Annotated in this window: 102 protein-coding genes, 1 tRNA gene and 2 pseudogenes (1 of these 105 running past the window's edge); 62 read left to right on the top strand and 43 right to left on the bottom strand. The window is 55.4% G+C overall.

Going from position 1 to position 115,343, the window contains the following annotated elements; genetic code table 11:
- The 8 genes from ACR0AU_RS10095 to ACR0AU_RS10060 all read left to right on the top strand — a co-directional run.
- Positions 1 to 1,126 carry the 3' portion of an ABC transporter substrate-binding protein gene (locus ACR0AU_RS10095; RefSeq protein ID WP_170609618.1) on the top strand. The gene continues 614 nt to the left of window position 1, outside the view, so 1,126 of the gene's 1,740 nt are visible here — the last part of the coding sequence; the start codon falls outside the window, past its left edge; the stop codon is at positions 1,124 to 1,126.
- Between the two features lie 81 nt (positions 1,127 to 1,207).
- On the top strand, positions 1,208 to 2,257 hold the full coding sequence (locus ACR0AU_RS10090) for an ABC transporter ATP-binding protein (protein ID WP_480795638.1): 1,050 nt from the start codon (positions 1,208 to 1,210) through the stop codon (positions 2,255 to 2,257).
- Position 2,258: 1 nt separating this feature from the next.
- Positions 2,259 to 3,335: an ABC transporter ATP-binding protein gene (locus ACR0AU_RS10085; RefSeq protein WP_170733043.1), complete on the top strand. Its 1,077-nt coding sequence runs from the start codon at positions 2,259 to 2,261 to the stop codon at positions 3,333 to 3,335.
- Positions 3,332 to 4,195: a carbohydrate ABC transporter permease gene (locus ACR0AU_RS10080; protein ID WP_170392846.1), complete on the top strand. Its 864-nt coding sequence runs from the start codon at positions 3,332 to 3,334 to the stop codon at positions 4,193 to 4,195. The genes ACR0AU_RS10085 and ACR0AU_RS10080 overlap by 4 nt, the downstream gene beginning before the upstream one ends.
- A complete protein-coding gene (locus tag ACR0AU_RS10075) occupies positions 4,192 to 4,989 on the top strand; it encodes a carbohydrate ABC transporter permease (protein WP_058280831.1) in 798 nt (265 codons plus the stop codon). Before ACR0AU_RS10080 ends, ACR0AU_RS10075 begins: the two co-directional genes overlap by 4 nt.
- A gap of 8 nt (positions 4,990 to 4,997) precedes the next feature.
- Positions 4,998 to 5,399 (top strand): DUF2160 domain-containing protein, encoded by a 402-nt coding sequence (locus tag ACR0AU_RS10070; protein WP_170401966.1) that lies wholly within the window; start codon positions 4,998 to 5,000, stop codon positions 5,397 to 5,399.
- Between the two features lie 66 nt (positions 5,400 to 5,465).
- Entirely contained in the window at positions 5,466 to 5,861 is a 396-nt protein-coding gene (locus ACR0AU_RS10065; protein ID WP_008759241.1) for a BlaI/MecI/CopY family transcriptional regulator, read from the top strand.
- Complete coding sequence (locus ACR0AU_RS10060; RefSeq protein WP_170401969.1) at positions 5,848 to 6,945, top strand: M56 family metallopeptidase; 1,098 nt, start codon at positions 5,848 to 5,850, stop codon at positions 6,943 to 6,945. The genes ACR0AU_RS10065 and ACR0AU_RS10060 overlap by 14 nt, the downstream gene beginning before the upstream one ends.
- A gap of 673 nt (positions 6,946 to 7,618) precedes the next feature.
- On the opposite strand, the pseudogene ACR0AU_RS10055 reads toward ACR0AU_RS10060, so the two are convergent.
- The 4 genes and pseudogenes from ACR0AU_RS10055 to ACR0AU_RS10040 all read right to left on the bottom strand — a co-directional run.
- Positions 7,619 to 7,752, bottom strand: a pseudogene (locus tag ACR0AU_RS10055) (recombinase family protein); the annotation flags it as partial.
- 24 nt (positions 7,753 to 7,776) lie between these two features.
- Positions 7,777 to 9,018 carry a DegT/DnrJ/EryC1/StrS family aminotransferase gene (locus ACR0AU_RS10050; protein ID WP_170733044.1) on the bottom strand — a complete coding sequence of 414 codons (1,242 nt, stop codon included), beginning with the start codon at positions 9,016 to 9,018 and terminating at the stop codon, positions 7,777 to 7,779.
- A complete protein-coding gene (locus ACR0AU_RS10045) occupies positions 9,015 to 10,571 on the bottom strand; it encodes a hypothetical protein (protein WP_170776238.1) in 1,557 nt (518 codons plus the stop codon). Before ACR0AU_RS10045 ends, ACR0AU_RS10050 begins: the two co-directional genes overlap by 4 nt.
- Complete coding sequence (locus tag ACR0AU_RS10040; RefSeq protein ID WP_480795637.1) at positions 10,571 to 11,887, bottom strand: polysaccharide deacetylase family protein; 1,317 nt, start codon at positions 11,885 to 11,887, stop codon at positions 10,571 to 10,573. The genes ACR0AU_RS10045 and ACR0AU_RS10040 overlap by 1 nt, the downstream gene beginning before the upstream one ends.
- Positions 11,888 to 12,081: 194 nt before the next feature.
- Between ACR0AU_RS10040 and ACR0AU_RS10035 the strand changes: the two genes are divergently transcribed.
- Genes ACR0AU_RS10035 through ACR0AU_RS10010 form a run of 6 tightly spaced genes read left to right on the top strand, consistent with a single transcriptional unit; the run spans position 12,082 to position 19,949 of the window.
- Positions 12,082 to 14,007: a hypothetical protein gene (locus tag ACR0AU_RS10035; protein WP_480592791.1), complete on the top strand. Its 1,926-nt coding sequence runs from the start codon at positions 12,082 to 12,084 to the stop codon at positions 14,005 to 14,007.
- Positions 14,008 to 14,031: 24 nt separating this feature from the next.
- Positions 14,032 to 15,117, top strand: coding sequence for a glycosyltransferase (locus ACR0AU_RS10030; protein WP_170733048.1), 1,086 nt, complete (start codon positions 14,032 to 14,034; stop codon positions 15,115 to 15,117).
- 6 nt (positions 15,118 to 15,123) lie between these two features.
- Positions 15,124 to 17,034 carry an asparagine synthase (glutamine-hydrolyzing) gene (gene asnB, locus ACR0AU_RS10025; RefSeq protein ID WP_170733049.1) on the top strand — a complete coding sequence of 637 codons (1,911 nt, stop codon included), beginning with the start codon at positions 15,124 to 15,126 and terminating at the stop codon, positions 17,032 to 17,034.
- 44 nt (positions 17,035 to 17,078) lie between these two features.
- On the top strand, positions 17,079 to 17,930 hold the full coding sequence (locus tag ACR0AU_RS10020) for a class I SAM-dependent methyltransferase (RefSeq protein WP_170802033.1): 852 nt from the start codon (positions 17,079 to 17,081) through the stop codon (positions 17,928 to 17,930).
- A gap of 55 nt (positions 17,931 to 17,985) precedes the next feature.
- Positions 17,986 to 18,945 carry a lysylphosphatidylglycerol synthase transmembrane domain-containing protein gene (locus ACR0AU_RS10015; RefSeq protein WP_480795636.1) on the top strand — a complete coding sequence of 320 codons (960 nt, stop codon included), beginning with the start codon at positions 17,986 to 17,988 and terminating at the stop codon, positions 18,943 to 18,945.
- The gene (locus ACR0AU_RS10010; RefSeq protein WP_170733052.1) at positions 18,942 to 19,949 is read left to right on the top strand and encodes a GNAT family N-acetyltransferase; all 1,008 of its coding nucleotides are present in this window, start codon (positions 18,942 to 18,944) and stop codon (positions 19,947 to 19,949) included. The genes ACR0AU_RS10015 and ACR0AU_RS10010 overlap by 4 nt, the downstream gene beginning before the upstream one ends.
- A gap of 7 nt (positions 19,950 to 19,956) precedes the next feature.
- Here the strand turns inward: ACR0AU_RS10010 and ACR0AU_RS10005 are convergent, their stop codons facing one another.
- Together ACR0AU_RS10005 and ACR0AU_RS10000 are read right to left on the bottom strand one after the other, a co-directional pair.
- Entirely contained in the window at positions 19,957 to 21,288 is a 1,332-nt protein-coding gene (locus ACR0AU_RS10005; protein ID WP_480795635.1) for a formyltransferase family protein, read from the bottom strand.
- Between the two features lie 208 nt (positions 21,289 to 21,496).
- A complete protein-coding gene (locus ACR0AU_RS10000; protein ID WP_170733054.1) occupies positions 21,497 to 22,279 on the bottom strand; it encodes a class I SAM-dependent methyltransferase in 783 nt (260 codons plus the stop codon).
- A gap of 539 nt (positions 22,280 to 22,818) precedes the next feature.
- On the opposite strand from ACR0AU_RS10000, the gene ACR0AU_RS09995 reads away from it, so the two are divergent.
- The 4 genes from ACR0AU_RS09995 (at position 22,819) to ACR0AU_RS09980 (ending at position 27,719) form a co-directional block, all read left to right on the top strand.
- Positions 22,819 to 23,463 carry a PIG-L deacetylase family protein gene (locus ACR0AU_RS09995; RefSeq protein ID WP_170733055.1) on the top strand — a complete coding sequence of 215 codons (645 nt, stop codon included), beginning with the start codon at positions 22,819 to 22,821 and terminating at the stop codon, positions 23,461 to 23,463.
- A 3-nt stretch (positions 23,464 to 23,466) separates the two neighbouring features.
- Positions 23,467 to 24,405 carry a UDP-3-O-(3-hydroxymyristoyl)glucosamine N-acyltransferase gene (locus ACR0AU_RS09990; protein ID WP_170733056.1) on the top strand — a complete coding sequence of 313 codons (939 nt, stop codon included), beginning with the start codon at positions 23,467 to 23,469 and terminating at the stop codon, positions 24,403 to 24,405.
- Between the two features lie 120 nt (positions 24,406 to 24,525).
- A complete protein-coding gene (gene sauS, locus ACR0AU_RS09985) occupies positions 24,526 to 25,920 on the top strand; it encodes an acylating sulfoacetaldehyde dehydrogenase (protein ID WP_170733057.1) in 1,395 nt (464 codons plus the stop codon).
- A 296-nt stretch (positions 25,921 to 26,216) separates the two neighbouring features.
- Positions 26,217 to 27,719: a glycosyltransferase family 4 protein gene (locus ACR0AU_RS09980; protein ID WP_480592779.1), complete on the top strand. Its 1,503-nt coding sequence runs from the start codon at positions 26,217 to 26,219 to the stop codon at positions 27,717 to 27,719.
- 155 nt (positions 27,720 to 27,874) lie between these two features.
- On the opposite strand, the pseudogene ACR0AU_RS09975 reads toward ACR0AU_RS09980, so the two are convergent.
- Both ACR0AU_RS09975 and ACR0AU_RS09970 read right to left on the bottom strand, forming a co-directional pair.
- Positions 27,875 to 28,397 (bottom strand): annotated as a pseudogene (locus tag ACR0AU_RS09975) (transposase family protein); the annotation flags it as partial.
- 271 nt (positions 28,398 to 28,668) lie between these two features.
- Positions 28,669 to 29,571 carry a LysR family transcriptional regulator gene (locus tag ACR0AU_RS09970; protein ID WP_480795634.1) on the bottom strand — a complete coding sequence of 301 codons (903 nt, stop codon included), beginning with the start codon at positions 29,569 to 29,571 and terminating at the stop codon, positions 28,669 to 28,671.
- A 112-nt stretch (positions 29,572 to 29,683) separates the two neighbouring features.
- Between ACR0AU_RS09970 and ACR0AU_RS09965 the strand changes: the two genes are divergently transcribed.
- Together ACR0AU_RS09965 and ACR0AU_RS09960 are read left to right on the top strand one after the other, a co-directional pair.
- The gene (locus tag ACR0AU_RS09965) at positions 29,684 to 30,307 is read left to right on the top strand and encodes a glutathione S-transferase (RefSeq protein WP_170424858.1); all 624 of its coding nucleotides are present in this window, start codon (positions 29,684 to 29,686) and stop codon (positions 30,305 to 30,307) included.
- 273 nt (positions 30,308 to 30,580) lie between these two features.
- Positions 30,581 to 32,206, top strand: a complete 1,626-nt coding sequence (locus ACR0AU_RS09960) for an FAD-binding oxidoreductase (RefSeq protein ID WP_480795633.1) — start codon at positions 30,581 to 30,583, stop codon at positions 32,204 to 32,206.
- A gap of 1,112 nt (positions 32,207 to 33,318) precedes the next feature.
- Here ACR0AU_RS09960 and ACR0AU_RS09955 read toward each other — a convergent pair.
- From ACR0AU_RS09955 to ACR0AU_RS09915, 9 genes are all read right to left on the bottom strand, one after another.
- On the bottom strand, positions 33,319 to 33,771 hold the full coding sequence (locus ACR0AU_RS09955; RefSeq protein WP_170513592.1) for an SRPBCC family protein: 453 nt from the start codon (positions 33,769 to 33,771) through the stop codon (positions 33,319 to 33,321).
- A gap of 102 nt (positions 33,772 to 33,873) precedes the next feature.
- Positions 33,874 to 34,482 (bottom strand): nucleotidyltransferase family protein, encoded by a 609-nt coding sequence (locus ACR0AU_RS09950; protein ID WP_480795632.1) that lies wholly within the window; start codon positions 34,480 to 34,482, stop codon positions 33,874 to 33,876.
- Positions 34,475 to 35,257 carry an XdhC family protein gene (locus tag ACR0AU_RS09945; RefSeq protein WP_170564287.1) on the bottom strand — a complete coding sequence of 261 codons (783 nt, stop codon included), beginning with the start codon at positions 35,255 to 35,257 and terminating at the stop codon, positions 34,475 to 34,477. Before ACR0AU_RS09945 ends, ACR0AU_RS09950 begins: the two co-directional genes overlap by 8 nt.
- Positions 35,254 to 36,435 carry a vWA domain-containing protein gene (locus tag ACR0AU_RS09940; RefSeq protein ID WP_480795631.1) on the bottom strand — a complete coding sequence of 394 codons (1,182 nt, stop codon included), beginning with the start codon at positions 36,433 to 36,435 and terminating at the stop codon, positions 35,254 to 35,256. Before ACR0AU_RS09940 ends, ACR0AU_RS09945 begins: the two co-directional genes overlap by 4 nt.
- Positions 36,432 to 37,307, bottom strand: a complete 876-nt coding sequence (locus ACR0AU_RS09935) for an AAA family ATPase (RefSeq protein WP_170594367.1) — start codon at positions 37,305 to 37,307, stop codon at positions 36,432 to 36,434. The genes ACR0AU_RS09940 and ACR0AU_RS09935 overlap by 4 nt, the downstream gene beginning before the upstream one ends.
- Positions 37,308 to 37,353: 46 nt before the next feature.
- Positions 37,354 to 39,783 carry an aerobic carbon-monoxide dehydrogenase large subunit gene (locus tag ACR0AU_RS09930; RefSeq protein ID WP_480752316.1) on the bottom strand — a complete coding sequence of 810 codons (2,430 nt, stop codon included), beginning with the start codon at positions 39,781 to 39,783 and terminating at the stop codon, positions 37,354 to 37,356.
- A complete protein-coding gene (locus tag ACR0AU_RS09925) occupies positions 39,780 to 40,274 on the bottom strand; it encodes a (2Fe-2S)-binding protein (RefSeq protein ID WP_480795630.1) in 495 nt (164 codons plus the stop codon). Before ACR0AU_RS09925 ends, ACR0AU_RS09930 begins: the two co-directional genes overlap by 4 nt.
- A gap of 12 nt (positions 40,275 to 40,286) precedes the next feature.
- Positions 40,287 to 41,141 carry an FAD binding domain-containing protein gene (locus ACR0AU_RS09920; protein WP_480795629.1) on the bottom strand — a complete coding sequence of 285 codons (855 nt, stop codon included), beginning with the start codon at positions 41,139 to 41,141 and terminating at the stop codon, positions 40,287 to 40,289.
- A gap of 111 nt (positions 41,142 to 41,252) precedes the next feature.
- Positions 41,253 to 42,368, bottom strand: a complete 1,116-nt coding sequence (locus tag ACR0AU_RS09915; RefSeq protein WP_170802047.1) for an MHYT domain-containing protein — start codon at positions 42,366 to 42,368, stop codon at positions 41,253 to 41,255.
- Between ACR0AU_RS09915 and ACR0AU_RS09910 the strand changes: the two genes are divergently transcribed.
- Positions 42,345 to 42,557 (top strand): hypothetical protein, encoded by a 213-nt coding sequence (locus ACR0AU_RS09910; RefSeq protein WP_170513065.1) that lies wholly within the window; start codon positions 42,345 to 42,347, stop codon positions 42,555 to 42,557. The genes ACR0AU_RS09915 and ACR0AU_RS09910 overlap by 24 nt on opposite strands.
- A gap of 96 nt (positions 42,558 to 42,653) precedes the next feature.
- On the opposite strand, the gene ACR0AU_RS09905 is transcribed toward ACR0AU_RS09910, so the two are convergent.
- Entirely contained in the window at positions 42,654 to 42,998 is a 345-nt protein-coding gene (locus ACR0AU_RS09905; RefSeq protein WP_170733066.1) for an adenylate/guanylate cyclase domain-containing protein, read from the bottom strand.
- A 240-nt stretch (positions 42,999 to 43,238) separates the two neighbouring features.
- Between ACR0AU_RS09905 and ACR0AU_RS09900 the strand changes: the two genes are divergently transcribed.
- Complete coding sequence (locus ACR0AU_RS09900) at positions 43,239 to 44,516, top strand: tetratricopeptide repeat protein (RefSeq protein ID WP_480795628.1); 1,278 nt, start codon at positions 43,239 to 43,241, stop codon at positions 44,514 to 44,516.
- Positions 44,517 to 44,643: 127 nt separating this feature from the next.
- Here the strand turns inward: ACR0AU_RS09900 and ACR0AU_RS09895 are convergent, their stop codons facing one another.
- From ACR0AU_RS09895 to ACR0AU_RS09880, 4 genes are read right to left on the bottom strand one after another with little or no spacing between them, the layout of a single operon-like run.
- The gene (locus ACR0AU_RS09895; protein ID WP_480795627.1) at positions 44,644 to 45,492 is read right to left on the bottom strand and encodes an ABC transporter six-transmembrane domain-containing protein; all 849 of its coding nucleotides are present in this window, start codon (positions 45,490 to 45,492) and stop codon (positions 44,644 to 44,646) included.
- A 6-nt stretch (positions 45,493 to 45,498) separates the two neighbouring features.
- Positions 45,499 to 45,918 carry a DUF2141 domain-containing protein gene (locus ACR0AU_RS09890; protein WP_170646658.1) on the bottom strand — a complete coding sequence of 140 codons (420 nt, stop codon included), beginning with the start codon at positions 45,916 to 45,918 and terminating at the stop codon, positions 45,499 to 45,501.
- Positions 45,915 to 49,043, bottom strand: coding sequence for an efflux RND transporter permease subunit (locus tag ACR0AU_RS09885; protein ID WP_480795626.1), 3,129 nt, complete (start codon positions 49,041 to 49,043; stop codon positions 45,915 to 45,917). The genes ACR0AU_RS09890 and ACR0AU_RS09885 overlap by 4 nt, the downstream gene beginning before the upstream one ends.
- A gap of 3 nt (positions 49,044 to 49,046) precedes the next feature.
- Positions 49,047 to 50,195 carry an efflux RND transporter periplasmic adaptor subunit gene (locus ACR0AU_RS09880; RefSeq protein ID WP_480592754.1) on the bottom strand — a complete coding sequence of 383 codons (1,149 nt, stop codon included), beginning with the start codon at positions 50,193 to 50,195 and terminating at the stop codon, positions 49,047 to 49,049.
- A gap of 101 nt (positions 50,196 to 50,296) precedes the next feature.
- On the opposite strand from ACR0AU_RS09880, the gene ACR0AU_RS09875 reads away from it, so the two are divergent.
- Positions 50,297 to 50,914 (top strand): TetR/AcrR family transcriptional regulator, encoded by a 618-nt coding sequence (locus tag ACR0AU_RS09875; RefSeq protein WP_170733069.1) that lies wholly within the window; start codon positions 50,297 to 50,299, stop codon positions 50,912 to 50,914.
- Between the two features lie 327 nt (positions 50,915 to 51,241).
- Here the strand turns inward: ACR0AU_RS09875 and ACR0AU_RS09870 are convergent, their stop codons facing one another.
- Positions 51,242 to 52,837 (bottom strand): GMC family oxidoreductase, encoded by a 1,596-nt coding sequence (locus tag ACR0AU_RS09870; protein WP_480795625.1) that lies wholly within the window; start codon positions 52,835 to 52,837, stop codon positions 51,242 to 51,244.
- Between the two features lie 109 nt (positions 52,838 to 52,946).
- Between ACR0AU_RS09870 and ACR0AU_RS09865 the strand changes: the two genes are divergently transcribed.
- The 4 genes from ACR0AU_RS09865 to ACR0AU_RS09850 all read left to right on the top strand — a co-directional run bounded on the left by ACR0AU_RS09865 (position 52,947) and on the right by ACR0AU_RS09850 (position 57,066).
- Positions 52,947 to 54,185: a TRAP transporter substrate-binding protein gene (locus tag ACR0AU_RS09865; RefSeq protein ID WP_480795624.1), complete on the top strand. Its 1,239-nt coding sequence runs from the start codon at positions 52,947 to 52,949 to the stop codon at positions 54,183 to 54,185.
- A 66-nt stretch (positions 54,186 to 54,251) separates the two neighbouring features.
- Positions 54,252 to 54,917 carry a TRAP transporter small permease gene (locus tag ACR0AU_RS09860; protein ID WP_170392533.1) on the top strand — a complete coding sequence of 222 codons (666 nt, stop codon included), beginning with the start codon at positions 54,252 to 54,254 and terminating at the stop codon, positions 54,915 to 54,917.
- The gene (locus ACR0AU_RS09855; RefSeq protein WP_170594355.1) at positions 54,917 to 56,275 is read left to right on the top strand and encodes a TRAP transporter large permease; all 1,359 of its coding nucleotides are present in this window, start codon (positions 54,917 to 54,919) and stop codon (positions 56,273 to 56,275) included. The genes ACR0AU_RS09860 and ACR0AU_RS09855 overlap by 1 nt, the downstream gene beginning before the upstream one ends.
- An 11-nt stretch (positions 56,276 to 56,286) precedes the next feature.
- The gene (locus tag ACR0AU_RS09850; RefSeq protein ID WP_170661686.1) at positions 56,287 to 57,066 is read left to right on the top strand and encodes an IclR family transcriptional regulator; all 780 of its coding nucleotides are present in this window, start codon (positions 56,287 to 56,289) and stop codon (positions 57,064 to 57,066) included.
- A 271-nt stretch (positions 57,067 to 57,337) separates the two neighbouring features.
- On the opposite strand, the gene ACR0AU_RS09845 is transcribed toward ACR0AU_RS09850, so the two are convergent.
- The gene (locus ACR0AU_RS09845) at positions 57,338 to 58,375 is read right to left on the bottom strand and encodes a LacI family DNA-binding transcriptional regulator (RefSeq protein WP_170733105.1); all 1,038 of its coding nucleotides are present in this window, start codon (positions 58,373 to 58,375) and stop codon (positions 57,338 to 57,340) included.
- A gap of 171 nt (positions 58,376 to 58,546) precedes the next feature.
- Between ACR0AU_RS09845 and ACR0AU_RS09840 the strand changes: the two genes are divergently transcribed.
- From ACR0AU_RS09840 to ACR0AU_RS09770, 15 genes are all read left to right on the top strand, one after another.
- Positions 58,547 to 58,738 carry a hypothetical protein gene (locus ACR0AU_RS09840; RefSeq protein ID WP_170686435.1) on the top strand — a complete coding sequence of 64 codons (192 nt, stop codon included), beginning with the start codon at positions 58,547 to 58,549 and terminating at the stop codon, positions 58,736 to 58,738.
- 31 nt (positions 58,739 to 58,769) lie between these two features.
- Positions 58,770 to 59,915, top strand: coding sequence for a TRAP transporter substrate-binding protein (locus ACR0AU_RS09835; protein WP_170392537.1), 1,146 nt, complete (start codon positions 58,770 to 58,772; stop codon positions 59,913 to 59,915).
- 102 nt (positions 59,916 to 60,017) lie between these two features.
- Positions 60,018 to 60,533, top strand: a complete 516-nt coding sequence (locus tag ACR0AU_RS09830) for a TRAP transporter small permease (RefSeq protein ID WP_170392538.1) — start codon at positions 60,018 to 60,020, stop codon at positions 60,531 to 60,533.
- A gap of 15 nt (positions 60,534 to 60,548) precedes the next feature.
- A complete protein-coding gene (locus ACR0AU_RS09825; protein WP_170392539.1) occupies positions 60,549 to 61,880 on the top strand; it encodes a TRAP transporter large permease in 1,332 nt (443 codons plus the stop codon).
- A 36-nt stretch (positions 61,881 to 61,916) separates the two neighbouring features.
- The gene (hisD, locus tag ACR0AU_RS09820; RefSeq protein ID WP_170636777.1) at positions 61,917 to 63,224 is read left to right on the top strand and encodes a histidinol dehydrogenase; all 1,308 of its coding nucleotides are present in this window, start codon (positions 61,917 to 61,919) and stop codon (positions 63,222 to 63,224) included.
- An 8-nt stretch (positions 63,225 to 63,232) separates the two neighbouring features.
- On the top strand, positions 63,233 to 63,970 hold the full coding sequence (locus ACR0AU_RS09815) for an SDR family oxidoreductase (RefSeq protein ID WP_170402129.1): 738 nt from the start codon (positions 63,233 to 63,235) through the stop codon (positions 63,968 to 63,970).
- Positions 63,967 to 64,929 carry an alcohol dehydrogenase catalytic domain-containing protein gene (locus tag ACR0AU_RS09810; protein ID WP_170733072.1) on the top strand — a complete coding sequence of 321 codons (963 nt, stop codon included), beginning with the start codon at positions 63,967 to 63,969 and terminating at the stop codon, positions 64,927 to 64,929. Before ACR0AU_RS09815 ends, ACR0AU_RS09810 begins: the two co-directional genes overlap by 4 nt.
- 18 nt (positions 64,930 to 64,947) lie before the next feature.
- Positions 64,948 to 65,253, top strand: coding sequence for a UxaA family hydrolase (locus ACR0AU_RS09805; RefSeq protein ID WP_170392543.1), 306 nt, complete (start codon positions 64,948 to 64,950; stop codon positions 65,251 to 65,253).
- A 12-nt stretch (positions 65,254 to 65,265) separates the two neighbouring features.
- The gene (locus ACR0AU_RS09800; protein WP_170392544.1) at positions 65,266 to 66,444 is read left to right on the top strand and encodes a UxaA family hydrolase; all 1,179 of its coding nucleotides are present in this window, start codon (positions 65,266 to 65,268) and stop codon (positions 66,442 to 66,444) included.
- Positions 66,445 to 66,653: 209 nt separating this feature from the next.
- Positions 66,654 to 67,070: a universal stress protein gene (locus ACR0AU_RS09795; protein WP_170733073.1), complete on the top strand. Its 417-nt coding sequence runs from the start codon at positions 66,654 to 66,656 to the stop codon at positions 67,068 to 67,070.
- A gap of 155 nt (positions 67,071 to 67,225) precedes the next feature.
- Complete coding sequence (locus ACR0AU_RS09790; protein WP_170402136.1) at positions 67,226 to 68,113, top strand: helix-turn-helix domain-containing protein; 888 nt, start codon at positions 67,226 to 67,228, stop codon at positions 68,111 to 68,113.
- A 113-nt stretch (positions 68,114 to 68,226) separates the two neighbouring features.
- Positions 68,227 to 69,180 carry an alpha/beta hydrolase gene (locus tag ACR0AU_RS09785; RefSeq protein ID WP_170733074.1) on the top strand — a complete coding sequence of 318 codons (954 nt, stop codon included), beginning with the start codon at positions 68,227 to 68,229 and terminating at the stop codon, positions 69,178 to 69,180.
- A gap of 58 nt (positions 69,181 to 69,238) precedes the next feature.
- Entirely contained in the window at positions 69,239 to 69,733 is a 495-nt protein-coding gene (locus tag ACR0AU_RS09780) for a nuclear transport factor 2 family protein (RefSeq protein ID WP_480439098.1), read from the top strand.
- Positions 69,734 to 69,786: 53 nt separating this feature from the next.
- The gene (locus ACR0AU_RS09775) at positions 69,787 to 70,293 is read left to right on the top strand and encodes a nuclear transport factor 2 family protein (protein WP_170392548.1); all 507 of its coding nucleotides are present in this window, start codon (positions 69,787 to 69,789) and stop codon (positions 70,291 to 70,293) included.
- Between the two features lie 111 nt (positions 70,294 to 70,404).
- Positions 70,405 to 71,097 carry an SDR family NAD(P)-dependent oxidoreductase gene (locus ACR0AU_RS09770; protein WP_480795623.1) on the top strand — a complete coding sequence of 231 codons (693 nt, stop codon included), beginning with the start codon at positions 70,405 to 70,407 and terminating at the stop codon, positions 71,095 to 71,097.
- 3 nt (positions 71,098 to 71,100) lie between these two features.
- Here the strand turns inward: ACR0AU_RS09770 and ACR0AU_RS09765 are convergent, their stop codons facing one another.
- On the bottom strand, positions 71,101 to 71,982 hold the full coding sequence (locus tag ACR0AU_RS09765) for a LysR family transcriptional regulator (RefSeq protein ID WP_480795622.1): 882 nt from the start codon (positions 71,980 to 71,982) through the stop codon (positions 71,101 to 71,103).
- 46 nt (positions 71,983 to 72,028) lie between these two features.
- Here ACR0AU_RS09765 and ACR0AU_RS09760 point away from each other — a divergent pair, with 46 nt between their 5' ends.
- Entirely contained in the window at positions 72,029 to 73,024 is a 996-nt protein-coding gene (locus tag ACR0AU_RS09760) for a zinc-binding dehydrogenase (RefSeq protein ID WP_170733076.1), read from the top strand.
- Between the two features lie 37 nt (positions 73,025 to 73,061).
- Positions 73,062 to 73,802: an SDR family oxidoreductase gene (locus tag ACR0AU_RS09755; protein ID WP_170776232.1), complete on the top strand. Its 741-nt coding sequence runs from the start codon at positions 73,062 to 73,064 to the stop codon at positions 73,800 to 73,802.
- A gap of 28 nt (positions 73,803 to 73,830) precedes the next feature.
- On the opposite strand, the gene ACR0AU_RS09750 is transcribed toward ACR0AU_RS09755, so the two are convergent.
- Positions 73,831 to 74,718, bottom strand: a complete 888-nt coding sequence (locus tag ACR0AU_RS09750; protein ID WP_170392553.1) for a MurR/RpiR family transcriptional regulator — start codon at positions 74,716 to 74,718, stop codon at positions 73,831 to 73,833.
- A 130-nt stretch (positions 74,719 to 74,848) separates the two neighbouring features.
- Here ACR0AU_RS09750 and ACR0AU_RS09745 point away from each other — a divergent pair, with 130 nt between their 5' ends.
- The 4 genes from ACR0AU_RS09745 (at position 74,849) to ACR0AU_RS09730 (ending at position 78,867) form a co-directional block, all read left to right on the top strand.
- Positions 74,849 to 75,931 (top strand): alcohol dehydrogenase family protein, encoded by a 1,083-nt coding sequence (locus ACR0AU_RS09745; protein ID WP_480795621.1) that lies wholly within the window; start codon positions 74,849 to 74,851, stop codon positions 75,929 to 75,931.
- Positions 75,928 to 76,506 (top strand): dimethylsulfonioproprionate lyase family protein, encoded by a 579-nt coding sequence (locus ACR0AU_RS09740; RefSeq protein WP_480795620.1) that lies wholly within the window; start codon positions 75,928 to 75,930, stop codon positions 76,504 to 76,506. Before ACR0AU_RS09745 ends, ACR0AU_RS09740 begins: the two co-directional genes overlap by 4 nt.
- A 25-nt stretch (positions 76,507 to 76,531) precedes the next feature.
- The gene (locus tag ACR0AU_RS09735) at positions 76,532 to 77,638 is read left to right on the top strand and encodes a mandelate racemase/muconate lactonizing enzyme family protein (RefSeq protein ID WP_480562481.1); all 1,107 of its coding nucleotides are present in this window, start codon (positions 76,532 to 76,534) and stop codon (positions 77,636 to 77,638) included.
- A gap of 107 nt (positions 77,639 to 77,745) precedes the next feature.
- Positions 77,746 to 78,867 (top strand): aminotransferase, encoded by a 1,122-nt coding sequence (locus ACR0AU_RS09730; protein WP_480562482.1) that lies wholly within the window; start codon positions 77,746 to 77,748, stop codon positions 78,865 to 78,867.
- On the opposite strand, the gene ACR0AU_RS09725 is transcribed toward ACR0AU_RS09730, so the two are convergent.
- From ACR0AU_RS09725 to ACR0AU_RS09705, 5 genes are all read right to left on the bottom strand, one after another.
- Positions 78,864 to 79,946 carry a sn-glycerol-3-phosphate ABC transporter ATP-binding protein UgpC gene (locus ACR0AU_RS09725; protein ID WP_170636789.1) on the bottom strand — a complete coding sequence of 361 codons (1,083 nt, stop codon included), beginning with the start codon at positions 79,944 to 79,946 and terminating at the stop codon, positions 78,864 to 78,866. The genes ACR0AU_RS09730 and ACR0AU_RS09725 overlap by 4 nt on opposite strands.
- Before the next feature lie 3 nt (positions 79,947 to 79,949).
- Positions 79,950 to 81,605, bottom strand: coding sequence for an alpha-glucosidase (locus ACR0AU_RS09720; protein ID WP_480795619.1), 1,656 nt, complete (start codon positions 81,603 to 81,605; stop codon positions 79,950 to 79,952).
- Between the two features lie 9 nt (positions 81,606 to 81,614).
- Entirely contained in the window at positions 81,615 to 82,763 is a 1,149-nt protein-coding gene (locus ACR0AU_RS09715) for a carbohydrate ABC transporter permease (protein ID WP_170392558.1), read from the bottom strand.
- 12 nt (positions 82,764 to 82,775) lie between these two features.
- Positions 82,776 to 83,783, bottom strand: a complete 1,008-nt coding sequence (locus tag ACR0AU_RS09710) for a carbohydrate ABC transporter permease (protein ID WP_170402173.1) — start codon at positions 83,781 to 83,783, stop codon at positions 82,776 to 82,778.
- 65 nt (positions 83,784 to 83,848) lie between these two features.
- On the bottom strand, positions 83,849 to 85,204 hold the full coding sequence (locus tag ACR0AU_RS09705) for an ABC transporter substrate-binding protein (RefSeq protein WP_480795618.1): 1,356 nt from the start codon (positions 85,202 to 85,204) through the stop codon (positions 83,849 to 83,851).
- 214 nt (positions 85,205 to 85,418) lie between these two features.
- Between ACR0AU_RS09705 and ACR0AU_RS09700 the strand changes: the two genes are divergently transcribed.
- On the top strand, positions 85,419 to 86,450 hold the full coding sequence (locus ACR0AU_RS09700; protein ID WP_170392561.1) for a substrate-binding domain-containing protein: 1,032 nt from the start codon (positions 85,419 to 85,421) through the stop codon (positions 86,448 to 86,450).
- Between the two features lies 1 nt (position 86,451).
- Positions 86,452 to 87,771 carry a GH1 family beta-glucosidase gene (locus ACR0AU_RS09695; RefSeq protein WP_170733083.1) on the top strand — a complete coding sequence of 440 codons (1,320 nt, stop codon included), beginning with the start codon at positions 86,452 to 86,454 and terminating at the stop codon, positions 87,769 to 87,771.
- Positions 87,772 to 87,805: 34 nt separating this feature from the next.
- Here the strand turns inward: ACR0AU_RS09695 and ACR0AU_RS09690 are convergent, their stop codons facing one another.
- Positions 87,806 to 88,345: a ZrgA family zinc uptake protein gene (locus ACR0AU_RS09690; RefSeq protein WP_170513516.1), complete on the bottom strand. Its 540-nt coding sequence runs from the start codon at positions 88,343 to 88,345 to the stop codon at positions 87,806 to 87,808.
- Positions 88,346 to 88,576: 231 nt separating this feature from the next.
- Here ACR0AU_RS09690 and ACR0AU_RS09685 point away from each other — a divergent pair, with 231 nt between their 5' ends.
- From ACR0AU_RS09685 to speB, 10 genes are all read left to right on the top strand, one after another.
- Positions 88,577 to 89,845, top strand: coding sequence for an imelysin family protein (locus ACR0AU_RS09685; RefSeq protein ID WP_480795617.1), 1,269 nt, complete (start codon positions 88,577 to 88,579; stop codon positions 89,843 to 89,845).
- 128 nt (positions 89,846 to 89,973) lie between these two features.
- Entirely contained in the window at positions 89,974 to 90,267 is a 294-nt protein-coding gene (locus tag ACR0AU_RS09680) for a (2Fe-2S)-binding protein (protein WP_170594320.1), read from the top strand.
- On the top strand, positions 90,215 to 90,700 hold the full coding sequence (gene bfr / locus ACR0AU_RS09675) for a bacterioferritin (RefSeq protein WP_170733085.1): 486 nt from the start codon (positions 90,215 to 90,217) through the stop codon (positions 90,698 to 90,700). The genes ACR0AU_RS09680 and bfr overlap by 53 nt, the downstream gene beginning before the upstream one ends.
- Positions 90,660 to 92,207: a di-heme oxidoredictase family protein gene (locus ACR0AU_RS09670; RefSeq protein ID WP_170733086.1), complete on the top strand. Its 1,548-nt coding sequence runs from the start codon at positions 90,660 to 90,662 to the stop codon at positions 92,205 to 92,207. The genes bfr and ACR0AU_RS09670 overlap by 41 nt, the downstream gene beginning before the upstream one ends.
- 3 nt (positions 92,208 to 92,210) lie before the next feature.
- Complete coding sequence (locus tag ACR0AU_RS09665; RefSeq protein WP_480795616.1) at positions 92,211 to 93,221, top strand: imelysin family protein; 1,011 nt, start codon at positions 92,211 to 92,213, stop codon at positions 93,219 to 93,221.
- 3 nt (positions 93,222 to 93,224) lie between these two features.
- Positions 93,225 to 94,310 (top strand): DUF1513 domain-containing protein, encoded by a 1,086-nt coding sequence (locus tag ACR0AU_RS09660; RefSeq protein WP_170733088.1) that lies wholly within the window; start codon positions 93,225 to 93,227, stop codon positions 94,308 to 94,310.
- Positions 94,311 to 94,412: 102 nt separating this feature from the next.
- The gene (gene speA / locus ACR0AU_RS09655; protein WP_480592700.1) at positions 94,413 to 96,302 is read left to right on the top strand and encodes a biosynthetic arginine decarboxylase; all 1,890 of its coding nucleotides are present in this window, start codon (positions 94,413 to 94,415) and stop codon (positions 96,300 to 96,302) included.
- 22 nt (positions 96,303 to 96,324) lie between these two features.
- Positions 96,325 to 97,536, top strand: a complete 1,212-nt coding sequence (locus ACR0AU_RS09650; RefSeq protein ID WP_170392571.1) for a saccharopine dehydrogenase family protein — start codon at positions 96,325 to 96,327, stop codon at positions 97,534 to 97,536.
- 109 nt (positions 97,537 to 97,645) lie between these two features.
- The gene (nspC, locus tag ACR0AU_RS09645; RefSeq protein WP_480795742.1) at positions 97,646 to 98,815 is read left to right on the top strand and encodes a carboxynorspermidine decarboxylase; all 1,170 of its coding nucleotides are present in this window, start codon (positions 97,646 to 97,648) and stop codon (positions 98,813 to 98,815) included.
- The gene (speB, locus tag ACR0AU_RS09640; protein WP_170733090.1) at positions 98,812 to 99,654 is read left to right on the top strand and encodes an agmatinase; all 843 of its coding nucleotides are present in this window, start codon (positions 98,812 to 98,814) and stop codon (positions 99,652 to 99,654) included. Before nspC ends, speB begins: the two co-directional genes overlap by 4 nt.
- On the opposite strand, the gene ACR0AU_RS09635 is transcribed toward speB, so the two are convergent.
- Entirely contained in the window at positions 99,651 to 100,241 is a 591-nt protein-coding gene (locus tag ACR0AU_RS09635) for an HD domain-containing protein (protein WP_170733091.1), read from the bottom strand. The two genes, speB and ACR0AU_RS09635, sit on opposite strands and share 4 nt — an antisense overlap.
- Before the next feature lie 102 nt (positions 100,242 to 100,343).
- Here ACR0AU_RS09635 and ACR0AU_RS09630 point away from each other — a divergent pair, with 102 nt between their 5' ends.
- On the top strand, positions 100,344 to 101,177 hold the full coding sequence (locus ACR0AU_RS09630; RefSeq protein ID WP_480795615.1) for a LysR family transcriptional regulator: 834 nt from the start codon (positions 100,344 to 100,346) through the stop codon (positions 101,175 to 101,177).
- A 2-nt stretch (positions 101,178 to 101,179) separates the two neighbouring features.
- On the opposite strand, the gene lptF is transcribed toward ACR0AU_RS09630, so the two are convergent.
- From lptF to ACR0AU_RS09590, 8 genes are all read right to left on the bottom strand, one after another.
- A complete protein-coding gene (lptF, locus tag ACR0AU_RS09625) occupies positions 101,180 to 102,319 on the bottom strand; it encodes an LPS export ABC transporter permease LptF (RefSeq protein ID WP_170402212.1) in 1,140 nt (379 codons plus the stop codon).
- Between the two features lie 72 nt (positions 102,320 to 102,391).
- A complete protein-coding gene (gene qhpG / locus ACR0AU_RS09620) occupies positions 102,392 to 103,807 on the bottom strand; it encodes a flavin-dependent monooxygenase QhpG (RefSeq protein WP_170733093.1) in 1,416 nt (471 codons plus the stop codon).
- Positions 103,808 to 103,811: 4 nt separating this feature from the next.
- Complete coding sequence (locus tag ACR0AU_RS09615; protein WP_480795614.1) at positions 103,812 to 105,122, bottom strand: radical SAM protein; 1,311 nt, start codon at positions 105,120 to 105,122, stop codon at positions 103,812 to 103,814.
- Entirely contained in the window at positions 105,119 to 106,879 is a 1,761-nt protein-coding gene (locus tag ACR0AU_RS09610; RefSeq protein ID WP_170733095.1) for a ferritin-like domain-containing protein, read from the bottom strand. Before ACR0AU_RS09610 ends, ACR0AU_RS09615 begins: the two co-directional genes overlap by 4 nt.
- Positions 106,872 to 108,545: a hypothetical protein gene (locus tag ACR0AU_RS09605; RefSeq protein WP_170594301.1), complete on the bottom strand. Its 1,674-nt coding sequence runs from the start codon at positions 108,543 to 108,545 to the stop codon at positions 106,872 to 106,874. The genes ACR0AU_RS09610 and ACR0AU_RS09605 overlap by 8 nt, the downstream gene beginning before the upstream one ends.
- Before the next feature lie 39 nt (positions 108,546 to 108,584).
- Positions 108,585 to 110,150 carry an FAD-binding oxidoreductase gene (locus ACR0AU_RS09600; protein ID WP_170733097.1) on the bottom strand — a complete coding sequence of 522 codons (1,566 nt, stop codon included), beginning with the start codon at positions 110,148 to 110,150 and terminating at the stop codon, positions 108,585 to 108,587.
- A 120-nt stretch (positions 110,151 to 110,270) separates the two neighbouring features.
- Positions 110,271 to 113,576, bottom strand: a complete 3,306-nt coding sequence (locus tag ACR0AU_RS09595) for an adenylate/guanylate cyclase domain-containing protein (RefSeq protein ID WP_480795613.1) — start codon at positions 113,574 to 113,576, stop codon at positions 110,271 to 110,273.
- Between the two features lie 228 nt (positions 113,577 to 113,804).
- A tRNA-Trp gene (locus ACR0AU_RS09590) sits at positions 113,805 to 113,880 on the bottom strand.
- Between the two features lie 142 nt (positions 113,881 to 114,022).
- On the opposite strand from ACR0AU_RS09590, the gene ACR0AU_RS09585 reads away from it, so the two are divergent.
- Complete coding sequence (locus ACR0AU_RS09585; RefSeq protein WP_170402235.1) at positions 114,023 to 114,727, top strand: DUF374 domain-containing protein; 705 nt, start codon at positions 114,023 to 114,025, stop codon at positions 114,725 to 114,727.
- 34 nt (positions 114,728 to 114,761) lie between these two features.
- Here the strand turns inward: ACR0AU_RS09585 and ACR0AU_RS09580 are convergent, their stop codons facing one another.
- A complete protein-coding gene (locus tag ACR0AU_RS09580; protein ID WP_170420395.1) occupies positions 114,762 to 114,983 on the bottom strand; it encodes a hypothetical protein in 222 nt (73 codons plus the stop codon).
- Positions 114,984 to 115,253: 270 nt separating this feature from the next.
- Positions 115,254 to 115,343, bottom strand: a 90-nt coding sequence (locus ACR0AU_RS09575) for an EF-Tu C-terminal domain-related protein (protein ID WP_211330766.1), incomplete at its 5' end; no start/stop codon positions are given.

Below are 115,343 nucleotides of genomic sequence, written 5' to 3'. Positions count from 1 at the left end.
GAAATACGGCTATGATCTAGGCGTTCCGGTCAACTGGTCGGCCTACGAAGACATCGCCGAGTTCTTCACCAATGACGTGAAAGAAGTCGATGGCACCACGATCTATGGCCACATGGATTATGGTAAGCGCGCGCCTGACCTCGGCTGGCGCATGACTGACGCCTGGCTGTCGATGGCCGGCGCCGGTGACGTGGGTGAACCGAACGGCGTTCCCGTCGACGAATGGGGCATCCGCATGGAAGCGGGCACCTGTAACCCTGTTGGCGCGTCCGTTTCGCGTGGTGGTGCTGCGAACGGCCCGGCTGCGGTCTATGCGATCCGCAAGTGGGATGAATGGCTGCGGGCTTATGCGCCTCCGGGTGCGGCGTCTTATGACTTCTACCAGTCGTTGCCAGCGCTTAGCCAAGGCAACGTGGCTCAGCAGATCTTCTGGTACACCGCCTTCACCGCAGACATGGTGAAGCCGAAGTCCGAAGGCAACAACACCGTGGATGACGAAGGCACGCCGCTGTGGCGGATGGCGCCCAGCCCGCACGGCCCCTATTGGGAAGAAGGCCAGAAGGTTGGTTATCAGGACGTGGGGTCGTGGACCTTCCTGAAGTCGACGCCTGCGGATCGTGCTCAGGCGGCTTGGCTCTATGCCCAATTCGTGACGTCCAAGACTGTCGACGTGAAGAAATCCCATGTGGGCCTAACCTTCATCCGCGACAGCTCGGTCAACCACGAGTCGTTCACCGAGCGCGCACCCAAGCTGGGTGGTCTGGTCGAGTTCTACCGCTCACCCGACCGTGTGGCATGGTCACCGACCGGCATCAACGTGCCGGACTATCCGAAGCTGGCCCAGATCTGGTGGCAGCAGATCGGTGACGTGAACTCGGGCGCCTTCACCCCGCAAGAGGCGATGGACCGTCTGGCAGAAGAGATGGACATCACTATGGCCCGGATGCAGGCCGCTGACGAAAGCGCCGGTGTCTACGGTGGCTGTGGCCCGCGTCTGAACGAGCCGCAGGATGCCGCCTTCTGGTTGGAAAAGCCGGGCTCGCCCAAGGCCAAGCTTGAGAACGAAAAGCCGCAGGGCCAGACCGTCAACTATGACGAACTGGTTCAGCGCTGGCAGTCTCAGTAAGCAAACGAAACCGGGGGTGCCGTGTGCGGCATCCCCACCCCAAGGCCAGTGCGACGCACTGAAGGACCGGAACCCACGGACATGATCGAACTTAAAGACGCCACCAAACGGGTTGGCAATGTCATCCATATCAAGCCTACGAACCTGACGCTCAAGACTGGCCATTTCAATGTGCTGTTGGGCGCTACGGGGTCGGGCAAAACCTCGCTGATCAAGATGATGGCAGGGCTGGACCCGATCGCCTCGGGCAAAGTTCTGATGGACGGGCAGGACGTCACCAAGCTGAACACGCAAAAGCGGCAGATCAGTTTGGTACACCAGTTCTTCGTGAACTACCCGCATATGACCGTTTTCGACAACATCGCCTCGCCCTTACGCGTGGCGGGGATGGCAAAATCCGAAATCGAAGGCCGCGTCGAAGAGGCCGCCAACTTGCTGCAGTTGCGCCCAATGCTACAGCGCCGTCCGCATGAGTTGTCAGGTGGCCAGCAGCAGCGTACCGCGCTGGCCCGCGCGATTGCAAAGGAAAGCCGCGCAGTGTTTCTTGACGAACCACTGGCCAACCTCGATTACAAGCTGCGTGAAGAACTGCGTGAAGAACTGCCCGACCTGTTCGCCGGGCGCGGGGCCGTGGTGGTCTATGCCACCTCGGAACCGGAAGAGGCGTTGATGCTTGGCGGCTACACCGCTTTGATGGAGGACGGACGCGTCACCCAATTTGGCCCCACCTCAGATATCTATCGCAACCCCGAGAACATCTCTGCAGCTCGTGTGTTCTCTGACCCGCCCATCAATGTGGCGCGCATCACTGTGTCTGATGCGCAGGCGCAATTGGTCGGCGGTGGTGGCTGGAAAGTCACCGACATAGCCGATGGTGACTACTTGGTCGCCGTGCGTCCGCACCGGGTGACCCCGTTCCGCTCTTCCGACGCCGACGTGGAGCTGACCGGGCGTGTCATCGTGACCGAGCTTTCGGGCTCGGATTCCAGCGCGCACTTCCAACATGGGGATGAGGCGTGGGTATCCCTGGCCTCGGGTGTCCATCCCTATCAGGTGGGTGAAGACCACAGCTTCTACATGAACCCGGCCCATTGCCGGTATTTCGGCCAAGACGGCAAAAGGATAGCCTGACATGGCACAGATCAAGCTTGCAAACCTGCGACACAGCTATTTCCCCAATCCCAAGGGGCCACAGGATTACGCCCTGAAGGAAATCGACGTCACCTGGCGCGACGGCGGGGCCTATGCGCTGCTGGGACCATCAGGATGCGGCAAGTCAACGCTGCTGAACATCATCTCGGGGTTGCTGACGCCTTCCGAGGGACAGATTCTGTTCGATGGTCAGAACGTTACTGCCTTGCCCCCAGATCAACGCAACATTGCGCAGGTGTTCCAGTTCCCGGTGATCTACGACACGATGACTGTGGGCGAAAATCTGGCCTTCCCGTTGAAGAACCGGGGGGTTGACCCGGCAACGATCAAACGTCGCGTCGATGAGATTGCAGAAATGCTGGACGTTACGGATATGTTGAATACCCGGGCCTCAGGTCTGAGCCCGGACAACAAACAGAAAATCTCGATGGGTCGTGGGTTGGTGCGCGACGACGTGAACGCGGTGATGTTCGATGAGCCGCTGACTGTTATCGACCCACATCTGAAATGGAAACTGCGGTCCAAGCTGAAAGAGCTGCACCAGCGCGTCAAAGCCACGATGATCTACGTCACGCACGACCAGACCGAGGCGCTGACCTTCGCGGACGAAGTTGTCGTGATGCAGGAGGGCGAAGTCGTGCAGATCGGCACCCCTGTGGAACTGTTCGAGCGCCCTCAGCACACATTTGTCGGCCATTTCATCGGCTCACCCGGCATGAATGTGCTGCCATGCGAAGCGAAGGGCGATCGGGCCCTATTCGAAGGCCATGAAGTGATGCTGGAAGGCCAGACCCACGGTGACGGAGGCCGCACCGATCTGGGTATCCGGCCTGAATATATAAGCTTTGGCGAAACCGGCATCCCTGCCCATGTCACCAAGGTCGCAGATATCGGGCGACACTATGTGGTCAGTGCCATGGTCGGTGATACGCCGGTGAAAGCCGTAGCAGAACACAATGCGCCCAACCCTGGCCAACATGTGTACCTGCAATTCAAACCCGAACAATCTCGCGTCTACCGCGACGGCTGGATCGCAACCGAGGAGCGGACGCAATGAGAACGGAAAACCAAAAAGCATGGTTCTTTGTCCTGCCGGTGCTGGCGCTGGTCGCGTTTAATGCGCTGGTGCCGATGATGACGGTGGTCAACTATTCGGTGCAGGAGACCTTCGGTAACAACCAGTTCTTCTGGGAAGGACTGGGCTGGTTCGAACAGATCCTGCGTTCCGACCGGTTTCAGGCGGCTCTGGGACGGCAGTTCCTGTTCACCTTTCTGATCCTGCTGATCGAGGTGCCGCTTGGTATCATCGTGGCGCTTTCCATGCCACGCAAAGGGTTCTGGGTGCCGGTCTGTCTGGTCCTGATGGCCCTGCCGATGCTGATCCCGTGGAATGTGGTCGGCTCGATGTGGAATATCTTCACTCTGCCCAAGATCGGCTTGCTGGGGTACTTCCTGAATGACGTCCTGGGCATCAACTATGACATGACGCAGCAACCTTTGTCGGCCTGGATCACGGTCATCGTGATGGATGTCTGGCACTGGACCTCATTGGTCGTGCTGCTGTGCTATGCCGGCCTCGTGTCGATCCCGGATGCCTATTATCAGGCTGCTAAGATCGACGGCGCGAGCCCCTGGTCAGTATTCCGTTATATTCAGCTGCCCAAGATGAAAACCGTCCTGACCATCGCCGTTCTGCTGCGGTTTATGGACAGTTTCAACATCTATACCGAGCCTTTCGTTCTGACCGGCGGTGGCCCCGGCAACTCAACCACTTTACTGTCGATCGACCTTGTGAAGATCGCGCTGGGACAGTTCGACCTTGGCCCTGCGGCCGCGATGAGCCTGATCTACTTCGCCATCACGCTGCTGGTCAGCTGGGTCTTCTACACTCTGATGACAAAGGATGACGCGCAATGAAGAAGCGGTCCCTTATCCCGATCCTCTATATCGCGTTCCTGATGCTGCCAATCTATTGGCTGGTGGCGATGTCCTTCAAGACCACGAACGAGATCCTGTCGGGCTTTTCCCTGTTCCCCCAGACCTTCACGCTGGAGAACTACATTACCATCTTCACCGATCCGACGTGGTATTGGGGCTATATCAACTCGATAATCTACGTGACGATCAACACGGTGCTGTCGGTCTGTGTAGCGCTGCCAGCGGCCTATGCGTTCTCGCGCTATCGGTTTCTGGGCGACAAGCAGTTATTCTTCTGGCTGCTGACCAACCGGATGGCGCCAGCGGCGGTGTTCGCGCTGCCCTTCTTCCAGCTCTATTCGTCAATCCACCTGTTCGACACTTATCTGGCCGTGGCGCTCGCGCACACGCTGTTCAACGTGCCGCTGGCGGTCTGGATTCTCGAAGGCTTCATGCGCGGCATCCCGAAAGAATTGGATGAGACAGCCTATGTCGACGGCTATTCTTTCCCACGCTTCTTCGTGACGATCTTCCTGCCCAACATCAAAGCGGGTGTCGGCGTCGCGGCCTTCTTCTGCTTCATGTTTTCATGGGTCGAGATGCTGCTGGCCAAGACCCTCACCGCGGTCGAGGCCAAGCCCATCGCCGCCGTGATGACCCGCACCGCCTCCAGCGCGGGGTATGAGTTGGGTCTGCTGGCAGCAGCCGGAACACTGACCATTATCCCTGGTGCCATTGTCATCTGGTTTGTCCGCAACTACATCGCGCGCGGTTTCGCGATGGGCCGTGTGTGAGGTTCGATATGCGTAGACTTCTTCTCACCCTCCCCTTCCTGCCTTCGATGGCATTCGCCCAGCAAGCCGGATGGGGCAATGTTGGCCAGCAAGAGGAAAAGGGATTCTCGTGGACCGCCCCTCTTTGGCCTGATTTCTGGATGGCCTGGACCCCGGCGACGTTGGCGGTATTCGTGGGTATCTTCGCGGCCATCGCATTAATTGGACTATTGGAAGGGTTCAAGTTCCGCGACGGCCTTGAACGTCGCGGTGTACTTGGTCTGACAACCACGTTGGGCGATCGGTTGTTCATAACACTGCTCGGCTCGACCTATATCTTCCTGGCCTGGCTTGGGCTGGTAGGCCAACCTGTATGGACGCCTCTTTTCCTGTCCATCGGTTGGGGCGTCTTCGTCTTCTGGAAAGTTTAAGCTTTGAGAAACAGCGAAAGGATGCTTGTCTGTCAGGCATACTAAATAATGGCGACACCGAGATCGATGCGAAAGAAAAAGACAACAAATCTTCTGACCGACGTGGAACTTGAGTTCATGAACGAACTCTGGGCGCTTGGTCAGGGCTCGGTCCGTGAAGTCCTTGATCGCCTGCCACCTGATCGCAATCTGGCCTACACTTCCGGAGCCACAATTTTGCGTATTCTTGATGAAAAGGGCTTTGTCGAAAGCGAGAAGAACGGCAAGTCGCTGATCTACAGACCCCTTCTGGAGAAGGACAGGTATCAGTCGCGGTCGTTGCAGAATTTGTCCCGGACCCTGTTTGACGACACGCCCGCAACTCTGGTGGCAAGGCTGGTCGATGATGAGGGGCTGACAGAAGATGATCTAGAGGAGATTCGAGCACTGGTAGAGAGGAGACTGCAAAATGACAGCGGTTAAACCGGTTCTCGATGCGTTTCTCGAGTTCAACATAGTGCTTGGATTGTCGGCGCTGATCTGGCTGGCCGTGCGCGGAGGCCTTGCGCTGACGCCCATGCGGTACGGCTTTGTTGCTCAGCTTCGTTCGCTCAAGATACTCTGCATCGGCGTTATGCTCAGCCCGGTTCTGGCGATGGGTGTTTCGGGTTTTGTTGCTCAGGTATGGCCCGGACGGGTTGTTGCGCTGGGGGATATCGCAGTGGCAGCCTATTTGCGCGGCGAAATCGCAATGCCGGCTGCGCAGTTCGAAACCCTTCTGAACACGCGCGAACGCTGGGTTGATCATGTCATGTCAGGCGGCTCTGTTTTTGTGACTTGTGCGTTGATTACACTGGTTTTGGTGGCGGCTGTTCTGGCAATTCGGGTTGCCCTCAACGCGCTTGCAATTCGCAACGCTGTAAGCTCCAGCTTTCTATGGCGACAATCGGCCAAAGTGGACATTCGTCTTTCGGATCGCGTGACCGTACCCTTTGCAGTACGCGGCCTTCGCCGCCGCCACGTTGTTTTGCCCAGCCATCTACTGAACTCGCCACGCGATCTGCGCTTTGCTCTGGCGCACGAGTTTCAGCACATCCGCGCATTGGACGTGGAATGGGAACTGGGTTTCGAGCTTTTACGCCCGTTGCTGTTCTGGAACCCGGCCTATCTGGCTATGAAGCATCAGTTTGACCGGCTTCGCGAATTGGCCTGCGATCAGTCTGTCGTCTCGCGTAAAGGGATTGACGCGACCGACTATACCGCCTGTTTACTGGACTACTGCACACGATCGGTTAAGCTAAAAAGCCCTCGCATTCTTCATGTGGCCTTGGTTAACGGGCCGAAAGCAAAGCATGTTCTGCGACAGCGTGTGATCGCCCTGACCGATGCACCAGTGACGACGACCCAATTGTCGGCTATTTTCGTTGGGTCGGCGCTTTCCCTTGTTGTTGTGCTTGCAATTGGTTCGGCCTCGGTTCGTCAAACTCAGGATTGGAGCCATGATCGTCTTATGCTTTCGACGGTTGTAAACCTTGAACGGCTGGAAGCTCGTAATCAGGGGAATTAACTGGCCGTAGTGTATGTCCAATGAGGGCTGGGGGGTTACACTTGCGGTTACTGCTAGCAAGTTAGTCACAGATTCTGCGCTAAAGTGCTGCTGATTTTCAATAAGTCTGGTTTTGAGGTATCGCTGTCAGCGGCTTTAACGCTGGCGTCCGCGTTGCTCGATATTGATCGACCGAGAACGATTCGATAGCAATTTATGCCATTCCAACCTGCTACAACGCAGCATCGCCATTTCTAAATCAAGGTCTGGTTATACTTCGGTGCTGTGAACGTTCCAAGTTTGGCAGAGAGCTCTTACAACGCCTTCTTATCCGCTATGCGAGCCATTGAAACGCCCCGAAGACGATCTGCCAGCGTACTCGGTCATTCAGCATAGTGAGTGTGTTGTAAACCTTTGTTGTCCCAATTGATCGTGGACAACCGCGCCCGCAGTTGCGCCGGAAACATTCGATGATTTGATTTGCCTGTCGGGGCTGAACCCTTGGGATGCGAAGCAGCTTCTACTCAGAAACCCGCGAACTTCTCAGCGCTGTTCCATTGAAGTTCGCCTTCTATCAGCCCTGACTGCACAAATCACGGATGGAATGCCATCATCAGAAGTGCCTTTCTGCCTCTTTTTCATCCATCTTTAGCAGCGATCTTCCATCTGCGAGGTATCCGCAGGCTGCATCTCAACCCATCCACAACTCATTTCGTTTGGAAGCAGCAATCTTGTCTCGAATGCGCTCTGCGGTCACCTCTCGTACAAACTGCGCAAAGCGAGCAAGACGCTCAGCGTCAATCGTCCCACGCTGGTTGCTTTATTGAATCTTCAAGAACTTCTGGATCGAACTTACTTTAACACGCAGGTTCTCGGGGCTTCTGCACGTAATCTCAGCAAACTACCCGTGATCAATTCTGCGATTTCTAACGCCTCAGCTGGCTTGAGATCACGCTGCAATGGCAAATTAATCATGGTTCCTGGCCATTCTGCAGCATGACGTGGGCCGATGCAGCGCCTTGCATTAAATGCTTGGTGATCAGGGCAATGATATTCGATGAGATGCCCCAATTGGACACCATTCTTACGCAAGTCCTCAATGAGGGCGGGTGCGAATTTGGTCCGAACGGCAAAATGCGAGTAACTGGCGCCAGCAAGGTTGGGTGGCAGGATAAAATCCTCTGCTTCAGTCGAAGACAATGCGTCAAAATATATCTTCGCGACCGCACGCCGATGCGCGACAATGTCTTTGTACTTGCCGCATTGCAGTTGCCCGACCCGCGCTTCTATAGCTGTCATCCCGTCGAGATAGTCTGAAGGCATCATAACGGTTTCTTCAGAATAGTAGGTTGTGAACTTACTTAAGGCGCCAATACGCTCAAGCCAGTTTACTGCACCATATACCGGACGGGTGAATGCGGTCCAAGCCGCCAGCACATAAGCTCTGCGTGCAAGGTTTTTCTTTACTCCCGGGGCGCGTATCTGCTCGGCACAAAGCACTCGCAGGCGTTCGGCAAGCGCCACGTCGTTTGTTGTAACCATGCCACCAAAGATCGAGGACATCGTCTTGGATATGTTGAGTCCGAAGAAGGCCGCATCACCCATTGCCACCACCGATTCCCCGTCCCACTCGGCTGCAAAGCTGTGGGCGCAGTCCTGGATTACTTTGATCTGCGGATGACGCGCACGAAATGACGCTAGTTTCTTAGCATTTATGGGATGTCCAAAAATCGAGGTTGCGACAAAGGCGCTTGTACGTGGGCCGACTGCTTCTTCCAGCAGATCAAAATCCACGTTGTAGTCGGCAGCCGAGCAATCGACGAATACAGTTTGGTTGCCACTTTTTTCGATCGCTTCGGGAACGACAAGGCAGGTGTAAGATGGGCACAGCACTTCGTCTCCTTCAAAACCAAACGCTTTCAGCAGCATGATCAGGCCAGTGCGCCCATAAGGCATTGCAATGGCATACCGCTGGTCAAAGAGCCCAGCAAAATCTAATTCGAACTTTGCGATTTCCTTTTCACGCCCAAGTAATGGGCTGAATGCAGCACGAAGCTCCGCGGCACCAAAATCCGCCTTGAAACGCGGAATCATCGGGTATCGTCCGATCTTTGCCAATATCCTTGGCTGGCCATGTGTATCGCCCTGAATTTAGAGGCTTTGGTTTGCTTGTAACCGGCAGGTGCTTGAACCGTATCTTGCAGGTTCAGATCGTGACCAAGGGTTATCAACCGTGTAACTCTACCCTTCGCCTTAGGCACTTTGGTGACAAGGAAGGCAGCGAGCGCTTTTTTGATCGTATTTCCCAATGCGACAGTGCGGAAAAAGGTAAGTGACAGTATTCGAAGAATGATAAAGCGGAAAGGAGTTGGTAACTGTGCACGTGCTGGCCGTAGATCTGATGAAATCTGCACCGTAGCATCCAGAACTTGAAGTTCGGAATTCTGATCCAGGTATTGCGAAGTCAAAGGCGCAGACCCACGTTTGGTACAAACTGTGCCCTCGTCTTCGCGGACAGCTATGCCGTTTTGGAAATGAAGCAAGGCGCCACCTTTCTTTGTGGCGATGACGGTGTAGTGTGTCTCCCCTACGTCGATCAACAATCCAGCATCTTCAAAATGAACCCGAAGGCCGGCTTGCGTGGCGGGAAGGCCCAAGGGGGTTGGGCGGCAGCTGTTGGCGCGCCGCTCAACAGCTGCCCAGACGTAATCATTGAATAGCGGAACCAAATTATGGGCATCCATAGTATCCAGCGTAACCAGTGCATGACGAGAGATCGAGTTGCGAACAAAAATCGCCATGCTGTGTGCTGACGGCATTTCGTGGGCAAGCGCCTCAAATCCGGCAGGAAAGCAGAACCGGGTCATACGACTGCCATAAACTCCGCCGTATGACCCGTCGGGATGTGCAAAATGCATCAAAAAAGTACATCCTTGTTCCAACGCATCACCAAGTGCCCAATCAGGGCGCCGCTTATGCACCTCGGCAAGCGCACTCATAAGCCAACTTTGATAGCCCGGATCAGCCCCATTATACTCACGGAACCAGCCTTCGGTCGAACGATGCTGCAGAATTCGGTTCATAAACTCCTTCGCACGTACGCTTTGGTCTTCGCCTGTGCGGTCTTCCCACATTACCAGCGCAAGGACCGCAACGGCGAGATGGTTTGATATGATCCCGTGAAACTCGTCTTGGCGATGCAGAAATGCAATCCACGGCGCGACGACGGCTTCGACCGCTTGCTGCTCTTGTGCAGTCAGTCGGTCGCCGAGCAGATCCAGCGCAGTCAGGACGTCCGCAGCAACAAGAGCGGTGACGCAAAATGACCCTTCATTTGGAAGCGCTTCAGATAGTGATCCGTTACGATCGGTAGCTTCATTCGCTCCGTGGATGATCTGTATGATCCGTTCGATCACCGATCTCGCGCTAATCCCATCCGGCAGGAGATCCGCGCAGACAAGCCGCGCGAGCCCGTTAACCGCACCTTGTTGTGTGGCATTGGGAAAGTCCTTGAGTTTCCAAGCCCAATAAGTTCGATCACCCATACCAAGCGTTGGCGAAAGCGGATCTGTGTCAAAGAGTGCCAGAAGTCGTGGCAACGCCCTGTGCACCTGTTGAAGATATGGGCAATGGACCTTGTCTATCATTAAAGATCTTCCTTGGAGCCAGGCAGGCGAGACAGGAGATAGGTGTAGTCGTCCCCCCAGCCGTAGTCCTTAGGGTGAAACACTCTCTGATGCCAGACCACCGTGGCGATCCCGTGCACGGCTTTCACCTCGCCCAACCACCGATCGATTGTGGCACGTCGCGTTTGCTCGTCTGAAACATGATAATCGAACAAATGTGAATCCATAAGGATCATGGGTATACTACGCAAGTGCTCTGAGGCGCGCTTTTCTGGTGCTATCCACGCCGGTATGCACATTGCTGCACCATTGCGAAATCCTGGGCGATCATTGAAACCTAATGTGGTATCACGCAATAGCCCCGCCTTTTCTTGCGCCCGCCAGGTGTCTGCCCAACTGAAGCGCAGCCAATGCTGGCGGATTTCTACGACCGACAAACCTGTTGCTGAGCGTATGCGATCCATTTCGGCGCGCAATTGTCCTGCATCGGCAAACACGTCGAAGGATGGATGGACTCCGATCGTAAAGCCGTTCGCGGCCAATTTGCGCAACTCATGTGCAATTGACGGAGATGTCACATCATAGCCGGGATCCATCAGATAGCGTTTTGGCCCGCGTATCCGTCGCGATTTCCCACCGTGGAAGTTGAATGTGCTGACCTGTCCGAAACTTTGCTCAAGGGCAGCAATATGCGCCAAGTAATTATAATCGGCCGGACGCAAGAAAAAACCAGTCCCTTTGACCAATCGCTTTACAGCGTCACGAAGCGCACCTTGCCGTGCAAGCTTAAGGGCGTTGAACCCGTCAAAGGCCAGCGCTTTGATCCTTATTGGCAAGGTTTTTTGTAATGCATCAACATCATGCGTGAGCAAAATTTCCGCCCCACGTAACGCACCAAACATATCAGCTTCGTTTCGCCCTGCCTTCCAGGCAGCCCAGCGCCGCAGAAAAAGTAGAATACGGTTTACCCAAGCATGGTCCCAGAGTGATGTAAGTGTCTTAGGTAGCCGATAGGCATAGGAATGACAGGGGCCCATTCTCTGTTCGTAATGGCGTTCAGCTTCGCAAGTCAGAAATGAAAAACAAGCACGCCACCAATCGCAGCACTCCCAGTCCGCACCTTCACCTGTTACACAAAAGGCTGGCGCCATCAGATGCGAGGGCTGGCCGACACCAATATCCGCGGCCCAGTCCGGCAGGCAAATGCGGACAAGCGGCCAATCGAATGGCTTTGAAGTAGTCGGTATTGGAAGGTCAATCAGGGCATCCTTCGTCGCCTCGGCACAATAGCGCTCAGCACTTTGCAAGACGAACTGGACAACCACATTATTAGACATGAGGGGTCTCACAAAAAGGACTAGAACAGCACCCAGTTAGCAGATATAGAACGGAAGCACACCCTTGCTGATCGCAGTTCCGACACCGTGAAAGACCTCCATGAAAAAACCTGCGCTGGCAACCCTTTGCGGGTCTCTATGAAATTTGGCAAATCCTAATGCAACGTCATGAGTTCGCGGTTATATGGCTGTGTATGACCGCTCTGGCGGTATTCGCTTACCTTGGGCACACCTATTTCCTTGAACTAGACCTCGTTGTAGCTTGGGGTGGGTTCTCGGCCGTGGATTTCGCGAATTCGGTACTTTACCCTGAGAACTTCTCTAAGGACTACCCTGGTGGTGCCGCCTTTATCGGCAATTCACTGCTTGTTTGGATTTATCCCTTTGTCGCTAGCTATCTAGGCATTCAGCCTATCGTCGCTATGTACATGATGATCGCTTGCGAAGTCGTGCTATTGATCGCTGGCGCTGTTTTGATCCTGAGAACACTTTTACCGCAAACGCTTCCGTACAGTTTTGTTCTGCTTGCCATCCTTTTTTTAGCAAGTAGCGCCCGCCAGATTGATCTTGCAAGATTTGGCACACCATTCTTGGTCGGGCAATTCTACGTTTTTGCCGACATGCTGCGACTAGCGGCGCTTTGCGCGCTTTTGACCCATAGATATGTGTTGATGGCGGTCCTTCTGATGGCCGGCTTTACCATCCATCCGTCCATGACAGCGCTGACCCTTCCGGTTCTGTTTTTTGCTTTCCTGATTGACAAGTCCGAGTTGAAACGGCCGACACCGTGGATCGCGGCTGTTGTATCCGTCACATTTTCTGCGATCTGGTTTTTTGAATTCATCGCGTCACAATCACTGACGGGGCCAGAAATACCTGAATTTGAGTATATCGAGTTTAGTCGCCTCTTCAACTTTCATTGGTATCTGTCCGATTTGGGCATGATTCTACCAAACCCGGACAGGGTGCTTCTGCCCTTCATGGGGCTTGTTTTGGTAGGTGTCGAGGCATTGAGGCGCACGCCCGAACTGGGTGATCTGCGCCGCAAGCAGATCCTGGTGATGATTTCCGTAATTTGTATCGTTAGTTTGTTTGGCTTGCTGGCAGCCGAACATAAGTGGAGTGTAAAACTACTAAAGATATCACCTCAGCGACTAAGTGCATTTGGTGCGCTGCTTTTACTACCGATCATAGTTCATCGTCTGTTTCGCGATTTGCTGGGCGGCAATTATGGGTATGTTTTGATTGGCATTGCTTTTCTCGCGACAGCGCTGTTTCAGAAATATCCATATTCAATCGTGCTTGCGCTTCTCTATGCCAGTCCGGTCATCGGTGCCATTGTGCACCGACCTAAGTTGTGGTCCTACGAAACGGCGGTTGTCCTGTTTGCCTTACCCCCAGCCTTACTGCTGGCCCTTCACTTTCATGCGGGATATCAATTGTCGTTTGCTAGATATTTCGGTACGCCATGGCTCTTTGCTTTATCCTTAGTTGGGGTTGCATTAATCCTCATTCAATCAGCTACCTCAATTAAGCTGTGGCATTTGCCGAATTGGCTGGCGCGGCTGACCGCGCTCAGCATTCTGCTAATCAGCATGATTCTGTCTTATCTATGGATCACTGAACGCTACACGCTAACAGAAAACCGTCGCACCACGGCATCGGAATACAAAGAAGTACAACTATGGGCGCAGAGCAACTCTGACCCAACCGATCTATTCATGACCGATCCCTGTATTTCATATGGTTGGCGTGATTTCTCGCAGCGCAGCTCTTGGGGTAGCATTCAAGAATTCCTCAAGAATGGATGGCTCTACTCAGGGAATTTGAACAATTTCGACGAAGGGTTGGCGCGTGCTAAAAGGATCGGTATCGATAGTCGCAAAATGTTGCAGGAGGATCCATCAAGTATCCGACGGAACTTTCGAAATGTCTGTAGTATTGCACGCAGGATATACTACGCGCAGGACCTAGACTGGATGACCAACATGGTCCGTGACTATGAAATCGATTATTTTGTATACCTAAAAGAACACGCCGTGGATGGTCCGCGCTATACACCAGTATTCGAGAATGATACCTTTTTCGTTCTCGACGTGGCCAGCCTAAATGCATCCTAATTCCGACTTGCTGAAAGACCCCATATGACATACGCAGATATGCCGCAGGACTTTGCTACTCCTGAGTTGTCACTTCTTGTCCCCGCATTTAACGAGAGCGAGATCATCCTTCGAAATCTAACAGAACTTCGGGACTGGCTTAAGAAGAATATGCCAGATCTCGACTACGAGATTCTGGTCGTCGACGACGGGTCAACTGATGGCATGGGTGATCTTGTTGATAGCTATGCACAAGAGCACGCTCGAGTTCGGGTCACACATCACAAACGCAACATGGGGCGCGGAAAAGCTATTCGGACCGGTTTTGATGAATCTTTAGGGAAGGTTGTGATCTGTCTTGATGCCGACCTTTCTTACGCCCCGTCACACATTCCTGCATTACTTGAGCCATTGCAGAATGGCACTGCAGATATCTCTTTGGCCTCGGCGTATGCGCCCGGTGGTGGTGTCGAGAATGTGCCAACTTCGCGCGCATTGATGTCAAAATGGGGAAACAAAATTCTGTCGGCCAGCCTCAATGGGCAATTTGCAACCGTGACCTGCGTCGTACGCGGCTATACGCGCGAGGCCATCAATGCTATGGAGTTAATTAATGATGGCAAAGACTTACACCTAGAGATCCTACAAAAAGCGCGATTAGGCAACCTGAAGATTGTCGAGGTTCCCGCCTTGCTGAAATGGCGCGATCGGGATCGTGGAAAAGCCGCTAAAAAAGGCTTTATTGCATCGTTACCTTTTGTTTCGATGTCCAGCACGATGGCGTCACACTTGGTCTATAACTGGCTGCTGCGACCGGGACTGATTTTGTTTGTACCCACGGTGCTCCTTTCAAGCGTCATCTTTGTTGGCTTGGTGATCCTTCTCAAGAACTTTCTAACTATCTACATCTGGGGCGGAATGGGAGTTGAGGCATTTTCCTTCTACGAATCGCTCCGCGAAACGTTGATCAACGGGTACCTTACCTTGTTCTTAGTATTCATTTCATCGGTGATACTTTTTATCTTCATGGTGTTTTATTTCATTTCTCAACAAAATCGGAAGAATTTTGAAGAGAACTATGTCCTGCTATCCCGGATCAGCGCTCGTCTCAAAGACCTAGAAGATAAGTAACAGGATATGTGCGGGATTTGTGGTATTCTAGATTTTGCTCGTGGGACACCCGAGAACCGTGAAACTCGGGTTGATGGAATGATGGCACGCCTGCGGCATCGTGGACCCGATGGACAGGCAATGTGGTCGGATAACGATATTACTCTCGGACATACGCGCCTTGCGATTGTCGATCTGACCGATGCGGGAAGCCAACCAATGCACAGCACCGACGGCACCTTGAGCAGTGTCGTCAATGGAGAGATTTACAACTACCCTGAATTACGTCGCGAATTGCAAGCGCTTGGTCATGTGTTTCACTCCGATTGCGATAGCGAAGTTATTCTGCCCCTATTCAAACAGTATGGAACGGATGCCTTCTCTAAGTTAAACGGAATGTTCGCGATCGCCATCTGGGAGCCTGCCCGAAAACGTCTCATCCTTGCTCGTGACCGGATGGGTATCAAACCGGTATACTATTACAGCACCCGGTTGGGCGAGTTTCTGTTCGCATCTGAAATCAAGGCCCTCTTTGGCGCTATCGATGCCCGAGAATGGCCAATTGATCCAACAGGACTTTCTCAATACCTGACCTACCAGAACCAGTTCGGTTCAACGACGCTTTTTCAGGATGTCAAGCTTCTTGAGCCTGGCTGTTTTCTCGAAGTCTCTGAAGATCACGTAACGCAGACACACTATTGGGAGCTCTGCGTTACTCCAAACAACGAAATTGACTTCGTGCAAGCTTCCATGGGCTTTCAAAATACCTTAAAGGGAAGTGTACAGCGACACCTGATGAGCGACGTGGGGGTTGCCAGTTATCTCAGTGCAGGGTTTGACAGTTCGGCAGTAGCCAGTTCCGCAGCCGCGCTATTGCCGACCCCACCACTGACTTTTACCGGGCGTTTCCCCGAAGGTGGATGGTACGATGAGATGTCAGGGGCCGCGCTTGTTGCTGACAGTATTAACGCCCCGCATCAAGGTGTGGATATCACTCCAGATTGTGCGATGGCAGAGATGGATAATCTGGCTTATGCACTTGACGCTCCCCAAATGGGTATGGGTGCACTTCCGCAGTATTTGGTTGCACAAGCTGCTGCGCAAAAATGCAAGGTGATCCTTACCGGACATGGAGGTGACGAACTCTTTTCCGGCTACCCTGTCTTCAAGTTTGCCGCGGTGCTATCCGGTTTCCGCCGCAGCTTAAGGAAGACTTGGTTTGCGCTGCGCTCGATCCGTATGTCCGAGCTCCCACACATTGGCTACTTTACGCTTTCGATGCTGCGCGGAGGAGAAGGGCGCTATTTGCTTCCGGTTTTGTTTTCACGCAAACATCAGGCTCGCGTTTTGCAGCCCAATGCCTGGAACGCCTTGGAGCCCCATGACCCGGCGTCCAAGTTGAAGGAGGTCAACGCTAAAGCACACAGTTTGTACGAACAGCTAATTTACACCTATTTCAAGATATACCTGCCGGGTTTATTGGTGGTGGAAGATAAGATTTCGATGGCGCATGCGCTCGAGTCTCGAACTCCAATGCTCGACAATAAGATGATTGCTCTTTCGCTTTCGATTCCATCCGACGTCAAATTGACAGGCGGAGAATTGAAGGCAATCATCAAAGGTGGTGCCCGCGACCTTTTACCCAGTGAGCTATACCAATTGCCCAAGCGTGGATTCCCAACACCATTGCGCAATTGGCTGCGAGGGCCGATGCAATCTTGGATGACCAAGCGCCTAACTGCAAAAGACAGCCCTCTGCAACGGCTATTCAGGCCAGAGTACCTTGAGGCTGTGGTTCATGATTACCAAAGAAGTCTGAAGCGGAAATTTCGCCCGCTGGACGAGTTGCCCAGCCACCGAATTTGGATGCTACTTAGCCTTGAAGCATGGTTGCGCCAGGTGGAAGAGACGTGGCATATGCGCCTTGATATCAAGTAAGTCCGGAACCAAAACCAATATTCAATGGTTCAATTGGAGGCATCATGGAAATGAGTCAGAATAAAACCATCGATGACGTCCGCGATTTTTGGGAAGCAAATCCCTTGTTCACCGGTGAATCCGAACATGAGCCTGCGACGAAGGCTTTTTTTGATCACCATCGTCAGGTCGTGATTGATGATTGCTTTGCCGGTGCTTTGCCCGATCATTTATTCCCAAGCCCGCAGACGAATGAGCACGTTCTGGACCTAGGCTGTGGTCCCGGCATGTGGTCTGTAGAACTGCAAAATAGGGGTGCCAAACACGTCAGTTCGGCGGATTTGACCGAACAGGCGGTACAATTGGTAAAAAAACGCGCTGAAATTTATGGTTTGACAGTCGAGGCGAGCCAGCAAAACGCGGAAAAGCTTACATACCCCGACGCGAGTTTTACCCATGTGAATTGTCAGGGAGTAATCCATCACACGCCCGATACAGAATCTTGCGTGCGAGAGATCGCTCGTGTCCTTGAACCTGGCGGCACCGCGATGATCTCGGTCTACTACCGAAATCTGTTTATCCGGATGTGGCCGATTTTGCGATATGGCGGATGGATCGTCAGTAAGCTGGGCGGTGGTCTCAAAGGACGTGGGCGCGAAGACATAATGAACAACTCTGATGTTGACGAAATTGTCCGGCTTTATGACGGCGCCGAGAACCCCATAGGAAAATCCTATTCGAAACAGCAATTTGTCGATTTGCTGTCTCCATATTTTGAAATTGACCAGATCTTCTATCACTTCTTTCCGGCTCGGGCGCTACCTTTCCCGATACCTCTTGGCTTACACAAGTTTCTCGATAAGCACGCAGGCTTCATGATTTACGCTCGTCTGACAAAGCGCGATGCCTCACAATAGATTCGTAACGAAAGCACCCAAAAACCGGCCAGTCCTTCGCATTAGCATCGCACTATTGCTGCTTGGTTTGTTGATCATCTGGGCAACTCGGACACTCTGGCAGGAAGACTACACCATTGTTCCGATCAGAGGTTTTATCTTGTCGGTCCTCGTCAGCGGGGTGTCGCTGATAAGCGCTGCGTGGCGAATGCAAGTGCTTAGCGAAGGGCGCGTAAGCCTTGCCACCGGGAGCAAATCCATAGCGCTTGTTGCCTCACTTTTAATTGTCTTTCCAAGCAGATTATCAGACCTCGTCAAGCCCGTGTATCTGCTTGAGCGTGCCTCTCTTGAGCTATCCAAGGGATTCTCTATCCTATTTTATGAGCGCGCTCTCGACGTTTTTGTCCTTCTCGGAATGCTGGCTATACTGATCTTTGCTCAAGGAGCCGCCCGAGACGAGGCACTGATCGGGAGCACCACCTTGCTTTCCGCGCTGGCCGTGACCCTTGTGCTTGTGTTTTCACTACTGATATTTGCGCCAAACGCATTGGTTCGCGCCGTTCAAAATTTGCCCTTTGACGGATTGAAACGGATGACCATTCAGTTCCTGTACGCTTTGACCAACTCTACCCCTGTTCTTACGAAGGCGGGCGTTTTATCTGTCATCGTCTGGGCCAATTCCTACCTTATTTTCTATGTTTACCTCGTGCATTTGAACACTGAAGGAACAACTGCTCAGATCGGCGCATTGGCGGTACTGTTGGTTTTCATAGCCGGAGCGCTGGGTCTATTTGTAACGGTGACTCCTGGTGGAATTGGAACTTATGAGTTTGCTATTGCTCTCGCCTTGAGCACATACGGAATCCCCGTCGTCGAGGGTTTGGTGCACGGCTTGATGCTGAGATTGATCGTGCTAGTGCCAAATATCTTATTGCTTCTGTACATTCTGGTATTTGATGGGTTCAACTTCCGGGATCTCTATCAGAGAATTTGGCAGATTCACGGCAAACGGCATAAAACGGAAGACACCCAATGAGTCTGGTTGAATTCTTCACAGAAGCACAAGCCGGCTCCTATATGAATGCCCGCGAATTTGTGTCGGTGCTGGAGCACGTTTATAAAATCAAACCGCTCCATCAATCGGTAATGAGCGAAACCGGTATTACCGGGGTTCCGGCCTTTGCAAGCCATTCGTTTTTTTCCGGTCATAAAATTACAAGTGCACCTTTCAATTTCTATCCACCGCTCACAGGGGAAGGTTCACAACAGGCCGCAGTGAAACACTTGATTTCTTTGGCCAAAACCAAAGGCCCGCGCTGTTATGCTGAATACAAGACGCTAGATCGGTTGGATGGAGATGTAGTTAATCAGCATGAGCTAGCGGAAACCATCTTTTCAATTGTCAGCGAAGTGCCGCTGTCTTCCACGATTGAAAAACAGCGGCAAAGCTACAAAAAACGTCATCGTACGAAGGTGAACAAAGCTCGGAGAGAACTAGCCGAGTTAGAGATCGGTACCAGTCGAGATCCGAATGATCTGAACGAATGGTACGATTTGATGTTACAGTTATACCGGAATAAGCACCGGATGATTTGCCAGCCTCTTTCGCTGTATCAGCGTCTTCTTGAGATTGAGAGTCATAGTACACTGTTATTGGCGCGAGAAAATTCGCGAGTGGTCGGCGGGGTGTTCTTGCTACATGACAGCCAGCGATGGGATTATTGCTGGGGAGCAATGCGGGCAGACTTTGACCAGCGTGATTTAGCATCACTCATACTGGATCATGCGATTTCTCTGGCCATTGAAGCTGAAGCGCAAACATTCGGCTTTGGTTCCTCAGCACCTAGTGATGCACCACTTCTGTTTTTCAAACAACGTTGGGGCTGTATCGAAAGCCCCGCCTATGCCTATTATTGGCAACATACGCCTAAGCCGATAGACTTGAATTCTAGCTTTTCTCTGGCCCGCCAAGTAATTGCGCATAGCCCAATATGGCTTTTGAAAGCCGCACCGCCTGTCCTAGTGCCTCATTTAACATAAAATACGCCTAGCGGTGCTTTTTCTCAAATACAATCGTGATTTCACGCGACAAAAAGCGAGTTCTCCCGAGTCCACCATAATGGACGGCTTTCACCACAGCTTGCGGAGCGAAAAGCAAAGACAACTCGGCGACTGAATAGCGGCGTGCGAGTTTTGTGCCAGCAATTTCGATATCGCAAAAGTAGTCTTGTCGGCTAATCGCCGACACAAGGGCACCAAGATCCCTCTTCATCAAGCCAAGCAGTCGCAGCGGAAAGAGCTCAAACCACGATGGTTGTCTCAATGTGTTGACAATTAACTGGCCACCCGGCGCCAGCACCCTCAAAATTTCATCCGCCGCCTCGCCCGTGTTATCAAGATGTTGGAACAAACCCACGCAAAGTACAGTAGACATCTGAGCGTCCCCGATAGGCATCGCATCGACGGCCGCCTCTACAAAATGATTTCCGTCACCATCGCTAAGAACTTCTGCACCTGGTCGGACTGGGCACTGTAAGTGGGTAGTTGAAGGCACCAGCTTGCCACCTAAGCTCATTGTTTCCAATGAAAAATCGCAGCCCCAATAATCGCTACCGGTCCAAAAGCTACGATACCGCCCGTCACCACAACCGATGTCCAGGATTTTGGGGCCTGGTCCGCATTCATCAACGATCTGTCGTACAAGCTGATCCCGCGAAGCGATAGTACCAGAGTCCCCCCAGTGCTGACGCTGATAAACATCCTTGTCTTCTTCGGATGCCAAATCCTTAAACGATTTCTGCCAGATTTCAGATGTCTGACAAACTGCATCGGCGCTCAGTGCCGCACTATATCGTGCCTTCGCAGCGATATACTGGCCCTGCCGTGGAAAGGTGTAAGCGCGGCTGCGTGCAGCAACTCCTTTCGTTCCGGTTACGGATCCCTCCAAAACATACTCGACAGCCATTCTTGCGCCTTCCTCAAAGGCGACAACATCAATCTGCCTGAAACACGTCTCCTGTGCGATGAAATCAATATAGCGGGTAGCAATGGTCTCGCCTGTATCTATACCCGCATCAATATGATGAAGCGTCACGCCGGTCATCTTGAAGTTGCGCTCGTATGCAGCCCAGATGTTTCCGGTTCCTCGGTAACGGGGATTTATGCCATTGTGTACATTGATAATCTCACATCCAAACGAATGAAGACGATCAATCAAAGCACCACTCAGAAGGGCGCAGGCATTGGTAATGACCACAGACGGAGCGATACTCTCCAGATAATCGGTGTCGATGTGATCCAGGTCACTAACGGTCTTATGCAGTGTATAGGCTTTTTCGACCGACGCAGGCCCCGGACCAGTTAGACGTAGCCAGAACATGCTTGATACATCGCGTAATCCATAACGTCTGAACCGTTTCCAGAAGAAACTCGCGATGCGCCTTGGACCTATCGTATTCTCAATGAAATGAATAGTGTAGCCTGCCTCAGAGAAAGCTTTTGCATAGATATTTGCAGCTGCTCGGGCCGGCGATCCGTTCCCCGTGATGACGAGAACCGACCTACTCATAGCGGATGCTGCCTTGCAATCATTCGTCATGTCGAGTTTTTGCGACGAAGGAAACTATCAAATTTGTATCGATCAATGGAATACCAAGCGGCCAATATGTCAATTTTTTGAAGTGGAACGACCCGCCAAGAACATCGAGAATATGGTCAGCGAAGTTTGGGTGTTCCCAGCAGATCAGCTTGTCGGGATCGATCGTAGTATTGCGTTTCAACCAACGACGCGAAGTAAAGTATCTTCCAAGGCCCCAGGCAAGCCCGCCTTCAGCTGGAATCGCACCAACAACATGGCCGTCGGGCCGCAAAACACGTCGGTATTCCTCAACGAAACTCTGCAATGGATAGAGGTGCTCGAGAGAATAGAATGTCAGCAGAACATCTGCCACACCAGCCTCTAGAGGTAGCTTATGCGGATTTTGTGGATCGATCAGATGAGTTTCGTAGGAAATTCCCATCTTGCTCAATTGTTCAGCGGCGTTCAGTAGAAACTCTTCGCGTATATCAATCAGAATGTAATGCGAAGGTTTCGTCTTAAAGAACGGCAAATGTGGCGCATAACCGGGCCCGATCTCGATCACAGTTTTTCCGGTGAAATCAAATGTACTTAGAACACGGTAACCCGCGTCGTTGATAGACTTTCCGAGCCCTGATCGCTGGTTGGCCCGATAAAAATCCGCGCACGCTTTCTCCCATTCGTCCCACATTGGATCTTTACGGTCCGAAATCAAACCGAAGCGGTCGCGATCACCGAAGAGGGGAATCTTGACGAAGGGGAGACGGTGACCGACAGCGATAGTTCTTTTCATTGACAAGCCCTTAAAAATCGCATCTTCGTCCAAACCAGATTAGATGGTTTCCTGCCTAGAAATTCAGATGCAATCGCATTTACGTTAATCTCAGCGTGGCATGCAACCTAGTAAAACCATCGCAATGATTTGGCTCGTTACTTGTCATCTATCTGGCAATTGTGGACCTGTCACGAATTGTTGCCGTTCTGATTTCTTGCCTAAGCGACCTTTGGTTGGCAGGCCAATGGGCTTTTCCAGCGCAAGGCTAAGCGGCATTCGAAACAAGCCTTACCACAACATTCAACTGACTCACCAATTGCCGAAGGCAACCTGAAGAGCGCTGTCAACTGTTCGCGCAAATTCAGGTTCGTAGCCCTTGATGAACTGTTTGCGCGCGACTCTCAACGACCCAACCTTATTGATCGGAAATGGTTGCTGGCATCTCTCCAACAAAGTCAGAGGTTTTCTGCTAGACATATTTAATGCCCTATGATTTCTAGCCAGAACGCCGATAACACTTTTTTGATCGAAACCAGAGCGTTGTACCGGAGGGCAACATGAGTCTTTTCAGCGGTGCGAGAGTATTGTTTCTCGCCCCACATACTGACGACGTAGAGCTTGGGTGTGGAGCAACGCTTGCTCGATGCATGGAGGAGTGCGAAACCGTTGATGTCGCAGTGTTTTCCACGGCCGCGCAATCCCTGCCTAGTGGCCTCGACAAGGACCACCTAAAACGTGAGTTTTTTGCTGCTATGGAAACTTATGATATTCCCAAAGAGCGGCTGCACGTATTTGATTATCAAGTAAGGCGCTTGAATTATTCGCGCCAAGATGTTCTCGAAGATCTGGTGCAACTAAGAAGCAAAATCAAACCAAACATAATTTTTACGCCTTCCGGTGGTGACGTTCATCAGGATCATCAAGTTGTTCACAATGAGTCACTGCGCGCATTCAAAACGACCACTATGCTGGGCTACGAGCTACCTTGGAACAACTTCCGCTTTGAGAGCCGGGTTTTTGTCCGGGTTACTGAAGAGCATCTAGCGGCGAAGCAAAGAGCACTACAGTCGTATGAGTCTCAGATTCTGAAGAACCGCAACTATTTTGAATCTGAATTTATTCGGGGGCTTGCTGCAGTTCGTGGCATCCAGCAGGGTGTCAAATACTCAGAAGCGTTTGAATTAATTACTCTAAAGGTTTGATCCGTGCTGTTCCAATCAATAAACTCCGAAGCTCTTTGCTCGTTTCTTACAAAAATGCGGGTAGCCCATAGGATCGTTGGAGACCATCGCGACTTTATAGGCCCTGCTCCGATTGGAAAAAGTGAATCAATAAATCTTACATGGTCGCGCGAGGTATCCGCCGACGTAATCTCTGTTCCGGCAAGTATTTTGATTTTACCCGACGCTAAAGCAAAAGACATAGCAGCTCAGAGCGATAAAACACTAATTTTGGTGGATAATCCACGTGACACCTTTAGAATGATCCTGGTTGGGCTCTACAGCGATGAAATAGCTTTCTCAAAGGGCCTCCACGACGAAACTATGTTTGCTCAAACGTCCGAGAATACCTGGATTGCTCATTCTGCATCTGTCTCAAAAGAAGCAGCAATTGGTGCAGATGTGATTATTCATCCGAATGTGACTGTCTACCCAGGCGTAAGCATAGGCGACAACGTTGAGATTTGTTCTGGTTGCGTCATCGGGGCGCCTGGCTTCGGACATGTACGTCAGCCAAATGGTGCCCTTAAGCCGTTTCCACACCTCGGTGGTGTCGTAATCGGGAACGATGTCTCTATTGGGTCAAACACCTGTGTTGATAGTGGAGGCCTGTCGCCCACAATGATTGGCAATGGGGTTCGCATCGGAAACCTTACTCAGATCGCACATAATGTCGAAATTGACGAAGACTGCTTGATAGGAACTAGGTGCCAGGTCGCCGGTGGCACGAAGATCGGTAGCGGAACTGAAATCTGGGCTGGATCGACGATATCGAACAATCGGCGGATTGGACGCAATTGCAATATCAAGATCGGCAGCATCGTCATTTCGCATCTCCCTGATAACACAGTGGTATCGGGGAACTTTGCAATCTCTCATCAAAGAAATCTCGAAATATACGCAGGCCTTCGTGACTCGAAATAATTTATGGATAGCGGTGCTTAAGATTAGGATAGCTCTAACAGCCTCGTAAATTTGACGATATAGTGTCAATGTTGAACTCCCCTCAATAAGAAGTAACCCGACAAACTCAGGACAAATCGTTTGGCATTTTCAGAGATAGATAAACAGCTGGCCGCAGCTCATGACGCGCAGCAGGAAATTGCAAAATATAGTCAGAACCAGATCGACAACGTTGTGCGAGCACTAGCTTGGGCGATCTATCGACAGGACCATGCGCGCACCCTGGCGGAAATGGCAGTTGCCGATACTGGCCTTGGAAACATTGAGGATAAAATACTAAAGAACCGTCGGAAAACATTTGGAACACTTTGCGACTTACTCGCGACTCCAACAGTTGGAAAGATCTTTGAAGATCCAGAGCGCGGCATAACGGAATGGGTAAAGCCTGTTGGCGTCATCGGTAGCCTAACGCCCTCGACTAACCCTGCAGCAACTCCGGCAAATCAGGCACTCATGGCGGTCAAGGGTGGAAACTCAATCATAATCAGCCCTTCGCCTGCCGGTTTGCGCACTGCTCAAAAACTGAAATCATATTTCGATGACGCATTGCGAGCTATCGGCGCCCCGACTGAATTGTTCCAAGTGCTACATGCACCTATATCATTCGACAAGGCTGACTATCTTGCACGAAATGTCGACCTCCTCCTGGTCACTGGTGACCAGACAAACGTTCGGAGAGGTTACAGCAGTGGCACACCCTGTATAGGCGTCGGCAAAGGCAATGTTCCTGTAATTGTCGATGAGACCGCGGATATTAAAGACGCGGCCGCGAAAATTGTGGCGTCAAAGACTTTCGACAACGCCACATCCTGCAGTTCGGAAAACTCGGTCATTTTGCTCGAAAGTGTTTACGAAACAATGATTTCAGAGTTAGAGACTGCTGGGGGTTACCTCGCGACTCCTACAGAAGTAGGCAGGATTGAGGAAAAGTTGTTTACAAATGGTGCCGTAAACCGTCAAGCCGTAGGGAAAGACATCTCTACCCTTCAGAAACTGTTTGAAATGAAGCTCCCGAATTCAAAGCGCTTCATATTGGTTCCTCAGTCTCAAATCGGAAAAGAAGCTCCTCTTTCCGGAGAAAAGCTTGCACTTGTACTTTCGGTGTACAAAGCGAAAGACTTTGCCGGCGCCATCGATATTTGCAACGATATTCTTGACTACGAGGGTGCCGGACATTCCGTAGGCATTCATACCACTAGAAAAGAACGCTCGGTAGCGCTCGCTGAGAAAGTCGACGTTGCGCGTGTTCTCGTGAACCAGGCTCACACATTCGGTAATGGCGGCGGGATGAATAATGCACTACCATTCACGCTTACCATGGGGTGTGGGACTTGGGGAAAAAATTCCATATCAGAGAATCTTTCGATCAAGCATTTTGTTAACAAAACTGTGCTAGTAGAGACTTACGAAAAGGAAATGCCGAGCCCTGACGAAGCGTTCGGAACCGTCTATGATCCGCAGTTTGACCCCGTTTGATTAGGATGGGGATTATATTTTTCTCTTCCCAAGATATTCCATCTTATGCATTCGCCCATCGGAAATGAGAAGTAACATGGCTGGGATGTTACCGATTCTGCTAGGCTGCGGTGTGCACACCAATGGGTCTATTCGGATTAGGACGAAGAGAAGTTTTTCTGACCATATTAGGGTGATCTCTAGATCCAAATCATAACTTCAGATAGTTTGACGACAGTAAAAAGATTGGCCAATCAGACAAACAAATCCAAAATTCAGCAATTGACCTCACCACATTAAAGCGAGCAAAAACAGCGATGAATATTGTCAATCGGAAGCGCATCGCAATCTTGAATTACAGCGAAGTAACGCAAGATGCGCGTGTTTTTAAACAAGCTCGCGTTCTTGCTGATGCAGGGCATAATGTTCATGTCTTTTGCAACCAGCTTGGAAACCGAGAGAAAAACGAAACGATCTCGAACATCAAGATTAAGCGTTTCCGCTGTTTCGAACGCTCCACTCTGGACAGAGAAATTGTCAACAAACTTCCATTTTTAGAGTACTCGGGAGCAGAAGTAACAAAACGGTTTGACGACTATCTTGAGAAGAAGCGTCAGCTAGAACGCCTTCAGTTTTGCTGCGCACAATCTCCGTTAAACAAATACTATTATAAATCTGCGCGTGGTACCGCTCGAATGCGGCGCAAACTGCATCACAAGGTTATAAGAAGCTTAAACAAAATAGGCATCGGCGCGCCCGGTGTTGCAAGGCAATTTGAACTTATCGCCCAACTTGACCGCGAAAAAAAAGAACTTGCCGCAAGTTGGGAGAGCCTCGGCGCAATTCGGGGGCTGGTATTCATGCAAAACCTGTTACCCGTGCTGGACGACAGTACTTTCGACATAGTTCATGCCCACGATTTGCTAACTTTGCCTGCAGGTGTGGCGCTCGCAAAGCGAGGCAATGGTAAACTTATTTATGACGCTCATGAGTATGAAGCCGAACGTGCCGGACTCCATACAGATGTGCAGGAACTAACGAAGAAACTGGAAGACGATTGCCTGAAGCAAACAGATCATGTGATCACAGTTTCTAAGGGAATTGCTGAACTCTACTCTGAGCGCTTCACAAAGAGTAAGCCTACTTTAATCTATAACTCACCCGACATTGCTCGAAGTGAAACTGACCGAGGCGGAAACCGGCTTCGTGATCTGCTAGATCTGCCAGAAGACGTTCCATTGATCGCTTACATTGGTGGGATCCAACGAGAAAACCGTGGCGTGGACAAACTCGCTGCAGCATTAGTCCACTTACCTGGTTTTCATATTGCAAACCTTGGGCCACGCAAGGAACCCAACGACGCTTGGATTATGGGTATCGCCGAGGAACTGGGCGTTGCTGACCGAATTCACTTGCTGGCGCCCGTTCCTGCCGAAGCAGTACCCTACGTTGTATCAGATGCTACGCTTGCAGCGAGCGCTTCACAAAACATCGGGTTGAGTTATCTACACTCGATGCCGAACAAACTGTTTGAGGCCACATTTGCTAGGCTGCCGGTTTGCGTTCCAGATCGCCCTGATCAAAGGGAATTTGTCAGAGTATTGGGTCATGGCGTCGCTATGGATCAAACCGACCCACTTGCTATCGCCGTAGCCATAAAGAAAGTTGCTGAGAACCGCGAAGCCTATAAACTCACGGATACCTCCCTCGAGATACTTAACAAAGAGTATAGCTGGAACGCGCAGGCGAAACGGTTGTTGGAGCTGTACGAAACACTTTCCGTCGATAGGGATTTTGGGACAAATGGCAACCTGAACTAAAAGCGGGTTGACGCATCTGAACGCTCGGCTCAGGTTGGTGCTTCGCGGCGCAATCCCAGGAAAATGACGCTAGGTGCCGTTACCCATTGACCAACGATCCGGTTCAGGCTGGATGCGAGGTACAATCCGACCGCGTTCAAATGGAAGACTGGTTCGAGCAAAACTATAATCCGACGATAGCAGCCGCGACCAAATTGTCTGGCCGTTCGATCATGATGGCAATCAACCGGTTCTCATCGCACGCGCCATCGGGAGATCCTTTTGGGTCGAACGATGTTGCCCCAGTACTCGGCAGGTTCTGTGCTCAGACACTTTGAATTCGCTACGCACATGTTCAATGCAGGCGCGACGACGAGCGAGTTTTGTAGTTTTCCTTTGCCTCCTCCTTAAGGGTCAGCCTGCCCAGTGTCAGATCAGATACGGCAAGTCTTAGATGCTCGTTCTCCTTCTGGAGCCGCTTCAGTTCCTTCAATTGATCTACACCCATTCCGCATTCGCCGTTGGGCTCGAACCAATGGCGCCTTCAACGGCTCCTTGCCTGCGCCAATGGCAGTAGGTCTGTTAAACAACACCGATTTGTCTGATTGCATCAAGACGGAATATCCCTTGTCCCATCAGCAGCTCAAACTGTCGTAGCTTCAAGACAATCTCTTCCGGCTTTGGTCGCTTATTGGCCATTCTTGGGCATCCGTTCACTAAATATAGTGGTGGACCAGTTCAGTTAAGCAGGCTCAATGATAAGAGCACGACCCAAACCTCACTCTCATCGAAGTGTAGCATCGGCTGTTTTGGGTTCACTGCAGTCATTCTCCGCGGTGATCCTGAACGCAGCTTCAAGCTGCAATTGGCGGGTCTCAGTCAAGGCGGAGCTCGTTAAGATATACTGAGAAGCAGGAGCTTCAAAGGAAGCTGCACATCGTAACGGCTTTTATTAACCGGTTTTGCTTCATCACCCCTTTAAGTCAGAGCAAAGCGACGTGTCGCTTGCAAGATGATCAATAAGGGCGCGCACGCGGGTCGTCAGTCGGCGATTCTGCGGAAAAAGTGCGGCGACCACATAGGGTGTAACGCGATTCTCGGCGAAGAGCTCGACCAATTCTCGTGTCTTTAGAGCTTCTGAAACTGTGTAGGCCGGACAACGGGCAACCCCTATTCCCGTGGCTGCCAGCCGTGCTGATGCTGCCGGTGCATTGGCGCGAAGCCGACCGTTAACATGGACCGCAATTTCCCGACCTTCTAAATCGAAGCGCCAGATCGTAGGATCCGTCATGTTGCCGTCTAAAATGCACTCATACGTCTCCAGTGCACGTGGATGCGCCGGTATACCTGTGCGCTTCAAATAGTCTGGAGATGCACAGACTAGCAAAGGCATTGGGCCAAGCTGGCGTACTCTAAGTGAACTGTCTCTCATCGGTCCGATGCGGATCGCGAGATCCAGACCTTCGTCAATAATTGACACCCTTCGATCCGAGAGACGAAGGTCGATTTCAACTTCCGGATGCTGTGCGGCGAATACCGCAAGAGAAGGCGCGAGCCGCACCGATCCAAATCCCGTCGGAGCCGAGATATGGATGACACCGCGTAAAGCCGTTTGTTGGTTCCTGACGGTTTCTTCCAACTCGTCGAACCCGTCAAGAAGTGGTTCACACATCGCCAGATACGTGGCGCCGACATCCGTCAGGGATACACTGCGTGTGGTTCTGTTCAGAAGCTGAACGCCTAGCGCTTCTTCCAGATCCGCGACGTATTTGCTAACCTGCCGCGCGGATCGTCCCATACGCTGTGCGGCAAGTGTGAAAGAGGCGTTCTTTGCGACAAGCGCAAAGGCTCGCATGCGGTCAATCTTATCCATAGCTTATTCCGCCCCCTCAGGGCCTAAACTTTCTCAAAAATTGACGATTATCGCGCAAATGTGCAAGTCGTATCTGTTTTGGTAAATGACCAACCCCAGCAGGAGCCCTTAAATGTCAAACCCGGTTCGTATTCATCACTTCCCCAAATCAGGTCACGCGCATCGCGCTTTGGTTTTTGCTAAGCTCGCAGGGATTGCCCATGAAGCTGTCTTTGTAGATCTCGCCGCTGGTGAGCACAAAACGCCTGACTTCCTTGCCATGAACCCGAATGGACAGGTGCCCGTGCTGGAAGATGGCGACGCCGTCATTTCTGACTCAAACGCAATATTAGTTTACTTAGCCCGCAAATACGCACCCGACTGGATACCAAGTGATGCCGTAGGAGAAGCGAACGTGCAGCAATGGCTGACACTCGCTGCAGGTGAAATTGCATTTGGCTCATGTGCTGCAAGGTTGATTACGGTGTTTGGCGCACCTCTGGACGAGAACTTTGCAGCTGCAACCGCGGCGAAAGCAATGCAAAAACTGGAATTTGGGCTGGACGGTCGCGACTGGCTTGTTGGCGATCAACCGACCATCGCTGATGTTGCGGCCTATTCCTACACAGCCCATGCGCCAGAAGGGAATATTTCACTCGCGCCGTACCCGAATGTCCGTGCCTGGATTGCAAGGTTCGAAGCGCTGACCGGTTTTCAAGCGATGCCAGCCACCGCCGTTGGTCTTGCTGCCGAGTAGTTCAATGGACATTTGCGAAGGCGAACGAAGCGCCGTCTCATCATCGACTCGGGAAACCGTGATTGAAAACGCGCGCCTTGACTAAGTCGGCATGAACGGACGCAACGTAGCTAAGGTCGCGCCCGCATAAACGCGAGGCGGCAACTGACGCAACCGTGCAGAGCACCCCGAAAGTCGATTGGACTGTTGGGTCATGGGGTTGCTTGCGGACGATAACCCGGACCTGAGCGTACAGCGACTTTGATGACAAGATTGAGAAAGAAGGACAAAACGATGTTGGACGAAGAAACCCCATTTCATCCGGGCGAACTGGCTGCACAAGAACGCGCGGGTGTTAGGGGGCTTTCCAAACGCGTGTCGCCCTTCATCCGAAATCACATGCCAGATCAACACCGCGCTTTTTATCAAGCACAACCGTTTCTGGTTGCTGCCTCCAGCGATAACCAGGGACGAGTGTGGGCGACGATCATCGAAGGCGAGGAAGGATTTATTGGGTCACCAGACTCTCAGACGCTGACGCTTGCAACACGGATTGATCCACAAGATCCGCTGAGCGAATCGATTATGGCTGGCACCGATATCGGCGTGGTTGGCATCGAACTCGCTACGCGCCGCCGCAACCGCTTCAGCGGTAAGTCGCGTCCAACCAAGGATGGCTTTGCAGTCGATATCCATCAGACCTTTGGGAATTGTCCGAAGTATATCAACGAGCGGAATTGGTGGCGAGCCGATAGGGCGATGACGATTGAAGCGACGACGTCTACTCAACTCAGCTCCGAACAAATCAAACACATAGGCGCCGCTGACACTCTATTCATCGGATCGGGGCGACAAAGCTCTAACGAAGCGCACTCCGACGGCTATGACGCTTCCCATCGTGGCGGTGACCCAGGATTCGTCCGGGTAGTTGGGCCGAAGCGCCTGCGCATCCCCGACTATACCGGCAATAACTTCTTCAACACGATCGGGAACCTGCTCGAAGATCCGCGTGTTGGGTTGCTCTTTGTCGACTTCTCAACTGGCGGGCTTTTGCATTTGACGGGTCGGGCTTCGGTCGAGTGGGACCCGGAGGAAGCGCGCGATCCAAGCATCCTTCGTGTGATTGATGTAGAGATAGAATCTGTCATCGACAGACCAGCCGCGCTTTCTCTGAGGTGGTCTGCAGACCCTGCGACGATGACAAAACTGACCGTGATCGACAAGGTCTTAGAAGCCGAGCACATCACCTCTTTCCATCTGGCACCCACGAACGGCGAGGCGGTGACACCTTTTCTTGCAGGACAGCATTTGCCGATTGCCTTGGACATCCCAGGTCATGGGGCGAAGGTACGTCGGACATACACACTATCTGGCTCGGTCGCGATTCAGAACTACAGGATAAGCGTAAAACGCGAGGCAGGCGGTATCGGGTCGCAATTCCTACATGACGAGGTGCACGTGGGCGATGTGATCGAGGCAAAGCCGCCCGCTGGTAACTTTGTACTCCCCAAAGATGACAATCCATTAGTTCTCATCAGCGCTGGTGTCGGCCTGACTCCGATGCTTGCAATGCTTTACGAAGCCTCAGCAGAAGAAAACCATCGGCCAGTGTGGTATGTCCATGGAGCTCGAAGTGGGCGCGCCCATGCGTTTGGCCGTGAGGTTGATCAGCTGATTGCGGGAAACCCGAATGCCACCCGATTGATATTCTTCAGTTCACCGGAAAGGACCGATCTTCTAGGCGAAACGTTTGACATCCATGGCCGGATCACTGCTAAGGACTTGTTGGCGATCAGGGCGGGGCCGGACGCGCACTATATGATCTGCGGCCCTCTGGAGTTTATGACCGGTTTGAAAACTGGATTGGAGGCTGCAGGCGTCATGAGCGATCAGATCAAATATGAGACTTTTGGAGCATAGTTAAGAATGTCGGTAATCGGTGCTAAGGCCGAAGCATTCTTGGATTATCCCGGATGTTACCCTAGGGCGTGTTTCAAAAATCAACGCTTTACTGTCGCAGAAAGAGACGTGCCGAACCAAGCGTGAGTACCCGCTCAGGCTACACGTGTTTGCTTCCGTGTAGGAAAGAACTTGGTTACTTTTCCAAGTTTCTAAGCCGTGGCGACGACAAGTAAGTCGTCGCTTGCGGCGCATGAGCCAAGCATCCGGAGGCGACCCAGTCCGATCGTGGCCCGGAGTGTTGGGAAAGAAGTCGGCCTGAGCTAAATGGGGATCGGCCCATCTTTTAGTCAAGAAAAACCGCCAAACACTCCCCTTTTTACAACGTTGGTCAAGTTACCAAGGCGATTATTCTGTTGCGGATACAAACCAGGCAGCAAGAACTTTAACTTGCCCCCTGCCCCTCCACTTTACGTGTATAAATAATATGTCAATGACCTAGTATGGCATTCTTCCACATCAGCCATATTTCACTTAAATATCTGAATATTAAGTCACTATCGATTGGTTGAATTATCACATTCCCTTTCTCGGTCTAAATTGCCCCCCAGTTCTCCCTCAAGGAGAAAGATTCCAAGCGTCGCTTTTTTCGAGGACAGAAATACTAACCAGAGTGCATTTAGGTAAGCTATATTACGTTGATCGTTAGTTTCTGGCGCACTTACGCTAGGTGCCTGGGCAAAAAGTGGTGAGAATTTTTCTATACTTATTCCAGAATTATGAGCAGTACGCGGGTTATAGATAGAAAAACCTTCTACAGGCCTCGCCGGTAAGATCGGGGCACCAGAGCGAAAACCAGACGTTCATGTCCGAGTTGCAATAGGCAGATGAGCGCAAAAGAAAAACTGTGAATCTATGGCAACCGACGGCAAATGTTCAGATCAAGCGTTTAGAACCAAGTAGCTAATGATGGATGAGTGGACTTACCAGAATCTTAATACTTGATCCTTGCTCCTGCAGCTTCCGCTCGCATATGCGGCACATTTGTTGTTGCTGGAACGGTGCAAATTTCCATTCGGATCGTTAGCGGGTGGAGCAAGCTTACAGAACTGCTTCATCTCCACCCATTAAGATCAAATCATCGCGTCTTCATTCACTACATCAGCGAAGGACTTGAAGAATTTTCCTGCGAGCTTCTTGGCTGTGCTCTGGATTAAACGACTGCCGAGCTGAGCCAGTTTTCCGCCAATCTCGGCCTTGGCTTCATAGCGCAGGATCGTTTTGTCGCCGTCTGCACTCAGCGTCACATCTGCGCCACCCTTTGCATGACCAGCGGTACCACCATTGCCCTGACCAGACAGTGAGAATGCATCAGGGGCGCCGGTCTGGTCCAGGGTGACATTGCCTCCGAACCGCGCCTTGACGGGCCCTACTTTGAGCAAGACCTTGGCCTCCAGTTCAGTATCAGAATGCTTGATTAGTTCTTCACATCCCGGGATGCATTGTTTCAACACCTCGGGATCATTCAGTGCCGCATAGACGCGATCTTTCGGGGCGTTGATGATGATTTCGTCCTTCAGTTCCATAGTCTAGTCCTTCTTAGCAACAGGGAAATCTTATGTTGTCTGCTTGTTCAGTGGTCATTTCGAGCGATTTAAGACGCCCGCGCATCCAGATCAGAAGTCGGCTCATGAGATCGGCTCGTTCGCGGTTTCCAAATGGGTCGCATAGTCATCCGGGGTATCGACATCGGTGTAGAACCCTGGCGATGGCAGCGTAGCGGCTTGTACATGTTCGGGATGATCGCGCGTAAAGCCCAAGCAGCCGGGGCGTACGGGGTTTTCCAGCAATCGCCGGCGCAATAGCTGCGGGATAGTAATTGGATTGCCTCGTGCGCCGTTATGGACAGGTATCGTCACTTTAGTCGCATCACCTGCAATGTGAGCGGCAATCAGATCTTGCAGATCCTGAGTGGTCAATAGCGGCTGATCACCCAAGCCGATCAGAAGCAGATGGGCGTCAGGTGCACAATGCAATCCCGTGGCAACCGAGCTCTGCTGGCCGCTGGTGAAGTTTGCATTGTGAACCAAAGAAACAGCTAGCCCTGATAATGCCCGGCGCACGGCGCTCACCTCATGTCCTGTTACCACCGTCAGGTCAGTATCAATGGCGCCTAAGTAAGCCATGGCTACACGGCGGATCATCGGTACGCCGTCTATTGGAAACAGCAGCTTGTTTTGCGCCCCCATGCGACGGGAAAGACCGGCGGCCAGAAGGATCGCGGCAACATCAGCCATCGGCAAGCCCCACAGTCTGCCGTCTGACACGGACTAACTGCGCAAGGATCGACAGCGCTATTTCCTCGGGCGTGACCGCCCCCAGGTCCAGACCCGCCGGGGCGTGGACGGTGTTGATGGCCTCGGGCGTTATGCCGGCGGTCTTTAGTTTTTCAGCCAGTGTCGCGAATTTCCGAGCGCTTCCGACGAAGGCAACATAGTCGGGCAAATCTGTCAGCACGGATTTGAGCGCGTCCAGATCTCCTTGGCCTTGCGTCGCAATGACAACGAAGCGTCGTCGATTGCACGTCGTATCAGCCGACGTGGTGCCAGAAACCGACCAGTGGAATTGCGGTGCCAGGGAACTAAGCGCTTGGGCCACAGGGGATGCGCCAAGCACGACAAGTTCGGGCATTGGCAAACAGGGCTCGATAAAAATGTCGACGGTGCCTTTTGACGGGCAACCATTGCGCGCAAAGCGCGTCCCGTCGATCTCATCCCCCGCTATCACGCCCATTTCTTCCAGGAGTTCCTCGGGCGCGACAGAAACCAGTTGCGGCTGACCGGCGCGCAAAGCCTCTACCGCAGCGCGTTTGACCGCGCCACGCGTGCATCCGCCACCAAGCCATCCATGCAGGATTGTCCCGTCCGCGCTGAGCAGCGCTTTAGCACCCGGCTTGGCCGCCGTCGCCCCCGCAGTGCGCACGATTGTCGCGAAGGCGAAAGGTTCTTGCCGGTCACGCAGGTCTTGTGCCGCATCGGCAAGGTCCGTGTCTAGGATCTCTGCTGGACTCATAGCGTCACCAATTTTGGTTCCAGGGCGGCAAGATCGGCAAGGGTGTTGGCCGGTTGAAAAAGGTCGAGATAAGGCAAGGCCGCAGCCATTCCGCCAGCTATGGGCGCGTATTCGCTCCAGCCCTTCAGTGGATTGAGCCAGATGATCTTACAGCCGCGTTTTCTCAGCTTCTCAAGCGCTGCTGCCAGGATTGCTGGTGGCTCGGTATCATAGCCGTCCGACAGGATCACTACGACAGACCGGCCATCTACAAAGCGCCGCGCATAGGTATCGGCAAAGCGTTGCAACGATGGCCCGATCTTTGATCCACCGCCGAAGCCATCTGCCATCAGCGACATCCGACCAATTGCACGCAGTGCATCTTTGTCGCGCAATGCTTCAGTGATGCGTACCAGCCGTGTGTGAAAAAGATAAGCGTCGGCATCTTTGTCAGCGCGCATCAGCCCAGCGAGAAAAGCAAGGAAAACTTGTGCATAGACGCTCATCGATCCCGATACATCGCAAAGCGCAACGATTTTGCGGCTGCGATCTGGGCGAGACTTGCGCAAGAGCTGCAGAGGTTCCCCTCCTGTCGCAAGGCTCAGGCGAATGGTCTTGCGAAAATGCAGGCGGTCGCCTTTGCGGGCGGCGATCCGACGGCGCGAACGTCGGTCGCGCAAAGCGGCACCGATGCGACGCGCAACTGCTTCGGCCTCTGCGATATCATCCGCGCGGACCAGATCACGCAGATCGCGGCGGCTGAGATTGCGTTGCTGAGTTGCGATAAGTTTACCGGTGCCGTCGCTGTCGGCCTCGCCGTCACCGGAATCAGGAGCGATGGCGCTGCCCGATGCGCCCATATCCTGACCCTTGGCTTGACTAGAGGAATGCACGTTATCGCTGAGCGCAGACTGCGCCTTGGGCACGGCCATTTGCTTCACCCGACCGGAATCCATCCAAAAACTATCGAAGAGGCCGTCGAACCGTTCGGCCTCATCCTTGCATCCTGTGCAGATGGCCCGCAACGCGCGACGGCTTTCATTCGGGACAGCGGCATTGACCTCTCCGAGGGCACGCAAGGCAAGCTCTGCCTCTGCCACACCTAGGCGAAGGCCGTTCTGGCGCAAATGCGCAATGAACCCGGCGACACGGGCCGCTGGCCCCGGATCACGCGCCGCAAATTTGGAAACCCGGCTCATGCGGCCTTCCCCGCGATGCGGGCCGCGACTTCAGCGGTGATCTGTGCCTGATCGCTTTGAGTTTTCAGCAGCGTGGTTAAGGTGGAGTGCAGCACGGTTGGATCGTCGGTCAGATCCGCAATCCCAAGTCCCATCAAGGCGGCAGCAAAATCGAGCATCTCAGCGATGCCGGGTGTCTTTTCCAGTTCCTCCTCGCGAAGCTTTTGTACAAAGCCTACGACTTGCGCGCCAAGACGCGCCTCAATCGCAGGGCAGCGGGCTTTGAGGATTGCAAGTTCTGTCTGTCGGTCCGGATAATCGACATAGGTGTAAAGGCAGCGACGACGCAGTGCATCGGATAGATCGCGTGTGCCGTTTGAGGTCAGGATCACGATCGGCTTGCTAGAGGCCGTGATGGTGCCGAGTTCTGGCACAGTCACTTGATAGTCGGCCAGAACTTCCAGCAAGTAGGCTTCGAATTCCACATCAGCGCGGTCAATTTCGTCAATCAACAAAACAGGCGGCGTGTCCTGGGTAATGGCGGCCAATAGAGGGCGTTCCAACAGGAAATCACGGGAAAAAATACGCTCTTCAACGCTTTTGCCCGTCTCACCATCTTCGGCGGCGGCGCGGATCGTCAGCAATTGCCGCTGGTAGTTCCATTCGTAGATGGCCTGAGCGGCGTCAAGCCCCTCATAGCATTGCAGTCGGAGCAACTTGGTGTCGCGCGCATCGCTCAGGGTGCGCGCAACCTCTGTCTTACCTACGCCCGCGGCGCCCTCCAGAAGAAGAGGCCGCTCCAACGTCAGCGCCAGATGGAGAGCAACTGCTAGGTCGTCGGATGCGACATAGCCCTGCCCTTCAAGAGCGGATTGTAAATCGGTCCAGGTCATGTGTGTCTCCGGGCAGAGCGGAACGTCTCCGCCCTGCCTTTCGCCTTTAGCCGTGCAGGCCAAGCTCATTGGCGGTCTTCCAGATCCGCCAGTGATCATGTGGCATGTTGGTATGCCGCAGACCAAAGGCCCGGAACGCATCCTGCACCGCGTTGGAGAAGCATGGCACCCCGCCCACATGCGGACTTTCGCCCACGCCCTTCGCACCGATGGGATGATGTGGCGACGGCGTGACGGTGTAGTCGGTCTCGTAGTTCGGAACCTCCCATGCGGTCGGCAGGAAGAAATCCATCAGCGTGCCCGTCTTCACGTTGCCCTGATCGTCATAGGCGATTTCCTGGCCCAAAGCGACGGCGAGTGCTTCGGTCAGGCCGCCATGCACCTGTCCTTCGATGATCATCGGGTTGATCCGGGTACCGCAATCGTCCAGAGCGTAGAAGCGGCGGATGTCTGGCACGCCTGTATCCACATCAATATCCATCACGCAAACATAGGCACCGAACGGATAAGTCATGTTTGGCGGGTCATAGTAGCTGACCGCTTCAAGCCCTGGCTCAATCCCTGGAATGGCCTGATTGTAGGCGGCGAATGCGATTTCTTTCATGGTCTTGAACCGCTCGGGCGCTCCTTTGACCACGAAACGGTCGACGTCGAACTCGACGTCATCGTCATGCACTTCCAACAGATAGGCCGCGATCATTTGCGCCTTGGCGCGGATCTTGCGGCCAGCCATGGCCGTAGCCGCCCCGGCAACCGGGGTCGAGCGCGAGCCGTAGGTGCCCAGACCATAGGGCGCGGTATCGGTGTCGCCCTCTTCGATGGTGATGCTATCGGCAGGTAATCCGATCTCGGAGGCCAGTATCTGTGCGAATGTCGTCGCGTGGCCTTGCCCCTGCGAAATCGTTCCAAGCCGTGCAATTGCAGAGCCCGTGGGATGGATGCGAATTTCGCAGCTATCGAACATGCCGAGACCCAGGATATCGCAATTCTTCACTGGGCCGGCACCCACGATCTCAGTGAAGAAACTGAGACCGATTCCCATGAGCTTGCGCGTTTCGCCCCGTTTGAACGCCTCTACACGCTCGGCCTGTTCCTTGCGCAATCCCTCGTAGTCGACGGTGCTGAGCGCTTTGTCCCAGGCAGTGTGATAATCGCCAGAGTCATATTCCCAGCCAAGCGCAGCCTGATAGGGGAATTGCTCTTTCTTGATGAAGTTGATCCGGCGCAAATCTGCCGCGTCCATGTTCAACTCGATCGCCAGCACCTCGATCATCCGTTCGATGAAATAAACCGCCTCTGTCACGCGGAAGGAACAACGGTAGCTGACCCCGCCCGGCGCTTTGTTGGTGTAGACGCCATCAACCTCAAGGAATGCAGTCGGGATGTCGTAAGATCCGGTGCAGATATTCATGAAACCCGCCGGGAATTTGGTTGGGTCGGCGCAGGCGTCAAATCCACCATGGTCCGCTGTCACATGGCAATGCAACCCGGTGATCTTGCCGTCCTTGGTGGCAGAAATGCGGCCCTTCATCCAATAGTCGCGGGCAAAGGCGGTGGTCATCAGATTGTCCATTCGGTCTTCGATCCACTTTACCGGCTTGCCGGTGACGATGGAGGCGACGACCGAACACACATAGCCCGGATAGGCCCCAACCTTATTTCCAAACCCGCCGCCAATATCGGGAGAGATCACACGGATATTGTGTTCCTCGATCCCGGAAATCAGGCTGACCACAGTGCGGATAGCATGAGGCGCCTGGAACGTGCCCCAAAGAGTCAGCTTGCCATTGACCTTGTCCATTGAGGCGACACAGCCGCAGGTTTCCAGTGGGCATGGGTGCGTACGGTGGTAATACATGGTCTCTTCGGCAACGACCTCGGCATTGTCGATTGTCTCGAATGTTGGACCCTTGTCGCCCGCTTCCCACGTGAAGATGTGGTTGTGATGCTTTCGAGGACCATGTGCTCCATCGATTGGTTTGCCATCCTCGCCCACGGTGTCTTCACGCAGAACTATCTCTGATTCCATCGCCTTGAACGGATCGACCAGAACCTCAAGCTCTTCGTATTCGACTTCGACGGCCTCGATTCCATCTGCCGCCGCATAGCGGTCTTCGGCCACCACAAACGCCACTTCCTGGCCTTGAAACAGAACCTTGCCATCGGCCAGAACCATTTGCTTGTCGCCGGCCAGCGTCGGCATCCAATGGAGGCCGAGCGGTTCAAGGTCCTTGGCGGTCAGCACAGCGAGAACGCCGGGCACTTCAAGCGCTGCCGCCGTATCGATGTTGGTGATCCGTGCGTGAGCGTAGGGAGAGCGGACGAAATCTCCAAAGAGCATCCCGTCAAGCTTCACGTCATCGACGTAGTTGCCCTTGCCTTGAGTAAAGCGGGCATCTTCCACCCTTTTGCGCGAACAGCCCATGCCCTTGAGGTTCGCGGTGCGTTCCTCACGATCTGGTGTCATGTCATTCATTGGGCCGCCTCCTTGGCTGCATTCATCTCGGCCGCTGCGGCTTTGATGGACTTCACGATGTTCTGATACCCGGTACAGCGGCAGATATTACCTGCCATGCCAAAACGGATCTCTTCCTCGGACGGGTTCGGGTTCTCTTCGAGCAACTTTGCCGCACGTGTGATCATGCCCGGAGTGCAGTAGCCGCATTGCAGCCCGTGATGTTCCTTAAACGCCTCTTGCAGCGGGTGCAGCGCGTCAGGCCCACCGATGCCTTCGATGGTTGTGATATCCTTGCCATCGGCCTGCGCCACGAACATGGTGCAGGACTTGACTGATTTGCCATCAATGGTGACGGTGCAAGCGCCACAATGGGAAGTCTCGCAACCAATATGCGGGCCGGTGATGTTGAGCCGCTCGCGCAGCGTGTAGATGAGAAGTTCGCGTGGCTCGGCAAGGAATTCCTCTTCCTTGCCGTTCACCGTGATCTTATAGAGTTGTTTCTTTGACATCGGACGATCTCCTCACGCACGCGACCAGGCGCGCTCAATGGCGCGGGTCAGAATGATACCTGCCACGTGTTTCTTGAAAGCGACGGGGCCGCGGTTGTCCTCGGTGGGGTCAATATCACCGAGCATGGCGGCCACAGCGGTCTTAATGGCATTTGCATCGACGCCGGTGCCAACCAGAGCGGCCCCAGCCGCCTCGGAAAAGACCGGTGTGTCGCTCAGATTGGTCATTGCAATCGAGGCGGAGGCACAGGTGCCACCATCTTTCACGATCTGGACTGCAGCAGCAGCGGTAGCATAATCGCCAATCTTGCGCTTTTGTTTTTCATAGGCGTAACCGCCATGCGGCGTTGGGATGGTGACTGCCGTCAACACTTCTTCGTCTTCCCGAGCAGTCATGTAGGCGGCTTCGTAAAACTCGCGGGCAGCGATGTCGCGTTCCCCGTCAGGACCCTCGACAGTAAAGCGCGCATTCAGGCACTGCATCAGGCCGGGCATGTCATTGCCGGGGTCGCCATTGGCCACGTTGCCACCAACTGTCCCCATGTATCGGACTTGCGGGTCTGCGATCTGAAGGGCAGCTTCGCGCAGAATCGGAGCGGCCTCAGCCAGTGCGTCGTGATCAATAATCGCGTGCTGGGTGACCATCGCACCGATGCGGATACTGTCACCTCCGATCTCGATATCAGACATGCCGCCAACATCCTGAAGATCGATCAGATGCGGCACATCCGCCATCCGCAACTTCATCATCGGAATCAGGCTGTGCCCACCGGCCATGACGCGGGCATCATCGCCATGCTCTTCCAGGATCGACAGCACACCGGCCATGTCCTTGGGTCTGTAGTATTCGAATGCCGCTGGAATCATCGGCTCTCCTCCCTTCAAGCAAATGTTCTGGCTGAACGGATCACTGCATGCGCTTGGATGGCGACGCTTCAGGAAATCAACAAAAAACAGGTATTTTGCACGAAATGCGCCCTAGGTCGCACGAATTGCGCCCACCTGCGATGCAAGCGCATCCTGAACCGTCTTGAGTTTGGATCGACTGACCGGCGCGGGTGGTAAACCATCCCCGTCGAACAGGCATCGGCCCTTATCCTTGGTCCGCTCAAACCGCGCCACGCGCTGAGGATTGACAAGGTAGCTGCGGTGGGTCTGGAGAAATCCGGTGGGCACCAATCGCTTCGCGGCCTCGGTCACTGGCCAGACACAAAACAACCGATCCGTTTCGGTGTAAACTTGGGTGTAGTGCCCATCCGCGCGCAAAAACAAAACATCTTCGGCAGAGATGAAGACCTTTCCACCATCCCGTTCGCAAGGAATTTGCAGCAATGGTTTTACATCCACGGCCGCTTCTGTTGGCTCCGGGTCTTTCCTCGAAGGTCCAGGCAAATAGGTCACGCTGACCCACAAGCAAGCACCAAATATGATGAAACTGAACAGGATTACGCCAATGGCCAGCGTCTCATTGCTCATCAACGGGCCAAACTCAACCCCACTTGGCACCGCGACGAAACGGGTGCTCGCCAGAGCAAGAAAATGAACGGTGCAAACCGCCGCTGCAAAACACAAAGTGCCCAGCAAAATGTTTCTGTTTGTTCGCTGCCCGTAGGCAATCGCGAAAGCCAGCATACAAAGCGCTATTGCAGCAATCGAGGACAAGATGACGCCACTGGGCGTATACACTGCCCGGCAAAGCTCCAAGCCAGCCATGCCAATATAGTGCATCGCCAAGATGCCCAACCCAACAACGCCTCCTGCCATCGCAATCGTGGCGCGGTTGCGTTCGGTGAAATGCAACAGAATAAGCGCAGCTCCGACGAGCAGGATCGCGACAAGGGCAGACACAAGTGTGATTGCAGCGTCGTAATAGAACAGGATCGGCATCTGAAGCCCGAGCATGGCCACGAAGTGCATGGCCCAGATTCCACCGCCAAGCGAAACAGCCGCAAGAGCCACCGAGGCCTTCTTTTCAAAGACCGGCTTCGTCGAAAGATCTCGCGTCATCGACAATCCTGTAAACCCTGCCACGAAGGCAACAATGCAGGACATGGCGACGAGGAAACTGTTGTGGCTGACGTCGAGAAACTCCATTGTCGCAAATTGGCTAAAAAGTATGCGTTTGGCAAATGGATCAACGATGTCGGACGTTCAAAGAGCGGTTACACATTAGGCGATGCCCAGCTCCGAAGCATTCGTGCCGAGGTGGCTAGCACGCTGCTATTCGGCGGCTTTGAGGCCAAATCCGCCGTTCATATTGATTGGGTGAAAACCACAATTTAAGGCTAATGAAGATCTGCTCGACCCCTCCCGCCGTCATCATTTGATGTTTAATTTGTGACTTCCGAAAGCTGCTGGGTGGAATGGCTAGAGATGCCTTTAGACCGCTTTATAAACTTGCCAGTCTTCGGATAAGCCCTTCAGTTCTTTTGTTACAAGACTTTCGAAGTCCAGACCGGACCCAGCCACCAGATCTTTTACTGTTCTGGAAACGACGATGTCGCCGCCTCCGCCCAATTCTGAGATACGCGCTGCAGTGTTAACGGAAATTCCGCGCACATAATGCAAAGAAACTTCGACCTCGCCTGTGTGAAACCCTATGCGAACTTCCAGATTCAGCTTGGAAATGGCATCGCCAATCGCCTTGCCACGATGGATCGCCTGGCCGGGTCCGTCAAACGTAGCGAGAAAGCCATCGCCATATACTTGGTAGGCAATGTGCACCTCATCGCTGTGCCTCCTTCGGACAACCCTATTGGCAAAGAAAGGCTATGAGGCACGCTTGGTTCAATCAGTTCTTTTCAATCAGCAGTGAAGGCCAGAAGGCCAACCCGTTAACCGATGGTTCGATCCTTATAGCAATCGATTATCCACAATAGTGCTTATGGTTTCGCTTTTTGTGCTAGCGTTGGGCAGTCGCGAGCACGCACGTTTGAGTATGCTGACGAAAGTGGGAGTATGGAGATGCTGGTTGACCGGTATGGACTGACGCTGACGACCGGCCTGCCAGAGGCGCGGGACGCCTATGTCGCGGGGCTTGATCACATCCTTGCAGCAACGTTTGGTGCAAGCGAAGCTTTTTTCGCCGCCATCACGGCCGATCCCGGCTTCGCCCTCGGTCACGTTGGGCTTGCTCGAGCTCGAATGTATGAAAACGATATGTCTGGCGCTCAAGAGGCAATGGCGTCGGCCCGCGCCTGCGCATCTGGGTTGACTGAGCGCGAGGAGGGTCATCTTGCGGTATTCGATCTCTTGCTTCAGGGACGTGTCTTACAGGCACGAAGCGCAGTTCTGAAGCACGCTGCTCATCACCCCCGCGATGTCCTTGTCGCGCAGATCTGTACCAACATTTTTGGTTTGATTGGGACATCGGGTGAGCCTGGTCGGGAAAGCACGCAACTTGCCTACACGACCAAATTATTTGATGCCTTGGGCGAAGACTGGTGGGTTATGAGCGTACACGGTCAGGCGCTATGCGAAGTTGGGCGGCTTGATGAGGCCATGTCCATGATGGACGGCTCGCTCGCTTTGAACAACGCCAATGCAAACGCGTCACACTTCAAAGCGCACACGCTCTACGAGCAAGGTTATGGAGAGGCCGGTCGCGCATACCTTGCCGACTGGATCGCGGATTATGATGTGCGCTCGGTATTGCACGGCCACTTAAGTTGGCATCGCGCTCTGTGGGCCTTGGAGCAAGGGGATGAGGCTGAGCTATGGACGATTTACGAGGGAGCTATCGCACCCGCAGCGTCCTATTCGTTGCCGATAAATGTTCTAACCGATGCTGCTGCACTTTTGCACCGCACTGAAATTGCGGGTCTAACAGTTGCGCCCAAACTTTGGCGCGACCTGAGCGAATACGCATCACGGTTTTTTCCAAACCCAGGCATGAGTTTTGCGGACATACATGGCGCGCTGGCTCATGCAATGGCAGGGGAAGGAGAGCGCCTTGCGGTTCTGACCGAAACAAGCTTGGGTTTTGCGGCAGATCTTGTTCGCCCGGTGGCCCGTGCGTGGGGCGCGATTGCGCAACAAGATTGGACGGATGCGCTGCAACAGCTGACACCGGTTATGGCAGATCACGCTCGTCTGGGCGGCAGCCGCGCACAGCGTGACCTTTTGGAGCTGACTTACCTGAATCTGCTATTGAAATCCGGCCATATTCAAGAAGCTCATCGAACGATTACAGCGCGACGCCCGATCTTCAGTCATACTGCGCCCGTTGCAGGCTTTGTCTGAATTCACAAAGCTCTAGTTTATCGGCTCTTTTTACCCCTCCTTTAGCTAGGCTGCGCACGACCGGAATGGACTGATTACTTCCTGATTACAAATCCCGTATCACGCCAATTATGGTATGCAAGCCTGATCAATCGCTCTGCAACCTGGTCGTAATCTCTGACAGGCGAGACCAGGATTGTAAGGTGACGGGCAAAGCAAGTGCGGCTTCCGCAAACTCCCACGAATAGCTGATAATCGAAAATATCATGCCCGGTGTCGCATCCAGGTTTTGGGTCGCGAACCACAGGTTGAATAGGAGCAGACCTATTAACAGAATGAAGATTACGCCATACAGAACGGCTTCGGTATCCGAGAGCTTTACTTCGAACCGGCGCAGTTTACTCAGGTGGACGAAAACCGGACGGTCACGTCGTTGTTCCAGAACACTGACCTGATGCTCCATTTGCTCATTCAGCGCACGGTTCCATTGCCAAAACGTCGAATGAAACAGAGCGTACACAGATATCATTCCGACAAGAACCCCACAGGCAGACAGGGCCAGAACTGGCGAGAAGTAAAACAGCAAAATTGCTGATATGACGAACTGCACCACCCCCGCGATTGCCGAAGGCAGGATCTCTTCAAGAAAGTCGGCCAGTTCGCGCCCCATCCCGATCCGGGCGTTCAGCGACGAAATTGGAAGATTTGAAAACCGCGCGGCAAGCGCCTTGCCCAATTCGACACGGATCATACCGTAGACACGTGTATCGTAAATCCGCCGGATCACGCTGATCATAGTAAGGGCAACCATGAGCGCACCTAACTGCACAAAGGGCTGAAAATCTTCGCTCAGCAATCCATCTATGGCGAAGCCGACGAACAGCGGAATCAAAACTGTCAGGGCAGTTTCAACCAGGATCAGGAACCACGTAAGCCCTACGCGCCAGCGGAACACACTCAGAAGCGTGCCGATTGTCAGTTTTCGATCTGTCAGCATGTCGAATTACTGATCATAGTGAATGCGAACACGCACATCGCCCGGCCAGACCGAGGCAGCCTTGAAATCCGGCTCGTCCTGAGGGTCTGAGGCACCTGTTGAACCCAGCCCCTCCAACAGTTTTGTCTCAGTCATGTTCAGGTCATCGTCCTTGTTTTCGTCATGAAACAACAGCACAGCGTATGGGCCCGTGTTCAGGTCAGAAAACTCATGGCTGACGCTGCCTTTACGTGACGGAATCTGGGCGTAGTCAATGGCGCTCCAGACATCCAAACTGTCAAAGGCGCGCGCGTTATCGAATACAAGGATCACGATGTTGCCGTTGGCGTTGCGGATGCCGTCCACAGTCACATTCAGACCCTCGGCGGCGGCCGGTGTCGCAAGCGTTACCACGGCGAACGCAGGGGCTAGAAGGTTCCGTATCATGGCTTTGTCCTTTCTTCAGAAGGCTGCGGAAGGGGTGACTTGAAAATGGCAATGACATCCTCGGTGATGGCGATCAGTACCGGCACCAGCAGCAGCATGAGGGCTGTGCCGAAGAGTTCTCCAAAAGCTAAAGAGATTGCCGCAGGGATCAGATACTGTGCTTGCTCAGAGGTTTCGGTCAGCAAAGGCAGCAGACCAATCACTGTAGTTGCGGTGGTCAGAAAGATCGCCTTGAAACGTCCAATGCCTGCGCTTCTCAGCGCCAGATTCACGGGCTGACCTTCCTCTCGCGCCTGATTGTAGCGGGTGATCATGACCAGACTGTCGTTCACAATCACACCGGTCAGAGCAAGCATGCCGAAGAACGAAAACAGCGACAGCGAGACATCCATGATCAGGTGCCCGACGGCGGCTGCGATAAAGCCGAATGGCACGATGGCCAGAATGACGAAAGGCTGCCAATAGCTTTTCAACGGCACGGCCATCAGCACATAGATCAGAACGGCTGCCAGCAACAGCGCGCGCTTCAGGCCATCGCTTATATCGGCCATTTCTTCCAGTTCACCGGCCGGCAGGACGGTTACGCTGGGATATTTGGCACGGAGTTTCGGGACCAGCTGCTCGAACACCGCCTGCCCCACCTCTTCGGGAGCAACAAGGTCGCGGTCGATGGACGCGGCTACGATGTTCATGCGCTTGCCGTCACGGCGATCGATAGTGCCAGAGGCATAGGTGCCCTCGATTTCGGCGACGGTCTCAAGCGGCACCCAGGCGCCGGATGCGCTGCGCAACCGGGTCTGCACCAGATCCGCCAACGTATCGCGGTTTTCACGCGCGTTCTGTACGACTACGCGGACTTCGGACCCATCGCGTCTGACCTTGGTCACCTCGGCCCCGCCGAACCCATAGCCAATCTGTCTGGCCAGAGCCTCGGCGTTAAAACCAAGGTGCCGCGCGTCCGGGCGCAGGCGGAGTTTCAGTTCAGGTTGGCCGCCCACCAACCCATCCCTTACATTTGCCACGCCCTCGATGTTCGACAGGAAACCTTTCATTTCGGCGCTGGCTTGCTGCAGAAGGTCTTCGTCTTTTGACGCCAACCGGATTCGGAACCCTGCGGCAAGCGTTTCCGATCCGGTGAACTCCAACTCAGTGGCGCCCTCGACCGCACCGACCCGGTCGCGCCATTCGCGGACCACGGAAAGGATCGGGACATTCGGACGCTCAGCTACCGGGATCATTTCAGCGAATATTTGCGCATTTCCAGCGCTGTTGATGATGGTGAATACTGTCTGAACGGGTGGAGCAGACATACTCGCCTCTTCTGCAAGCTCGACGTTCAGCTCGTTCAACACGTCTTCGATCCGATTCACGTTCGTGCGGGTCAGTGCAAAGGGGGCGCGGGCATCCATCTCCAGGTTCATCGTGATGACCTGACCGGGCACCTCGGGAAAGAACACCGTCCTGACCTTGCCCTTGTACATCAGACCAAGCCCCAGCGTTGCGGCGGCAATGAACAAGATCAGCACGGCATAGCGCTGACGCACCGCCGCGACGAGCAAAGGCTGGTAGATGCGATCCCGCACCCAGTACAACCCGCCCTGCGCAGAATCCTGTACCCGCCCCCACAAGCGGGTCAGCAGGTATCGACGCTCTTGCCGCATCGGAACCTGCGCCAGATGGGCGGGCAGGATGAATTTGCTTTCGATAAGCGAAAAGATCAGTGTCAGGATCACGATGCCCGCGAACCCGGCAAGTACCTTGCCCAGCGGATTGTCGATCAACAGCATCGGGAAAAAGGCTGCGATTGTGGTCAGCACGCCAAAGACGGTCGCAACAGCCACGCGATGCACGCCGCGTTCCGTGTCCCTAATCGGGTCCTTCCCCTTGCGGTGTTCTTCAAAAACGCTTTCGCCGACTACAACGGCATCATCGACCAGAATTCCCAAGGCAATGATCAGACCAAAAGTCGTGACATCGTTCAGCGAATAGTCCACCCATTTTGAGCCCGAGACAGCAAGCGCCCCCATGACCGAAACAGGAATGCCCATGGCAACCCAGAAGGCCAAACGCACGTTCAGGAAAATCGACAGCATCAGGGTCACAAGGATCAAACCCTGCACCCCGTTTGAGCGCAACAGCGCCAGGCGGTCCGAGATGTAGCCAGCGCTATCACCCCAGATCTCGACCTGAACCTGCGACGGCAGCTGTCGGCTGAACTCGTCAACCGTGCTGCGCACGACATCACTGATCTCCAGCAGGTTTTCCTTCTGCCCGACCAGAACCTCCATCCCTACGGTTGGTTTGCTGTTCAGGCGAAACAGGTACTCGCCGTCCTGAAACCCGTCTTCGATTTTGGCAATATCGCCCAAAGGCACATAGGACCCGTCGTCACGTTCGATGATCGGCAGAGCTGCGTATTCCGGCACGTATTTCGCCCTGTCATCGGCCCGCAGATAGATCGTACCGCCATCGGTCCTCAGACGACCTGCCTGAAATGCCAGCGAATTCCCTTCGATGGCACGGGTCACATCCGAAACCGTCAACCCATAGTGGCGCAGCAACGCCGGGTCGATTTCAATGCGCAATTCCCGCGGTATCAGGCCCCAGATTTGCAACCGCGACAATTCCGGTTGCGCCAGCAACTCTTCTTTCAGGCGTTGCGCCAAGCTCTGCAATGTGGCGGGGTCTGTTTCTCCGAACAAGTTCAGATACAGCGCCGGAAAATCGAAACCCGAGGCTTCGATCACGGGTCGGCGCGCAGTATCAGGCAGATCAGTCAAGCCGTCGATCCGAATACGGACACGATCCAGGACGGCTTGTAGTTTCTGGCCACCTGCGCGACGGACAGTCACGACACTTAGGTCATTTTGGGATTGTGAGGTCACACTACGCACGCCCTCCAAACCTTCGAGGGCCTGCTCAACTTTCTGGGTCACCAATTCATCAACCTGTTCGGCTGTGGCGTCCGGAAACTCGATCGCGATTGTAACACTTTCCGGCGGAATGCGGGGGAAGCCTTCGATCCGAATGTTCAGCAGCGTTTGCACCCCAAGAAATAGGATCAGTGCCATCATCAAATTGGCAGCGACCGGATTTCGGATAAACCAGGATGTCAGAGCATGCATGGCTCAGCCCCCATCTGATTGCGGCGTCACCCGCTGACCCGGTAGAAACGAGGCCAAAGGTGTTTTGGCCACGCGCCACGGGCCGGTCCCTTCGGGAGCCGATACCGTCACTGTACTTTCGCTGCGGAACAGGATGTTCGGGCTAAGCCTCTGCAATTGGTCGTTATCGTCTACAAGCCAAATGTATCCCGCACGGGTCAGGACGCTTTCGGGTAGGGTTAATGTGTCCGAGATCCGGCGTCCGGGAATGTGAACCTGCAGGAAGTCTCCGGCGAGTATGCGTTCATCGGGCTTTGTGACATCCAGAAAGACCCGCACCTGCCGCGTGTCTTGATCCAGAAACCCTCCTCCACGCCGGACTTGAGCCCGCCCCAACGCTCCGCCCGAGCGCTGTGTCAGATCAGCAGTGGCGCCAGAGATCGGATGATCCAACAACGCCCAGTCCGCCTGACTAAACTCGGCGACCAGTTCGAATTGCTGGTCGTCCGAAAGGTGTATCAGGGCATCGCCTGGGTTGACCGTCTGGCCCAGGCTGGCAAAGCGATGGGTTACAAATCCCGAAAAAGGGGCGACAACCTCCGCGTCCTTCAGTTCATTTCGCGCCGCATTCAGCCGTGCCTGCGCAGCTGCAACGGATTTCTCGGCAATGCGCAATTGCGGTAGATTCACAGCCAGTTCGTTTGGCGGTTCTGTTTCATCCCGGTCAAACTGTCGTTGCGCGACTGTCACTTTGTTCTGCGCGCGCAATAACGCCAGTTCCGCTTGCTCAAGCTCCATCTCAGCGGCTGCAACGGCGCTTTGATAAGGTGCATTTTCGATTGAAAACAAAGGGGCACCCCGTTCCACCTTAGTCCCTGCCAAAGCGGCGTTGTGTACTGCAATGATGCGCCCGGACACAGCAGATCGCAGCTTGGCATCCCACCGAGGCCGAACTTCGGCAAACGCCGAAACCCGCGCTTGTACGGTTGCCGAAACTACTGTGACGACCGAGACGGTCGGTGGCGGAGGTGAGGTCGTTGTTGCCTGAACATCAATTGTATCTTCTGTATCAAACAGGAGGACGACGATCGCTACAAACAGTGCCAACGATAGTCCAATCCAAAGCCATCGCCGGGTCGGTCTTTGCCGAGTTTCCAAAGTTTTTTCTGTCATAGACCAGTCTTTCCTGTGCCGCCGAATCCATTGCACCTTGTGGCGTTCGATAGAGTGTCATATACTATGAACGATCGTTCGTTCAATATTAAGTTGAAAAAATGTCCGATGACATCAAGAAGCCGGAATCAATCCGGGAAAAGGCAACAGCCAAGCGTCGCAACCAGATTTTGGAGGCCGCAGTTATGTGTTTCCTTGAGCGCGGCTATCATCAGACCGGTGTCCGCGATATCGCGGCGCGGGCGGGCGTCAGCCTTGGAAATCTCTATAATCATTTTCGCGGCAAACATGATGTGCTTGTAGAAATCGCAATACTTGAACGCCGCGAGATGGAGCCGTTTCTGAAAATCCTGAACTCAGATGCGCCCGCGCCCAAAGTCATAAGAAAGTTCATCAAGGCCTACGCAAAATACCTTGCTGCGCCGGAAAACGTTATTCTCACGTTGGAAATTTCGAGCGAAGCAGTTCGTCAACCGGACATCGCGCAGCTGTTCGTCGAGAACCGATCGAGTTTGACTGAGGCCCTGGAAGCCGTAGTGAAGCGAGGAATTACTGGCGGTGAATTGCGCACCGTTCCGGATCCCCTTCAGGCGTCACAACTGGTGATCGAAGTTCTGGAAGGCAGTGCATATCGTAGTGTGCTGTCAGAAATGCCCATGACCGGGATCATTGTGTGCGCTGAAGACTTTATTATGAGTTCCCTGCTGGCACGTCATTAGTACGTAGGTGGCGTGTCGTTTTGGAATTCGTGAATGTCAGCCAAAGGGAGCTGCCTGAGACATTAATGTAGGCAGCAAAGATCGACTTTGAGCCGGCCGAAACGCGGGGGAGGTCAAAGGAAAGTTGGAGTTGCGGTTAGGACTATTGGCTAACGCAATATCATCCGAGGTTCTGTTACCAGACTTCGTTTAGTCACAAGACGAAGCGGTCGCAAAGCGAATGCAGATTCCAACCACCGGCACAGCGCCAGATCGTTTTTGATGCGATTGACGCTCTGATCTATTGATACTGTAGGGATCAGGCGATCAGATACGATGGCAGATTTCTCAAGCATCCGCCTTTATCAGGTCGCTTGCCTTTTCGCCAATCATGATCGCTGGTGCGTTGGTGTTGCCGCTGACGATTTCCGGCATGATCGAACAATCAGCCACCCGCAGGTTCGAAATACCGTGTACCTTTAGTCTTGCGTCGACAACAGACGTCTCGGCGTTCCCCATCGCGCAGGTGCCGGTTGGGTGGTAGATCGACACGCTGTTAGATCTGGCCCAATCCAGAGTGCCTTCATAATCTTCGCAGCTCAGCTCTGCAGTTGGTCGAAACTCTTCTGAAATCTTCGAGGCCAGAGGGTTTTGTTTGGCAATCCCGCGCGCGATGTTCACGCCGTCGACAATGGTTCGGCAGTCCGTTTCAGTGGACAGATAGTTCGGGATGATCTTGACATGTTCGGATGGGTCCGGTCCGTTCAGGCGCAGCTCTCCCCGACTTTCCGGACGCAGTTGGCAGACCGACATCGTGAAGGCCGAAAACGGATGCACACCTTCGCCTGGGCTGTCGGCGGACCAGGGTTGCACGTGGAACTGAATGTCGGGCGTCTCAACATCGGGCCGGGTTTTCATGAAACCAGTTGCAAGGCTGGCGGCCATTGTCATCGGACCTGCACGAAATAGTGCGTATTTCAGCGCGATTCGCGCCTGATTGAACAGGCTGCGAACTTCGTCATTCAGTGTGGGCTCATTGCATTTGAACACCAGCCGCGCCTGCAAGTGATCCTGAAGACCTTTGCCAACACCCGGCAGGGCGTGCAGCGGTTTGATACCATTTTCCTTTAGATGATCCGGCTCTCCGATCCCTGACAACATCAGGATTTGGGGAGAGTTGATCGCCCCGCCGGACAGGATGACCTCGCGCCGAACAGTCAGTGTCTGCTCGTTACCAGAACGATCCCGGTAGACCAGCCCGGTTACTTTTTTCCCATTCAGAACCACACGCGACACAAGCGCTTTGGTGATGATGTTGAGGTTCTGACGACCGCGAATGGGCTTGAGATAGGCGACGGCGGCGCTACAGCGGCGCCCATTGCGCGTGGTCAGTTGGAAGTAACCCACGCCTTCTTGCTCGGCCCCGTTATAATCTGGGTTGAACGGATAACCGGCGGCCTGTGCCGCCGCGACCCAGGCATCGCAGATCGGGCGCTGAATGCGCATGTTGGACACTGACAAGGGGCCATCGACGCCATGATATTCATCCTCGCCGCGCTCTTGATCCTCACAGCGTTTGAACAGGGGTAGCACATCGTCCCAGCCCCAACCATCGTTGCCCATTTGCCGCCAGCGGTCGTAATCTTCCTTCTGGCCACGCACATAGAGCAACCCGTTCAGCGAGGATGAGCCACCCAGAACCTTGCCCCGTGGCCAGTCGATGGATCGACCGTTAAGGCCGGGGTCGGGCTCAGTGCGATAGCACCAGTCAACCGAGGGGTTATGCATCGTTTTGAAATAGCCGACGGGGATGTGAATCCACGGGTTGGTATCGCGGCCACCTGCTTCGAGCAGCGCAACAGTTGTGTTGGGGTCTGCGCTCAACCGATTGGCAATGACACAGCCCGACGATCCTGCGCCAACAACTGCATAATCCACCTCCATGACCGCCTCCTTCCAACGTCGCTGAAAAAAACTCTATGCAAGATGCAAGAATTATACTAGCCTTTTTTGATACAAAACGTCTCAATAATTGCGATCAGGGAGGTAAGCAATGGAGATCGGACGGAAACTAAGTGGTATTTCACGGCGAGATTTCTTCCGCGTGGCCGGGCGTTACGGCATGAGCTCGACACTGCTGGCGGCGGGCGGGTTCGGCGGCGCGATGAGTCTGGCGAATCTGGCGCAGGCCGCCGAATCCACCTATGAAAAGCGCTTTTCGAAAGAGCCGAAGCACACGCTGAAATTCGGCGCGCCGGGCTTCAACACCCGCAACCTGTTGATTGAACGCGCCGGCGCAATTGAGTTCGCGCGCGACCTGGAAGAACGCACGGACGGCGAGATTCGCATCGAATTCATCGGCGACAACCAGATCTGCGGCCAGCTGAGCTGTGTCGAAAAGACCCAGCAGGGAATCGTCGATATTTATGCTGCCTCAACTCAGAACTCGGCCGGAGGCGCACCTTATCTGAACGTGCTGGACTACGCCTATATGTTCCCCAGCCGCGCGGCGCAGTATCACTTCTTCTATAGCCCGGCGAGCCAACGCATCCTGCGTGATCCGCTGGAAAAACGGCACGGGTTGAAGTTCCTGTTTACCCATTGTGAGCTACGCGGCCTGCAAATGGGATCGACCTTTGCCGACAAGCCGACCGTCACCAAACTGGAAGAGTTGTTTGGTACCAAGAACCGCGTGACGGGTACGCAGTTGGGCCGGATCGCAATGCAATTGCTGAATCTGAACCCAGTCCCGGTGGCTTGGGAAGAGACACTGGATGCGCTTAAGACAGGTCTGATCGATGGGGCGGAAACCTGGGCCTCGGCCGTGGCTTACGCCAACATGGCGCCGGTGGTTTCGCAGTCGGTCAATCTGAAATTTTTCTGCGGCACTGAACATACGTCCATGTCGGCCGAGGTCTTTGACGGTCTGAGTGGAGAATTGCAAGACGCAGTTATGGAATCTTCCTACTTCACTCAAGCGTTGATCCAGGGTGCGAATGAAGCCGCATTGCTGAATACTGTAGGCTTCTCGGAGCCGCAATTGCCGGACACTATCTTCGCCGAAAATGGCGTGCGCCCGGCATTCCTGGCTGACGATCAGATCAAGCTGGCCGAAGAGATGTGCGCTCCGAACTACAACCCAGAGCCTTGGGCCCAGTGGCGCGAACGTCTGAATAAATGGGCAGGCGGCATTGATACCTATCAGGAAATCTACGACATCGCGCGCGAGATTCCGGCTGACACCCTGCCGGAAAATGTCGAACCGCGCCGTTGGTGGAAAGGCGAAGCCTGATAGACTGTTACGAACCGGCCCTGAGCGGGCCGGTTCAACTTCATACCGACTGGGAGGACGGGGTTCATGTCGTTTTGGGCAGACATCGGCGCGATTTTCAGCGCCTTTCTCAGCCAGGATTCGTTCGAGATTCAATCCGCACTGGAATCCGACGCCGCCTGGGTGTTGGGCGCGATTGTCTCGGCGATTGGCGGAATCGTGATCATGTTGATCTATCGGGCGGTGCCCTTTGTTGAACGTCATCTGGAACGGTCGGTGATGGTGTATTCCTACCTTGCGATCGCATTAATCATCTTCTGGGGCGTGATCGACCGGTTTGTGTTCAACGATCAGGAACCCTGGTCGACCACCATTCCCCCGCTGCTGTTCATGGTCATGGCGTGGTTTGGGGCGTCGTACAATGTCCGCCTGCGCACACATCTGAGCTTCAGCGAATTCCGCACTGCAATGCCGAGGGCTGGGCAATTGGCTTGCCTGATACTCGACGCAATATTGTGGTTCATCTTTGCGGTGATCGTCATCGTGACCACAACACGGCTGGTGGCATTGTCGGCATCAAACTTTCAGATCGTTCTGGGTACAGACAATATCATGCAGTGGTGGTTCCTTCTGGCCGCACCGCTGTCGTTCTTTCTGATGGTCGGGCGCGTGTTTCAGAACCTTGCCGATGATCTGAACAACTGGAAAACAGGCGAGCCGCTGATCAAGCAGGCCGTGATCGGAGCAGACTGATGACAGACGGAACTATGGTCACACTGATCTCTCTTGCGGTCACCTTTCTGTTCATGCTGGGCGTGCCGGTTTTGCTGGTAATCGGCTATTGGGTCATCGGCTGTTCGTTTGTTCTTGGCCTGACGCTGGACAATATGGGTGCTGAACTTCTGAACGTGTTCAACAAGGGTTTCGCCTTGCTGGCGATGCCGCTTTTCATCCTGACCGGCGACCTGATTAATAAATCGGGCATCGCGCGGCGGCTCAGCGATTTCGCCTATGCCTGTCTGGGCTGGATACGCGGCGGGTTGGCGATGGCATCCCTTGGGGCTTGCGGATTGTTCGCAGCAATCTCAGGTTCAAACTCGGCCACAACCGCCACGATCGGTTCGATGCTGCACCCTGAGATGGTCAAAGGGGGGTATGACGAACGGTTCAGCGCGGCCACGGCGGCGGCAGGCGGTACGGTGGGGATCATCATTCCTCCCTCGATCATCTTCATCGTCTATGGCTTCCTGATGAACCTGCCGATATCAGAGCTGTTCGTCGCGGGTATCCTTCCTGGCGCGCTGATGGTCTTTGGCATGCAGTTCGCCTGCTGGATCATCTGCCGCATGAACGGGTGGGGTCATCTGATCCCGCTGCAACTGAACCGGGTGTTGAAAACTGCATTCGGTGCCTGGCTTGGATTCTTCGCCATCGGGCTGGTGCTGTGGGGTATATACACAGGCAAATTCTCACCAACTGAGGCAGCCGGAGTGACGGTCGGCTTCTGCGTTATTGCGGGGTTGGTCAGCTATCCGATCAATCGGATCATGGGCGCGCGGAACGACATCTCACCCACCGAAAAAAGCTATGCCGAGATGTTTGTCGTCGAAGGCTTCACGATCCCCGAGATCCCCTCAATCGTGATCCGCTCGGCCCAGATCACAGGTATCCTCGCACCGCTGATCGCGATTTCTGTGGTGATGCAGCAGATCCTGTCATTGCTCGGCGCTCAGCAAACCATTGGGGATTTCGTAACCTCGATGGGTGGCTACTATGCGGTTCTGTTTACTTCGATGGTGATCGTTTTCTTCTCGGGCATGGTACTCGAAAGCCTGCCTGTCACGATTATCCTGGCCCCGATCCTGGCACCGATTGCGGCCTCGGTCGGGATTGATCCGATCCATTTCTCGGTAATCTTCCTTGTGGGGGCTTCGATTGGCTTCATCACACCACCCTACGGTCTCAATCTCTACGTGGCATCAGGGGTGACTGGCGTTCCCTACTTCCGTCTGCTTCGGTACACTGTGCCCTATCTAGCAGCGCTGATATCAGTGTGGATTTTGATCTCGCTTGTACCTGATCTGGCCTTGATCCTGCTGCCAAATAACTAGACTGTTGCGGGATGGCCGAAACGGAAACACAAGACAAAGAAACCCAGATCCCAACTAACTTGCGCCTTCTCCTCATCCTTGAGGAGGTGGCGCGACGCGGGGTAGCCGTCAAACCATCGGACCTGATCGAGACACTCGGTCTGGCGAAACCAACAATCCACCGTTTGTTGCAAACAGCAGAGGCCGAAGGTTTCCTGCAGCGCGATCTGGATGGCCGCTCATACGGTCCCGGGCACCGACTAAGGTTGCTTTCAGTCAACACCATGTCGTCCGAGCATCTGCGCACAGCGCGTTTGGCGATCTTACGCAGTGTCGCCGAACAAGTTGGTGAGACCTGCAATCTCGCCATCCCTGACCGAGAGGGCATGATTTATCTTGACCGGGTCGAGACGAAGTGGCCTTTGCGCATTCAATTACCGGTCGGGACACAGGTTCCCTTTCATTGCACCGCCAGCGGCAAGATGTACTTGTCCACGCTCCGGCAGAAAACGCTGGATGGATTTCTTTCAGCAGGAAATCTACAGCCACAGACTGAAAGTTCCCTGACCGATCCGCAGTCATTGCGCACGGAAATCCAACATATCGCTCAGAACGGTTATTCCACTGATGATGAAGAGTTCATGAGTGGAATGGCAGCCCTAGCAGTACCCGTTCAAGATGGGCAAGGCCGATTGGTGGGCACACTTTCGGTTCATGCACCGACACAACGTCACAACGTCAACAGCCTGATGTCGTTTCTGGGTATCCTGAAAAAGGGAGCAAATGAACTTTCGGCCCTGTTAACCACGTGACCAGAACCTGAAAGACAGCCGCGACATAATAATTTTTGCCCGATTGCCACGGCAGGCATCGTCCGGTTCGGGGCATTCTGCATCGCAACGGATGAGCCGCGCACAAAGGCCTTCCTTACAGCTTTCTTAGTCTGCTAGCCATAAACTCTGAATCTAAGAAATACTCACACCAGTAGTTCAAGTTGGATTGGCCGTGCATGCCGAATCCGGGTCGTACATCGTTGGTAGATTCGAGCGAGTAGATTTCCAGACATAGCCCTCAAGGTCGGGATCACTCAGTAGTGCGGGCAGGACCGAGTGATTGACGTAGTCTTATTTCTGTCGGCAACTCAACACTTTGACCGCTGTGCGCATCACGGAGTATCTGGATCAGCATCCCAGCAGCGCGACGCCCCATCTCGCGATGTGGGACATGGACCGTCGTAAGAGCTGGTTCGGCGAGCATTGCAATTTCGATATCGTCAAAACCGGTAATTGAGAGATCCTTAGGCACCTCAAACCCCATTTCCCGAGCCGCGCGTAAGGCTCCGACCGCCAAAACATCATTGACGCACATCACGGCAGTCGTTTCTGGTGCGGCTGTCATGACCTCGCGCAAAGCAACTTCACCAGTTTCAACGCCGTAAGCGGTCTCGACAAGAAGCATAGTATTCGGGTCTTGACCGGCCTCTTGTTTGGCATCCCGAATGCCTTGAACGCGTTCCCTTGCCCGATCATTCGAAGCGGTTGGAGCAGAGATACACGCGATATGCCGATGCCCATATCCAATGACCTGCCGGGCAAGGGCAAACATCGCAGCCCGATTGTCAAAGCCGATGGCCGGCGGGGATTGGTCAGGATCAAATGACCAGGCGATCAGAGTTGGTACACGCTGCTTTTCCAGAAACGCATAGATCTCCGGTTCGCGATCGTACCCAATCAGCAGCAACCCATCTGCACCCCGCGCTACCAACGCACGCACCTGTTGTTCTTCCAGCTCTGAATCATAGGCGGACGAAGCAACCAGAAGCGTTTTACCATGCCGCACCAGTTCTTCCTGAAACGCCTGTAGTCCGCGTGCAAAAACAGCGTTCTCCATAGTCGGTATCACGGCAGCAATCGTATTTGTCTGCCTTGCTGCAAGGGCTTGGGCTCCGAAATTTGGCGCGTACCCAAGTTCTCGTACAGCTGCCAGAACTCGTTCCCTTGTGCTTTGCCCTACCCGCTCTGGCGAGTTCAGGCACCGCGAGACGGTTGCGGTGGACACGTTCGCATGTCGGGCAACATCTGCAAGGGTTGGGACTGTGTTTTCGTGACCGCTTTGAGGCATGGTTTTTCTTGTCATTCTGGATGGGCAACTAGCTCAAGACGAATTCTATCAAAAGCACGATTTGTCGGGAACCTACAGCACATATGCAATGTAAGCGCTTGCATAACAAAATGTAAGCGCTTACATTGCAGGCGACTCAGTGCGAGACATTGGATGGGTTGGGGAGGACGCATGCCATACTTGATAGCAGCGATATTACTGCTCGCGTTTGTTGCGAATGTGGTGATCGGAGCGGTCACGAAGGCGCCTCTGGTCAATAATGTCTGGGAAATGCTGATTTTGTTTGCGGCGGCCATCGCCTTTTCGGTCGGCATACTTCGCAGCGAAGCACAAGAAATTTCGGAGGAAAAACCAAAGGAATAAATCCGAAAAAGTCCAAACGGGAGGAGAACACATGGACAAGACTAAACAGGAGCTAGCTTCGGCCGAGCGTCGAAATTTTTTGAAACTCGCGGGCACCGGCTCGTTCACGGCAGCTATGGTCGCCGGTGCGGCTGGGACATTGTGGTCCAGCGAAGCGGCAGCACAGACCGCCGCCGAGGAACGCGATCGCGAAAACGCGGCTGAATTCAAGATGACGCTGGCGACGGCTTATGTACTGGGCGCGTCTCGCAGCTATCCGATCATGCAGCTGGACCTGAAAGAAAACATCCAGAACATGACGAATGGCAAGGTCTATGTGAAACTGGCGCCCGGTGGTCAGCTTGGCGCTGGTGGTGCACTGGCGCAGGCGGTTCAGGGGGGGACCATTCAAGCCGCGCAACACTCGCTGTCGAATTTCGCGCCCTTTGCGAGCGTGGTTGATCTGATCAACCTTCCATATTTCTGTGGGTCCAACCAGCGGTTCACGAACCTGACTTCCTCCGAAGCTTGGAAGGCGGAAGTAGACCCCAAGATCGCGGCATCCGGCTTTAAAGCGCTGATGTATATCGTGATCGATCCGCGCGTCGTCGCTGTTCGCCAGGGAGGCAACGCAATTATTACCCCCGGCGATATGTCCGGTGTCAAATTCCGCGTACCCGGATCAAAAATGCTGCAGCAGTATTATGGCATGGTGGGTGCGAACCCGACGCCTGTTGCGTGGGGTGAGACTCCGTCAGCGATCCGGCAAGGCGTCGCAGATGCGCTTGATCCCTCGGTGGGTGCGCTGCATGTCTTTGGCTTTGGTGAGATCCTCAGCCATGTGACCTTCACTCAGGCGGTGCCGGACAGTCAGGTCTATTCGATCAACCTTGAATGGTTCGACAGCCTGCCGATGGACGTCAAGGAAGGTATCGAATTTGCGGGCGAAGTCACCCAGCAGCAGAACCTGTCCAAAGTGCCTTCGGCACGGGCCTACGCCATGTCTCAATTGATCGCGAACGGCGTCGAGTTCCACTCGCTCAGCGAAGATCAGTTGGGCGAATGGAAAGAGGCCGGTGGCTATCAGCGCAGCGAATGGGACAGCTTCAAGACCGAGCTGGCCGGATCGATGGATGCGTTCGCCAAGCTGGAAGAAGCCGCAGACACGCGTGCGAAATACTACGTGCACGACGCCTGATCGCGTCTTCGGGCCGGCGCGTCCAGCGTCGGCTCATCCGATGTTTGCCCAGTAAAAACCCACTAGAACACGTCGCCGCCGCGTGACGGTAGTGAGGATGCTATGTCTCAGCTCTTTCGAGCGATTGATAAAAATGCCGAACGTTGGCTGCTTTTAGTCTTCTACGTCATGCTCGTCGGCACGATGTTTATCGAAGTGGTCCGGCGCGAGGTCTTTGCCTACTCGTCCATCTGGGGCGAAGAAATCGTCCGGTATGCGTTCATCTATCTCGCATGGATCGGTGCCGCCGCTGCGGTCAAGGAACGCGGGCATATCCGCATTGATGTTCTGATGCACTACGTCCCGCGCACGGTCAAAACGCTGCTCTACATCTTCGGCGACATCGTGATGTTCATCGTGGCACTCGTCGCGATCTATTGGTCGTGGGAGACAGTCCACGTGTCCTGGAAATTCGGGTCTGTCACACACGGCCTGCGGATCAGCCAGGTCTTTTTCCTGATGGCGGTGCCGTTTGGCTTCGCGCTGGTCATCTTTCGGCTGGTGCAGTCCTTCCTCCGCGATATTGCCGACCTTCGAACGGGCCGTCCCGTCTACGAAGGCGACAAGCTGTTTGATTAAGGGAGGGCCTGAGCCATGATGTGGCAACAACTCGGCGGTCAAACTCTTGAACTTGGGTGGGATTTCTACGCCTCCGTCATTCTCTTCGTCGCTCTTGTCGCGCTCGCCGTTCCGGTTTGGGCCGCAATAGGCGCAGCATCGATCACAATGCTGATCATGTCCGGCGCATTGCCGCTGAGCCTTGTCGGCGAAAAGCTGTTCTCGGGCATCGATGCCTTCGCGCTGACAGCTGTGCCGCTGTTTATCCTGACCGGAGACGTGCTTGTCCGAACCGGGCTCAGTCGAAAGTTTCTGGACGTCGCCGAAGCCCTGACCTGCTGGGCCAAGGGTGGCTTCGGTTCGGCCACCGTTTTGGTCTGTGGCATGTTCGCAGCGATTTCCGGGTCGGACGCAGCAGGTGCGGCAGCGGTAGGGCGCATGACTATCGACCGGCTGGTCGAGAGCGGTTATCCCCGCCCCTACGCCTGTGCTTTGGTCGCAGCAGGAGCCTGTACCGGAATCCTCATCCCGCCCTCTATCGCTTATATCATCATCGGCCTTGTGCTGGGCATAGCGGTCTCGACCTTGTTCCTTGCTGCGCTGATCCCCGGCCTTTTGATCCTGACGGCCATCCTGATCACCAACGTCGTGATGAACCGGCTGAACCTTTGGGAAGGTGGCGGCATGATGACCGCAGCTGAATGGCGCGCGAACCTGTGGAAGACGGTCAAGTCCGGCTGGTACGCTTTCCTTGTCCCCGGCATCATTTTCTACGGCATCTTCTCGGGGAAACTGACCCCGACGGAGGCAGGCGCTGTGGCGGTCGTCGTGACCATATTCATCGGGTTTATCCTGGGCACACTGAAATTGTCCGACTTCCCGGCCATGCTGGTCAGTTCGGCCAAGGTCAACGGTGTGATCCTTCCGATCATCGCCTTCTCGATCCCTCTGGCCGAAGCTCTGGCGATCATTGGAGTGCCGCAAGGATTTGTCGGAGCTTTGACCTCAGTCAGCAGTAACGAATTCGTACTGATCGCCATGATGGTCCTTATCCTGATCATTGCGGGCTGCGTTATGGAAACGACGCCCAACATCGTGATCCTGGCACCGATCCTCTACCCGCTGGCGCAAGAGATCGAGATGAACCAGATTCAGTTCTGCATCATGATGATCACCGCGCTGGGGGTCGGGTTTATTACTCCACCCTTGGGGCTGAACTTGTTCGTGGTGTCGGGGATTACGGGCGAGTCGATCCTCAAGATCGCCTACCGCGCCATCCCGTTTGTTTTCTTCATGCTGATCGTGACGTTGATGATCGCCTATATCCCGGCGTTCTCTACCTCACTGTTGCCTGATGTCTATCGATAAGCCGCCGAAAGACGCGGTAAGAAAAGGACTCGATACATGACCCGTGAATACCTGAAGAAAGCCACGCTGACCGCGCGCAGCGGAGCGTCAGACGTCAGTGAAATTGTGCAGGGAATCCTGACTGATATTGAAGCAGGCGGCGATGCCAAGGCGTTGGAATACGCCGCCAAATTCGACAACTACGAAGGCAACGTCATTCTCAGCGATGCCGAAATACAGGCCGCGATGGATGCCGTGCCAGAAAAGCTGAAGCGCGACATCGAGTTCAGCCACAGCAACGTCAAACGCTTTGCCGAGGCACAGAAAGCGTCCATGACCGACATCGCAGTCGAGGTTGTGCCCGGCCTGACCGCTGGCCAGAAGATGATCCCGGTGGATGCAGCCGGTTGCTACGTCCCAGGCGGGCGCTACAGCCATATCGCCAGCGCGATCATGACCGTGACGACGGCGAAGGTGGCGGGATGTAAACATATCGTCGCGTGCTCACCGCCGCGCCCCGATGTCGGCATTGCGCCTGCGATCGTCTACGCCGCGCATATCTGTGGCGCCGACAAGATCATGGCCATGGGCGGCGTGCAGGGGGTTGCGGCGATGACCTTCGGGTTGTTCGGGCTTCCCAAGGCTAACATCCTTGTGGGCCCCGGCAATCAGTTTGTGGCCGAAGCAAAGCGTATCCTGTTCGGGCGTGTCGGCATCGACATGATCGCGGGCCCGACGGACAGTCTGGTCCTTGCGGATGTCACTGCTGATCCGATGGTTGTTGCAACTGACCTCGTTGGGCAGGCAGAGCACGGATACAACTCACCGGTTTGGCTGGTGACAGACAATCGCGACCTCGCCGAAGAGGTTATGCGCTTGGTGCCAGTGCTGATCGAGGACCTGCCCGAAGTGAACCGCGAAAACGCTACGGCTGCGTGGCGCGATTATGCCGAGGTCATCCTATGCGCGGATCGCGAAGAAATGGCGGCGACATCGGATCAATACGCTCCAGAACACCTGACAGTCATGGCCGATGATCTTGATTGGTGGCTGGATCGGCTGACGTGCTATGGGTCGCTTTTCTTGGGCGAAGAGACCACGGTTGCCTTTGGCGACAAAGCCTCAGGCACCAATCACGTGCTGCCCACGAGCAGGGCGGCCACTTACACCGGTGGCCTCAGCGTCCATAAATACATGAAGATCGTGACCTGGCAGCGCTCGACCGCTGATGCGATGAAGCCGATTGCGCAGGCGACGGCCCGTATCTCACGCCTTGAAGGTATGGAGGGGCACGCGCGTACCGCGGATATTCGACTGGCCAAGTTCTTCCCCGATGAAAACTTTGACCTGACAGCCGAAGACTGACCCAACCCGTGACCTATCATCCTGATCTCACTGGACATACCGCTCTTGTGACCGGGGCCAGCTCCGGCCTTGGTCGCAGAGCGGCAGAGGTACTGTCGCATGCTGGCGCTAAGGTCGTGGGCGTGGCGCGACGTGCAGAAGCGTTGGCCGAGCTGGATCAGGTTCATGCGCTGCCATGGGATCTTTCGGATCGCGATCGGTTGGCAGAGCTGGCCGTTGCCGCGTCACAGCCGTTTGGGGCACCGGATATTCTGGTGCATGCCGCCGGGATCAACACGCGCGAGCCTGCGGATTTGGTGTCACCAGAAGGATGGGACATAACAATCGGGTTGAACCTTGCCGTTCCCTTCTTTCTGTCGCAGCACCTAGTGCCCGATATGAAGGCCAAAGGCTGGGGACGGATCGTAAATTTCGCATCGCTCCAGTCCAGCCGAGCTTTTCCAGGTGGGCTTAGCTATGGGGCGTCTAAGGGCGGCGTGGCACAGCTGACCCGAGCAATGGCCGAGGCCTGGTCATCAAGCGGAATATGCGTAAACGCGATTGGCCCTGGGTTCTTTCGAACCGAGCTGACGGCTGCAGTGTTCAATGATCCTGAACGCGCGAACCGTAATGCTGCGCAGACCTGTATCGGTCGCAACGGTGAACCCAAAGACCTAGACGGCCCGTTGCTGTTCTTTTGCTCTGATGCCTGTGCCTACGTGACCGGGCAAGTTTTGATGGTCGATGGAGGGTTTACAGCGAAATGAAAGCTTTGGTTTACACCGATGTCGAAACACTGGAATACCGCAATTTCGCGAACCCGGAACCAGGCCCCGATGAGGTTCTCGTCCGCATCGATAGCGTCGGTATTTGCGGGTCCGACATGCACGCCTATCTGGGCCATGATGACCGCCGCCCGGCACCGCTGATCCTTGGCCATGAGGGGGCCGGTGTGACGGCTGATGGCCTTCGCGTAACCATCAATCCGCTGGTCAACGACCCCAACAGCGCGGCCAGCCGGTCCGGACGTGAGAACCTTTGCCCCTCGCGGCAGATCATCTCAATGCCCCCGCGCGAAGGCGCTTTTGCGGAATACGTCGCTATCCCAGAGCGCAATTTGATTGAAGTGCCCTCGCATATCACGCTGGAGCAGGCCGCACTCGCCGAACCGATTGCGGTCAGCTGGCATGCGGTGCGGCTGGGGCTTGCGGCCCTGCACCCGGCAGACGAACGGCGTGCCCATGTGATTGGCGGCGGGGCAATCGGGCTAGCGGCAGCTCTTGCGCTCACTGCGAAGGGGGTCGAGCAGGTGACCTTATCCGAACCCAACGCAGCCCGTGCGACCTATCTTCGCGACACCTGTGGAATCGCCGTTGTGGACACACCGGAACAGGACATTCCATTGGTGATCGACGCAGTGGGGTTTGCGTCTACCCGCGCGGTTGCCTCGGCGCTCGTCAGCCCGGGCGGGGTGATTTTGCACATCGGCCTAGGCAGTTCCGAAGGTGGATTGGATATCCGACGCATCACGCTGCAGGAAATCACGCTGATCGGCACCTACACCTATACCGCACAGGACTTCCGCGACACATGCAATGCCATGTTCAACGGCTGCCTCGGGACGCTTGACTGGGTTGAAACTCGCGACCTGTCCGACGGGGCCGCGGCCTTTACAGACATTCGCGCTGGCAAGACGCTTGCGCCGAAAACCATCCTTAAACCATAGCAAAAACCGGAGACCTTCATGTCAAATCCAGCCCCAAATGAAATACCGCACCTTTTGGTGCATGAAGAGGAAGACAATGTCGGTGTCGTGGTCGTCGAAGGCCTGACTGCAGGCACCGACATGCTGTGCTGTATTACACATGACAACTCGACCTTTCGCCTGACCGCAGGCGCGGATGTTCCGATTGGCCACAAGATCGCGCTCACGGACCTCAAGAACGGCGATACGGCGATCAAGTATGGTGAGGATATCGGCAAGATCATCGCTGACATCCCACGCGGCGGGCATGTCCACACGCAAAACTGCAAGACCAAGCGCTGGTAAGGGGTTAATACCATGAGCAAATATTCAAACATGACTGTCATGGGCTACCGGCGCGAAAACGGCCGGGTTGGTGTGCGCAACCACGTGCTGATCCTGCCCGTCGATGACATTTCCAACGCCGCCTGCGAGGCGGTCGCCAACAACGTCAAGGGCACGCTGGCAATCCCACATGCTTATGGCCGCCTTCAGTTCGGCGAGGACCTCGAGCTGCATTTCCGCACCATGATTGGCACAGGGGCCAACCCGAATGTCCACTCGGTGGTGGTGATCGGCATCGAGCCGGGTTGGACCAAACGCATTGCCGACGGCATCCGCGAGACCGGCAAGGACGTGGCAGAGTTCTCAATCGAACAGAACGGTGACTTCGAGACCATCCGGCGCGCTTCATGGGCCGCCAAGGATTTTGTCCACAAGGCCACCGAGGTCCAGCGCGAGGAATGCTCGATCAACGAGCTTTGGATTTCGACCAAATGCGGTGAAAGCGACACGACAACGGGTCTGGGGTCCTGCCCAACCGTTGGCAACATGTACGATAAGTTACTACCCGAAGGGATCACCGGATTCTTCGGTGAAACCTCGGAAATCACCGGGGCGGAACACATCTGTCAGAAGCGGGCCATCAATGAAGAGGTGGGCGAACGCTGGTACAAGATGTGGAAAGCCTATCAGGACGATGTAATCTTTGCCCATCAGACCGATGACCTCAGCGACAGTCAGCCAACCAAGGGCAACATCGAAGGTGGCCTGACCACCATTGAGGAAAAGGCGCTTGGCAACCTCGAAAAGATCGGCCGGACTTCGCAATATATCGACATTCTGGAACCTGCCGAGCAACCTAACTCGGGCAAAGGCCTTTACTTCATGGACAGTTCATCAGCTGCGGCGGAATGTGTGACGCTGATGGCGGCGGGCGGTGCTGTGATCCATACCTTCCCGACAGGTCAGGGCAACGTGGTGGGCAACCCGATCGTTCCGGTCATCAAGATCACCGCGAACCCGCGTACAGTGCGCACCATGGGCGAGCATGTGGATGTTGATGTTTCAGGCATCTTGCGGCGCGAACAAACCATCGATCAGGCTGGTGATGCTCTGATCGATATGATCCGCAGGACAGCAAACGGCCGTAACACCGCGGCAGAGGCGCTGGGACATCGGGAATTCTCGATGACAAAACTGTATCGCAGCGCATAGTAACCTCAAGGCGGCCATCGCATATGCGGTGGCCGTCTTTCTCTTGAACCGAGGTCCAGAATGGGCGCGGCTCGAGGTGTTTGGCCACTAAGGCAGGGCGGGGTCCTGGGCAACAGATCAGAACCTTTTAATTCTGAAAGTACTTATCAAGTTATGATGCACCAAGCCCTGCTCGTTGACATCGCCGAAACTCACTGGGAGTGCTTTACATGTATAAATCCATATTGATCCCCGTTGCCATTGATCATGAAGAGTTGGTTGCTGAGAAAATCACCACTGCCCGCAAGCTTTTGGCAGCTGACGGAAAGATCACACTACTTACAGTTCTGGAACAGATCCCGGGTTTTACGGCGGAATTCGTGACAGTGAAATCCGAGAACCATCTGACCAACAAAATCATGGGAACCCTAAAGTCGATCGCCGGAGAAGCGACCGATATAAACTGCAAGGTAGAAACGGGAAAGCCAGGGCTGCGCATTACCGAGTTCGCACGGGAAATCGGCGCTGATTTGATTGTTGTCGGAGCGCATCACCCATCGGCAATGGACTATTTTCTCGGATCAACGGCAGCACGTGTTTCTCGTCGGGCATCGTGTTCCGTCTTGATTCAGCGACCGCAATCTTGAAAATTCTCTAAGCGTCGACCCGAACGCTACAGCTGCGCTGCGAGAAGCAGGTGGCCACGGCACCACTCCATGGGTTCGCACCCCTGTTGGATGTTTTCAACCGTGTACGATCGACGCCAGCGAGAATTGCCCAGGTACACTATGGGAGCCGACGATTGCCTTCGAGATATGCGGACATTTACCCCTCGGAACCTTTACTAAACAGCGATGCGATCGAGCGGCCTTCGGCTGCAGGGTTGATGTCCGTTCGGTATTTCCGGGCTGAGCCGGATCAGATGCCCGAGGATGTTTTCAAAGAGCATCACGTGCTTCTCAATCTCCAGACCATTCCGCACAGAGTTCAGAACTGGAGGGATGGTGAGTTGCGGGATTTCATGTTTCACAAGGATGAAATCATCGTCACTCCGGCTGGTATGCGATCGGGTTGGCGGTGGTACGCGACGTCTGATGTCATCGTTATCACACTGGACCCGGCTAAGGTTGAACGCTTTGCTCAGTCCGAGCTGGGCATGCTGCTTGACCCGCAGCAATTTCGGGATTTGCCGCAGTTCTCGGACCCTGATCTGTGCACGGCTGGCGTTATACTGCGTGACGCATTGGAATCGACCGACATGTCTTCGGTCGTGATGTTCGAAGCCATGAGCCGCGTATTCCTAGTGAAACTGCTCCAGAAATATGGAAAACGCCGGATCGAAGATGTTCAGCTGTCATCCCGCTTCACATCCCGGCATTACCAGCGCGTTTTGGCCTTTGTACAGAACCGGCTGGATCAGACCATAACCGTTGAGCAGCTCGCGACCGAGGCGGGAATGAGCCCTTCGCACTTCGCACGCATGTTCAAAGAGACGTTGGGCACGACCCCGATGCAATATGTCATGGCCTACCGAATTGAACAGGCGATGAAGATGATGCAGGACCAGCAGCGTCCTCTGGGTGATATCGCTTTGGAATGTGGCTTTTCCGATCAGGCTCATTTCACGCGCAGCTTTAAACAGGTGGTGGGACAAACCCCCAAGGCTTATCGCGCGGCCAACATGGCTTGATGCAGGATCATTCAAAAACACAGCAGTCCGGTGCAATCAAGTGAACCTCCGGCAACGTATCTCTTTCGTCATCGGGCTTGCGCCCATCCAGACAGACTTTGGGAGATATCGCGATGAAAACCCTCGCTCTGAATACCGCTGCGGCTTTAATGGCCTCGACAGCTGCCGTCGCACAGGTCGAAACCCGCATTGTCACCTTTGAGAATGAAGGTGCCACCCTATCCGGCACACTGTACCTACCCGAAGAACGCGGCGATGCACCATTGCCAACGGTCGTGGTCACAGGGGCCTGGACCTCAGTACAAGAACAGATGCCGGCGAACTATGCCCGGGAAATGGCCGAACGCGGATTTGCCGCCTTCACCTTCGATTTCCGGGGCTGGGGCAAATCCGGCGATCTGCCGAACCAAGCGCGCTTTGTCGAAAGCCCCGAAGCCAAGACCTCGGACATCAAGGCAGCGATCGAATTCATAGCGACCCTGCCAGAAGTGGACTCCGAGCACATCAATGGGCTGGGTATCTGCGCCTCAGCGGGTTATATGGTCGATGCCGTCTCGGGCAACCCGCTGGTTCAGCGACTTGGTTTGGTTGCTCCCTGGCTGCAGAACGCCGAAATTGTTGAGGCCGTCTACGGCGGCGCAGAAGGTGTTGCCGGCTTGCTTCAAGTCTCTCGGGCTGCCGAAGCCGCCGGGGGCCAGATCATTCCTGCCGCGGGTCCAGAAGGTGCCGAAGGCGTGCTGATGCCGATCGGTGGCTACTACTATGAGGCGGACCGTGGGGCGATCCCGGAATATGATGACAAATGGAACAATGCAGGCTGGGAAGGCTGGCTGACCTACCATCCCGCCGACAACCCACAGCGTCTGGATAAACCGCTGACCATTGTTCACTCTGAAAGCGCAGCGATCCCGCAGGGCGTGCAGACCTTCCTTGCCGGATTTGCCGGTGACGCGACTGCGCAGTGGCTCGAGGATGTCACGCAGTTCGATTTCTACGACAACCCCGAGGACGTGACCCGGGCGGCCGACGCCGTTGCCGACCACTTCCGCGCCGGATTGGATAATTGATCCTGCTGATCAGGCGTTGGGCCTCGCTATCCGACGCCTCATTCCCTTGGAGACCCTAATGACCCGAAAACTTCAACTAGCACTCGCGGTCGCGACTGTTATGGGAGGCAACGCAATGGCCGATACCCCCGAAGACAATATGAAAGTGGTTCAGAATTTTTTTGCGGCTTACGGCTCGAACGACCTTGATGGAATCGCCGCTGTCATGGACGAGGACGTACAATGGCACATTCCCGGCCGCCATCCGCTGAGCGGCACCAAAAACGGTCGGGATGAAGTTTTGGCCTTCTTCGCCCAGTTGGGCGCAGCTGGGTTTCAGGCTGACCCGATCTACTTTGGCGCGGATGAAACCCATGTTGTAGATATTCACCGAGGCTGGTCCAACGCCGAAGGTAAGCCGAATGTCGATACCATCTGGGCTCTGGTTTACCGGATCGAGAACGGCAAGATCGTCGAGGCCACCAATCTCAGTGCTGATCAGGATGCGGCGAATACGTTTTTTTGGTCGCAATACACCTTAGCGCCCGTGCCTGAACGCTTGGCTAATGAATGAAGCAGGCGCAGCAACGTACGTTGGTTTGTCCAACTCTGACAAAGGACCCGGATATGAAACGATCCCTCATCGCCATGCTCACCGCCATAACAATGATTGGAGGCCCTGCATTGGCCGATCAAACCGACATCACCCGCACCCTAACGGATATCGCTGCAGGCGCAGACCGGCATGATTGGACCCGTGTAAGGGATGCCTTCGCCGATCACGTCACCATTGACTACACCAGCCTTTGGGGTGGAGACCCGGCAACCCAACCCGCTGACGAACTTGTTGCGGGCTGGGCCGCCTTCCTGCCCGGGTTCGACAGCACGCATCACATGGTGACCAACCACGCGATCACCTCAGTTTCAGAAACCGCCGCGACGGCGCAGGCTGATTTCACCGCTACCCACCGGCTTGACGATGGCCTATGGGTATTGGGCGGCCGTTATGACTATGTGCTGGAAAAAACAGGTGACCGCTGGGTTGTAACAGCGATGACAATGACCGCTCTTTGGGAAACCGGCGACCGTGGTCTCGTCGCCCTCGCCGGTGAACGCGGGGCCGGGGCCAACTGACATCAGTTAACGCCGCATCGTTGCGCGCCGGTTGCCTTGCCAGAGCGATGTTGGCAATCTCACTATTAGGTTTTGCTTTCGGTTAACTGACGAAAATTCAAAGGAAACCTCATGACCGAACAACGTATCGCACTTGTGACCGGAGCCAATCGAGGCATCGGCAAAGAAGTCGCCCTACAACTGGCCCGCGATCATGGATTATTTGTTTTGGTAGCATCGCGCGACCCGCAAAAGGGACAAGCCACGGCCGAAGAGATTGGGCATGGAGCTAAGGCCTTGCAACTGGACGTGTCCGATCAGAGCTCGGTCAACGCTGCCTTTGATAAGATCAACTCCGAATACGGATATCTCGACATACTGGTAAACAATGCAGGCGTTGACTACGACACGGATCAGCACGCGCTCAGCGCCGACCTGGTGCGCGTGCGCCGTGTTTTCGAGACCAACTTCTTCGGAGCCTGGGCAACAACCATTTCGGCCGTTCCTTTACTTCAAAATGGTCATGATGCCCGGATTGTAAACGTGTCTTCCGGCTCAGGAGCGCTGACAGGCATGTCATCCAGCACTCCTGGATATGGCATCTCGAAAACAGCGCTCAATGCGCTGACCATCAAGACTGCAGCTGATTTGAAACCCGAAGGCATCCTTGTCAACGCAGTGTGCCCCGGCTGGGTCGCCACTGACATGGGCGGGGGTGGTCGCCCGGTTCCCGAAGGGGCTAAGGGCGTCGTGTGGGCTGCAACACTGCCCGTGAACGGTCCAACAGGTGGTTTCTTTCGGGATGGGGTGCAAATTGATTGGTAGGATTTATCCCGGTGCCATGAAATCGATCAGTTTCCTGACACGCTCGGGCAACAGACGACGGCTGGGATAAACCGCGTACATGTCTCGTGTCAGCGGGACAGTATTCTCAACTTCCAGTCGTCGCAGATCGCCCTCCACCATATCCTTCGGCAACATCGCTATCCCAAGATTACGACGAGCTGCCTGTGCTATGACATCAAGGTCGCCAATATTATGGGCTATGTGGGCTGGATTCACCGTCTCTCCCGTTTCCAGTACCCAAGGTTGACCCGCCATCAGCGCAGGAAGAGTCTGGAACTTCGGTCGCGTTAAAGGACCCGAAAGCCCGTGCTCTCGAATGAAGCCCTGCCCTGCGCAAAAACAATATGGAACTGACCATAACCGCTTGGCAACAAGACCGGAGTCCGCAAGCGGACCGACCCGAAAGGCGAGGTCGATATTGTCCGCGAAAAAATCCAGCATGATGTTAGTCGTCGTCAGTTCAAGCTGGACCTGAGGATTTTGTTCCGCGAAATCCACCAGCTTTGGCCCTATCGTTGTACGAGCTGCCAAGGGTGGGGCCGTAATGCGGATCGTGTGGTGCCGCGTGTCATCGGTAAAACCCGCAACACGCTGAAGCGCTTCAATCGGATCCTGGCAACGATCCAGAAGACGGCGCCCCTCTTCGGTCAGGCGCACCTGCCTTGTCGTGCGCTCGAATAGCTTAGCGCCCAGATGATCCTCTAACTTGGCAATCCTGCGGCTAATCCTGCTAAGCGGAATACCAAGACGATCTGCAGCTTTGGAAAAGCTGAGGTGGTGGGCGACAACAGTAAACAGGCCAAGGTCGTTGTAGATCATAATTCTATTTATGAGATAATACTTTCTAGATTCAACTATTATCACGAAATGGCGCCGCCGCTATCTTCTGCGAAACAATAGGAGATGCATGATGCCGTATGCGATAGAAATCACCCAAACTGGCGGGCCCGAAGTTCTGCGAAGTGTTGGCCAAGCTGTCGCACAGCCCGGTGCCAGAGAAATCCTGATCCGTAATCATGCCGGGGCGGTGAATTTTATCGATACGATTATTCGCCGTGGCGAAATGCCAGAGGGCATGATGCCAGACCTGCCCCATGTACCCGGCGTTGAAGGTGCCGGAATCGTCGAAGCGACGGGCAAAGATGCCGTTGGTTTCGCAGTGGGTGATCGCGTCGCATGGATGGGGCCGATTGGTGCGGGCGGCTATGGTACGCATTCCGTAATAAGTGCACCTTATGTAACCAAAATTGCCGATACCATCGCCTTTGAAACCGCAGCAGCAATCCCTGTCAACGCAATGACGGCCTATCACATGCTGGTCAATCTGGGCGGTGCGGCGGGCGGAAGATCCGTACTGGTGCATGCGGCTGCAGGCGGAGTGGGCACGATGGCCCTCCACATCGCCAAGCATCTGGGCATGACTGTGATCGCTTCGGTCAGCACTGAAAAGGTCGGATACGCCCAGGCGCAAGGAGCAGATTTTGTCATCGACTATCGTACTCAGGACGTGGCCACGCTGGTGTCAGAGATCACAAGTGGGCGCGGTGTTGATCTGACGTTGAATCCGGTTTCCGGTGACTCCTTGAAATCAGACCTTGATGCGCTGGCTCCCCTTGGAACGGCTGTGCTCTTCGGATTCCTTGCCGGGCCGCCAGCTGGCGGTTTTGCCGAGGATCTGGCGAAACACTTCCAGAAATCTGTCTCAGTTCGGGTCAGCGATATTTACACGTATTTTTCCAACCGACCAACTGCATTCGGCGCGGACATGACCAAGGTATTCAAGCTGTTGGAAACTGGCATTCTGCGTCCTCAGATCACCACATACCCAATCGCCAAGGCTACGGAAGCGCATCGCCGCCTAGAGGCGGGCGAAACCACCGGCAAGTTGGTGCTCAGCATCGATTGACTCATTTAACAGACACGACATGCAAGGAACCAAAGCAATGAACTCGGTTTTCGAAACGGCCCTCATCGGCAAACACGTTGTTGTCATTGGCGGCAGCAGCGGCATGGGTAAGGCCACCGCAAAGCTGGCGGTGGCGCTCGGTGCGAAAGTTACCATCGCCAGCCGGAGTCTCGCCAAGCTGGAGGCAGCAGCGGCAGACATCGGAGGCGGAGTTCAGATCGCACCGGTCGATACCACCAACGAAACTGGCATGAAGTCCTGGGCCAGCGGCCTTGAAAAAGTAGATCATCTGGTCATCTCTGCCTCAAGCGCAGCGCGTGGGGCCTTCGCCGAATTGCCAACCACTGACCTGCGCGCGATGTTCGAGGCTAAATTTATCGGGCCCTATGTGGCGGCGCGTGAAGTCTTGCCTGTCTTGACTGAAGGCGGCTCCATCACCTTCTTTTCTGGCGTCCTCAGCCGCCGACCCTCTGCCGGTGCAACGGGTCTTGGGGCCGTGAACGCGGCGGTCGAAGCCCTGTCCAAGGGGTTGGCACTAGAGTTATCAGGCCGTGCGCGCGTGAACTGCATCAGCCCTGGAATGGTTGCGACCGAGGCTTACGGGGCAATGTCCAATGAGGCTCGCGAGGCCATGTTCGCTCAGGTTGGTAACAGCCTGCCCGTCGGACGTATTGGTGAGGCCGAGGACATCGCCCAAGCCGTGATAATGGCAATGACAAATGGCTATCTCACGGGCGCTGTGCTGGATGTGGATGGTGGTCACCTAGTGCGTGGCTGAAAGGCCAATGCGGATTGGCCTGATCCAATCAGGGCTCTTCCGCGTGATATAGGCCTAGCTGATGGCGACGCTTGTGAAAGGTCGCCACTCTTTCGACGATCTCGTCGCTGGCCACTGCAATGACGAAGGACAAAAGCGTTTCGAGCAATGCTATAGTACTTACTGATGACGGGAAGAATTGCGGCGTATCCGCCGAGATGACAAACCCGTGTTGTGCATTGCGCAGAACAGGGCTGGCTGGGCTATCAGAAAGACCGACGACCGTCATGCCCTGCTCTCGGGCAACTTGCACCGCCTCGACCACTTCATTCCGATAAGGTTTGCAGGTCATCGCAATTAGTACATCGCGTTTGTCCGCCCATGCCAGATCGTCAATCGGATTTGATCCGGCGCGCGGGATAGCATGAAACTGCACCATGCCCGTCGAGGCCAGATAAACAAAGTTTCGCGCATTCGAATTGTTCACGCCAACGCCCAGTACGAACACGTTACGCGAATTCCAGATATCTTCAGCGGCGGCTTTCAGCTGTTCGGACGAGATATTGGCAAACGTCTCCTCGACGTTGCGCAGAGCGTCCTGAACCATATCCGCATAAAGCCCGCCCATATTGCCGGACTTACGAATATCCTGCAGCCAACGCGCGCGCTCCGGGAAATCGGCCTGCCCGCGCCGGATCGCCTCGCGGAAGGGAACCCGGAAATCTTCGTAGCCTTCGAACCCCACCTGCCGCGCCATTCGGACAATGGTATTGGGTTTCACATTGGCGGCTTCAGCAATTTCGCGTACAGTCGATACGCCCACGTCGCGCGGGTTCTCAAGCACATAGGTCGCAGCCTTGCGTGCCTCGGGTGTCAACTGAGACAGTTCTTCCGCCAGCCGTTCCAAAACTAAATTTGATACATCTGTCCCATTCATGATTGACGATGGTATTTTTGTTTGCATACGGTGTCGAGACCAAATCGACTCAGGGGGCCGGACCGATGTCTTTCAGCTCACTCCCGCGCTTGATTGAGGTCACCGTAAATGCATCGACGGAGTTTGCCGCATGGCCCAATCCGAGACAATGAAGGCGATGGTCACCATGGGGCACGGTGATCTTGATCAGATGGTCTGGCACGAAAACTGGCCCTGTCCCACTCCCAAACCGGGCGAAGTTCTGATCAAGGTCGGTGCCTGTGGCCTGAATAATACCGACGTAAACACTAGGTCCGGCTGGTATTCTAAAACAGTCAGCGATGCGACAACCGGTGGCGCGTTTGAAGAGGTCGGCACTGATGACCCAACCTGGGGCGGAGCGCCACTGGCCTTTCCGCGCATTCAAGGGGCGGATGTCTGTGGGCAGATCGTTGGAGTCGGGGACGACGTGGATCCAAACCGCTTGGGCGAGCGTGTGATAACCGATTGCTGGTTGCGCGATCCGACCGATCCGATGAACAAGGACAAAACCGGCTACTTCGGATCAGAGCGAGATGGCGGCTTTGCCGAATACACAACGATCCCGGCGGTCAATGCGATAGCCATCCAATCAACACTTTCGGATGCTGAGCTGGCAACCTTCTCCTGTTCCTACTCAACCGCCGAAGGCATGCTGACCCGCGCCAAGGTCACCGCGGCTGACACTGTTCTTGTTCCGGGTGCATCTGGCGGCGTCGGTGGCGCTCTGGTTCAACTGGCCAAGCGCCGAAATGCGCGGGTCATCGCGATGGCGTCGGAGGTTAAGCACGACGACGTGGCCCTCTTGGGTCCAGATGTCATCCTGTCCCGCGCCCCCGATGATTTGCACAAATCGTTGGGAGACGAAAAGATCACGGTCGTTGCCGACGTGGTGGGCGGGTCATACTGGCCGCAGCTTATCAGCATTCTTGAACGCGGCGGACGCTATACCTGCTCGGGCGCCATCGCGGGCCCTATGGTCGAGTTCGATTTGCGGACGTTCTACTTGCGCGATCTGACCTTTACAGGCTCGACCGTCATCGACCCCGAAGTAATGCAAAATCTTGTACGTTATATCGAAGCGGGCGAAGTAAAACCGGCCCTGGCCGCAACCTACCCTCTAAGCCAATTGCATGAGGCACAAACCGCCTTCATCGCGAAGAAACACACCGGAAACATCGTGGTGATCCCATGACGTTGGATGATGTTTTATTGGCTGCCAGGCGATTGCATCAGAACCACCCGGATTTGGCGGGTTTTGGGGGTTGGCCAACAGATTTATTCAGAACGGACTTACAACCCGCACAAATTCCGGCAACCCGGCTTGTCAGCAAATTTGGTCTGAGCGGTACGCCCGAAACACAGGCATTGGTTACGGCCATTGCAGCAACTGCTGAGCAGGCGCACTGGAAACTGACCTATTCCGAATCCGAGGTCGGTGCGGATTTCTTGTCCCGATACGGGTATTACGAATTGTTCGGACCCAGCGGGCATTTCCATTCGACCCAACTACGCGGTTATGTCGCCTATTGGGGCGCAGGTCTGCAGTATGACTGGCACAGCCATCAGGCTGAAGAGCTATACCTGACGCTCGCTGGAGAAGCCTGTTTTAAGGTTGAAGGGAATGCACAGCTTGTCGGGCCGGGCCAGACCCGCCAGCATGAAAGTTGGCAAAGTCACGCCATGACTACAAGCGATCATTCAATCCTAACCTTTGTCTTGTGGCGGGGCGATGGAATGGATGATCTGCCTCGGATGGATGCCGCATGACATACTGCGTCGAGGTGAAACCAAAATGAAAATTACCGGGATTTCTGTCTTTCAAATCGACCTGCCATTGGAGCATCCATACTGGCTGTCAGGCGGGCGATTGAAGTTTGAGAAGCTGGATGCGACGCTGGTCAAGATTGAAACCGACAAAGGGCTTGTTGGTTGGGGCGAAGGCACGCCCTGGGGGCATACCTATGTACCCGCCCACGGCCCCGGCATACGGGCCGGGATCGAGACGATGGCACCGTTTGTTCTAGGCCTCGACCCGCGGCGAGTTCTGGATGTTGAACGCGCGATGGATCAGGCCCTACCCGGACATCTCTACTCCAAAAGCCCGATTGACATGGCGTGCTGGGACATAGCCGGTCAGGTTGCTGGTCTTCCGATTGCTGATCTGATGGGGGGAGGGTCGCGTACGCCCCGCCCAATCGCATCCTCCGTAGGAGCCAAGACAATCGAAGAAACCCGCGCCGTCATCGAACGATACCGGCAGCGCGGCTATATCGCCCATTCCGTCAAAATCGGCGGCGATGTGGCCCGTGATATCGCCCGAATCCGTGACATGGAAAGCCTGCGCAATCCCGAAGACATCATCCTCTATGACGTCAATCGCGGCTGGTCGCGGCAGCAGGCATTACGCGTGATGAGTGCGGTCGAAGACCTCAATGTCATGATCGAACAGCCTTGCGAAACACTGGATGACATTGCCGCGATCTCAGGCAAACATGCTTCGCCTGTTTCCGTTGATGAAAGCCTTGTGACCCTTCAGGACGCGACGCGCATAGCCCGCGATGGCATTGCCGAAATATTTGGCATCAAGCTCAACCGGGTCGGCGGGCTGACCAAAGCGGTCCGAATGCGCGATGTCGCGCTGGCGCATGGGATTGACATGTTTGTAATGGCAACCGGTGGTTCTGTGCTGGCGGATACCGAAGCGCTGCATCTGGCGGCGACAATTCCGGATGCGAATTGCCATGCTGTCTGGGCCTGTCAGGACATGATCACCGTCGATATCGCCGGTGGGCGTGGGCCGAGAAACGTGGACGGCCACCTGCATCTTCCCGAAACACCCGGCCTTGGCGTTCACCCAGATGAAGATGCGGTGGGTGATCCTGTGGCGATCTACCGGTAACGATACACGCCTCTTGTGCAAGTTTGATGACGGTCATCTGCCGAGGTTGACCTTGCCGCTTCGCCATGGGAACGATGCGCGATGGCTTAGTCGAACAGGATAGCGCGATGAAGATCGAACCCTTTGGCGTCGAAATCTGGATGGATGAATGGGAAACCCGCTGCGCCTATAACCTTGCAGAGACTTGCGTCGAGAGCCTGAGTATTGCCGAGCTTTTGAAGCTTTCGGGCAAGAACTCGGATGATCTGTCTGAATTGCTTGGGATGAAGATGACCTATGGCGCGATCCGGGGCTCGGACCGGCTGCGCGATGCGATTTGTAACCTGTATGACCAGCAAAAGCGTGAGAATGTCATCGTCACCCATGGCACGATCGGTGCCAACATGCTGGTCCACAAAACGCTGGTCGAGCGCGGCGACAAGGTGGTGGCCGTCGTGCCCACCTATCAGCAACACTATTCCATCCCGGCCAGCATCGGCGCGGAGGTGACGCAGATCCATCTACGGGCCGAGAACGCTTATTTGCCCGATCTTGAGGAGCTGCGCGCCGCCGTAACTCCGGGCACCAAACTGATTGCCATCAACAACCCCAACAACCCAACCGGTGCGGTGATGGATCGCGCGTTCCTGCTTGAGATCGTCGAAATCGCACGCTCCGCTGGAGCATGGTTGCTGTGTGATGAAGTCTATCGCGGTACCGGGCAAGAAGGTTCGGGCATGACGGATGCGGTTGCAGATCTTTATGAGAAAGGCATTTCAACCGCGGGCATGTCCAAGGCGTTTTCGCTGGCAGGGCTGCGACTGGGTTGGATTGCGGCCAACCCAGAACTGATCGAGGCGGTTTCGATCCATCGGGACTATGACACGATCTCGGTCGGCATGATCGACGACCATTTCGCGGCGCTTGCGCTGGAAAACCACGACAAGGTTCTGGCGCGCAGCCAGGCCATTAGGCGCGGCAACCTCGCCATGCTGGAAGAATGGGTCGAAAGCGAGCCCAAAATCAGTTGGGTCAAACCCAAGGCCGGAACAACCGCGTTGTTGCACTACAACTTCGACATGCCCTCGCGCGAGTTCTGCGTGAAACTGCTGCAGGAAACCGGCGTGATGTTCACACCGGGCTCTGCCTTGGGTCTCGAAGGCTGTGTTCGGATCGGTTACGCCAATACCCCGTCGATCATTCGCGAAGGGCTGGAAAAAGTTTCCACCTTCCTTGCGAAGCTCGACTAGCGCCTCATCGACTGGCCGTTGTGGAACAGATGCACCTTTTCGGGTGCCGCCGTGACCGAGACGGTTTTTCCTCGCAGATTGCGCTGAACACCAGGTAGTTTTGCAATCACGGCCTCCCGTCCATCCGGGACTGCAAAGTAAAGCAGCGTGACCTCACCCAAAGCTTCGGTGAAATCCACCAAGCCGGAATAAATTGGTGTTCCATCAGTGATATTTAAGTCCTCAGGCCGGACACCGATATTGACCTTTTTGCCTTCGTCAGCGGCATCCGTCGGGATTGATGAGATTGCCACGCCGCCATCATCCAGCGTGACGGTTGTTGTCTCTCCTGTCGCGGTAATGGTCCCGGGCAGCAGGTTCATTGCTGGTGAGCCGATGAACTGCGCAACAAACTCGTTATCTGGCGTCTCGTAGAGTTCCAGCGGCGTGCCGACCTGCGCAATTCCCTTATTGGCCAAAACCACAATACGGCTGGCGAGTGTCATCGCCTCGACCTGATCGTGGGTAACGTAAATCATCGTGCTGTCGGGCATCGCCTCTTTCAGGCGTGCGATCTCGATCCGCGTCGCCACGCGCAGGGCAGCGTCGAGGTTCGAAAGCGGCTCGTCGAACAAATATACTTTGGGGTCGCGCACGATGGCGCGACCGATGGCAACGCGCTGGCGTTGTCCACCAGACAATGCCTTGGGCAGGCGATCCAGCAGGGGTTCGAGCTGTAGAATCTGGGCCGCGCGCTCCACGGCGGCATCAACCTCAGCGCTCGGCATCTTGGCGATCTTGAGCGCGAAGGCCATGTTTTCGCGCACCGTCATATGCGGGTAAAGCGCATAGGACTGAAACACCATCGCGATGCCGCGTTGCGCAGGTGGCACATCGTTCACCACCTGCCCTTCGATCTCAAGCGTACCGCCAGTGATCTTTTCAAGGCCCGCGATCATCCTCAGCAAAGTGGATTTTCCGCAACCTGACGGGCCGACAAAGACAATCAGTTCGCCTTGCTCGATCTCGAGATCGATATGTTTCAGAACATCGACAGGACCATAGGATTTGGCCACATCCGTAAGCTTGAGTTCCGACATGGTTTACCTCTTTTCCCGAGCCAATAGACAGAATTGAGCGGCATCCAGCGTCACGTTGCTTTCCCCGCGAACGCCGCCCAACTCCTCCCCGATCACTTGCCAGTCACCTTCTGGCAGGGTCACGTCAACCGGACAGTCACCCAGATTGAAGGCGCAGAAGACCTGCTCGGCTTCATCCTCTCGGGTGAAGGTCAATACCGAACCGATTTGTGACATCCCTGTCTGCGCGCCGGACATCAGCGCTGAGTGCGCATGACGCAATGCAATCGCATGGCGGTAGTGGTGCAGCATCGACGCTGGATCTTTCTCCAACCGATCCACCGCCCGCTCGGCCTGCGCAGCGCTGACTGGCAACCAGGGACGGCTCGTGCTGAACCCGGATTGTTCGTCCTGTGCGGTCCAGACCATCGGAGTACGGCAGCCATCGCGACCTTTGAATTCAGGCCAGAATTCAATGCCATAGGGGTCTTGCAAATCTTCGAACGCAACATCTGCCTCGGGCAGGCCCAGTTCCTCACCCTGATAAAGACAGGCTGAGCCACGCAGGCACATCATGAGAACGGCGTGCTGCAGGACAGCTGCATCGTCCAACCCCCAACGCGAAGCATGGCGTTGCACGTCGTGGTTTGAGAAGGCCCAGCATGGCCATGCATCACCCGCCTTGTCCTCAAGCTGGTCAAAAACCTGCTTTGCGTAAGCTGCCGTCAAAGCCCGCTTTTCGAGGAACTCGAAAGCATAACACATGTGCATCCGTTTATCGCCGCTGGTGTATTCGCCCATAATCTCAAGCCCGCGCTGCGCGTCGCCGACCTCACCCAGACATGCGCGGCCCTCGTATTCATCGGTCAGGGCGCGCAGACGTTCTAAGAAGGCGATATTCTCGGGCTGACTTTTGGAATAGAGGTGATCCTGATGGTTATACGGGTTCACCATCGGCGCAATTGAAGAGTTCCTTTGATCCATCGGCAGACCAGGATTGTCACGTAGCTGGGCGTCGTGGAAATAGAAATTGATGGTGTCCAGACGGAAGCCGTCGACCCCCATTTCCAGCCAGAAGCGCGCCACATCCAACAGGGCATCCTGGACATCCTTGCAATGGAAGTTCAAATCTGGCTGCGAAGTCAGGAAGTTGTGCAGATAATACTGCAAACGCCGCGCATCCCACTGCCAAGCCGAACCGCCAAAAATCGATAACCAGTTATTCGGAGGTGTCCCGTCAGGCTTGGGATCGGCCCAGACATACCAATCGGATTTCGGATTATCTCGGCTGGTGCGGCTTTCACCAAACCACGGGTGCTGATCTGAGGTGTGGGATAGCACAAGATCGATCATCACCTTCAGCCCGTGTGCATGGGCCTCATCTAGCAACTCTTTGAAGTCCGCCATAGTACCGAACATCGGATCGACATCGCGGTAGTCGCTGACGTCATAGCCGAAATCCTTCATCGGAGATTTGAAGAACGGCGAAATCCAGATTGCATCAACCCCCAGCGAGGCGATGTAGCCTAGCCGCTGGGTGATACCCTTTAAGTCTCCGATCCCGTCACCGTTGCTGTCCTGAAAGCTGCGCGGATAGATCTGATAGATCACCCCGCCCCGCCACCAATCTGACGCCGACTTGGTTTTTTCGAATGCTGTCGCGTTGGTCTGCACGTTCATCACACGCCCTTATTTTACGGAACCGGCCAGCAAGCCGCGAACCAGATATTTCTGCATTGCAAAGAAGACTGCCAACGGCACCGCGATTGAGACAAACGCCGCCGTGGCCAAGATTTCCCAGTTACCGCCCCGCGTACCCAGCAGCTCGACGATACGGTTGGTCATTACCGTTGTCTGACCGCTGGCATCGATCAGGAAGACTTTGGCAACCAGAAGGTCGTTCCATGTCCAAAGGAACTGGAAGATCGCAAAGGATGCCAGTGCCGGAAAGCTAAGCGGCAGGATCAACTTGGTAAAAATCTGAAACTCGGTTGCGCCATCTACCCGGGCGTTCTCAATCAGGTCACGAGGCAGCCCGGCCATGTAGTTACGCAATAGGTAGATCGCCAATGGCATCCCGAACCCGGTATGGGCCATCCAGACCCCCAGGTATCCTTTGCCGATCCCGATATTGAGATGCAGTTTCAGCAACGGGATCAGCGCCAGCTGCAATGGCACCACCAATAGGCCAACCACTGCAGCGATCAGCAGGGCACGCCCCGGGAAATCCATCCAAGCCAGCGCGTAAGCCGCAAATGCTGCGACAAGAATCGGGATTATCGTCGCCGGGATCGTCACCGTCAGGGTATTGAAGAACGCCTTGCCCATACTGTCGGAACTGCTTTCGTTGAACAGAACATGGGCATAGTTTTCCAAGGTGAATTCAGGCGGCAGAGTAGTCGTCACAAACACGCGAGGGCCGCGCTTGCCCGAAAACTCTTCTGCGTTTTCCATCCGATAGTCACCGTTGGCCTGAACCGTGATCGTCCCGCCACGACGAAGCTCAGCCGTTTCGCCCGGAGCAAAGGCATCAATCGCACGGGAATTCACACCCCATCGCGAAATGTCCGAGGCCCGATCACCATCGAAGATATTGCCTTCGATCACATAGAGACCATCCTGCAGAACCTGCGTTTCCGGCGCAGCCGCGCGCAGAGTCAGGTTCTGTTCCGACGGGAAGAGCGCCCGCCACCAGCCGCTGCTGGAAATCTGGTCCGCCGTTCTGAATGACGAGATCAACAAACCGAGTGTTGGGAAAACCCAAAGCACCACAAGCAGCACAACCGAGGCGTGAACGACCCATCTAAGGGCTGGGCGGGTTCCTGCAATATCGCTCATAACCCCGTCCTCCTACTGCATTTCTTTGCGCGCATTGCGCACGTTCCAGATCAGGATCGGCGTCACCAGCAACATGATCACCATGGCGGATGCCGATCCCACGCCCCAGTCATTGGCGCGGAACATCTTGTCGTACATGTAATTGGCCAGAACCTGCGTCTCCCACTGGCCGTTGGTCATCGCAAAAACGATGTCAAAGACCTTGAGGACCACGATGGTGATGGTGGTCCAGACCACCATGATCGTGGTTTTGATCTGCGGCACTTTGATCTTGAAGAAAATCTGGAACGGATTGGCCCCGTCCAGAATGGCGGCCTCGATGGTCTCTTCCGGGATGCCGCGCAGCGCGGCGGACAGAATGACCATGGCAAAGCCAGTTTGTATCCAGACCAGAACGATCATCAGGAAGAAATTGTTCCAGAAAGGCAGGGTCAGCCAAGTGTGCGTTTCGGTTCCACCAAAGAAGATGTAGATCGCGTTCAGGACGCCGATCTGATCCTGATCGGCCGGACGCGCATCATAGACCAGTTTCCAGATTACCGAGGCGCCAACGAAAGAAATCGCCATCGGCATAAAGATCAACGACTTGGCGACGTTACCCCAGCGGATGCGATCCGTCAGCTGCGCCACGAGCAGGCCAAATGCGGTGGACATGGCAGGTACAACAATCAGCCAAAGCATGTTGTTGCGCATCGCCTCCCAGAATTTCGGCTCGGCTACCATCTGGGTATAGTTGTCAAAACCCGCCCATTCATATCCGCCTCCGGCTACGCGATCAGTCAGCGACAGGCGCAGCGTCTCAAACACCGGATAGGCAAGATAGACCCCAAGGGCGAGGATCGCGGGAAGCAGAAACAGCCAGGGCCGGATCATATTCGCGCGGTTGATATTGCGACCCGCGTTCGGTCCACGCGCAGGGAACAGGACTTTATCCAGAAATTGGTTGGACAGGTAGAAATAGCCCACGCATCCCGACACACCGATTACGATTGTTAGCAGGCCCTGAATTGCCGGATTCATGGCGTCCTCTCCCTTGCTAGGGTTTCGGGCAACCTGATTGAAAGGTTGCCCGAAGGTTCAGCGGATTACTTGATTGCGTCCCAAGATGACTGGATTTCGCCGGTGACTTCTTCGGCGGATTTCCCGCCAGTATAGTCAACCATGCCGGTCCAGAACGTACCCGCACCCACGGCGCCCGGCATTAGGTCCGAGCCGTCGAAGCGGAAGGTGGTCGCGCCCAGTAGAATGTCACCCAGACCGCGCAGAGTATCATCCTTATAGGCTTCGGTGTTCACGCCCTTATGCGGGGTCAGGAATCCGGTTTGTGCCATCATGACTTCATGTGCAATCGGTTGCTTGAGGAACTCCATGAACGCGCTGGTCGCATCCGATGGATTGCTTACCGCCATCAGAGTACCGCCACCCAGAACCGGGTTACCCAAGTCCTTGTCTGCGAAAGACGGCATGTAAAAGAAATCTGCATCCAGGCCGAACTCGACATCTTCGGGGAAGAAGGCCGGAACAAAGGACGCCTGACGGTGCATGTAGCACTGGGGCGGCGATGAGAACATGCCTTTGGGGCTGTCGCGGAAGTCAGTCGAGGCGACAGCATCTGACCCACCCGAGACCTTGGCGTCATCACGCGCGAACCAGCCAAACTCTTCGATTGCGGCGATAACGCGCGGATCATCAAACGGAATCTCGTTTGTCACCCACTGGTCGTAAACCTCGGGCGGCTGAGTCCGCAGCATCATGTCTTCAACCCAGTCGGTCGCGGGCCAACCGGTGGCGGCACCCGATCCCAGGCCAATGCACCACGGGGTTTCGCCATCGGCGACGATCTGCTCGGTCAGGGCCTTCAGTTCTTCCATGCTCGTCGGCACTTCGTATCCGGCATCCTCGAAATTTTCCGGGTTATACCAGACCAGAGACTTGACGTTCACATTGTAGAAGAAGCCATACATCTGGTCATTGCCGTCGGCGTCTTTGTAAGTGCCAAGATCAACCCAGGAATCGCCAGCCGCATAATTGTCACCAACCCAGGCCGCCATATCTTCACCCAGCGGTGTCAGCTGCCCTTTGGATGCCATGATCGCCGCCAGTCCTGGCTGCGGGAAGACCGCGATATTGGGGGCTGATCCTGCCTCGGCATCGATAACGATCTGCTGCTCGAAACTGTCGGAACCGGTATAGATCACATCTGCGCCAGTCGCCTCTTCGAAATAGGCAATCATGTTGTTGAAGTAACCGTCTTCCGGGGTCAGCCACGGACCAAAAATCGTGACCGTCTGACCGCTCAGATCCGGGGCGCTTTCGGCCCAGGCATTATAGCTGTCCCAGTTGAACGGCCCCTCGCCCGGCGCGAAGACCAAATCTTGTGCTTGTACCGGCCCGGCCAGCAGAGCGATCGCCGCCGCACCCGAATAAAGTGCGTGTCTCATGAGTTCTCCTCCCAATATTTTCGGCGCAAACGAGATTCGTTTTCAAAGCGCTTTGGATGCCGTACTTTATCCGCTAACATTCAGACCCTGTCAATATCTCGCCTACTAACACCTAAAAAACTGCCATTCTAAGACATTCTCTCGAAACATGTTGACTGAGCCAGGTTTTCACAACAAAACAAATGGGCATCAATTTGAAGGCGCTTTGAGTAAAATGAACCTAAAGCAACTCTCTGAGATCCTCGGCCTTTCACAAACAACCGTCAGCCGCGCGCTGAACGGTTACCCGGAGGTCAGCGAAGGGACGCGCATCCGGGTTCAGGCTGCTGCGAACAAGCATGGTTACCGCCCCAACAGCCGCGCCAAGGGGCTGGCGACAGGGCGGTCTATGGTCATCGGCCATGTGATTCCCACCTCGTCCCGGCACGAAATGGTCAATCCGATTTTCGGAGATTTTGTGGCAGGCGCAGCCAAAACCTATGCGGCGAACAATTATGACATGATGTTCACGCACGCGCCGGACACATCAATTGAAGAATCCTATCGCAGCCTGTTCAATCGGGGTGTCGTAGACGGCGTGGTCCTGCAAGGCCCCAAGGTACGAGAGCCGCGCATCTCCGTGTTATCGCGCCTCGGCGTACCCTTCATTGTTCATGGCCGGTCGACCTACGCCAAAGAGCCATATGATTGGATCGATGTGAACAATCAGCGTTCATTCGAACGCGCTACTCGGTTTTTGATCGATCTGGGCCATCGGCGCATCGCCTTGATCAACGGGCTCGAGGAAATGGATTTCGCGCGTCGGCGGAGGAACGGCTATCTGGCGGCGCTCAAAGAAACCGGGATCTCGCCTGATCCAAACCTGCTGCGCAGCGCTGAGATGACCGAGATTTATGGGCATCAGACAGCCTGCGACATGCTGAAGCTCGACGACCCGCCAACAGCAATTTTGGCCTCTTCGATTATCTCTGCGGTTGGAGTCCGGCGCGCACTGGAAGAAAGCGGCCTGAAAATGGGGCGCGATATCTCGGTGATCGCTCATGATGACGAGTTGTCATACATGCGCAATGGTATGGATGTTCCAATTTTCACCGCAACGCGCTCGTCGGTCAGACACGCGGGCGAGGTGGCTGCCGAAATGCTGATCGAGCGGATCAACGCTCCGGATGACCCACCCAAAACGCGCTTGCTGGAGGCTGAACTTGTCGTCGGCAGCTCGACGGGGCCAGCCCCACAAAGGATGTGAGATGAAGTACAAACGCGCAGATTTCCCGCCATATTTTCAGTTTGGCGTGGCGACGTCGGCCTATCAGATCGAGGGACACGCCAATGGGGGCGCAGGCAAGACCCATTGGGACAGTTTCGCCGCAACTCCAGGTAACGTCGCCAATGCGGAAAACGGAGATTTGGCCTGCGATCACTATAACCGGTTCGAACAGGATCTGGATCTGATCCGGGGCGCCGGCTTCGACTGTTACCGGTTTTCAACCAGTTGGGCGCGCGTGCTGCCCGAAGGGCGCGGACCGATCAATCAGCAAGGCTTGGATTTCTATGATCGCCTGACCGATGCGCTGCTTGAACGCGGCATCAAACCCTGCGCAACGCTGTATCACTGGGAACTCCCGTCACCACTCGCCGATCTGGGCGGTTGGCGAAACGGGGATATCGCGAATTGGTTTGCAGACTTCACCGAGATCATCATGGGCCGCATAGGCGATCGGATGTTCAGCGTCGCACCTGTCAACGAGCCTTGGTGCGTAAGCTGGCTGAGCCATTTCGAAGGCCAACATGCCCCCGGCTTGCGCGACATCCGGGCGACCGCGCGCGCGATGCACCACGTGCTGCTGGCCCATGGTCGCGCAATCGAAGCCATGCGTGGATTGGGCATGTCGAACCTTGGCGCAGTGTTCAACGTTGAATGGGCGGAACCTGCTGACGACAGCGATGAGGCACAGACTGCGGCGGCGCTTTACGACGGGATTTACAACCGCTTTTTCCTGGGCGGCGCATTTAAGAAATCCTACCCTCAGAATGTTCTGGAAGGATTGGAGCCGCATCTGCCGGACAAGTGGCAGGATGATTTCGACACGATAGCTGCACCTGTCGATTGGTGTGGGCTCAATTACTATACGCGCAAGTTGATAACGCGCGCAGATACGTCTTGGCCTTCCTTCACCGACGTCCCTGGCCCCTTGCCAAAAACGCAAATGGGGTGGGAAATTGATCCGGCAGCCCTGTCCCGTTTCCTGATCCGGACCGCGCAAGAGTATACTGGGGACCTGCCTATCTACGTGACCGAAAATGGCATGGCGAGCGCAGAACGTCAAAACGACGCTGACAGAATTGACTACTTGAACCAGCATCTTGCCGAAGTGTGTAATGCCCTGGACCACGGCGTTCCGATCAAGGGATATTTCATCTGGTCCCTTCTCGACAATTACGAGTGGGCGCTGGGATATGAAAAACGGTTCGGGCTGGTCGATGTAGATTTCGAGACGCTGGAAAGAAGGCCAAAGGACTCCTACCGCGCGTTGCAGGCCGCATTGGTCCGGGATCAGTCTGGTTGACCGTCAAGCTTTGCTACTGCGGGCACACGCCGGTTCAGTTTGGCACCTTCAAATGTGGCGTTTGGCGTTCCACCGTAAGGTTCTGTGTGGCCGAGGATGATGTCAGCTCAACAAACAAGCGCTCGGCGCGCGCAAACCGTTCGAAATAGGTGAACTGGATTGAAGTCACTAACGACGGCTCCTGACACTGCACCAGATAATCGGCCTGAAATTCGGTGTGATGCGCGGCATTATCGCTGACTTGCCCCTCATCCTGAACGAAGACATCACCAACAAGCGCGACATTGGCCGTTGCAGTCACACACCCCGCTTCAGGCGGCACCTCAAAGATCTCAAGCGGTTTAGAAAGGTCCGAGATTGCGACGGCAACATCCGCCCTCTCATCTTCGTTCTCGGCAGTGTGCTCGAACCCAACAATATCTACGCCTGGCACTTCAAGCGTCAGGCTAAATCCGGTTTCAACAAATGAAATTGCCATATGACCCGCGCCATGAGTATGCGCTTCGATGGCGGTCTCTGCCTGCGCCATCAGCGCGGCTGGTATTAGCGCAAGAACAACGGCCGCGCGTTTCATTCTGTTCACCATTAACCAAACAAACCGTAGGGCATTTTAATACAATTGCGCCTCAGCGCAATGTTCGCCGGGTGCATCGGGCTCCCCAGATATGGTTAGTCAGAAATGGGAATAATACCTGACAATAAAACTCAGGTTGACATTATTGACTATTTCACTAAGAAATTGCCGCATCCAGCCCCGCTGCGTCTGCCGGGGTCCGAATCCCGCTAAGAAAGAAAAGTGTTCCACATGACCAGATTGTTCAACGCGGCCAGTGCCCTGACCTTGTGTATCGCAAGTACAGCTGTCGCCGAGGCCCCGTCCAAAGCCGATGTTCTGACCACATATTCCAATATCGCCGAAGCCAAATATGACGACAGTCTGATTGCAGCAAAGAAACTGCAAGCTGCCGTCAACGCCCTCATTGCTGACCCGTCCGATGCCACTCTGAACACAGCCCGTGCCGCATGGATCGCCGCGCGCGTGCCGTATCAGCAGACCGAGGTTTATCGCTTTGGCAACGCCATCGTCGACGATTGGGAAGGCAAGGTGAACGCATGGCCTCTGGACGAGGGCATGATAGATTATGTGGATTCCTCCTACGGAGGCCCCAGCGATGAGAACGAGTTTGCGGCGCTGAACGTCATCGCCAACCCCAGCTTTGATCTGTCTGGCGAGACCATCGACGCTAGCGAAATCACCCCTGCCCTGCTGTCGGATACGCTGCACGAGGCTGACGGGATCGAGGCGAACGTCGCCACCGGCTATCACGCCATCGAATTCCTGCTGTGGGGTCAGGACCTGAACGGCCACGGCACGGGCGCAGGAAGTCGTCCTTATACCGATTATCTAGTTGGTGACGGCTGTACAGGTGGCAACTGCGATCGCCGCGCCCAGTATCTGAAAGCGGCAACCGATCTGCTGATCAGTGATCTGGAATGGATGACTGCCCAGTGGGCCGAAGATGGTGACGCACGTGCCGCTCTTGCCGCAAATGAAACTGCTGGCGTTAGTGCGATCCTAACCGGCATGGGTTCGCTGTCCTACGGCGAGCAGGCGGGTGAGCGTATGCGCCTCGGCCTGATGTTGAACGACCCCGAGGAAGAGCAGGACTGCTTCTCGGACAACACCCATAACAGCCATTACTATGACGGCCTGGGCATCCAGAATGTGTATTTGGGCAGCTATACCCGCATCGATGGCACGCCTGTTTCGGGTGCATCCCTATCGGATCTGGTGACCGCAGCCGATCCGACGCTTGATACAGAGATGAAAGCCAAGCTGGCCAACACCATGCTGGCGCTAGGCCGTATCAAATCAACCGCCGAAGCGGGTTTTGCGTATGACCAGATGCTGGAACGCGGCAATGAAGGTGGCGAAGCGCTGATTATGGGTGGCGTCAATGGACTGGTCGATCAGACCAAGACCATCGAACGCATCGTGACCGTGCTGGAGCTTGACCAGATCGATTTTGAAGGCTCGGACAGCCTGGATAACCCTGACGCGGTATTCCAATAGGTATCGTGGCCGGGCGCATTTTTAGTGCTCTCGGCCTTTCTCAACATCGAGTGTGGCGTCTTGGCACTGGACGCGCCCACAATAACCTACTATTTCACTAGGAAATAGCATACCCCGACTGAGTCGCCATGATCGTTTGCCAATGCACCAACATCTCTGACCACGACATCCGAGCGGCGATCGATTGGATGCGCGCGGCAGACCCACAGACCATCATCACTCCCGGCAAGATCTATCATGCCCTTGGCAAGTCAGCGGATTGCGGCGGATGTATGCCGCTTTTCCTAGACACAATGCGCGCAGACGATAATCTTAAAGTCCCCATGCAGCTTCGGTCATTGCGATCCGAAGTATCACAGGAGAAAGCACATGAAGGGCGATCCCAAGGTCATAGAATACCTCAACAAATCACTGCGGCATGAACTGACGGCGGTCAGCCAGTACTGGCTACATTACCGCCTGCAAGAGGATTGGGGGCTTGGCCATATGGCCAAGAAAAGCCGTGAGGAATCCATCGAGGAAATGGGCCATGCAGACAAGCTGATCGAGCGGATCATCTTTCTGGAGGGCCACCCCAACCTGCAGAAACTTGACCCACTCCGCATCGGGCAGACCCCGAAAGAAACACTGGAATGCGATCTAGCCGCTGAACAAGACGCGCGGGCGCTTTATGTCGAAGCGCGGGAATACTGCCGCGAGGCCGGCGACTATGTGTCCATGGGCCTGTTCGAAGAATTAATCGGCGACGAAGAAGGACATATCGACTTCCTCGAAACGCAGCTCGACCTTTATGAAAGGATTGGCGAAGCCAATTATGCGCAACTTAACGCATCCAAGATGGACGAAGGCGAGTAAGCTTGCCCTTGCATCGGTGGCCGCACTCACGGCCACCTCTTCCCAAGCCACCGAGCTGCGGGACCCTCATCTAAATTTCCTTCCAAGATCAGCCGAAGAACGCGCCCGGATCGACGCTGTCACAGCAACGCCGGACGACTTCAGTGTGCCGCAACGGTTCGAAGAACTGTCCGCTGGTGCTGCGACCGTGCGGGCGCGCACTGATGCGGACGCGTTTTCTCAGCCCTCCGCCAATTTAAGCTTCGAACAGGAGCTGGACTTCAAAGTCGGCAACGGGTTTTTCAAAAAGATCTGGGTCTCGTCTCCGTCGTCCACTCTGGCTTCGGACGGTTTGGGTCCGCTATACAACGCCCGCTCGTGTCAGCGCTGTCACATCAAGGACGGTCGCGGTCATACGCCTAACGGCCCGGATGACAATGCCGTCTCGATGTTCCTGAGAGTTTCGGTTCCCGGCAAGCCAGAGGGCGCGCCTGCCGAGATCGAAGACTATATCGCCACCCTGCCTGATCCGAGTTATGGCACTCAACTGCAGGATTTCGCTCTGGCAGGCCATCCCGCAGAATATCGGCTGGACATCACGTATGAGGAAGTCCCCGTCGCGCTGTCCGACGGCGAAACGGCCTCGCTTCGCCGCCCCAGCTATAAGGCCGCCGATTTGGGCTATGGCCCGCTGCACCCGGACGCGATGCTTAGCCCTCGAGTTGCGCCGCAGATGATCGGACTGGGGTTGCTGGAATCAATTCCGGTTGAGGACTTGCTGGCCAAAGCCGATCCTGATGACGAAGACGGCGATGGCATCTCGGGCCGTCCGAACATCGTATGGTCGACGGAATTTGGCGAACCAATGATGGGCCGCTTTGGTCACAAGGCCGGGATGCCCACGGTGATGGAGCAATCGGCGGCGGCCTTCGCAGGTGATATCGGCATATCAAGTCCGCTTTACCCCGCGCCGTACGGCGATTGCACCGAATTACAGGCCAACTGCATCGATGCACCGCACGGAGACAACGATGCGCGGGGATTCGAGATTGACGCGATTGGCATGGACCTCGTCGCCTTCTACAGCCGCAATCTCGGTGTTCCGGCGCGCCGAGACACCGATGACCCTGAAGTGCTGCGCGGGAAAGAAGTGTTTCTTGCCTCGGGCTGCGCATCCTGCCACACGCCTGCATATGTCACCCACAGGATGCCCGATAGGCCCGAACAGAGCTTCCAGCTTATCTGGCCCTATACCGACCTGCTGTTGCACGATATGGGCGAGGGTCTGGCCGATAACCGCCCCGAGGCCCGCGCAACGGGCCGCGAATGGCGCACGCCGCCTTTGTGGGGCATCGGCCTGACCCAGCGCGTCTCGGGCCACACCCAATTCCTGCACGATGGTCGCGCGCGATCCCTGCTTGAAGCCATCCTTTGGCATGGTGGCGAGGCGCAGGCCGCCCGCGACACGGTTGTTTCAATGCCAAAAGCCGACCGCGACGCCCTGATCCGCTTTCTTGGGAGCCTCTGACCCATGCGTAGCCTTACTTTCGCCGCCGCCCTGCTGGTGCCCTTGGGCGCCTTTGCTCAGGATCGTGCTCCGATTTTGATGGATGTGACCGAAACGCATATTCTACCGCGCTTTGCAGAGCTGGCTGACGCAACCGGTGCTTTGTCGACCACAGCCCAAACAGATTGCGAATCGGAGTCAGACGACCTGCGCGCTGATTACGCCACGGCATTCGATAGCTGGATTTCGGCCAGCCATTTACGTTTTGGGCCGTCCGAGGCTGACGATCGCGCTTTTGCACTGGCTTTCTGGCCAGATACCAAAGGATTCACGCCCAAAACCCTGTCCCGACACATCGCCAGTGAAGACACTGCCGTCGACGACCCTGATGCCTTTGCCGAAACCTCAATCGCCGGGCGCGGCTTTTTTGCATTGGAACGAATGCTCTTTGATCCAGCGATGACAGAACAAGGAAGCGCCGACTATCGTTGCGCGCTTATCCGCGCCATCACCACTGATATCAACCGAAATGCCGTCGCGATCAACGCGGACTGGCAAAGCTACGCACCACGGCTGACGCAGCCGGGGGACAACAGCCCCTATCGCACGGGCGATGAGGCGATGCAGGAGCTGTTCAAGGCGCTTACAACGGGGTTAGAGTTCACAGCCGACACACGCATTGGACGCCCTTTAGGAACATTCGAACGTCCGCGCCCGAACCGTGCTGAAGCGCGGCGGTCCAAGCGGTCGTTGCATCATGTCACGCTGTCTCTGATCGCCCTGCGTGACTTGGCCGCCCGTCTGTCCTTTGACCACCCTGAGATTGCTGCAGATCTGGATGCCGGTTTCGCGCGGGCCATCGACCGGGCTCAATCACTGGACGACCCCGCCCTCGCCGGTGTTGCGACACCGCAAGGTCGCGTCCACATCGAAGCGCTGCAGCAATCGATCAACGACATTCGCGAGATCGCCGCGACCGAGCTTGGCCCGACGCTCGGCATCAGCGCCGGATTCAACTCACTGGATGGGGATTGACCATTGACGAACCGCCGCGAATTTCTTGCAGGCCTTGGTGCCGCCAGTCTTGCTTCGGTGCCGGGCTGGGCGTCCGTCGGCGCGCCCCGCTATCTGGCCGCTGCCTTATTCCCAGATGGTAGCTACCGCCTGTCCGGCCTGGATAACTCGGGCGCAGTTTTGTTCGCTATACCGCTACCCGCGCGCGGGCACGCGGCCGCGGCCCATCCGTTCAAAGCCCAAGCGGTCGCCTTTGCCCGCCGCCCCGGGACCTTTGCAATTGTAATTGATTGTACAGATGGTTCTGTCCTAAAGCGGCTGGAGGCACCCAATGGCCGCCACTTCTACGGGCATGGTGCATTCTCGGCTGATGGAACACAGTTTTTCACAACCGAAAACGACTATGAGGCCGCAGAAGGTGTGGTTGGCGTCTGGGACGCGATCAGCTTCGCACGGCTGGGAGAGTTCTCGTCAGGTGGGATAGGCCCCCACGACATGCGCTTGCTGCCCGGTGGCGACATACTGGTCATCGCCAATGGCGGCATCGAGACACACCCCGACAGCGGTCGGACCAAGCTAAATCTGCCAACGATGCAGCCCAACCTGAGCTATCTCGACATTTCGGGTTCGATATTGGAGCAAGTAGAGCTACCCCGCGCGCTGCACAAAAACTCGATCCGCCATCTTGCGGTGCGTGACGATGGTCTAGTGGGTTTTGCAATGCAATGGCAAGGCAGCCAGACCAAGTACCCTGCCCTTCTGGGGCTTCACCGAAGGGGCGAAAAGCCTCGCCTTTTGTCAGCGCCCGAAACGCAGCAAAGAGAGTTGCAATGGTATGCTGGCAGCATTGCCTTTTCCACCGATGGCCAATCGGTTGCGATCACCTGTCCGCGAGGCGATGCATTGCACCGTTTCGACGTAAATAGCGGAGCATTCATCGAAGCTTTAGTGTTCGAAGATGTTTGCGGTTTAGGCGCCGGCAAGGCTGGGTTGGCGTTTACCACCGGAACCGGTGCATTTGGCACTCTGACGACCACCGGCGCCGAAATCAACGCGCGGTCGGATTGCCAGTGGGACAACCACCTGATCCCGATCCGTACATACGGCTAGAATTCGGCAGCGAACCCTCTCACAGTTTACACTTGGACGAATCAAACCGCTGCCGTATTGGCAGGCGCTAAACCAGCACACCCAAGTTAAGGACTGATCTGATTGAAACAGACGCCCGACGCACCGCATTCCATCTACGGGGTTGAGAAATGGGGCCATGGCCTCATTGAGGTGACAGAATGGGGCGAGATAGCTCTGCGCAATCCGATGGCCCCCGAAGCCGAGCCAATCAGCCTGCCGGGTATCCTCAGCGATCTGGACGACCGGGGGATCAAAGCCCCGATGGTCTTGCGTGTTGCGTCTTATCTAGAGCATGAAATCGCGCACCTGAACGAGAGCTTTGCCGAGGCAATCGCGCGCGTAAACTATAAGGGCCACTATCGCGGTGTTTTTCCGATCAAGGTGAACCAACAGGCGCAGGTGGTCGACCGGATCGTCGAGTTCGGCAAGAAATACAATTATGGCCTTGAAGCAGGATCAAAACCTGAACTGGTGCTGGCCCTGGCCCATCGCCTGGCCCCCGAAGCGCTGATCGTCTGCAATGGCGTCAAGGATGCTGAATTCATCCAATTGGCGATCCTGTCTCGCAAGATCGGGTTCAACACCGTCATCGTGCTGGAAAGCCCAAAAGAGGCCAATACCGTCATCGAGGTCTATAACCAACTGGGGATCGAGCCCCTAATAGGCGTTCGGGTCAAATTGACCAATCAGATCAGCGGCAAATGGGAAGAAAGTTCGGGCGACCGTTCCGCCTTTGGAATGAACACCGACCAGCTTGTTGCCACCGTGGACAAGCTGAAAGCGGCGGGATTGCTGCACTGCCTCAAGCTGCAACATTCGCATCTGGGTTCACAGGTGCAAGACGTTAACGATGTGCGCCGCGCTGTTGGCGAGGCATGCCGGTATTACACCGAACTCTCGCGTGAAGGTGTACCACTCAGCTACTTGGATCTCGGCGGCGGCATGGGGGTGGATTACACGGGCGAAAAAAAGGCCGCGGAAAACTCGATCAACTACACGGTCGAGGAATATTGCGCCAACGTAGTCGAAACCGTGGCTTACGCCATGGACGAGGCTGAAATCGACCACCCCACATTGATCACCGAAAGCGGTCGTGCGGTGGTTGCGACGTCGTCCATGCTGGTCTTCAACGTGTTGGAAAGCACACTCTACGACGCCCCGGACGGACCAATGGCCGAGCCCGATGACCACCACATGGTTTCGGACCTCGCCGCAGTACACGGCTATCTCAGCAAGGATCGGCTGCAGGAATGCTGGAACGACGCAACCTTCTATCGCAATGAATTGCGCGCGCTTTTCAGACGCGGGTATGTCGACCTGCGCCAGATGGCCCGGGCCGAGCGCATCTACCTGTCCCTTATGGCCCGTCTCAAGGCCTTGGCGGCAAGTGATGATCTGGACACGGAAGTGGATGACCAGCTTGAGAAGGTCGCAGACATCTACCATTGCAACTTCTCGCTGTTCCAATCCCTCCCCGATGTCTGGGCCATCGACCAATTGCACCCAATCGTGCCGCTGCAAAGCTTGAATGAAACACCAGACCGCCGCGCGGTCCTGTCCGACATTACCTGCGACAGCGACGGTAAGATTGACCGGTTCATTTTGGCCGACGGCGTGTCCCCCAGCCTGCCGGTGCATTCGCTGCCCGAAGAAGGCGAGTATTTCATGGGCGTCTTCTTCGTTGGCGCCTATCAGGAAACACTTGGCGACCTACACAATCTGTTCGGCGACACCAATGTTGTCACCATCGACCTGCGCACCGACGGTGGCTTCGACTTGCTGCATGAACAAGAGGGCGACACAATTTCTCAAGTCTTGTCTTATGTGGAATTCGACCCGCAAGACTGTGTCGCCGCGTTCCGCAAAATGGTGGACGAGGCGATTTCGACCGGTACTCTGCAAGCCAAGGACCGAAAAACCCTGATGAGCGCCTATCGCGACTCGATCAACGGCTACACCTATTACGAATAACCCCTTGAGAGGAGACTATCCCATGGGCAAAACACTGGTTGTCGGCGCGGGCGGCGTGTCCCACGCAGCCGTGCACAAAATGGCGATGAATTCGGACATCTTTACCGAGATCACGCTGGCCAGCCGCACGAAATCGAAATGCGACGCCATCGCAGCGGCCGTTAAGGACCGCGTCGGTGTGGACATCGCGACTGCCGAGTTGGACGCCTACAAGGTTGAAGATACAGTCAAACTGATCAAAGAAACGGGTGCAGAAATCCTCGTAAACCTGGCCCTGCCGTATCAGGATCTGGTTCTGATGGACGCGTGTCTTGAGGCCGGCATCCACTATCTCGACACCGCGAACTATGAGCCCGAGGACGAGGCCAAGTTCGAATACCACTGGCAATGGGCCTATCAAGAGCGGTTCAAAGAGGCTGGTTTGACTGCCATCCTCGGCTCGGGCTTCGATCCGGGTGTTACATCCGTCTTCGCCAAATGGCTGAAGAAGCACAAGTTGGATACGATCCGTCAGATCGATGTGCTGGACGCGAATGGCGGCAGCAACGATCAAGAATTCGCCACCAACTTCAACCCGGAAATCAACCTGCGCGAAGTGCTGGCCGAGGTGCGCCATTGGGAAAACGGCGCATGGCAGCACAGCCCGGCGATGACCCACAAGGTCGAGTTCGACTTCCCCGCCATCGGCCCCAAGAACATGTACCTGATGTATCACGAGGAACTGGAGTCGCTCAGCACCCATTTCCCCGAGATTGAGCGCGCCCGCTTCTGGATGACCTTCGGCGACGCCTACATCACCCACGCCAAGGTGCTGGAAAACGTCGGTATGACTCGCATTGACCCGGTGATGCATGACGGCAAGGAAATCATCCCGATTCAGTTCCTGAAAACCCTGCTGCCCGATCCCGGCGATCTGGGCGCGGAGACCAAGGGCAAAGCCTGCATCGGTGACATCGCCACAGGTCAGGCCAAGGACGGCTCGGGCGAAAAGACCTATTATATCTACAACATCTGCGATCACGAGGAATGCTACCGTGAGGTCGGCAGCCAAGCCGTCAGCTACACCACCGGCGTCCCCGCCATGATCGGTGCGGCGCAGGTGCTGAAAGGCAATTGGCGCGAACCGGGCGTGTGGAACATGGAGCAACTCGACCCTGACAACTTCATGGACATGCTGAACGAACATGGTTTGCCATGGCAGGTCCACGAACTCGACGGCCCGGTTAACTTCTAAATCCTCGCCCGGCGGCAACGCCGGGCAGCGCCCGACCGTCCCCATGGGCGGGCGCTTCGCACCCACCCGCGGTCAGGCACTGCCTTCCGCACTGTCCGGAGATAACCTCTTGTCCGACATGATGACTACACAAGCCGGAGATGCAGGAGCTTTCCGCAGGTTTGATCTAAACCGCATATCTACCCCCTGCTTCGTGGTCGATGAAAAAGCTGTCGAACGAAATCTGAACATCCTTGCCGATATCGGCACCCGCTCCGGCGCTCACATTCTCGGAGCCCTCAAGGCGTTTTCGATGTTCTCGCTGGCCCCGCTTGTACGCCAATACCTTGGCGGCACCTGCGCTAGCGGCATCTACGAGGCCCGGCTGGGCCGCGATGAATATGGCGGCGAGGTCGCCACTTTCTGCGCCGGATACAAAGAAAGCGACATCGACGAAATCCTGTCATTGTCTGACCACATCATCTTCAACTCACCCGCGCAAAAGGACCGCTTTCTGGCAAAAGCCCAAGCCGCCGGCGTACAGGTCGGTTTGCGCATCAATCCAGAACATTCCGAAGGCGAAATCCCCAAATACGACCCTTGCGCGCCCTGCTCGCGTCTGGGCACGCCGGTCAGCCAATTGACCGCCGAGACTATGAGTGGCGTGGACGGGCTGCACATGCACACGCTCTGCGAACAGGGGTTCGCGCCGTTGCACCGGACATGGGACGCGGTTGAGCCAAAGCTCAAACCGTACCTTGGCCAACTCAAATGGCTGAACTTCGGCGGCGGGCATCATATCACCCGTGATGACTATGACCGCGACGGGCTGGTCGCCTTCATCAAATCCATCCGTGAGATACACGGTATCGACGTCTATCTGGAACCCGGTGAGGCGGTGGCCCTGGATGCGGGCATTCTGGTTGGCGAAATCCTCGACTTGCCGACCAACGGGATGACCCTTGCGATCACCGATATCTCGGCCACCTGCCATATGCCGGACGTCATCGAAGCCCCCTATCGCCCCGCCCTCATGGATGAGGCCGAGGCAGGCCATACCTATCGCCTGGGCGGCCCGTCCTGTCTGGCGGGCGACGTGATCGGTGACTACACATGGGACAAACCACTGGAAATCGGCCAGCGCTTTGCCTTCCTCGATCAGGCGCATTATTCGATGGTCAAAACCAACACCTTCAACGGAGTTCCGCTGCCGACTATAGCGCTGTGGAACAGCGAAACGGACGAACTGAAAATCATCAAACAGTTCGGCTATGACGACTTTAAAGGCCGCCTCTCATGAGTATTTTCCTCGACAGTGAACTGTCCGCATCCGAGCGCACCGAGGACGCGCGGTTCCGTGTGATCCCGGTGCCGCTGGAACGCACTGTATCTTACGGCGCGGGCACCGCCAAAGGCCCGGACGCAATTATCGAAGCCAGTAATGAACTGGAACGCATCACTGGCCACGCCGAGCCCTGCGTCGAGGGGATCTTCACCGAAGAACCCGTTGACTGCGATGCAGCGTTGCCAGAGATAATGGAACGCCTAGCCCAACGCACGGAAGCGGCCGTTCGCGCCGGCAAAATCCCGGTGACGCTAGGTGGCGAGCATTCACTTAGCTACGGCGCAGTGTTGGGTGTTGCCCGCGCTCTAAACCAACCGATTGGTATCGTGCAAATCGACGCCCATGCTGATCTGCGCAACGCTTATCAGGGCGAGAAACATTCTCACGCCTCAGTCATGCATCTTCTTGCCGAAGAAGGTATCCGTCTGGCGCAATTCGGCGTTCGCGCCTTTTCGACCGAAGAAGCCCAAAGCCGCCTGAAAAATCACGTGTTTCATGTAGACGCCGAAGAACTGGTTACCGGCAACATCCACTCGGTTGATCTGCCCAAGGATTTTCCCGAACTGGTGTACGCCAGCTTTGACGTCGATGGGCTGGACCCGGCAATCATGCCCGCCACTGGAACACCCGTCCCAGGCGGGCTGGGATATTATCAAGCCCTGCGCCTGGTGGAACACGCCCTGAAGGGCCGAAAATGTGTGGGTTTCGACGTCGTCGAACTGGCCCCGAACGGCAATGCCGCCTGGGATTTTACCGCCGCCCAGATCGTCTATCGCCTGATGGCCGCCTGTTAAGCCTCGGCGGTCTCATTCAGTTCCATGTGCCCTTCGCCCTTGTTCAGAACGCGGCGTAGCATGGGTTCGAAGAACTCCAGCGGTTTGGTCGGATAATCCGGGTCGAACGCCTTCTGATCATATTCATGACAAAAATAGCGGCAGTCCTCCCAATACGGGCTGTCGCGATATTTGTCGCGGGCATTCCGATCACCACCTAGATGATGATTGTAGTAGTAGCCCTGAAACACGCAGTGGTGCTTGAGAATCCAGTGTGTCTTCTCACTGACATAAGGCTTCATCATAGCGGCGGACAGTTCCCCGTGATTATAAGGCGACAAGATATCGCCGGTGTCATGGATCAGGGCAGCCACAACCAACTCTTCATCAGCGCCGTCCTCATACGCTCGTGTCGCGGCCTGTAGGCTGTGCTGATAGCGATTCACCGGATACGGCGTCCATTCTTCATCCAGTGAACGAATGGCGTCCAGTATGCGATCCGGCAAAGCAGCGTTGTAGCTCTCTTCATACTCCATGACCGCATCCCAGTCGGCCTTGGTCGCCTCTTCAAAACTGGTCCAGGTGGGTTTGTGGCTCTTGTCCAGCATGGTGCGAATCCTTTGGCTGCATTCATCCAATCACCTTAAGGCGGCAGTTGCAGGCAAAAAAATGAATTGATTTTATCAATACGATCAAAAAATACTTTCGGTATGCAAACCAAATCTCTGGAAACTTTTTTGTGCGTTGCCGAAACCGGCGGGTTTCACTCAGCGGCCCGTAAGTTGAACATCACACAAACCGCGGTCAGCGCCCGGATTAGAGCCTTGGAGGACGCAACAGGCAAACCGCTATTCTCGCGCGGGGCCGGGGGTACGGTTTTGACCGAGTATGGCCGCCAATTCAAACCCTACGCGGAACAGATGCTGTCTCTGTGGTCGTTCGCGGCCAATGACCTGCCTGATCAGGTTCAGAATCGGTCGGCATTGCGACTGGGCGCCCAGCTGAGCGTTTGGGATCCATTACTGGTGGATCTTGCGGTTCGCTTTGAACAACGGTTCGGGCAATTGTTGCTGACCCTGAATTACGACCATGACCTGGATATGGTCGACGCCGTTGCGACCCATGTGCTTGACGCTGCACTGACCCACGAAAAACCTGCAGACCGCCGCGTGATCTTCCATGAACTTCCGCCCGAACGGCTGTCTTTGGTTCAAAGCAGGAAGGATGCGAACACCGACGCTGAACGGGTATTTGTCAACATAGAACTGGGCGAGACCTACCGGGATCATGTCCGTTCCACAGCGCGTCTCGCGACAGGGCAAACTATCTTTCTGGGTAATTGCTTGATGGCTTTGCGCTATCTCCTACAGCGTGGCGGGTATGGGTATTTCCCGGACTATGTCATCACTCAGCATCTGAACTCAGGCGAGCTGTTGCGCGAGAAAGATGCGCGCGACTTAATGCTACCGCTGTATTTGGTGGTCCGTTCGGACAGTCAAGAAGTTGAAAACATCCTGCAGTGCCTGGAGGAACTTCGCCGCTGACTTCAGACCGGTGACGGCTTTGGTGCTCCGTTTCGAACCCTTTTTCGCATCAAGGGTCGCCCCGCGGCCAGTAAAAACAGAACCGACACAAGCACGCCCATAACGGCGGGAAGATACAGCAAGCCCCAAAGTCTGGGATCATTGATGACGAACGGGGATACGAATCCCCGAACCCCCTCAAGCAGGACCAGAATGGTAAAGGCACCCAGGATCTGAGGCCAAAGCCCAAAGCGCGAAAAGCTACCCAGCATCAGGGTCGAATATCCGACCAATGCGACCGCAATACATATTGCAATCCACGAGAACCTCTGGTGCAGCTCATCCACCAGATGGCCGATGCTGTGATCATCTTTCACTGAGACCGCTTCGCGATCCCAGATCAACTCGACCGTCGGGATGGCTTCAAGGCTGCGATGGCCCATACTCGAATTCTGGGTCAGTTCGGAAATGTCGTAAGAGGCGTCTTCGAACAACGTGGATGACAGCGTGTTACCAGCCTGATCATACCGCAGCGCAATCCCATCCAGCATAACCAGATGAATGCCCGAAGCCTGATTGACCAGATAGGCCGTAGCACTGGAATAACTGACCGGGTTAATCCCATCGCGACGGTCCGAGACGAAGACTTCGCGCAGCGTTCCGTCCAAATCGATATCGCCGATATAGACGGTTACACCTTCTGCTGGATGCAAGAACTCGCCCTCATTCAACAGCTGTGCGGTGACATCTCCGGCAACTTCATCCTGTCTTAATTCCAGTTGATCAACCGATGCAGGTCGCAGAAAGACGCTGATGACAGCCATCATCAGTCCCGCACTGAGCCCGAACACCAAGACCGCTCGCGCAAGTCGCCACGGGCTGGAGCCTGTTGCCAGCATCACCGTCATCTCGCTTTCGCGGCTCAAACGGTTGGTTGCGTAAACAGCGGCCGCAAACACAGCCATGGGCATGACCGTCCGGATCAGCGTCGGCAAGGTCAACGCCGTGAACTCCAGGAATACCATCGCCGATTGGCCGCCGCTGATGACCCGATCAAAAAGGCTGACTGAACGCGTGATCCAGAACACCCCGACAAGCACAAGGGTGAAAAAGCCAAACAGCACCAGCAATTGCCGCAGGAAATACCCATCAAAACGCGACATGCGACCTCTTGTTTCTTGGCGATTGGCGTTGCGGCGGACTTTAGGTGATTCAACGCGCCGAGGAAACCTCGATTAAGCCTGATCAGCGGCGGGGATCACGATGCGATGATACCAAAGCCAGCGCAGAATGCGCGACGCCGTGTGTGTGGCCAAAACCTCTGACCAGCTCTTGATGATGTTCAAAGTGGTTGTCGGGGCGCCCAGCCGCTCTAGCAACGGTCCCAGCATTGCGCCCTCCAGATTTGCAACTGGCCTTGGAAGATTCGGGTGCCCTATGACAAGGCCGGGTTCGATATGCGAAGCGGTTTGCACGCCGGAAGTGATGAGCTTGGCCTGAGGTGACAGGATGAGGGGCTGATCATCACGCAACGCCTCCGTGTTTGGATCGAACGCTGGAGACTTTACCCAATCCAACGGCTTTGCGCGCTCAGCCCAGAAGTGCGAAGGATCGACAGCATGCTGCCGTGCATAGAAATCGGCTGCGAGCGCTGCATGGGTCTGCACACGCTCGAATTGCCGATCCGCATAAAAAGACAAGGCCAGATCACTATGATCGGGGGTTGTCAGAAGCGTGTTCACCACAGCTGCGGCCTGCACCGCCTGCCCCATCGCCAATTGCACCCCCTGCGACGACAACGCGTCGACCGCGAAGCTGGCCTCTCCGACCCGCAGAAGGTCGCGCGTTGGTGGTGTTGTCTCGGCCTGGCTGGTCGCATCCGCCCGCCGCACAGGCCCGATACGGCGCTGTTCCAGACAGGGCGCTAGTAGTGTCGAACGGGCCAGAAGATTCAGATAGAGATCGCGTCGATCTGCGGGTGGCAGCCCGATGCAGGCGTCGGGATCGACAAAAACCATTGCGTTGACCACTCCTCCCGGTAACAACGCGCCCCAATACCAATGTCCTTGTCCCGCCTCGACCCGGGCTTGCGGGCCAAAGCCCGGCGGCACGTGCCAATAAGCATAAAGCGCCAACAAAGGTTGGGATGCAGGGAGAAACCTGCGGCCCAGCCCGGCTTGCCGTCCCGCTGCGTCCAGCAGGATTTGTGCCTGGATCCGAAAGGCGCCCGTGTCGGTCCGAACGGGAATCTCCCAACCAGAATGCTGGCGCACCGGGCGGTATGCGCGCGCAGGTTGGACGACCTGCGCCCCTGCCGCTTGTGCTGCACGTAACAGCACCGCATCAAACTGGCCCCGGTCAACCAAAAGTCCGGGGTGATCACCGTCGACGCCGCGACGTTCGAACGCTCCGGCCCAATGCAAAAGCGATCCGCTTGCACGCAGAAAACCGGTTTGGGAAACGGTTTCGTCGACCCCCAACAGTTTCAGGATCGGCCAGATTGATGGCGGCAATGACTCGCCGACATGCTGGCGCGGGAACGTTTGCCGCTCGATCAGGCAGACACGCCGACCTAGCTGAGCCAACCTCAGCGCAGCAGAACTACCTGCCGGGCCGCCTCCGATCACGCAGATTTCGGTCTCAATCTCCATCCGTTCAGGCAGAGGCCACCTTAGCGGACACGCCAAAATAATCCGGACGTGCTTCGGACAAGCGGACATAGGCTTGAAGGCAATAGTGCAGCCAACCTCGAATGTAGTCGCAAGCGGGGCGTCCGCGATGGATGACCTCGTGATGACAGCCGCCGCCGCACAGATACCGCGCCCAGCAAGTGCCGCACGGGGACTGGGTGTGCACGTGACGGTTCGTCAACCAATTTTCTCGCCGAAGATCAGGGCCATTATAGACATCGCCCATGGCTCCGGCTTCGTCTTCAACAAAGCGATGGCAGGCGAACAGGCCGCCATCAGCGGACACGCCGAAATACCCGCCCCCTGCCCCGCAGGCATAGGGCCGATGGGTGCCTCGGTGGATCTCCTGCATCGCCACTGCCATGTTCGAGAATGGGTAGCGCCGCCCTTCGATTACCGCCGCCTCGAAAACTTCGCCGCAACGGATCATCTGCGATAGTATCTCGTCCAAATCACTCCGGTTCAGTTCATGCTGACCGTTGGGCGAGGCGAGCATTAGCGAGAATCCAATCGAATGAAATCCCATTCCCACAAACCGATCCAGCGTCTCTGGCAGGTTCATATTCTGCGGCGTAACCGTTACCCGGGCACCAACCTGCATACGGTGTTGAGCTGCCAGCAAAGGCTCGACCCGTTTCAGGATCGTATCAAAACTACCCCGACCGCCACGATTTGGGCGCAGCTTGTCATGGACCTCGCCCACGCCATCCAGACTGATGGTGACAGCAAATCCATGCGCTTCGAAAAACGCCGCATCCTCGGGGCGTAGCAGGGTCCCGTTGGTTGTGATCGAGAACCCGACGCTCAACCCGTTGGCCTGCGCCTGATCGACGGCATATTCCGTAGTGCGTTGCACCAGATCACGGTTGATCAGAGGTTCTCCACCCAAATAGGCAAGGTTGATCCGCACACCGGGTGCGGCTTCGGCCACCAGCCGATCAACCGAAGCCTTGGCGACTTCCCATTCCATATTCCGCGCGGGTCCGCCAAATTCTCCCCCTTCAGCATAGCAATAAGTGCAAGCCAGATTGCATTTCTGCGCCACTGCCAGTGACAGCGACCTCACGGGCATACTCTGAGGCGGCGTGTCATCGATGAAAGATGTTCCATCCAATCCCATGGACCTGAGGAAAGCGCTCTGACTTCTCTTGTCCATCGTTGCGAATTGGTCCGCCGTCCCCTCAGGCACATCAAACACGCGCGATCCATCAACGGCCAGCATGTGATCTCCATGCCCTGTGTCAAAGAAATGCACCTGCGCGGCGGGTGGGATCACGCCTTACCCTCCGTCCAGAACGGGATGCCAATCCCCTTGGCGGCCAGTGCTTCGCCCTCGACGCGGAACAGCTTCATATCATCGCGCACCTGCTGGATGTAGGCCTGGGAGTCTTCAAATTTGCCATCCGCTTCAAGCGTATAGGCGTTGGCTAACCCATCCTTGACCTTAGCGTAGAGTTCCAGCGCCGTCCTGGCCTCCTCTTCAGTGCCAACCTCAATCTGACGCAAATAGGCAGGCGTGCCTTCTCCCGTATCGTATTTGGCCAAAACGTCCTTCATTTGACTGAAGCGCAGGAAGTGCTCGTCCCCGTCAGTGTCGATCCGTACCGCCAGCGCATAAAGGCGGCGCTCCGGGAACAAATCCTCCTGCTCCAAAGTCGCCACACATTGCGCATAAGCGCGGTCGATAAAGCCTCCGGGGCGCTCGATCTCGATGAAATCCGCAAGCGCTTCGGCCGTCAGTGGCCTCAGTGCGCGCGGCTGCGTCTTACCCTTGCCCGCCGGCAGAGTTTCGGACGGGGTCAAGATGGGTTCATACCCCTCGGGCTCAAGCTCCCAAAGCAACTGGTTCGCCCAGCGCATATGGGTCATCTCGCCAATCGCGACCTCCAGCACCGAACGCCGGGCAAATATCAGATCGTCTTTCAGCGTCGGCCATTTTTGGGTATCCGCCGTTTCGGGATCCGCCAGCGAGAAAAAGGCATAAAGATATTGCAGGCTCAGCGTCATCTCCATCGCGGCCAGACGCGTCTTGAGGTCCTCGATCATCGCCTGCGGCGTGTCATAGGGCTCCACGCCTGGCATTTCGGGATCAACTTCATAAACCTCGCCCGTTTCGCGGCCTTCAACGACGATAGGCAATTCGCTCCACATCTGATTTACCTGATAATGGTCAATCTGGTAGGGGCGGTTTTGTTCGACCGTATTCAGCGCCGCGACTTTACCGGACGGAGACTTGTCCGAGCGCAGCCAATCCAGATAGGTCTCGGCCTCGATCGGGTTCTTTGACTGACCCGAGGGCAGCTGATCGTCATGCGCCACCTCAGCCATCACTACGTCGGGGTGGTTCGAAGGCCAGTAGTGGCAGCCGCAGTCGCGGAAGTCATGGGACCACGGATTGCACAGGCTTTGCGTCAATTCTCCGGGATCATAGGCTTCGCTGAAGACACCCGCCTCGGTCCGGTACTGGCGGCGGAATCCGTGCAGGACGACCTGCTCGGTATCCACGATGCCATCATGATTGCGCCGTTCCAGAGCAATGCTGACCGGTTTGTCATCACCATGTTCCAGACTGCGGATGAACCGCCAAATCATCAGCCCGTCATAGGGTGTGCCGTCTTCCTCCTTGAAAGTGATGCGCTTACCGCTCTGCTCGACCCATGACAGGAACCAGCGACCTTGGCTGAGCTTTGCGCCGATGTCACCGCTGTAGGCCTCCAACAGCGTCTGCACCCACTCCTCGGGGCTGTTGTCAGGCAGCATCGGATCATAGAAATAGTCCACAAAAACCAGATGGAAGCCCTGTGAATTCTTCGGCGCCTCGGGCACGGGGTTCAGCGGCACCCGCGCGGCGTTGAACACCAGACCGGGGAAAAAGCGGCGGTCCAGGTTGCGCACATCCATTTCCAGACCGGGAAAGCAATTCCCCACCGATCCGTCCAGTCGCGTGTTGTCGGGGTTGCCCGGTACCTTATAGGCCGCGCGGGCGGTCAGGTTGCGGGGTTTAACGCGGATTTGGCCGGGCTGATCAGACATTCTGAGCCTCCGTTTCCTGTGCAACCAGATAGTCGATGAACGAGATCACCAGATGGTACTGCCTGCGCGACAGCGACAGCGGGTAATAGTTGGAATCGCGCATATAAGGCGGCATCCGCGCGTCGTGCATCGAGTCGCGGATAATCCGAGGATCGCGAAAATCCGGGTTCGGGTTTTGATCAGGGTTCGGGTCGGTTTCAAGCTCGGTCAAGATACCATATGGTGGACGCAGCAGCGTTTTAACGAAATCCGGGCGACGGCGCAGGAAATCCAGCAGGTTGGCCTCGTCGATCAGTTGCTCATGCACGAACTTCGTCGCAACTGTATAGGGCAGCCGATCATTGGGCACGGAGTTCGAAAAGACCGAGATCGGTTGCGGGCGGATCAGTTCGTCGATCTTGTCCGGCGGCCTTGCATCCTCCTCCGTCATGGATTTCGCATCGGTTGACGGCAGGCCCGGCGTCGGGGAAATCCCGGTTTTCGCCTGTAATTTGGCATTGTCCTTCAAACCTTGCGCGCGGATATCGTCGAGGTTGATCAGGCTGTTGGTCTCGAAGGCGCGGCGGAAGATATCGACCACCTCGTCTTTGGCCTGGGTGTAGTTTTCTTCAGTTACCGAGATTAGCGACAGATCACGATCGGCCAGATCATCCTCAAGGCTGTAGAACGGCCGCGCATCAGGTGCAAAATCGGGTGGTCCGGTCATGATCGTGGCGCGCGCGGTCAGGCGTTCGCCACGTACAGCCAGCGTCGCCTCGATCACGCCATCGCTGGTGTCATCGGCCACTCCCCAGGATTGGTCATTGCCCACACGGGCACCGTCGTAACTATCGTGCGGCTCAGGGTCGTCCGAGGTGCCGGACATCATGATCCATTTCGACCAAGGGGTGTCGGGGTTCAGGATGCGGTTCTGTTCGGGCACGATTTCGTGGATGCGACCATATTCCGATTTCGGCGGGTCGTTCTGATAGCCCGGTACGGCCAGCGTCGCCGGACCGTATGCAGCATCAGGCGGGCCATAAACCTCACCTTTCGGAGGCATAAAGCGCAGGCGCAGGATGCTGCGGTCGATGAACTCCCCTTCGACCGGTTCATCATGACCCTGCACAGGATGCATCACACGGATTGAGCCTAGCGGGATCGGGTTATGCTCATAGACCATCGGCTGTTGTTCGGACGTATACGGGCTGAAGGCCAGCAGGGGTTTCGGGGTGAAATCCTGACCCGCAATCTCGACCCGTGCACGAAACCCGCAAGCCGCGTCGCCAGTCCGGCGCTCGGCCTTGGTGTTCCCGACGGTGACCGAATAGCGCACGTTTTGCAGCGACAGGCCCTGATCGTCGAGCAGATCGAGCGTCACCGGTGTCTCATATTCCTCGCCCGTCTCGGCATCATGCATCCGCGCCCACAGCTCAAAGAACGGGGCAACCGGGCGCAACGCGCCGCCTTCGTCGCGAAAGCGGATTGTGTCGGGATCGGGAAGATAGGCAGTGACACTGCCATCTTCAATCTCGCGAAAGGTTATGTTCGACCGGATGACCGTTTTGTTGTTGCCATGGGCATCCATGTCCTGCTGCCACTCATAGCTTTCCAGCGGTGTCTCACCCGGTCCAAGACGGGCAACCGCCATGGGTGGCAGAAAGAAAATCTCTTGGATCGTGTCCATACTGGGCCCTCCCCCGTTTGGCCTTGGCAGCCCCCGCTTTCAGGGGTTCGAATAGCTCTCGTATGTGATCGTTGGGTCGTCGAATATCGACTTGGACGTATCTCGGATGATGTCTGGCGGAGCGTCATCCGGCACAGGCGAAATGCTCTGCTGATAATGGAAGAAATTATGCGGGTCGAATTTCTGCTTCACGAACAGCAAAGAGTTGAAATACTCGCCCCAATATTGCCAGCGATAGTTCTTCTGAGTCCGCCGCGGATAGTTCTGATAGACGCGGTCAATGAAATAGCCTTCTTCGGTCATCAGTTTCATGAATCCGTCGAGCCACGGCACCACGATCTCTTTTTCTTCTTCCGACACCCAGAACACATCGACGTAGAAGTTCAGCGACACATCACGGTGAATGAAGGCATTGCCTTGTTTGCCCAACGGCATCCGATTGATCGCCCCCCCATAGGGTTCGATGGCCACAGCGCCATAAGCGTTGGGCGTGCTGTCGAGGTAGTCTACGACGCGCTGCCATTCGGCTTCGTTGAGCTGGCGTTCAATATATCCGGCCTGCTTATCTTCACGCGCCTGATCGGGGACGACGGGGATGTCATATTTGTCGTCATACAGCCATGAGTTGATTTCTTGATAGGTGCCATAGTTCTGGTCGTCCTCACCCATCTCGCCGCCGATTTCATCGCTCAGCAGGGGCTGAACAAACGCGTTCCCCTCTTCGGACGTGCCATCATAGAGCGCCGACACCAGCAGCACCTTTCGATCTCCCTGATAGGCCAGAAAGATATAGGCCCCGAAACGGTCATCTTCGCAGGTGCGCATGTAGTTGGCCTGCAGGTACTCCAGTGCCTTGGCGGCTTTGTCCAACGGCCATGTGATGTGGCAACCCCAGACTTTATACAGCTGGTGCAGCTGGTAGCGGATTTCCAGCAACACGCCAAAGTTATTGCCGGTCCCGCCTCGTATGGCCCAGAAGAGGTCGGAGTTCGTTTCTTTGTCCGCGATCACGATACTGCCGTCCCACAGCATGACCGTGACACCCAGAACGCTGTCGCAAGCCATCCCAAGCCGGCGTGAGGTAAAGCCATAGCCGCCGCCCATCATGAAACCCGCAACGCAGACATCCTGACAGGCCCCGCCCGGCACGTGCAGGTGATAGGAGTTCAACTCCGAATTCAGCATCTTGAACGGCGTGCCCGGACCGACATAGGCCATCGGCACCTTTGGATCGACGGTCACGTAACGCATTCGGCTGGTATCCAGCACCATCTGGTTATTGACCGAATACCCCGCCGTGCTGTGACGCCCTGACCGCGCAACAACCCACAGGTCATGCTCACGCGCGAAAGCAAGGCTGGCGCGTACATCCTGAATGGTCTCGCAAAAGACGATGATCTCTGGGTAGTCCTGGAAAGCCGGATTCCAAACCTGCCGGTCATTGTTGTAATCCGCGTCGGTCGGCAGAGTGACCGTTCCGATCAGTTTCTTCTCAAATTCACGTATCTCATCGGGCGTGATCGAATGGTACTGCTGCAGCGCCAGATCGGTACGGCTTTGCGCCAAGACATCCTTGGCCAGAAGTGTTTTGCTGATCTTACGCATTAGGTCTCCTCATACCACAAGAGCGGGGCGCCGGACTGGTGACCCAGCGCTAAAAAGTCGAAATTCAGGTATCATCCCAACTCTGCCCGCGCCCAAGCTGGCAGCAAGTTGGCCTTCGGGTCAAGTAATCGTTTCCATCAACGCTCGTGCGTCTTTGAGGTCCGGCAGTTGGGCATCTTGATGGAAATGCGACATGACCGAATTCAACGCCTCACCAACCGGTTCGCCTCGGTGTTGCCGCCACTCCGCCAACGCAACCGCCGCACGAAGCTCGTAAAGCCGCGCGCCTTGCCTTTGCGCTGTTTCGATAGCACGCAACAGCAGTGGTTCAGGATCGCCCCCGGTCTTGGCTACAAGGGCGGCCTCAATACGCAGTTGATCGGCCTCGGCCCATTTCTCTTCGGTTTTACTCAGGACTTTTCTGGCGTGCGTCAAAGTCTGATGCGCAGCGTCGTGATGGCCGGCGTTTGTCTGAATCTCGGCAATCAGCGAAGGGAAGAAAGTCTTGTAATTTCCGGCCCCAACCGACCACCAGTCTTCCGACGCCTGACGCAGGTCCTCGATATGTTCGACTTCAGAGGTCGTGGTCGCCTTTGCCCAGCTTTCCCATAGCCGCGCAATGGTCGCCATAAAGGGTAGCGAATGCTCCTCGGCGACTTCGGACAGCGCCTTAACATCCCTTTGCAATGCAGGAATGTCGCGCGCCAGCAGGTGAACCTTGCACATGTAAACCAAGATCTGCGCCACACTATGCGCGTGTTTGAGGTTCTTGGACCATTCCAGCGCTGTATTCTGCACCTGCAGGGCATCTTGATGCCGACCCATAAGGCAATAACATGTGCCCAGAAATGCTGATGTAATCGCGGCATGATCCGTTCCATAGACATAGGCTAGCTGGCTGTGCTGATCAAAATCATAAAGCGCCCAAGCTTGCTCAAGATGGCGCTTTGCATCTGACAGGTTGCCCAGATGCAATTGCACCGCCCCCATGGCGCGATGACCGACCATGCGGTGTTCGGTCTTGCCGCTTGTCGCCGCCAGATCGAGGATCTGCGCAGCCACGCCTTTCGCCAATTGATATTCAGCACGCACAAGATGGAATGCATATAGCCCGTTGAGCACAGGAAACAGCCGCTCGGTCTCGTCAGCTCGGTGACATAGTTCGCGCAGACGCCCATAGGCCTCACCCGTCGCATCCCCTGAAATACCGCTTGTTGAGCGCAGGACACCGGCACGTAGAATCTGGATGTCGATCTCTTGCAAATCCCGTGCACGGCTCTTTGGCAGATCGGCAAGCTGATCCAGAGCTTTCGACAGATGGGTCAACGCCTCGGCCTGGGCCGAGCGTTCGATCGCTCGACGCCCCGCGCTTTGCCAGTGCATCACGGCCTCATCCGCGCGTTGGGCCAACGTATAATGCTGTGCCAGAACCTCGGGCTGAGTCTGGGCCAGTTGCGGCTGGTTCTCTAGCAACGCACCCGCCGCGCGGTCATGCAGCGACTGCCGTTCCGTGCGCAGCAGGCTGTCATAAGCCATGTCGCGAATCAATGCGTGGCGGAAGATGAACTCATCCTCTGCCGCATCCGGGGCTTGAAGAATGATCCCGGCCGATGAGAGCTGTTCCAGTCCGGCCTGCAGAACCGTCGGAGACAGAAACGAAACAGAGGCCAGCAACGCGATCGAGAACTGCCGCCCGAACACGGCGCCGGTTTGCGCCACTTCTTTGGCCTTGCCCAAACGGTCCAAACGCTCCATCAGCGAATCCTGCAACGTGCTGGGAACTGAAAGCGATGGCAGGGGGCCGCGTACAACATACCCCTTGTCGCTCAAGCGCAATTGCCCCGATTCCAAAAGACCGCGGGTCACTTCCTGAACATAAAGCGGAATGCCATCCGTCTTGGCCGCAATAAGGTCGCAAACCTCGGGTGGTACTGGGTGCCCCCCCGCCACCTCAGCTACGATCTCAGCCACATCCCGATTGGTCAAACGCTTGAGAGGTATACGCAGGGTATTGTTGTGGTGACCCCAACCCGGATCGAAACCGGTACGTGCTGTTACGACGATCAGCACCGGTAGGTCCCGAATATGTTCGATCACCCGATCTGTAAGAGACAAGGTGGTCGGATCAACCCAATGCGCATCTTCGAACAATAGCAACACCGGTCGTTCTCGCGCTAACGTTGCAAGCTGTTCTGTCACTGCCTCCAACGTCTTCTCAAGCTTCACTTGCGGCGGCAGGTCGAGAGGCCCCAGCGTAGCATCAGCATCAATGCTCAACAAATCGGCGATCAGGCGCACATGCTCAGGCGGGTGATGGCGCAAGAGGTATGAGAGTTTTCCCAGTTTATCCTCATCGTTGTCTGTCGGCGCAAATCCTGCGGCGCGTTCCAGATGCTGAATGATCGGATAAAGTGCCGAGTTGGCATGAAAGGGCGAACACTGGAAGTTCAGGCGAAGCGCACCTTGATCCAGCACTTCTTGGCTAAGCCCCTCAATCAGGCGTGATTTGCCGATCCCTGCCTCGCCAGTGACAAGAACCGATTGTCCAGCGCCCTGACTTGCCTCATTCCATTTGTCGGTCAGCTTGCGGAACTCTGCCTGGCGCCCAATGAGCCGACCAGAACCGGCATCAGGCATTATGTCAAATCTGCGCTCGATCCGCGCCTGCCCTGTGACGCTCCAGGCTTGTATCGGTTCCGAAAACCCTTTCAGTGCGAAAGACCCGCGATCCTGCAGTTCAAATGCATTGCCCACCAATCTGCGAGTGGACGGGCTGATGATCAGTGTATTGGGCTCGGCCAAACTCTGCAAACGTGCTGCCAGATTGGGTGTACGCCCCATGACCACGTCATGTTCCTTCAACCCTTCGCCATGGATCTCGCCCACAACGACAAGACCGGTCGAAACACCGATCCGCGCAGTCAGACGCTCCTGGCCTTCCATGCGATTCAATCCTTCAAGAATATCCAGACCCGCATGAACGGCGCGCGAGGCCGCATCTTCCACCGCGTGAGGATACCCGAAATAGATCATCGCCCCGTCACCCATGAAATCGGCGATATGTCCACCAAAGCGAGCAACCGAGGTCGAGCAAATTTCCTTGAACCGCCGAAGCAGCTCCCCCAAGTCTTCGGGATCAAGCCGCTCGGACATGGCAGTCGAGCCAACCAGATCAACAAACATAACTGTCAGTTGCCTCCGCTCGGCGACAATCTTCCCGCTGCCTTGCACCGGGGTCGGATTGGCATCCCGCGCCTGCCCCAATGCGGCCATCAATCGGCGCCTTGGTCCAAGTGGCAGCCCAAGGTCGATCAAATCATGTTCGGAGAGATGCGCGAGATCGGCCAATGTAACTTCGTTCGACGCGAATACCGGCGCATATTTCGACAGCCCGTGTTCTTCAAGGAATGCGTCGATCTCTGTCATTATCCCCGTTGTCCCCGATCGTCTCCGGGTTCCCCTACCCGGTCAGGCTTGCATATTGTGACACAAAAGCCGAACGACTTTAGCACATTAGCTGGACAGTCCTGATGGCTTTTCCTTCAGCCTTGATCAAGCTTTTTCTTTATTGCCGCACACGTCAAGTGAATTGCGCCACACGTATGCACCAAGCCCGCGCCTCTGTTGCAGGAATTTCGCTTGTCCGGTGGGAAATGGCAGGGGCAGCAGGGTTCGAACCCGCGACCTACGGTTTTGGAGACCGTCGCTCTACCAACTGAGCTATACCCCTAGGCTGGGCCATCAGATATGACAGAGGCGCAGCGGACTCAAGAGGCTTTTTGAGTTTTCCGAACACTTTACCGCTGACAAAAAAGTTGCGCCCGGCGCGCAGTTCTTTAAGACAAGGCTCGGCCAGCAGGAGGACCGCAGCCTTGAGCATCCGCAAGAAAATCGCAGACAGCGAAGCCGTGCTGAACTGGGTCGCGCGACGGATCGCAAGCTATATCCGGTTGGTGCATCGCAACACACGCTGGCAGCGCATCGGTTACGAAGAGCTGGATCAACTGGCCGAACAGGGCGAACCGGTCATCGTGGTGCTGTGGCACCAGAGACTGGCACAATCGCCATATTTCTTCCCTCTGGACAAGGGCCGCATCTGCTCGATCACTTCGGCAGCGCGCGCGGGTAGCATGGTGGGGCGAGTGCAGAAGCTGTTCGGGATGGATACAATTGCAATGTCCAGCCGCAAGCGCCACGTCGCCTTGTCGCGCGAAGTGCTGGGAAAGATGAAACAGGGTATCTCGATTGGCATTGCCGCCGACGGCCCTCGCGGACCCGAGCGGGTATCCTCGACCGTACCGCTGGTCTGGGCTCGCACATCAGGTAAACGAGTTTTCGGCATCACCTATTCCGCGCGGCACGGGCGCGAAGCCGGAACTTGGGATCGTCTGCTGATGCCTCGCCCCTGGCGCAACGACGGCGTATTTCTGTGCCGCGAATGGACCGATCCAGTTCCACGCAAGGCCAGCGAAGAGCAGATTGAGGCCCTTCGTCTGAGCCTTGAGCAGCATATGAACGACATCACCGCCGAGGCCGACCGGATGGTCGGACGTGAGCCATGGGCAAAGAGCATGTGAACCCAGAACCCGGCGTGAAACGACTATTGCGCCGTTAGGCCGCGTCTGCGCTGGTTTTGACCGAGGTCGCTCCTCTCGCCATGCTGTCCGACATTTCAGCAAGCTTGATATCAAATCGCTTGCGCTCTCGGCAAAAGTCGCTGATTTTGCACTCAACTTCCTGTTCGTCGTCACCGAGAACAGCGGCTCGCATATCATCCAAATCCTTGCTGTGAAGGATTTGCGTTCCATAGTTCAGAAATTCAAAACCAAACATCTTAGTCTCCCCTGATCGCCGGGACGCACTTGATTTGCGCGTCACCCTTGCTGTTGCAATAGAGAGCTGGGAGTTCAGTCTTCGTTTGGAGTGGACGGTAGATTAAGAATGCGAGATCGACAGCTGTTTTGTTCAATGAACTCAGCTTGCCCGAGATCATTCGACGAATAATCTCAATGCGCCGAGAAGATTGGATGAGAAAAGGCCGCCCCATGTGGAGCGGCCTTCTTTAGTTCACCGATTTGTCGGGCCAAAGCCCGACTGCCGTGATTACTCGATGATTTTCGAGACGACGCCGGCGCCGACGGTGCGGCCGCCTTCGCGGATCGCAAAGCGCAGGCCGTCTTCCATCGCGATCGG

It is taken from the genome of Ruegeria sp. CG1 (genome assembly GCF_056537265.1).
Note: the sequence above shows the minus strand (reverse complement) of the source record. Positions and strands in the feature narration are given on the sequence as shown.

Coding starts and splice junctions, on each gene's coding strand:
- ACR0AU_RS10090 (WP_480795638.1), top strand. CDS start 1,208: ATGATCGAACTTAAAGACGCCACCAAACGGGTTGGCAATGTCATCCAT.
- ACR0AU_RS10085 (WP_170733043.1), top strand. CDS start 2,259: ATGGCACAGATCAAGCTTGCAAACCTGCGACACAGCTATTTCCCCAAT.
- ACR0AU_RS10080 (WP_170392846.1), top strand. CDS start 3,332: ATGAGAACGGAAAACCAAAAAGCATGGTTCTTTGTCCTGCCGGTGCTG.
- ACR0AU_RS10075 (WP_058280831.1), top strand. CDS start 4,192: ATGAAGAAGCGGTCCCTTATCCCGATCCTCTATATCGCGTTCCTGATG.
- ACR0AU_RS10070 (WP_170401966.1), top strand. CDS start 4,998: ATGCGTAGACTTCTTCTCACCCTCCCCTTCCTGCCTTCGATGGCATTC.
- ACR0AU_RS10065 (WP_008759241.1), top strand. CDS start 5,466: ATGCGAAAGAAAAAGACAACAAATCTTCTGACCGACGTGGAACTTGAG.
- ACR0AU_RS10060 (WP_170401969.1), top strand. CDS start 5,848: ATGACAGCGGTTAAACCGGTTCTCGATGCGTTTCTCGAGTTCAACATA.
- ACR0AU_RS10050 (WP_170733044.1), bottom strand. CDS start 9,018: ATGATTCCGCGTTTCAAGGCGGATTTTGGTGCCGCGGAGCTTCGTGCT.
- ACR0AU_RS10045 (WP_170776238.1), bottom strand. CDS start 10,571: ATGATAGACAAGGTCCATTGCCCATATCTTCAACAGGTGCACAGGGCG.
- ACR0AU_RS10040 (WP_480795637.1), bottom strand. CDS start 11,887: ATGTCTAATAATGTGGTTGTCCAGTTCGTCTTGCAAAGTGCTGAGCGC.
- ACR0AU_RS10035 (WP_480592791.1), top strand. CDS start 12,082: ATGACCGCTCTGGCGGTATTCGCTTACCTTGGGCACACCTATTTCCTT.
- ACR0AU_RS10030 (WP_170733048.1), top strand. CDS start 14,032: ATGACATACGCAGATATGCCGCAGGACTTTGCTACTCCTGAGTTGTCA.
- asnB (WP_170733049.1), top strand. CDS start 15,124: ATGTGCGGGATTTGTGGTATTCTAGATTTTGCTCGTGGGACACCCGAG.
- ACR0AU_RS10020 (WP_170802033.1), top strand. CDS start 17,079: ATGGAAATGAGTCAGAATAAAACCATCGATGACGTCCGCGATTTTTGG.
- ACR0AU_RS10010 (WP_170733052.1), top strand. CDS start 18,942: ATGAGTCTGGTTGAATTCTTCACAGAAGCACAAGCCGGCTCCTATATG.
- ACR0AU_RS10005 (WP_480795635.1), bottom strand. CDS start 21,288: ATGTTCTGGCTACGTCTAACTGGTCCGGGGCCTGCGTCGGTCGAAAAA.
- ACR0AU_RS10000 (WP_170733054.1), bottom strand. CDS start 22,279: ATGAAAAGAACTATCGCTGTCGGTCACCGTCTCCCCTTCGTCAAGATT.
- ACR0AU_RS09995 (WP_170733055.1), top strand. CDS start 22,819: ATGAGTCTTTTCAGCGGTGCGAGAGTATTGTTTCTCGCCCCACATACT.
- ACR0AU_RS09980 (WP_480592779.1), top strand. CDS start 26,217: ATGAATATTGTCAATCGGAAGCGCATCGCAATCTTGAATTACAGCGAA.
- ACR0AU_RS09970 (WP_480795634.1), bottom strand. CDS start 29,571: ATGGATAAGATTGACCGCATGCGAGCCTTTGCGCTTGTCGCAAAGAAC.
- ACR0AU_RS09965 (WP_170424858.1), top strand. CDS start 29,684: ATGTCAAACCCGGTTCGTATTCATCACTTCCCCAAATCAGGTCACGCG.
- ACR0AU_RS09960 (WP_480795633.1), top strand. CDS start 30,581: ATGTTGGACGAAGAAACCCCATTTCATCCGGGCGAACTGGCTGCACAA.
- ACR0AU_RS09955 (WP_170513592.1), bottom strand. CDS start 33,771: ATGGAACTGAAGGACGAAATCATCATCAACGCCCCGAAAGATCGCGTC.
- ACR0AU_RS09950 (WP_480795632.1), bottom strand. CDS start 34,482: ATGGCTGATGTTGCCGCGATCCTTCTGGCCGCCGGTCTTTCCCGTCGC.
- ACR0AU_RS09945 (WP_170564287.1), bottom strand. CDS start 35,257: ATGAGTCCAGCAGAGATCCTAGACACGGACCTTGCCGATGCGGCACAA.
- ACR0AU_RS09940 (WP_480795631.1), bottom strand. CDS start 36,435: ATGAGCCGGGTTTCCAAATTTGCGGCGCGTGATCCGGGGCCAGCGGCC.
- ACR0AU_RS09935 (WP_170594367.1), bottom strand. CDS start 37,307: ATGACCTGGACCGATTTACAATCCGCTCTTGAAGGGCAGGGCTATGTC.
- ACR0AU_RS09930 (WP_480752316.1), bottom strand. CDS start 39,783: ATGAATGACATGACACCAGATCGTGAGGAACGCACCGCGAACCTCAAG.
- ACR0AU_RS09925 (WP_480795630.1), bottom strand. CDS start 40,274: ATGTCAAAGAAACAACTCTATAAGATCACGGTGAACGGCAAGGAAGAG.
- ACR0AU_RS09920 (WP_480795629.1), bottom strand. CDS start 41,141: ATGATTCCAGCGGCATTCGAATACTACAGACCCAAGGACATGGCCGGT.
- ACR0AU_RS09915 (WP_170802047.1), bottom strand. CDS start 42,368: ATGGAGTTTCTCGACGTCAGCCACAACAGTTTCCTCGTCGCCATGTCC.
- ACR0AU_RS09900 (WP_480795628.1), top strand. CDS start 43,239: ATGCTGGTTGACCGGTATGGACTGACGCTGACGACCGGCCTGCCAGAG.
- ACR0AU_RS09895 (WP_480795627.1), bottom strand. CDS start 45,492: ATGCTGACAGATCGAAAACTGACAATCGGCACGCTTCTGAGTGTGTTC.
- ACR0AU_RS09890 (WP_170646658.1), bottom strand. CDS start 45,918: ATGATACGGAACCTTCTAGCCCCTGCGTTCGCCGTGGTAACGCTTGCG.
- ACR0AU_RS09885 (WP_480795626.1), bottom strand. CDS start 49,043: ATGCATGCTCTGACATCCTGGTTTATCCGAAATCCGGTCGCTGCCAAT.
- ACR0AU_RS09880 (WP_480592754.1), bottom strand. CDS start 50,195: ATGACAGAAAAAACTTTGGAAACTCGGCAAAGACCGACCCGGCGATGG.
- ACR0AU_RS09875 (WP_170733069.1), top strand. CDS start 50,297: ATGTCCGATGACATCAAGAAGCCGGAATCAATCCGGGAAAAGGCAACA.
- ACR0AU_RS09870 (WP_480795625.1), bottom strand. CDS start 52,837: ATGGAGGTGGATTATGCAGTTGTTGGCGCAGGATCGTCGGGCTGTGTC.
- ACR0AU_RS09865 (WP_480795624.1), top strand. CDS start 52,947: ATGGAGATCGGACGGAAACTAAGTGGTATTTCACGGCGAGATTTCTTC.
- ACR0AU_RS09860 (WP_170392533.1), top strand. CDS start 54,252: ATGTCGTTTTGGGCAGACATCGGCGCGATTTTCAGCGCCTTTCTCAGC.
- ACR0AU_RS09855 (WP_170594355.1), top strand. CDS start 54,917: ATGACAGACGGAACTATGGTCACACTGATCTCTCTTGCGGTCACCTTT.
- ACR0AU_RS09850 (WP_170661686.1), top strand. CDS start 56,287: ATGGCCGAAACGGAAACACAAGACAAAGAAACCCAGATCCCAACTAAC.
- ACR0AU_RS09845 (WP_170733105.1), bottom strand. CDS start 58,375: ATGCCTCAAAGCGGTCACGAAAACACAGTCCCAACCCTTGCAGATGTT.
- ACR0AU_RS09840 (WP_170686435.1), top strand. CDS start 58,547: ATGCCATACTTGATAGCAGCGATATTACTGCTCGCGTTTGTTGCGAAT.
- ACR0AU_RS09835 (WP_170392537.1), top strand. CDS start 58,770: ATGGACAAGACTAAACAGGAGCTAGCTTCGGCCGAGCGTCGAAATTTT.
- ACR0AU_RS09830 (WP_170392538.1), top strand. CDS start 60,018: ATGTCTCAGCTCTTTCGAGCGATTGATAAAAATGCCGAACGTTGGCTG.
- ACR0AU_RS09825 (WP_170392539.1), top strand. CDS start 60,549: ATGATGTGGCAACAACTCGGCGGTCAAACTCTTGAACTTGGGTGGGAT.
- hisD (WP_170636777.1), top strand. CDS start 61,917: ATGACCCGTGAATACCTGAAGAAAGCCACGCTGACCGCGCGCAGCGGA.
- ACR0AU_RS09810 (WP_170733072.1), top strand. CDS start 63,967: ATGAAAGCTTTGGTTTACACCGATGTCGAAACACTGGAATACCGCAAT.
- ACR0AU_RS09805 (WP_170392543.1), top strand. CDS start 64,948: ATGTCAAATCCAGCCCCAAATGAAATACCGCACCTTTTGGTGCATGAA.
- ACR0AU_RS09800 (WP_170392544.1), top strand. CDS start 65,266: ATGAGCAAATATTCAAACATGACTGTCATGGGCTACCGGCGCGAAAAC.
- ACR0AU_RS09795 (WP_170733073.1), top strand. CDS start 66,654: ATGTATAAATCCATATTGATCCCCGTTGCCATTGATCATGAAGAGTTG.
- ACR0AU_RS09785 (WP_170733074.1), top strand. CDS start 68,227: ATGAAAACCCTCGCTCTGAATACCGCTGCGGCTTTAATGGCCTCGACA.
- ACR0AU_RS09780 (WP_480439098.1), top strand. CDS start 69,239: ATGACCCGAAAACTTCAACTAGCACTCGCGGTCGCGACTGTTATGGGA.
- ACR0AU_RS09775 (WP_170392548.1), top strand. CDS start 69,787: ATGAAACGATCCCTCATCGCCATGCTCACCGCCATAACAATGATTGGA.
- ACR0AU_RS09770 (WP_480795623.1), top strand. CDS start 70,405: ATGACCGAACAACGTATCGCACTTGTGACCGGAGCCAATCGAGGCATC.
- ACR0AU_RS09760 (WP_170733076.1), top strand. CDS start 72,029: ATGCCGTATGCGATAGAAATCACCCAAACTGGCGGGCCCGAAGTTCTG.
- ACR0AU_RS09755 (WP_170776232.1), top strand. CDS start 73,062: ATGAACTCGGTTTTCGAAACGGCCCTCATCGGCAAACACGTTGTTGTC.
- ACR0AU_RS09750 (WP_170392553.1), bottom strand. CDS start 74,718: ATGAATGGGACAGATGTATCAAATTTAGTTTTGGAACGGCTGGCGGAA.
- ACR0AU_RS09745 (WP_480795621.1), top strand. CDS start 74,849: ATGGCCCAATCCGAGACAATGAAGGCGATGGTCACCATGGGGCACGGT.
- ACR0AU_RS09740 (WP_480795620.1), top strand. CDS start 75,928: ATGACGTTGGATGATGTTTTATTGGCTGCCAGGCGATTGCATCAGAAC.
- ACR0AU_RS09735 (WP_480562481.1), top strand. CDS start 76,532: ATGAAAATTACCGGGATTTCTGTCTTTCAAATCGACCTGCCATTGGAG.
- ACR0AU_RS09730 (WP_480562482.1), top strand. CDS start 77,746: ATGAAGATCGAACCCTTTGGCGTCGAAATCTGGATGGATGAATGGGAA.
- ACR0AU_RS09725 (WP_170636789.1), bottom strand. CDS start 79,946: ATGTCGGAACTCAAGCTTACGGATGTGGCCAAATCCTATGGTCCTGTC.
- ACR0AU_RS09720 (WP_480795619.1), bottom strand. CDS start 81,605: ATGAACGTGCAGACCAACGCGACAGCATTCGAAAAAACCAAGTCGGCG.
- ACR0AU_RS09715 (WP_170392558.1), bottom strand. CDS start 82,763: ATGAGCGATATTGCAGGAACCCGCCCAGCCCTTAGATGGGTCGTTCAC.
- ACR0AU_RS09710 (WP_170402173.1), bottom strand. CDS start 83,783: ATGAATCCGGCAATTCAGGGCCTGCTAACAATCGTAATCGGTGTGTCG.
- ACR0AU_RS09705 (WP_480795618.1), bottom strand. CDS start 85,204: ATGAGACACGCACTTTATTCGGGTGCGGCGGCGATCGCTCTGCTGGCC.
- ACR0AU_RS09700 (WP_170392561.1), top strand. CDS start 85,419: ATGAACCTAAAGCAACTCTCTGAGATCCTCGGCCTTTCACAAACAACC.
- ACR0AU_RS09695 (WP_170733083.1), top strand. CDS start 86,452: ATGAAGTACAAACGCGCAGATTTCCCGCCATATTTTCAGTTTGGCGTG.
- ACR0AU_RS09690 (WP_170513516.1), bottom strand. CDS start 88,345: ATGAAACGCGCGGCCGTTGTTCTTGCGCTAATACCAGCCGCGCTGATG.
- ACR0AU_RS09685 (WP_480795617.1), top strand. CDS start 88,577: ATGACCAGATTGTTCAACGCGGCCAGTGCCCTGACCTTGTGTATCGCA.
- ACR0AU_RS09680 (WP_170594320.1), top strand. CDS start 89,974: ATGATCGTTTGCCAATGCACCAACATCTCTGACCACGACATCCGAGCG.
- bfr (WP_170733085.1), top strand. CDS start 90,215: ATGAAGGGCGATCCCAAGGTCATAGAATACCTCAACAAATCACTGCGG.
- ACR0AU_RS09670 (WP_170733086.1), top strand. CDS start 90,660: ATGCGCAACTTAACGCATCCAAGATGGACGAAGGCGAGTAAGCTTGCC.
- ACR0AU_RS09665 (WP_480795616.1), top strand. CDS start 92,211: ATGCGTAGCCTTACTTTCGCCGCCGCCCTGCTGGTGCCCTTGGGCGCC.
- ACR0AU_RS09650 (WP_170392571.1), top strand. CDS start 96,325: ATGGGCAAAACACTGGTTGTCGGCGCGGGCGGCGTGTCCCACGCAGCC.
- speB (WP_170733090.1), top strand. CDS start 98,812: ATGAGTATTTTCCTCGACAGTGAACTGTCCGCATCCGAGCGCACCGAG.
- ACR0AU_RS09635 (WP_170733091.1), bottom strand. CDS start 100,241: ATGCTGGACAAGAGCCACAAACCCACCTGGACCAGTTTTGAAGAGGCG.
- ACR0AU_RS09630 (WP_480795615.1), top strand. CDS start 100,344: ATGCAAACCAAATCTCTGGAAACTTTTTTGTGCGTTGCCGAAACCGGC.
- lptF (WP_170402212.1), bottom strand. CDS start 102,319: ATGTCGCGTTTTGATGGGTATTTCCTGCGGCAATTGCTGGTGCTGTTT.
- qhpG (WP_170733093.1), bottom strand. CDS start 103,807: ATGGAGATTGAGACCGAAATCTGCGTGATCGGAGGCGGCCCGGCAGGT.
- ACR0AU_RS09610 (WP_170733095.1), bottom strand. CDS start 106,879: ATGTCTGATCAGCCCGGCCAAATCCGCGTTAAACCCCGCAACCTGACC.
- ACR0AU_RS09605 (WP_170594301.1), bottom strand. CDS start 108,545: ATGGACACGATCCAAGAGATTTTCTTTCTGCCACCCATGGCGGTTGCC.
- ACR0AU_RS09600 (WP_170733097.1), bottom strand. CDS start 110,150: ATGCGTAAGATCAGCAAAACACTTCTGGCCAAGGATGTCTTGGCGCAA.
- ACR0AU_RS09595 (WP_480795613.1), bottom strand. CDS start 113,576: ATGACAGAGATCGACGCATTCCTTGAAGAACACGGGCTGTCGAAATAT.
- ACR0AU_RS09580 (WP_170420395.1), bottom strand. CDS start 114,983: ATGTTTGGTTTTGAATTTCTGAACTATGGAACGCAAATCCTTCACAGC.